Genomic DNA, 115,343 nt, shown 5'->3' on the forward strand with positions numbered 1-115,343 from the left:
CAGCTATTGCCACTTTAATCACCGACTAATATTCATCTCCTTCAGTCACGAACCGTGACGGTTGAATTATAATCAATATACTTTCAAGAAGCCGATAATTCGGGAGTGCAAGCTTACTAAATCTGCACCTCAGCGACATACGCAATTATACCAAGATCAGTAAAAAATCAACTTTTTGTTACCCTCACGAAGCGCAGACACTGACACACTACTGGCGCGTCACCTCTCCCTCTCAGCCCCAACTATTGAACAATTGTTCCGCCGGCTCATTGAGCGGGTAAACTAGAATCACACGGGTCGAATTGCCACCCAGGTCGTGTGGTGAGCCAATACTCTGCAGCACACCAAGTGCCTCATAGCTCTCGCCTAAAATCTGCAAGTCAGTGCGCAAGTTAGGACTCGGCTGATAATGTGGATCAAAACTCCACCACGAGTCGGGTATATGTGGCAGTTCGGACCTCAACTCGTTGATTAAGCTGGCACTATCGATGTTGTTTAACTGCTCACGATACACTCGCTGAATGAGAAAGCGGGTGTATCTTTCCCGTTCGACAAAACTATCATTAAAGGCATCTAGACCAAACAAGACGTTAAACAACGAGATGGGCAGCTTAAGCTCGCTATAGCTGTCCCCCATCAAAAAAATCAATGCCGCGCGAAATCCCTCATTAATTTGTATCACTTCGTAGCGACGATTCACCACGATGGCAGGATAAGGCGAGTGGCGACTCAGCAATAGATCAACGGCTAGCTGTACTTCTCCCTGGTACTCTTCAACCTCATTATTACTGTGGCTGTCATAGGCGAAACCCGCGACACGCATCAGCTCGCTATAAGATTGATCGCTACTTTGCAGACAAGTTGACAGCCGCTTGACCATCGACCGTGTCGGGGTGGTTTTTCCCGTTTCGAGATTTGAAATGTTGCGCGTCGTGGTATTGGCACGCTCGGCAAACGCCATCTGTGACAAGCCCTGCGCCTTTCTCAATGCCTTTAAAACCTGACCGAAGGTCTCGGCGCCCGCAAACTTAACCATGCCTTCTCCCTCCTGGCGATAAATTCATAGCAATCGTTAGATGCACTATGCCCATTTTGGGTATGTCGTCATTAACAGCAAAGCACTACGATTATAGACAGCGGAAAAGCCATGACGAAACCTTTACCGGAACAGCTATGTGGCTATTAATACGAAGAATAATAGGAGAGTCACTCATGATAAATACTACAACGGCCCTAGTCATTGGCGCCAGTGGTTTTTTAGGCAGCCATGTGGTCAAGGAGCTGCTTCGCCAGGGCTATAATGTGCGTATCATGGTGCGCGCCAGCAGCGACTTAACCGCATTAGATGGCCTCAGCTATGAAAAGGCCATCGGTGACGTCGCCGATGTCACTTCATTAAAAGCGGCCATGAGTGGCTGTGACTGGGTCTTCTACTCTGCCGTCGATACTCGCGCCTGGTTATTCAATAGCGGCCCGCTTTATCAAACCAACGTGTTAGGCACGATCAACGCGGTCAATGCCGCGACTGCATGTAACGTCAAACGCTTTATTCTTACCAGTAGTCTTGTCACCATCGGCAAGCCTAAGCATGGCATCGCCGATGAAAACGCCATCCCCAGCGACGAGGAATTATTTACCGAGTATATGCGTACACGCTTCCTTGCCGAGAAATATGTATTAGATGCAGCAAAGGAACATGGCTTCCCCGGTATTGCCTGCTGCGTCTCTAATACCTATGGTGCCGATGACTTACAACCTACACCGCACGGTAACCTGATCAAACAAGTCGCCTTAGGCAGGGTGCCGGTGTACCTAAAAGCCAAGTCAGAGTGTGTCGGCGTCGTCGATGCAGCACAGGCACTGATTCTCGCCGCAGAAAAGGGCCTTATAGGCGAACGCTACATCGTCTCTGAGTCCTATATCAGCAATAAAGAGCTGTTTAAAACAGCAGAGCGCAGAGCGGGAGTTACCAGGCTGCTTTGCGCCGTCCCGACCTCGCTGGTCTACCTTTGCACCACTGTCATCGGCTTATTTGCCCGTCTATTGGCCAGAGACGCTCTACTGAGCAATAACTCCGCGCGCCTGATGTACCAGACCTGGCCACTCAGCAATAAAAAAGCCATCGAACAACTTGGCTGGCAACCCCGACCAGTAAAGCAATCAATTGAAGAAGCTGTTGATAGCTATCTGGAGCAATAAAGACGCATAATTGATGAGAAGAAAAACGCCCTCCCCCGAAAACCTGTTCGCAAATTCTCTCGTAAACTTTTCGCATACCTCTCGAATACCTCTCGAAAAAGATTACGAGAGGTATGCAACTAAAAAATAAATCAGCGCTTCAAAGAGCAACCTATAAAGAAATAGCGCACCCCACCCGACGCTTAAGTTCAAAAATAGAAATAGCAATATCCCGCCAAAAGCTCTCTTCACAGAAAAATAGAAAAACAAACACAAGATAAACCCCCTACTCCATCACAAAAAACAAACAACCAAAAATCTATAAAGAAATACACACAAAGAAAAAACAGAACACAACAAAAACACTAAAAAAGCAGCATATTAGATGTCATTACAGACGGTTAAGTATTTAACCACCAAAGGTTTCTCCCATCGTAGACGACGCCAAACACAACAACAATAACAACCGTCAAAACATGTAGTTATGAGCCAAAAGTTATTTCAGCGTTTTATTGCAAGCAATCTAAAGGCAGGTTTGACAGCGCTGTCAGCGCGATGATAGCGTGAGAAGTGTGGAATGCCTGCGCAGGCTTTAATGTTTTATTAACACGGATTTATCGAACTAAAAAAATAAACTTATGGAGAGAATATGAAATCATTACGGATAGCAGCATTAAGTGGCGCAATGTGTTTGCTCACGGCACCGGCCTTTTCAGCGACGCCTGGGGACCTAGCAATTACATGGATGGAATCAACCTACGCAAGCGGCGATAATTTACCCGTCACCTGGAACATGTGGTGGGGCAACAACGGCGATTCTTGGTCGCTGCTCGATAATGGCACGGTCATCTGCGAAGGCACGCTGACGCCTAATGGAGAGAACGCGCAAACAGCTACATGCACGCAAGACTTTGCCATCGGTGCGCATTCATTAGTCGCAAAGTTATGCCTTGCAGACGACTGTTCTAGCAGTGCTGCGACAGTTTTTAGTGTTGGCAATGACAACGCTGTCAGCGACAAAACCCCTTGGGAATATTTAGATAACTCCGAATGGGAGGCGCGAAAAGCCGCAGGTATGCGCGAAAAGAACAAGCCTTACAACAACACCGATGGCAAACGTGTGGCGACCTATTTTGTCGAGTGGGGCGTTCACGGCCGTCAGTTTTACCCCAAGGATATTCCCGTCGAAAACCTAACTCACATCATGTACGGATTTATTCCCATCTGCGGCCCAAATACCTCTTTAACCGGTACCGCCAAATCAGCACTAGACCAACAGTGTGCCGACAAGGAAGACTACCAAGTCGTCGTACACGATAAGTATGCTGCTCTCGAAAAAAATGATATGGACGCAACTGGAAGTTGGGATGATCCTGTAAAAGGCATTTTTGCTGAGTTCTACCGCATGAAGATGACCTATCCGGATGTGAAGATTATCCCTTCTGTCGGTGGTTGGACTTTATCAGACCCATTCTACGAGATCGCCTCTAACCCAGCAGCAAGAGCAACTTTCATCACTTCGATTATCGCCCTCATCGACCAGTATGACTTCTTCGATGGCATCGATATTGACTGGGAGTTCCCCGGTGGTGGTGGTGCCAACTCTACGCTAGGCTCTCCCGATGATGGGAAAAACTTTGCGATCTTAATGCAAGAGTTGCGCGCAGCATTAGATGAGTTGGAAATAGAAAACGGCAGAACTTACGAGCTAACGGCAGCCGTCAGTGGCGGCGTTAGTAAAATCAGCGAAATTGACTGGGAGAATGCCATTGACTCAATGGACCAAGTCAATGTGATGACCTACGACTACTATGGCACCTGGGATCAAACCTACGGTCACCAAACAGGTATCTATGATACCGATACTAGAAGCACGCTCGTCGACGGTAGCAACGCCAACGATGTCGTCAACTATCTAACCACTAAAGGTGTCGCCGCGAACAAGATCAGCGTTGGCGTAGCGATGTATGGTCGTGGCTGGACAGGCATCACGAATGGCGATGCAAGCGGCCCCTTTGTCGAAACTGCGACAGGCGGCACGCCCATCACTGGACTTGAAGCAAATGGTTTCTGGGAGGACGGTATCGTTGACTATCAAGGCATCGAAGAAAATCAGCTTGGCGGCGAAGATGGCCAAGGCGCCAATGGCTTCGAGCTGTTCTGGGACGACATTGCCAAGGCAACCTACCTATGGAACGAAACGACCGGCACCTTCATCTCTTTCGATGACAAACGTTCGGTGAAGGCCAAAGGTGACTTTGTCACTGAAAAAGGCTTGGGGGGGATTTTCTCCTGGGAGATCGACTCCGATAACGGCACCCTGTTAAACGCCATGCACGAAGGTCTAGGCCACACCGAAAAAACACAGTAACAAAATGCGACAGTAGTACGACAGAGCGCTAAGTGCCTTGGGCCTTAGCGTTTTTTATTGCGCTGCTTGCACGAACAAGCACCTCTACACGAGTAATAGAAGCAACTTATTTAGCCTTTATTTTTCTGCTTAACGCCCAGCTGTGAATAAATATATGCAAATAAAATACCTGCTACAGCACCGAAAAAATGTGCTTCGTATGAAACATGCGAATCAGTCGGCAATACTCCGTAAACCATCCCGCCATATAACAGCCACACCAGCAAGGCGAGCAGCATATTGATCAGGCGGCGATCAAACCAGGCCATCGCCAACGATAAACTCCATAAACCAAACACCCAACCACTAGCACCAACATGGGAAGCCGATCGACCTAACAGCCACACCAAGCAACCACTTACGATGATGATAAAGGCACTGCTCACTAGGTAGAACTTTACCGAGCGCAACAAGCTGATCGCCGTAAAAAAACACAGAGCAACTAAGTTGCTCACAAGGTGCGCCGCACTTGCGTGAATAAAGGGCGCGATTAAAATACCAAAACTGCCCTCAACAGAGCGAGGCACAATGCCGAGCCCGCTCAGCCCGCCAGGCGTAGTAATATTGACCAAATGCACAAGGCACATAGTCACTACCAAGCCAGCTATAAGCCACAACTTTCCCCTAAGCGCCTTCGACAGCTTCAATTTACTAACGCTCTGGCTTTGGCTTTGACTTTACTCGCGGCCGCTGTGCCGCTTTTAGCTCCCTTAACTGCTGAGCAATACCCTGCATCTTGTCATGAGTACGAAGATCGATATCAAGCTTCTTATCCATACTACGCACCAGCGGGTAAATACTATGTTCGATTGTCTCTGCGAGAACAGTCAACACACCATCCATACCTGGTACTGGCTGATTAATAACCTCGATATTAGGGCTTAGGTTCTCCAGCGCAGCGGCAATCTTCTCGACGATCGTCGTCAACAGCGCAATTTCATCGGCGTGTTTCGGCTGTTTCTCACCGCCCTCACTAGCGGTTTCCGCAAGCTGTTGAATACCAGTAACCATATCGGATAACTGCGCAACAACCCTGCCACCCACATCACCATCATCTCCCCCCATGGCTTTGTTACGCAGGAAATCCTTCTTAATCTGCTGCCAGCGAAGCGCCTGCTCTTCCGTCATATTGCCGCGTAATTCGGCGAGTTTGAGCAGGTTATCCTCGGCGCCCGTGGTAAGCAACTGCGCCTCGCCCAAATAATGATCGGCGATCATCTGTAGCATTTCCTGCTCGTTCATCACCGCTGTAATTTTCTCAGTCATCTTGTTCATGTTGCGATAACTACCCTGCAACTTGAACGCCGGCTCAGTACGGTATTTGTCGTCCTGTGCCGCCGAGGCGATATATTGCTTATTGATCTTCAGTATCACCTGCTGAACCGTCAGCATTTTTTGTAAGATCTCTGTGATCTCATTAATTTCGGCAGCACTGTACTGATGACTCAGGTCGCTGCTGGCAACACGGTCGCCTTTTGCGAGCTTAATCAACTTATACACATCGTCCATATCACGCACGGCTAACGGCGCTAAGACGGGGTTTGAGGTCAAAGAGTTTTCAATATAGCTCAGCGAGAACTGCTCATCCATACCACCTAAAATATCACCGAGATTGTAGATGTCAGCACGGTTAGCCAGCATGTCAGGAATTTTGAATGCCTCACCAGATTCCGTATAAGGGTTACCCGCCATAACAACACAAAACTTCCTGCCACGCATATCATAGGTTTTGGTTTGCCCTTTCCAAACACCATCAACCCGCCTCGTACCGTCACACAGGGATATGAACTTTTGTAGGAATTCGGGATGAGTGTGCTGAATGTCATCGAGGTAAAGCATGACATTATTGCCCATCTCTAAACCGAGATTCAGCTTTTCTAATTCATTCCGTGCCGTCGCGTTCGGGGCTTGCTGTGGGTCAAGTGACAGCACATCGTGCCCGAGGGAGGGGCAGTTAATTTTCATGAAAATCAACCCAAGACGATTGGCGACATACTCCATCAGCGTTGTCTTACCGTAGCCTGGCGGCGAAATCATCATTAATAGGCCCATCAAGTCAGAGCGCTTATTCTCACCGACGGTACCCATTTGCTTCGCTAAATTATCACCAATTAACGGCAAGTAAGACTCATTGATTAATCGATTTCGCACAAAAGAGCTCAATGGTCGCGCCTTAAATTCCTCTAGCCGTAAAGCATTACGCTCCTTCGCAATAATCTCATGCCTCACCTCTAGATAACGTTGGTAGCCAGGCACTACCTCGAAGCGATGCCTCTCCATGCGTTGCAAGTAAGCGTCCAGAGAGAATGACAGGGCACGCTTATTGATCGAGCTGTGCTCACCCAGCAGGCCCTCAATCGTCAGCTCCAAATCGGTCTCGGTTAGCCGCCGATCCAGTCGTTCATCGGCATTGATCAAAGCTACGGCCTCAGGGATATAGCGCTCCAGTTGACTCAACTGTTTTTCTTCAGTCAACGCCTTTAGCCAAGCGGTCGTTAGGTTCCAGCGCTCTGCTGGCCAACCCAACATCTTGTTTAATGCCATTTGATAGCGCCGCCAAGTCGCACTATCCAACGAGCGCTTTAGTTCCTCTACCAATTGGGTCGCATATTTACTGCCGACAAATTCTACGCGCTCCGCGCCCAACTCTTCCACTAAGTAGTCAGAAGCCCTTCTAATGTCGAGCTCATTAACTGGCAGCGGGTGCTCACCAACAAAAGCAGACAAACTGCTGGCAATCTCTTCCGCCAACAACTCCAATGCCTGACTGCTCGCAAATATCGACTGCATCTGTAATGCCGATTGAGCACGCTCTGGCCAGGTAGTAAAGGACAAGGCGTCAGAGCCTCTCGGCGAGCTCGAGCGGTCTTTTGCTGTACTTTTTATATTGGCCCAAAAAACTTGCGCCAAGCCTCGGCTTAGCGGGTCGTACTTAAGAAGCCCAGCACGATCAATCGCGGGTATTAACGCTTTGAGCAGAAGAACCGCGTCATGATCATGTATACCTTTTACATAGCCCTCTTTATAACGAGGGCTGGCGAACTCTCGAACCAACTTATTGATTGCCTGATCATCATTCAACGCCGTACGCAGGGCATTCATCGACATGCCCTCAGTTTGAGCGATCGCAGCTTCAATGATCGAAGAGGCTAAATATTCGCCTCGATAGACATCTGGCGTCTCCGACTCAAGCGACATCTCCCAGTAGTCACGCAACCCCAGCAACTCAGGGTGAGCTATTTGCTCATAATAATCGGTGCCAGTAAGATGGATGTTGAGCTCACTACCACGAGGGATAATCGTCAGGTCAAGTTCTTGCGTATTAACCGAGAACCGATGGCGCGGCCCCAGCTTAATAATATTACCGCCCTCCTCGTAGATATCTGTTTTATCCCGCAGCGCACGCAATGCCTGCTCTTTAATCGACTTAAATCGCGACTCGACATCGTCAGCTTTTACAGCGTTACCCAGCTCACGTAGCTGCTCAGCTAACTCACGGCTTTTCATCACCAGCGTGTCGGAGGCAAAATAGGTATTGAGCTCATCGGCTTCAGTAAATTTCAGTGAGCGCTTCTCAATACTCGACAATATACGACTGGCTGCATCAGTAATCGACTGAGCCTTTCGTTGCCGCTCATCCATTAACTGCTGCTTATGGCTCTCAAACGATTCATAGATCTCATCACGCTTATCCATGATGTCGGTTAAGAACTGCTCAAAGTCACTAAACTGACTCTCGAGTTCCTCCAGCTGAACAAGCAGACGAGACAGCTGCTCGTCGCAGCTCTCGGGCGTTGACGCGAGGCTCAAAGCATTCGTTATGCTTTGTGAGAATAACTTAAACTGCGCACCAAACTGCGCGATAGCTTCCGATGAACCTAGGTTTTTTTGCTTGTGCTTGGCATTAGCCTTACTCTGATTAATCTGTGAGTAAACCTGAGATATCGCATCGATGATCTGTGTTCGAACGGTAGTGTCTTCGACCTTTAACGCACTCATCAGCTCAGACAACAGATCGAGACCTAAGGCAGTATTATCAATTGTCTCGATCAGTGGCGTCAGTTCACTGATCGTCTCTGCCTCATCAACCTGTCGATTCAACGCCTCTATTTTCTCTTGATAGGGTTCAAGCGCGGTCGGGTTCGCCAAGAAAGCCACTGTCTGCTCGCTCAGGGAAGACTCCAGCTGTTGTAGCTCCGAATCTAAAGCCTCAATCTTCTCAAGGTCGATATAGCGATGTTCCTTGATCGTCACCAAGCGGCCACGCTGCCGACGCAGCCTACCTAAAGCATCAACATATTCCTCGGCTACCCGCCAATTATCTGGCCTTATCGATTGCACCAGTTCCTGCTGTTGCTGCTCTGCCTCGAGCATCGTTTTATTTGACTGCTGACGAATACTTTCGACTTTTTCAAACTCATCGATAACCAGCTCGGCAGTTTTTTCCACTTCCTTAACGAGCGAGGCTATTTTTTTCGTCTCATCACTATCAATCCAAAAGTGATTGTCGAAAAGTTTTTTTGCTGACTGACTAAGTGTTTCGTACAACTTAGATGACACAGACTGGTTATCGATCATACGACAGACACTGTAGAGATCAGACACCCCCCGTACCAATTCGGCGTTGCCAATGCGCCCGAGAAATGTCTGGCTCGTCGGTGCCTTGCTGGCAAACTCCGCACTAAAATACGGTGTCTGCCACAACTGCATAGGGTGAACCCGTGTCGGCTCTGATTCGGCAGAAAACAACACTAACTGACCATCCTCTGCCAGTGCATAACCATGACCATAAATAGGGTTTTGCAGCGTTTTTTCAATCAGGTTATAGGCGAATAAGCCTACCTGACCCAACTCGGGCTGATAGAATACAAAAAGGATGTCTTCGCCATTAGGGGAGCGAATTTTTCGTTCAAACTTTAGCCCCTCTGTCTGATCATCGAAGCGCTTATACTCACCGGTCTGAAGGCAATAACCACCGGGAAAAATAATGCCGTGATCTTCTGGCAGTTGAACGCAAGACTGGCCAATCTCATCGATGCGCAAAACCAACTGTGTAATCGTATTGTAAACGAGATAGCGCCAGTGATCCTCACGATAAGGGCGTACTTTTAATAAGATAAAGCGACCAATAGCTGCATAGCTTATCTGTGCATCATCAAGCGATTGAGTTTCATCATCAACAGGCTCGCGATAAATGCCTTGCCCGTCCTCAGTATTATTCTCTATCTTGATGGTTAGGTCGCCGCCGACAGTTTCGACAAAAATCGTATCTAATATATTGATATGAGCGTGACGACCGTTAACCACATCATCCCTGCCAGTCTCTACCCACTCAAAATCATAGGCTGGAGGCAGCTGTATATCGCGTTCACCACGGTTATCAATATATTTTATTTCCTGCCCATCGGCAGAAACAGACCAGCGGAACACACGAATATCATCGAGTCGCTCACCAATCTGGAAACCCGCTAAAAGCTTGCCATTTTTCAGCGTTAACTCAATTAGCTTGGTATTTTTGTAATAACGATAAAGCTCATCGAAATCATTTACAAAACTACTTTCATTGAGAAACGAACCAGCCAAATCGACGGCTTGCATGTGAAAACTGCCCTGCTCTTCACAAATATCGAACAGCGCAAAAACATCTTCAACTTTCGTTTCTTTTTTTAACCCAATAAAAACATTGTAACCGAACAGCAGGTGGTCACCCACCTGAACAATATCACGAGCAATACAGTTGTTTTCCGTACGAACCCTGACGCGCGCGGTCACACTCATCTCTGAGCTACCGAATTCATTAAGTCGAGCCTGATTTAGCTCGCGCGCTTGCTGATCCAGCTGCTGCCCCTGATCGAGTAACCTTTTTTTGATTACCTCATAGGCGCCGCCCTGAGCAACTGCGCTATCGACAACATCCGAAGCTAACTCAACGGATTGATCTTGCTGCACCATTCATTCATCCTTTCGCCATGCCGACCGACCAATAGCAGCCCGTTGCTACAACGTATAGCGTTGCTGGGTCGCTCTGGAGTATAAAGAGTGGGGAGACGTGCTCCCCTTGGCTAGCTATAGCGCTATACCTCAGCGCTGTCTTTACTCGCCGCAGCGACAGGCTTCCCCTCTATCACGCGGTTTATCAACGCAGCAATCGTACCGCTCTTCCCTGCTAGGCCATCAACCGCCTTACCAATTGAAAGCGACTTGGCGAAGTTATCAAAGAAGTGTTCCTCACCTCCGACGATATCTATCTTAGCTTTTTGCAGTGCGACAGACAGAACCTCTGCATTCTCCTTCGCAATGTCTTTACCCGCGTCTATCGAGGCCAGCGCTTCTTTCAGTGCCGTCTCAAGACCCATGCGGTACTCTTCGTGCGATCTCGCATCCTCACTCATGCTGTTCATCGCGTCAAACTTATCCACAAGGCCGTCAGCCTCTGCCTTGAACTGCTCTCGTGTAACCTCCGCATTAGCCAAACCAATCTCACGAGCAGCCTTCGCCTCTGAGTCACCCTGTGCCGCCGTCACATCAGCTTGTGCCTTACCTGTGCCAAGCAACGCATCAGCTTCAGCATCGCCCTTCGCCTTGATAACATTGGCCTCGGCAAAACCTTCTTTCTCGAGGGCGTCAGCCTTGGCTTCTTGGATCTTAGCATCAGCTAGCCCTGGTGCAGCACGCTCCGCCTGTACTCCTTCAGCCATCTTCTTCTTGGCATCTGCCTCTTTCGCTGCAGCCTCGAGCTCTGCCTGAGCAAGCGTGGTGATTTCTACCGATTTATGCTTCGCCGCCTGCTCTTCTGCCTCGGCAGCCTTCACTTGCTTCACTTTATCTTCTTCGGCAATTGCCTCTGCCGCTAACACCTGAGTTTGCTTAGCTCGATCAGCCTCAGATACCTCACGCACCTCTTTGATCCGCTCCTCCTCGATAGCGACAGTCTTGTCGACAACCACCCGCTCTCGTATCACATTGGCAATCTCTTTCTTCTCGATTTCTACTGCCTTTTCGGCCTCGATGCGCTGTATCTCAACCTCACGTTCCCGCGAGACAATCTCTAAGTCCCTAGCACGCGTTACTTTCTCTTCTTCTATCGCCACCGCTCTCTGACGATTTTGCTCGGCAACCTCAATCTCACGTTTTTGGTTCTCTGTCTGTACCTGTAAGTCTTGCTCAACCTGAATAGTGGTAGCTTCTGCTTTCAGGCGCTCCTCTTCTTGCACTTTTTTCGTCTCAGCTTCTTCACGCGCCCTAATGGTGGCTATTTCACGCTCCTGCTTCGCCTCTGCGTCAGACTGCTGTCGCTCAAGCTCTAACATAGCTTCAACAGTTTCTACGTTCTTTTTCTTAATCGCCAGCTCTTCATCACGCTCTAAGATATTGGTGCGGATATTTTGTTCAGCCGTCAGCTCGGTTATTTTCTTAATACCTTCGGCGTCAAGTATGTTTGTTGGGTCAAGCGATGCCTTTGGCGTTTGCTCTAGATAGTCAATGGCAACGTCCTCTAACACATAGCCATTTAGGTCATCACCTATAACTTCAATAATCTTTTCGCGGAACTCCTGCCTATTCTCAAACAGGTTTACAAAATCAATTTGTTTACCGACTGTTTTTAAGGCTTCAGAAAACTTAGCATTAAATAAAAGATTAACCGCCTCACGATCAGAAGCACGACCCGCGCCAATAGACTTGGCAACTTTCAATACGTCGTCAGTTGTTTCATTGACGCGCAAATAGAATGCGACAGTGATATCCGCACGCATATTATCATTACAGATCAGTCCATCTTTGCCGCGACGGTCTACCTCTAGCGTTATGAGAGAGATGCGCATCAATTCTTTTTTATAGATAATTGGATAAACTAATGCGCCAGTGAAATGCACCTTAGGCTTCGTACTCATATCATTAACAATCAGTGCCGTTCCCTGCTCAACCTTGACATAAAAAGATTTAAATAGTATTGCCATTCCCATCAGGATAGCGAAAAAAATTGCGGCGCCAGTGAAAACAGGCATCAAAACTGACAAGTCAGCCATAACTTTACTCCGTTTATATTTTTATAATTTAATTTTATTACTTAGAGAATTCTTCTTCAGAAATAACGCTATAAGAATTTCTCTCTTTGGAATACTCAAGAAGGACCACTCGATCACCCTTAGTAAAGCGCTCCCCCCCTCTCGTTCTAACCTTTAATATTAGTCCTGCACCACCATCTTCTAGTACAGCCTCACCAAACTCACCATCAACGCGAGACGTTCTAACGATCGCAGACTGACCCAAGATATACTTGACCGTTTGCTGCTGACTTTTATTGAACAAAGGCCTCAGCGGCTTAATAATAAAAGCAGTAAGCTGTACTGACACATAGAGACTAAACGCCAGCACTGGCAGCCCAGCCATATAACGAAAAAATCCAGGCTCAACGAACTGAAACAAGAAGTGCACCATGTAATAACAAATTAACCATCCGCAAAGTGTCATTATGGAGAGAATAATAGTGACCGGTACGCCGTTGAGCCCATAGCGCAACATCAAACCTGCCAGCGTATCTAGATTTGTTAGGTTGCTCGTGGAATTAACGCCTAACTCACCGTCAGCATCTGGAATGTCGATATCAAGGATATCAAGGTCGACAAAACCCAACACCGCTACCAGCCAGTACAAGGCGCTCATCAGCAAAAAGAAGGTGAAAAACACTGTAGGAAATGATGCGATGTTCTGATAGAACGGGTCCATACCTTCAGTCAGTAAAATCGCAAACATGCTTAAACCCTATCGTTAGTATTATTATAGGTGCTGCCACACCCCCTAGCCCGATGCTTTGCCCCCTTTTATTCTCGCCAGAATATCATCAGCATTGCGTGTAGTCGAGGTAATGCCCGCCTCATCTAACTTTTCTTGCAGCGAGTCGCCGCTAGCATCTTCAGCTAACTCACTCGCAGCTGACAGTTGCGCCTCCTTTAGAGCCTGCTTTTCTTTTATTCGCTCAAGCGAGTCCATGGCTGTACGCATTTTAGACTGCGAACCACTATAACGATCTGCCACAGCGACTTGAGCTCGCTGAACATTCTCTGTCGCCTTAACCGTGTCGACCTGCTGCTTCAGACGCTTTATATTTCGCTCCGCCTGTTTGATTGCTTGGCGCAACTTATTGGCACTGGCAGCATAGCCAGTCTCGACATCCTTCTCTTGCTTTAGCTGATTTTCTATATCAGCGATTTTTTCCGCCACCTCACGCGCCAACGGTTCATCACCCTTCTCTAGCGCTTTCAAGGCATAGCCTTCAAATTGCTCAATTTGGCGACTATAGTCCTTGCACTTTTCTTCCGCTAGCTTTTGGTGAGCCATGATCTCAGCCAAGCTACCTTTTGATTCATGCAGCTCTTCAGAAGCCTCTCGCACCTCTTGGTCTAAAATTCTTAGCGCCTGAGTATCAACAATTGCTTCACCCGCCTCATTTACACCACCCCGTAAGGCGGTCATCATTTTTGCCCAAATACTCACTGATCTACTCCTTGCTTATTAGCTGGCCTCAACCGGAATTGATAAAAACTCACTATAGGCCTCAGTTGCATGAATAACATTGCTCGCCAATGTCTCGATTTCAAAGACGATATTTGGCAAAATCGACGTCGAACTCAAGGCTCCAAACATATGATAAAAATCACTACTGTGACCGGCCGAATCATGAACAATTCGATCAAGGCTAATGGTCGACAACGGGAAATACTTATGTGTTTTTAACACGGCCTCATTGAACAGCGCAACATCGGCTACCTCGGCAACCGACCACAACATCGCCTCAGCGATAATTTGATCGCCAACGACCGTCACAAAGATCGGCAGATCACCATAACCAGTCATGATGACATGTAAAGCAGGCGAGACACCATCGATCAATTCCACCGTCGCCTCACCGCTGACAAAAATCTCTACCTCCTGCAAAGCCTCATACAGACTATTTGTTGTCCAATTTTTAGTCTTATCTGTCATTCTACTCACTCCTATTGACTCTTCTTCGCCTGCAAGTCGTCGAAACTGTTTCTCGACCACTGCAAGTTGCTTGGCATTCTCCGGGAGAATCCACACTTCCTTCTTAACCAGTCCCTGATCACGAAGACGCTTTCTGTATTCACGCTGATAATGTGCTGATGATTTTGCTTTCATGAAATAAATATATGCCATTACATGTAACATGTCAACGAGCTTACATGTAACACATAAGCAACACTTGAATCAGACAGCAAAACCAACATTCAAAGAGGCGCACAAGATCAACAGCGACACCCCACCTACCAGCCACACAAGATAACTTCCTCATACCCCCAACAACCAACAACCAACAACCAACAACCAACAACCAACAACCAACAACCAACAACCAACAACCAACAACTCCACCGCAATAAAAAACCAAAGCACAACATAGCAAGAAAAATAAAGCCCACAAAAAGCTAACCGCAGTTAAAAAAAACACAATCAATTAAAAAAAATAAAATTTAAAAAACTTCACACTCCCTTAATATTCAACCGCCACAATCATCCGCGCATCCAGTTACAAAAATACCAATTAATAGCATTTGGAAAGCAACGATGAAAAATAATTTATTAAAACTAGGGTTCACCCTAGCCGTTTCCGCTATACCGCTCAGCTCTTTCGCCGCCCAAAAGGCCATTCTCATAGGCATCGATGGCGTTCAGTACGAGAAAATGCAGGCGCTAGACACCCCCAACTTCCATCGCCTTACGATCAAAAAGACTTACACCGGGGGAATCGCTGGCGACTACAGCGAACAAGGCACTTCCAGCGGCCCTGGCTGGTCCACAATACTCACCGGCGTCTGGGCCAACAAACACCAGGTCATATCTAACGGCTCAGGTCATGCTAGCGAGGACTTTCCAAGCATATTCCGCCGAATCATCACAGCAAAGCCCAACTTAACACAGGCATCTCTTGTTAACTGGTCACCCATCCATAGCCAGTTTTTCAGTAACGATGTCGACGACATTGCCGTAGCCAAAAAAGGGCTTAGCGATACCAGCGTAACCAGCTCCACCATCGCGGAAATCAACAATGGCAGAGACTTTATCTTTGCCCACCTCGACGATCCTGATCACGTCGGCCACAGCGATGGGTTTAGCAAAAAATATAATGACAGTATCATCACCGCAGACGGACAGCTTGGACAGATTCTCGACTCCGTGGAGGCTGCGCAACAAGACACTGGTGACGACTGGTTAGTCATTGTCACCACCGACCACGGTAGAGAAGGCACCACCGGCTATAGCCATGGCGCCCAAACAGCTAGCGAGAAGACCGTCTTTATTGCCACCAATAAGCCACTGAACAAAGAGTTCTCCAGTACCGCTGCCGGTGAAAACCAAGGCTTCTCAGGCCTATACAACTACACAGCGCAAACCTCCATCACCCCAACCATACTTACCCACCTAGGCATAAAGATAGAAAACAAATGGAAGCTGGATGGCCCCTCGCTACTCGGGGATATTGGCGTTAGAAAATTAACGCCCGGCGCTCAGCACACCCTCAGCTGGGTCAGCGATAGCAGCAAAGAAGCCAACATATACAGAAACAATCAATTTGCCGGCAGCGTAGCCGCCAATCAGCAATACTGGCAAGACGACACTAGCGGAGACAGCTCAGGGATAATCGACTACGTAGTCGAACTAAACAACAACCCTACCGCCTACCGGGCCTACTCTTTAGATATCAATGCTGCGCTAAACTGGAACACCACTCGCGCCTATTTTTTCAGAAGTGACAACCAGTATATTCGCTACAATAAAACTGACGACAAGGCTGACGATAACTACCCTAGAGTCACCACTAACAGCAACTGGCCTGGACTAGGCGACTACCGTGAGAAGATTGTTGCCAGTTTCCACAAAGACGCCAACACAGCCTACTTCTTCTTAAACAATGGCGACTATATTGCCTACGACATCAATAGCGATAAGGCGCTATCTGGCTACCCTAAAGCCGTCGATGCTAACACCTGGCCTGGATTGGAGGACTATGCTGACAACATTATTGCCACGCTGCGCGGCAACGGTGATGATGTTTACTTCTTCCTCGATAACGCACGATATATTCGCTACAACCTAAAGAACGATCACGCTGATGAGGGCTACCCACAAGCGGTAAACGACACCACATGGCCCGGCCTTGCTAGCCACGCGGAAAACATCACCTCAGCTCTCCGCTGGAGCGACAGCAGGGCCTACATCTTTCTAACAGGTCAACGCTATATCCGCTACAACGTCAGCCAAAACCGCGCCGATAGTGGCTACCCGGCCACCACCAATAACAGCACCTGGCCAGGAATGATGAACCCTTAACATCCCGCCAGAAAAGAAAACCCTCCTATTTCCTCACGATAGGAGGGCCCCAAGGCCTGCGCCCACCAACAGATACAACCTGCCCTGCTTACCCTTTTACCCACCAGTTCCCCCCCTCATCCGTTAAGCCCCCCCAACTTTACTACCCCCCCTTGATCTAAGATGTTTTTTCCACAAAAAAAGAGGCCTATGATACGACCTTCTATTTTTTAGAGCTTTACAGTGGTTTTTTTACATTGCCGCTGATTATTAAGGCTTTTATTGGAGATTATTGTGGCAGGACAACTTGCTCGAATTAATGTATTCCCTATTAAATCAGCCAAGGGCTTATCACTCTCTCAGGCTTGGCTCGAATCTGCCGGACTCAGCTTTGATCGACGCTTTATGATCACACTCATGGATGGCAGCATGATCACCTCTCGCCGCTACCCACAGCTACTGCTGATCACCACAACGCTCAAAACCGAAAGCATTGTCTTTTCCTACCCCGATCTCCCTCCTCTAACACTACCCTTTGTTGAACTACAGCGACAACCAACCAATACCGCCGTTTGGAATGATAAATTTCAAGCATTTTCAACCACTCAAGAAGCTAACGAGTGGGTCGAAAAAATCATTGGACAGCCTGCCCAGCTACTTTATAACGGCGAAGAAAGTCAGCGCGTAGGTGGAAAAGCACAGGTTAAAGTAAGCTTTGCCGATAATTTTCCTGTCATGATTGTCTCTGAAGCTTCATTGGCGTCACTAAACTCACGCTGCCACGAACAACAGAGCATGGACCGGTTTCGCGCCAACCTGATCGTAACCGGTGTCGAGGCATTTACTGAAGATAGCTGGAAACGCCTGCGAATAGGTGATGTTGAAATTGAAATCAAAGCGCCTTGCAGCCGTTGCGTGCTCATTAATATTAACCCTAATGACGCTCATCGTGATCCCGCGAACGAACCGTTAGCGACATTAATGTCGTTTCGCACTGACGAAAAATCGGCCGGTAACGTCAACTTTGGCATGAACGCTATCGTCGTTAAAGAAGGCATGATCAAACAAGGCGATAGCATTGAAGTGCTAGAATATCGTCAACCTGAAGTTTATCGCGATACAGCGGCCAAGCTGCAGCTAAGCTGTGTTGGCCGAGAATCAATAGCCAACGACTTCGAAACATTTTACTTTTCCCGCACTGATGGCCAAAAGCTTCCAAGCTATCTGCCCGGGCAACACCTGCCACTGACGATACCCACGACAGCATCAGCATCTACCTCACGCTGCTACACACTATCATCCTGCCCTAGCCAAAATCGTTATGCTATTTCAGTCAAGCGAGTCAAAGAGGGGGTAGCCTCTTCTTGGCTACACGATAACTTACAGGTGGGCGATCAACTTAAAGCGCAACAACCACGCGGAGATTTCTACTTTGACCCTCTGCGACACAACGGTAAAGTGTTATTAATTTCAGCGGGGAGCGGCATAACACCGATGCTGTCCATCGTTCGCGATGCTATCGCCCATCACTCAACCAATGAAATCATTTTTTATCATTACTGTCGCGACCAGCAAGATATACCTTGCGCCGACGAATTAGCGGCAATCGATACCGAACAGCCAAATATTAAAATCCATATTATACTCACGCAGCCCTCCGTACCAACCCAGGGCATGCGTGGCCGCATTTGCGCAGAACACCTAGCGCTTGCCGGCGATATTACCGACTGCAACGCTTTTGTTTGCGGCTCAGAAGCGTTCACGGAACAAGCAAAGTCTTTGCTACTTGCCGCAGGTCTTGCCGAAAGTCACTACCACCAAGAACTTTTTTTCCTTGCTCAAAAAGCTGCCAGTAAAAAGAAAACAGTAAAAATCCACTATAACGGCACAGAGTTCACGGGAAACAACCAGCAGCCACTGCTTGATCAAATAGAAAGCCAAGGGCTGGAGATTAACAACGGCTGCCGTGCCGGGTTATGCGGGCGCTGTAAAGTAACAATCACACAGGGAGAAGTAAGCCGATCACCGGCGCCGGCGCTAACCGCTGCAGATAGCGAACAGGGGATGGCTCTGAGCTGTTGCTCGATACCACAAACGGACATCAACCTCATTCAATAGTGGTCACAGCCAAGACAGAGTGTTATTAACACAGCCGATAAAACGATCATCTGCATCAACCACAGCGACTGCTTGATCAACAGACTCCAGCGTCGACAACAGCTGATGACGATTACATCGACTAATCGCCTCCATTAGCTGACCAACAACCTCTGGCCTTGCACTATGTAGCTTGCCGGAGGGAGCAATAACTTTTCTCAGCCGCAGCTCTAAACGCTGTGGCGACACCCGCCCCAAACTAATGGGCTCACCATCAGTTTCGCTCCCCCCATAAAGCTCTATCATGGCAATAATTGCCGCAGCGGTGATCTTCCCCTCTACCTGCCTAGCCCGATTAACGACAACGAGATAGTCATAGTTTTTTTCACACATAATCTCCCAAGCCTGCAACAGACTTGCACCATATTCTATCGTTGCATCCTCACCAATCATATTTTCACCACAGCAGCGCTCCCCCAGCTTACGACCCCTTGCCTGCTGCAGGCTGGCTTGAAATATTAGCGATAGCTGCGCTGGGCTAGCATCAATATAAATCGACTGCAGCCTCAGCGCCTGTTTTATATCCTCTATTTGATACAACTCTGAAACCTTGACCTCTTCATAGCGAGCCCCATCAGACAATACACTACCGAGCAACTCGGCTCGCTTTTTCCCCTCTGCAAGAACGAACAACAAATGCCGGTGCACGACGACCACAAACATGAAGGCAGCTATATTAATCGCCACCGGCATCACCACATAGCCATAACCTAACGCATAAATCTGCTCGCCACCGAGCACCGCAATCAGCGCAGTCGCCCCACCCGGCGGATGCTGGCAGCGCAAAACATGCATACTCGCGATCGCCAGCCCTACCGCTAGCGGCCCCGCAACAACCGAATCACCCAACAGCTGATAGACCGTAACACCGACAATAGCTGAGGATATATTACCGACAATAAAAGCCCACGGCTTAGCCATAGGGCTGTTCGGCGCTGCAAACATCAACACAGCTGCCGCCCCCATTGAAGGCAAAACCATTGGCGCGCTAACACCGCCCACGCTCACATCATTAATCGACAGCGCGACCAACGACACACACAGTAGACAGCAGAAAGCTGTGAGGGTGGTAACGATAAAATACTGGCTGCCGCGTCCCGCGGGCACAGCCAATAACATGGATAACTTACGCTGTATTATTTTCATTATCTTCCCTGCTTAAACGCGATTAATCAGCGCTAAATATGGCTTGAACTCATTTTGATAAAGCTTAAAAAATTAAGCTGCCTTTTCATCAACGTTAGCCAGCTGCAAGTCTTCCAACGGACCAAAGAATTCAAAATGAATATTTTCCTCGGCAATACCCAAATCATGAGCATACTGATTCATCAAAACCATAAAGGGCTTGGGGCCCAAAAAATAAAAGTCTACCTCGCTATTGCCGGCTAACTTTTCCCGCAATAACGGCAGACCCACAAAACCAGTTGCATCGGGCTCACAGGTCTTCGTCGGCTCGCTATAAACATAACACTTACTCACATTGCTAAACTGCTTAGCCAAGGCGTCGACATGCTGTCTAAACGCATGCACCTTTGAGCTAATCGCCGCATGAATAAATTGGATTTTCCTGCCTGTCTTCACACAGTGATTCAGCATGCTAATCGCTGGCGTAACGCCAACCCCCGCAGTCACCAAGACTAACGGCCTATCACTTTCCTTAACGACAAACTCACCCGCCGGAGGCAATAGTGACAACTCATCACCAATCTGCACATCGTCATGCAAGTAGTTTGAGACCAAACCACCCTGCTCTCGCTTGACGCTGATGCGCAGGTAATCTTTATTGGGTGCGTCTGACAAGCTATAGTTGCGTCGCATCGTCTCGCCATCGATAGTCAACACCAACCCCAAATACTGCCCTGCCTTAAACTCTGGTACACCGCCGGCATCGACTGGTCGAAGATAGAACGAGGTAATGACATCACTCTCTTTCACTTTCTTCTCAACCTTGAAACTGCGCTCACCACGCCAGCCCCCTGGCTTTTCTTCGCCCGCTTTGTACGCCTCTTCTTCGGCATCGATCAATAGATTGGCGAGCTGCCAGTAGGCCTCACCCCAGGCTGCAATCACCTCATCTGTTGCCGCCTCACCCAGCACAGCCTTAATTGCCTGCAACAAGCAGCTACCCACGATCTCATACTGTTCGGGGCGAATATCCAGCGACACGTGCTTATTGACAATACGATCGACCGCCGAAGACAGTACCTGCAGGTTCTCAATATTAGCCGCATAAGCCACCACCGCCCCAGCCAACGCCTTTGATTGCGCACCAGATTGCTGGTGACTCTGATTGAAATAGGCCTTCACCTGCGGAAACGACTCAAACATCAGCGGGTAAAAGTGTGCGGTAATCTCTTCGGCATGAGCGGCTACGGCCGGAACGGTGCTCTTTATAATCTCGATGGTCTGTTGGTTTAATGACATTAATGCAATTCTCCTTCGGTATGATGCAAACAACTTTACTTGCAACTACCTAGTGCATTACAACAAACATGCCAACATATAAGGCATTGATAAGTATCTATTAGTTTTTGAATGAGTCTAATTGACAGCGACAACCAGTATGTTAAATAGACTACAATAGATCTTTTAGACAGCGGCAAATCAAGTAGTCTATCCCCAAAAAGATTAACACCCAACAAGGCTCTCGCTCTCCGAATAGCGCCCCACAGTAGTCAGCCTCACGAAAAATACCCTCGTGGCTACGGCATCACATCTTCAGCGACAGACTAGCGAAAACTACTGATCAACGGCCACCTGATCTACCCCCAAACAAAACGCTGTGACCTCCTTGTCACTAACTACCGCAATCAGCAATAAAATCTTAGAATTTCAAAAAACGACATACTAACCACAACGACAAGAAGCGTATTCTTAACATAAAAACTTAAAGCAATAGCAGCGAGCCCCGCGATCAAATAGGGATCATGCACGAAAGAAGGGTATTGATCGACAGAACCAAAGACGATAGGCGCCGACATCGCCGTTAATATGCATGGCGCGGTATAGGAGAGGAAACGCTTAACATTCTCACTAAGCTGCACAGAGACTGAGCGAGAGAAAAAAATATACCTGACAGAAAAAGTAACTACCGACATTGATAAAATATAAAGTGTATAGAGCATTCTACTTCGCCTCCCTAGCGCCCAACTTATACCCCACCAACATACCGACAACCGACGAGACCAACAGCCCTCCAGGTACCTTCATATAATGACAAACTAACGATGCTAGCGCCGTCACAACAACCGCAACTAATGTCGATCTGGACTTAATCGCAGGAACTATCATCGCGATAAACGTTGCCGCTATCGCAAACTCAAGGCCATACTCATGAATATCAGGAAACAACTCACTTGCCGCGATACCAATAAACGTCGATACATTCCAAAGGATATAAAACGTCAACCCTGAGGCCACTGCATATTTTTCAGAAAAAAAACCAGTTTTTTTCCTTAACGACTCTGTGACTAAAAACATCTCATCCGTTAATAAAAACGCAATAACAACCCGTCTATGCCATGGCAGCCTTCTCACCTCCTCTCTAAATACCGCTGAATACAAGACATGCCTAGAGCTGATCACAAAGGTAGATCCAATCAACGAAACCAAAGAGCCCCCTGCCGACATTATCGTCAGCCCCGCTAGTTGTGCCGCCCCCGCAAAGACAAGTAACGACATCAGCTGGGCTTGAAACGGCGACAGACCTGCCTCTATAGACAGGGATCCACAAAGTATGCCCCACGGTAGCACCGCGATCGAAAGCGGTAATATATCCAAGATCGCATCATAGCAATACGGCTTCGGTTGATAATGCATTTTTTCTTCCAACATTTCCCTTTCCCTAGATAAGCACCTAAATACCACACACTCATGGCATCATTAAATTGCAAAATAAAACAATAAACATGCGAAATCTTCAAAATAAAAACAACGAGACAGCGGCGCGACACCAAAAGCTTCGCAACAGCTAAGCAACTGAAAACAGCGAGACTAAAAACGGAGTTGAGTCTATCATTAACACTAAAACCTTAATGTTAGGCTTTAAAAAATAGCGACTAAAGAAATTAAAAAAACACCCAAAAACTCAAACGCATCCCCTTCCTTGCCCTAATTATTTTCACGGCAAACGATACCCTTTAAGTAAGGCTTAAAATAGTTACTAGAATTTAATATTCTGCAAAGCCGACCTATCGCTAGTTGACCAAAACACTAGCCACAATCACAGCCTCTAGGACACAAGTATTCGCACATACACTATGTGGCACATAAGGCTGTACTAGTTAAGCCTCTGTTGAAAATAAGTAGCGAAAACTATAACAAGGTCGTATTAACAACCTCAGTTGCATTCGGATCAAAGCTAGCGACACCGCCTTCCTGCCGACGCAACTCAGGCGCATAGAGCGCAAAATACTCATCGCCACACTGCTTGGCAGCATTAATATCTTCACGACTAAGCTGTTCTGCTAACAAACTTAATAGCTGGTCCGCGCCATCGACCTTACCCGCCGCCGCTAACATCGCCCAAGCATAGCTCTCGGTAAACTCGTTAGCTTCATAACAGCTTGCCGCCATATTCTGACAGGCCTGTGGATAACCCTGTCGCGCCGCTGCCTGGTACCAATGCCGCGCCTGTCCAGGCTCTGCCTTAACGCCATACCCCTCATCTAACATGCTGCCGCAGTTAAACTGCGCCTGCGCGATGCCGTTCTCCGCCGCGCACTGATACCAGGCGAAGGCCTGCGCCAAGTCCTGATCACCACCGCGCCCCATCATCAGCAGCGTCGCCAAATTATATTGCGCCTCCGGGCTATCCTGTAACGCGGCGCGATAGTAGAAGTCTCGCGCTCGTACAAAGTCCTGCAGGCCCGCATTGCCACTATCAAAAAATAAGCCGGTGAAATATTGTGCCGCCCGAATGCCCGCCTCGGCCTGCTCGAGGCAGAGCTCGAAGGCAGGCTCTGTCGCCAACTCATTATACTGCTGACAAAATGCCTGCTCGGCCACTAATAGCGGACCACTAGGAGCAACAATATCACGCACCGCCCATGCCGACGCAGGCTTCGCACCACCTAGTCGCTGTTTGATTTTATCCCATAGTGCCACAGTCTTTACCTCTTCTTACTTCTATCGCTGACCGCCGTCGCCACATTGCGCACTAGCCGGCACTCAAAGCCTTTCTAACAACACCGAGCAAGTTAGTACGCACCCACAAACTGCCGTATACAGCCTAGCCAATAGCCACGTTCAGACCACTCAGTGATGACGCTCCACCTCGATCGATAACGGCTCAATCACCGCCTGCCACTCCCACCACTCGTGCTCTCCAGCCTCGACATCGGCGGCGCCACGAATAATATCCCAGCGCACCAAATAATCGGGATCAACCACATCATCCGCTAAACCCGGCACCACAAAACTCGCCTTCGGCGCCAGATGCCAGCTACTGATATCCGATGGCAGAGTGAACGGTGTGCTATCGGGTGCCACCTCGATAACAATGCCATCATCTTCCATCACCTTAACCACGACTCCGTAGAACAGCTTTTCATCCAGCAACGTCTGACGGCCGTGCTCATAGTAACGCAGACCGACGACGACCCGCCGCGCCAGCAACTGATTACGAGATATCTCCATAGCGCATCACACCCTCTCTTACTGCCTAACAATTACCCGAGCTTAGCGAAATTCGCCCGCCGCCGCCACGCTTGCCGCACAAAAGCCTACAAGCAAGCAGAAACGGGGTAAAAAAAGCCCCCGCTCGGCAGCGAGCGAGGGCTGTGATAGTCACGCTGGCGCATGAGCGCCAACGGCGTTAATGCGCCAGCGGCACCACACCCACCTGCGGCATATCGGCTAGACCGATATCGCGAGCATGCTGCTCAAAATCTTTGTTCTTCCAGAAGAAACCACCTGGCATAGTGGTAGGAATCACCAGCACATAGAACAGCGCACGGCCGATCACCGCAGTAAGCAATACCGATAACGCCAACGCCCCCCACAACAATAGCGCCAACACGCCATCGACTGCCGACCACGCCAGGGCGGCAATGAGCAAGGCATTCACCACCAGCAAAGCATTACGCAACATATAGGTCTTGCCAAAGGTGGTGCACTGTACATAGTGCGACGCGCCGCCCTCGTGATTACCGTGGTTCATCGCGTTAGCATGACAAAATAGGCCTAATGCCTCCAGCGCCATACCGACCACCATCATCACCGCCGAGGTCTGCAGGAACACTAAATAAGACTCACCGAGATAGGCCCACACAGGCACCGCCACTAACGATAGCGCCAAGCCGCCAAAACAGGCAGCGGTGCCGATAAAGCTGGTCGCCGTCTGCCAGTGATCCCAAAACGGGCGCGCCTTGATGCGATAACAGCGATACATGTAGTAGAGACCAGTAAGACCCGCGGCAATCGCCAAGCCACCGAATACATCGGCGACAGCGGTAAGGTCGGCCAGCGCCGGCAGATAGGCTGCGGCAACGGCGTTTTCCGGTAATTTACACAGCATGTGCAAACCGGCAAACACCATGAACAACATGATACCGAGCCCCTCGCGACAAACCGGCGAATAACGCAGATTATTAAAACCACGATAGAAGCGCATCGGCTTGCCCAAATGGATCGTCGTCATCAACAGGCCGAGACCAACTAAGCCGAGACACAACAACAAGAAAGGCACATAGAGCGCCGAGCTACTCAGGGCTGTAAATGCCTCAAGCCCTAGCTTATTACCGATAAAATTGGCGATAAAACCACCGATCGCCATCTGTACGGCAATAGTAAACACCACCAATGGATTCTCGCGAGAGCTGAGGCGCTCGAGATTCCAGAAGCGCTGCTTACCCTTCTTCTGATCGACCACCGGTTGATAGCCACCGTCGTCCTGCTTCTGATACTTAACCGGCGCACCATCGGTGCGAGTCACCACGTCGGGCATACTCTTCACCTGTTGGAAGCGGATATTAGGGCTGGTAATCGACGTATCTGGGAAACCCGGTAGATCGATCTTGGCCTGAGTGCGATTCTCCGGCGTATTTTCTACCACACCAAAGTTCAGCGCGTTACCGAGACAGGCGGCGACGCAGGCGGGTTTCAAGCCAACCTCGAGACGATCGACGCACATATTACACTTCGACACCTGCCCCTTGATGGGGTCGAGCTGCGGTGCATTGTAAGGGCAGACCCAGGTGCAGTAGCCACAACCAAAGCAGGTCTCAGGATCCTGCAACACCGCACCGTATTCCACGTGTTTGGTATAGGCTTTAGTGGGACAGCCCTTCAGGCAGACCGGGTTATCACAGTGATTACAGGCCATCGAGATATTCATCCGACGGAAGTCGGGGTAAGTCCCGCCCTCGACATAACCAACCGAACGGAACGCTAAATGCGCCGGGTTATCATTCTTCTCACTACAGGCCGCCTCACAGGCGTGACAGCCGATACAGTTATCGGCGGTAAAGTGGAAGGCGTGCTGCTTGTTACGGTTAGGGTTGTCACCGACATAATCCTCACCGTTAATACCCATCGAGCGATCTTTGCAGACCATGGCATTGTCATCGCCATCTTTGCCTGCGCGCTCCAGCAAATCGATGGCTAAACCGTAGGTGTTTTCCGCCTGCATTTCGGGGTCGTTGAGCAGAGCGTATTTTGGTTCGTTGTCGCGTACTTTAAACATACGTACCTCTAATTTTTTTAAACGAGATCAGGCTAAATAGTGAAAGCTATTAGCAACATTAAAAGGTTCGACGGCTGGCGTTGAGCTGCGCAGCCTCGAGCTGATCTACTTTTTCTATCTTCACGGCGAACTGCTTGAAGGCAGGCTGGCGCGAGTAAGGGTCCAACAGCCCCAGCGACAGGTGGTTGACACAGTCGTGGAAGTGGAAGGGGATGAAGACCATGTTACGCGGCACCCGGTGTGTCAGCTGCGCCATCACCACCGCATCGCCACGACGACTGACTAAGCGCACATAGTCCATGCTGCGGATACCCATCTTCTCAGCCGCGTCGGGGTTGATCTCCATGTACGGCGTCGGGCTGTATTTGTTCAGGTTACCCAACTTGCCGGTCTTGGTGCGGGTGTGGAAGTGCTCAACTACGCGCCCGGAGTTCATCCAAAATGGGAACTGCTCACAGGGCACCTCGTTGTTCTCGATATAGTCCATCGCCATCAGGTTGGCGCGACCATTCGGAGTCTGGAAGTGACCATCCGTGTAGAGGCGCTTACTCCCCTCACTCTCGCCCTCCTTCATCGGCCACTGAATGCCGCGCTGCTCTTCGATCAACTTGTGGTTCATCCCGGAGATATGCAGCGTGCGGCCATCGCCCTTAGACAGCTCAGCCATCTCGTCGAAGACATCACTGGCCACGCTAGGGAAGCTCATCTGCTGACTAACATCCCAGCGCTTGGCCAACTGATTGAAGATCCACAAATCCGACTTCGAGTCTCCCGGCGGCTGTACAAATTGGTTCGCCAAGTTGACACGACGCTCGGTGTTAGTGAGCACCCCCTCCTTCTCTCCCCAGACCGCCGCAGGTAGATAAACGTGTGAGTACTGGGTGGTCTCGGCATCACGATAGCCGTCCTGCACCACCATGAACTCGAGTTTTTCCAGCGTCTTGCGAATACGCGGCAGGTTCGGCATCGAGGTCATCGGGTTGGTGGCGATAATCCACAGCGCCTTAATCTGCCCCGACTCGATGGCCGGGAAGATATCGGTCTCCTTGAGCCCCACCTTGGGCGGGAAGAAGTCGGCATCGACATTCCAGAACTCAGCAATCTCGTTGCGGTCCTTCTCCTTCTCCAGCATGCGGTAGCCAGGAAGACCGGAACACGCCGACCACTCACGAGTGCCCATGGCATTACACTGACCGGTAATCGACAGACTGGTACCGCCCTCTTTACCGATATTACCGGTAATCAGGTTAAGGTTGTTGATCGCGCAGACGCCGTCACTACCGTGGGTCGACTGATTGATGCCCATGGTCCAAATACTCATGGCACTGTTGGCCTTGCCGTAAATCCGTGCGACGTGACGGATCATGTCCTCATCAATACCGCAAATTTTCGCCGCCGTGGTCGGGTCGTACTTCTCGACCATCGCCTTAAAGGCCTCATAATCGTTACAGTGGGCGTCAATGTAATCCTGATCCTGCAGTTCCTCCTTGAGGATGACGTGGGCCAGGGCATTCAACAACACTAAATCGGTACCCGGGGTGATCGCCAGGTGGATATCGGCAAACTGGGCGAACATGGTGACACGAGGATCGACGACGATCAGCGGAAAGTTGCGCTTCTCCATCGCCTCCTTCAGGCGCCAGTAGATGATCGGGTGCTGCTCTGGCAAATTCGAGCCGAAGGCCATCAGGCAGTCGGTGTGCTCGAAGTCCTCGTAACAACCCGGCGGACCATCGCTACCGAAAGAGCGCTTATAGCCCGAGACTGCGGAGGCCATACAGAGTGTGGTATTGCCGTCGTAATTATTGGTACCGATGCAGCCACGCACCAACTTACCGAGGGTATAAAACTCTTCAGTCATCAGCTGACCGGTAGAGACAATGGCAACGGAGTCGCGACCGTACTTCTGCTGAATACGCTTGATCTCGCTGGCCGTCTTATCCAGCGCCTCATCCCAGCTTGCCTCGCGATAATCATCGTAGATCTTATCGCGCATCAGCGGCTTATCGCCGCGGCCAGAAGACTCCGACAGCTCGTGTTCGAAGATCCCCTTGATACACAGTTTACCCTGGTTCACCTTGCCATCGCCGACACCGCGTGTCGCCACTGGGCGCCCCGCCTCGTTAACACCAACTTCCAATGAACAGCCGGTAGAGCAGTAGCCACAGACGGCGTACTTCCACTCTTGCACCTTTTTATCAGCGATCACAATCGGCTTTTTCTTTTTGCGGCCAAATAACATTCTGCTCTCTCCAAGGTATCAACTTATGGGTGCGAAAACGGGGCAATAAATCGGTTAACATGCTGCTTCTTTTTGAGTGCGCTTGCACCATTTCGGTGCGCAGTCTTATTCCGATATCGCCCGTTGCGATTCACCAGCCCCCTTGTTATTAGGTTATAACTGGTGAGTACCATTATTCTTACCTTGTTACATTCAATTATTGTGCCAAGCCCCTAGCGCCCCATAACCATCGCTCACTGCCATGACGCACGCGCCGCCAGCGCGCGGCGGAAATCTTTCAGTCCCGACCACACCACCAGCGCCGCCAAGGGCGCGAAGATGACGACGACCAACGACAGGGAGTAATTGAGTTTACTGTCGTCCTGGAAGATGAAGTCGGTACAGAAAGCGACCACCGCCGGACCGATGGTGAGGCCGATCAGGTTGGTAGCAAATAACAGCAGCGCGGACACCTGCGCGCGCATCTGATTCGGGGTAATCAACTGTAACGCCGCCGTCGCCACACCAAAGTAACCAAACTGACAAAAGATGGTGCCGCTCGCCAGTGCCAACGCCAGATAAGCTGTCGGCATCAACGGCGACAGCGTTGCCGGAATAATCATCGCCAACGCCACAATCATAATAATACGCATACTGGCGTCAGTGTAGCCGCGGTGCGCCAAGTGACGTGTCAGCGCCGCGATAGCGAAGGTACCGATACTGCCGATGACGATAAACATGCCACCAAAGATACCACCCGACTCGGCCTTGCTCATGGCAAAGCTGCGAAATAGAAATTCGATAAACCAAGCCATGGTGCCATAGCCAACGATGGATAAAATCGACACCCCGACGATGTGCCCTAGATAGGCGCGCTTAAACCGGCGCAGATGCTGTAACACCTCTTCAATACCGGCAAGCGTACTCGTGGCAGAACTATTGACCCGACCGAGGCGTGGCGGCTCATCGATGTAACCGAGTAACAACACGACAATAAAACCGGGTGCGCCGACGGCAACGAAGGTGAGCTGCCAAGCTTGCAGCTCACCGACCACCGGCAACAGTATCGGCCCGAGGCTGGCAAAGTATTGATAGACACCGCCACCAATTATATAAGCTAGGCCACCACCGATGGTAATGCCCATGGAGTACAGCGCCATCGCCGCCGGCAGTTTCTCGGGGCTAAAGTAATCACTCAGCATCGAGTAGGCCGGCGGTGATAGTGCTGCCTCACCGACACCGACACCGACCCGCGCCGCAAAGAGGGCTGAAAAATTCTTTGTTAAGGCACACAGGCAGGTGGCAATACTCCAGAAGAAGACGCCGAAAATGATAATACGCTTGCGGTTAAAGCGGTCTGCCGCCCAGCCAATCGGCAGGCCGAGCACCGTATAGAAAATAGCGAAAGCAAATCCGTGCAACAAGCTAAACTGAAAGTCACTGATTGAGAAGGCCTCGCGAATCGGCCCAATCAACACGCTGAGAATCTGCCTATCGATAAACGACAACACATAAGCGACAAACAGCAGCGCCAACGTTTTATTCGCCATGTTACTGGCCGGGTAATATTGTTTTGGAACTTTCACTAGGGGTGCAGGGTCTGACATGGTGGCCTCACGAATCCGTGTAAACGTTGTTATTTTTAATTGCCCAAAGAGTAACAGCCTATAGCGATAATCGTTGCCGCTTTATTCGGCCAAGCTCATGTGACGTCCTCCCTTTAGGCGGCTCACCGCCGCCCGTAAGCGAAAAATTAGGGGTAGGTAAATCATTACGAAATAGTTAAAATGTGCGCTGTACCCCTGCTTCATCAGCGCTCTATTGCCAAACCAGTTGACAAAAACAGACATAGAGCAAAAAAACGCCACTCTCTGTGGTTTTTTGCCACTTAACGGACCCTTGTATGAATCTTTTGAAAATAACAGGCATCAGCCTCGGCCTCGCCTTACTGTTAAGCGCCTGCGATGGCAAATCACCGGCACCACAGACACCACCCACCGCTGTTGTCGCAAACCGCGTGCAGCTGGAAGTCATCCAGCCCAGCCAAGAGTTTGTCGGTCGCACCGAGGCCTCAGAAGATGTCAGTATCAACTCACGTGTCGAGGGGTTGCTGTTATCGCGAAACTTCACCGAGGGTAGCGACGTCAAGCAGGGCGACATCCTCTTTAAGATCGATCCGAAGAAATACCAGCAGCATGTCGCGCAACAATCCTCGCTCCTGAAGCAGCGTGAAGCCGCCTACAGCCTAGCCGAGCGTAACTACCGCCGCGGCGAGCAGCTAGTCAAGAGCGGCGCCATCAGCCGCGTCGACTACGACAAGCTATTCACCCGTCGTCTCGAGGCGAAGAATCAACTGGAGGAGACCCAGTCAACGCTGGAAGAGGCGCAGCTCAACCTTAGCTACACCGAGATCACCGCGCCCATTAGCGGCCGTATCGGCAAAGCACTCGTCTCCGAGGGCGACCTGGTCACACCCGAGCGCAAGTTAGCCACCCTAGTCCAGCTCGACCCGATTCGCGTCACCTTCCAGATCTCCGAGGCCAAGCTAAACGAGACCCAACAGCTGACCGAGACCCAGCTCGCCTCGACACCCGACTTCACCAAGCTTGACGTGCGCCTGCGCTTCTCCAACGAGAAGTACTACGACCAGACCGGTCACATCGACTTCTTTGACAACCGTGTCGATGCCGCCACCGGCACCCTCAGCCTGCGCGCCTCCTTCGCCAACCCGAACAACACGCTGCTACCCGGCCAATTCGTCAAGGTGCAAATCGCCACCGCTGTCGATAAGCAGGCGGTACTGGTACCACAACAAGCCGTACAAGAAGACCAGGAAGGCCGCTTCGTGATGGTCGTTGGCGCCGATGGTACGATCGAGAAACGCCTGCTCAAGCTGGGTCACCGCTACGGCGTCAAGTGGGAAGTGAAGAGCGGCCTAAAGGCGGGCGAGAGCGTCGTAGTTGAGGGCTTACAACGCATTCGCCCCGGTGCCAAGGTCAAGGCCAGCTACCAGGACATCCTCCCCTTCGAACACAAAGACAAGGGCGGCGATGGCGCAAAGAAACCCGCCCAGAGTGAGGGCGCGCCCTTATGATTAGCGCATTCTTCATCAATCGACCGAAATTTGCCTTCGTCATCTCCATCATCGTCACGCTGATGGGCTTGCTCGCCATTCCCTCGCTGCCGGTCTCCGAGTTCCCCGAGCTGGCGCCACCGCAGGTTAATGTCACCACCAGCTATCCCGGCGCCAGTGCCGAGATCGTCAAAGACGTCGTCGCCCAAGTGATCGAGTCCGAGGTCAACGGCGTCGAAAACATGATCTACATGAGCTCTAAGAGCGCCAACGACGGTAGCTACAACCTCAGCGTCACCTTCGATGTCGGTACCGACGCCGACATGGCGCAGGTCAACGTTTCCAACCGAGTACAACAGGCGATGGCCAAGCTGCCCGACGAGGTCAAGCGCCAGGGCGTGAACGTCAAGAAGGTCAGTCCCAGTATCCTGATGGCGATCAACCTCTACTCGCCCGACGACAAGTACGACAACTTGTTCCTTAACAACTACATGGGTATCAACCTCAAGAACAACCTGGCCCGCGTGCCCGGCGTCTCAGAGGCCTCCGTGATTGGCGGCATGGACTATTCCATGCGCCTATGGCTCGACCCCAACAAGATGACTGCCCTCTCCGTCACTGTCACCGATGTGATGCAGGCCATTAAAGAACAGAATATCCAAGTCGCCGCCGGCCGCATCGGTGCCGCCCCCGTCGCCAGCGACCAACGCTTCCAGTACACCTTGCAAACCCAGGGCCGCCTAAAAACTCCGGAAGAGTTTGGCAATATCGTGCTACGTGCTGAGAACGATGGTCGTCGCGTCCTGCTCTCCGATGTCTCACGCATCGAACTCGGCGCCCTCGCCTATGACGCTCAAGCTTATCTCAACGGCCACGATAGCGCCCTGCTGTTTATTAACCAAGCAGCAGACGCCAACGCCCTCGAAGTCGCCAACGGTGTTCGCGCCGAGCTCGAGCGACTCTCGAAGAACTTCCCCGAAGGGCTAAAGTACGACGTCCTCTACGACACCACCGACTTCGTCGAGGCCAGCATCGACGAGATGTACGAAACCCTGCTGATCGCCATCGTCCTAGTCATCCTCGTGGTCTTCCTGTTCTTGCAGGATGCTCGCCAGACACTGATCCCTGCGATTGCCATCCCGGTCTCACTGATCGGCACCTTCCTATTCCTGTTGCTCTTCGACATGTCGCTGAACACGGTGTCGCTGTTTGCGCTGATCCTCGCCATCGGTATCGTCGTCGATGACGCCATCGTGGTCGTCGAGAACGTCACTCGCCACATGGAAGATGGCATGGCACCGAAAGAAGCGACAATTAAAACCATGAAGGAAGTGACCGGCCCCGTTCTCGCCACTACGCTGGTATTACTGGCGGTCTTCGCGCCCACCGCCGTTATGCCCGGTATCACCGGCAAGATGTACGCCCAGTTCTCGGTGACGATCTGTATCTCCGTACTGATCTCCTCGGTCAACGCGCTGACTCTCAGCCCGGCGCTCTGCGCCACTCTGCTGCGCACCCCGAAGGTACACACGCGCGGCTACAAGGCCCACTTCAACCGCTATTTCGATAAGCTAACAGCTAACTACACCGGTCTGGTAAAGATCCTGCTGCGTCGCTCCTTATTCGTCGCCCTCGCCTTTGTCGCCATGCTCGCAGCTACCGGCGGTATCGTCAGCAAAGTACCCGCAGGCTTCGTACCACAGGAAGACAAGAAGGCCTTCTTCGTCGATATCAAGCTGCCCGACGGCTCATCGATCAACCGCACCAATGAGAAAGTGCAGGAGATGTTCAAGAAGACCGCCGATGTCGAGGGCGTCTCCGACGTCATCAGCGTCGCCGGTTACTCGATCATCTCGCAGACCGTCTCCTCTAATGCCGGCCTAATGATCGTCGTGCTCGACCCTTGGGAGGCCCGCCAGTCACCAGAACTCGAAGAAAAGGCCATCGTTAATCGCATCAATCGCCTGCTCAATAGCCAGTTCCCCGGTGCCCAGGTGATGGCCTTCTCGCTGCCCGCCCTCCCCGGTGTCGGCACCGTCGGTGGTGCCGAGTTTAACCTGCAGGATACCGCTGGGCGCAGCCCGCAAGAGCTTGCCCAGGTGATGGGCGGCTTTATCACCAACCTCAACAGCCAGCCTGAAATTGCCATGGCCTTCAGCGGCTACCGCGCCAACGTGCCACAGATGTTTGTCGATGTCGACCGCGTCAAGGCCAAGACTCAGGGCATCCCCCTAAACGAAATATTCGCCAGCCTGCAGACAATGCTCGGCGGCAGCTATGTCAACGACTTCAACCGCTACGGTAAGGTGTTCCGCGTCATGCTGCAGGCTGAGACGCAATACCGCAACTCCGAAGACGACATCATCAGCTTCCACGTGCGCAACAACGAGGGCGAGATGGTACCGCTGAGTACACTGGTGAAAATCAACCCGGTACTCGGGCCTGAGTACATTAGCCAGTTCAACCTGTACTCCTCGGCACAGATGAATGCCTTCCCCGCCCCCGGTCACAGTACCGGCGACGTGATCAAGGCCATCCAGCGCGCCTCGAGCCAGCTACCCGATGGCTACACTTACTCCTGGTCCGGGCAGACCTTCCAGGAGATCAAGGCCGGCAACCTCGCGCCAATCATCTTCGCGCTAGCGATTCTCTTCACCTACCTCTTCCTCGTCGCACAATATGAGAGCTGGAGCATTCCGGTGGCGGTGTTACTGTCAGTACCGGTGGCCATCTTCGGCGCTCTATTAGCAGTGGTGATCACCGGCTCAGAGATGAATCTGTACACCCAGATCGGCATGGTATTACTGATCGGCATGGCCTGTAAGAGCGCCATCCTGGTGGTGGAGTTTGCCTGTCATCTGCACGCCGAGGGGGCCAGCGTCTTCGAGGCCGCGGTGACCGCCGCCAAGCTGCGCTTCCGTGCAGTACTGATGACCTCGATTGCCTTTATCCTTGGCACCCTGCCGCTGGTCATCGCCACCGGTGCCGGCGCCGAGAGTCGCCACTCACTTGGTTACGCCATCTTCGGCGGCATGATCGCCGCCTCCGTGATCGGCACCATCCTAGTACCGGTGCTGTATTATCTGATCCAGAACGCCCGCGATAAGACTAAGGGAAACAAGGTGAGTACGAGCTAGGTTCGTCAACGCAGCAATAAAAAAGGGCGCCCTAGGGCGCCCTTTTTTTATCTCCAGATCCCGACGACCTACCAGTTCATCACCGACTTGACGAAAGGCACGGTAATCTTGCGCTTTTCCTGCAACGAGGCCTGATCCAAGCGCTCGAGCACCGCCAATAGCTCAACAATATGGCGCGGCGCCCTTGCCAGCACAAAGTGGCAAACCTCATCACTGAGCTGCAGACCGCGCTCAACGGCGCGCAAGCGCAACGCCTCAAGCTTCTCTTCATCGGCCAGCTCATGCAGCTGAATGACAATGCCCCAGCTCAGCCGCGACTCCAGATCGGCCAAGCTCAAGCCAAGACGCTGCGGCGTACTATTACCCGCCAACAACAACTTGGCACCATTACCGTCGCGGCAGCGGTTGTAAAAATGAAACAAACCCTCCTGCCAATCATCGCGCCCAGCCACCGCCTGCATATTATCGAGACAGACGAGCTCAATATCCTCTAGCCCATCGAGTAAGTCACGGGGCTGCCGCCCGATGGCCGCATACAGGTCGATATAGATTGCCGCACCGGCACACTGACCATTGACTGTCGCCGACGCCGCCTTCAATAGATGGCTGCAACCGGTACCCTCATTACCGTAGAGATAGAGATACCATTCGCCCTGCGGCGTCACCTGCTCACGCACCGCCGCCAACGCTAGGCGGTTACCATCACCGGTCACAAAGTTGTCTAGGCTAGGCTCGTCACCCAACCCCATCGCCAATGTCATCTGCTGCATTTAGGGCCTGTCATCAACTCCCACATCTACTGTTGGATATCCTGTTGCTGAGTCACTGTGCTACTTTCAGCGCCGGCAACACTATCACCGCCAACGTAAGTAACGTACCGGGGCAATTAAACGCTTCTGTACCGCTGTCGGCTCGACTGCCAGCGAGGCATCTGCGCCGCTGGCAACCGGAGCCAGTTGCGGCTTCGGCTGCGCCGGCGGTTGTAACGCCGCCGCGACCGCCTGCAGCTGATTACTCAAGGCGATGGCCTGCCACAACTGTTCCTCACTACCACTAAGTTTGAGTGCGAAGACCGCGCTGTCGCCATGCACCAATATCGGCGTCAAGCTCTTCACCACCGCCACACTGCGCAGGTAGAGCATCGCCGCACTATAGTCGGCAAAGCTATCGAGTCCGCTAACACTCAGTTGCAGCTGCTCGCCGCTATCAACACCGGCGACGATGGCATACTGCCTCGACAACTGCTCGGCAGTCTGATCGATCACCGGCGCCAACAGTGCAGAAAAGTCACGACCTTCACTACTGAAGCTGGTCCGCAGCTCACCACTGCTCAACGACCAGCTCGAGCGCCAACCGCCCTCGGCAGTAGCGATAACACGACCAACCAACAGCGCATCGGCGTCATAGCGCTTTGATGCCTTGGCAATTTCCTGCTGCTGTACCTGCCAAACATCATCGCTGGAAACCTGCATCAGGTCGCTCATATCATAGATTGGCAGGGAGACTGGCAGGCCACGACGCACAGCATTCTCTTTCAGTGCTGCCGCAAAGGCGGGGCGGTTGCTATCGCTGACAATCTTGCGCCCAGTGTCATCATCGATCACCACCCACAGTACAATGCTCGGCCGATTGGCCGACCACACCGGCAGCTGTTCACGACGTAACAGATCATTGATGGGTCTCGCCTGGAAGTCGGCAACCAATAGCGTCTGCGTTGCGCCCTCTGCGTCGTCGACAAGCTTGTACTGGTATTGATTTAAGTAGTGTTGTGGCTTCAGTAGCGCCGCCTTCACCGCACCATTGGCTAACACCTTGGTCGAGCCCGAATAGCGAACCAACACGTCGCCAAGAAGCTTTTTTAAAGCCTGCTGACGATTCTCTGTGCTCTGATCAGCAACCACCACGCTGGCGTCCAATAAGCCGTTCACCGGCGCCGCAGTCGCGCCTGTCGCCCACAATACCAAGGTCATCACAGCCAAGACCAACAACATACTGGCCTTCACGCCCTTCAACATCTGTTTCAAAACAGCCGTCCTCATCCGCTTTCTCGCTCAAAATTATCTACTACGTACTCGCTATTAAGCATAGCGATCACCGCGACTATTAGCCGGAATTCAATAAACCATTGATAGTAACACAACATTCTTTCGGCACGGCAGCACACCCCGCGCATTAACAAGATTATCCTATGAAACCGCTCTATATTGCGACCTGCGTCAAAACCGCCAAAACAGTAAAAAGCTAACCGAACAGACAGCTTTTCGCACTGATAATATAGGCTTTTTCGTCGAAATCTCGGTGTCTATTGCGAGATCGTGATGGTAGAATAGCGCGCCTTAATTCAGGCCCCTTGATCAGGACAACAATCCAATGACTTCAGGCAAGACTCCTTCGAACAGCAATACTCCTTCTTTGAGCTACAAAGACGCCGGCGTTGATATTGATGCGGGTAACGCGCTGGTCGAGCGTATTAAAGGGGTCGCCAAGCGCACCCGTCGCCCAGAGGTCATGGCTGGGCTCGGTGGCTTTGGCGCGCTCTGTGAGATCCCCAGCGGCTACCGCAAGCCCGTACTGGTCTCCGGCACCGACGGCGTCGGCACCAAGCTTCGCCTAGCACTGAACACTGGTATTCACGACAGCATCGGCATCGATCTTGTGGCCATGTGTGTCAATGACCTCATCGTCCTTGGCGCCGAGCCGCTGTTCTTCCTCGACTACTACGCCACCGGCGCCCTCAACGTCGACACCGCTACCTCTGTAGTTGAAGGCATCGGCAAGGGCTGTGAGCTTTCTGGTTGCTCCCTCGTTGGTGGCGAGACCGCTGAGATGCCCGGCATGTACGAAGGCGATGACTATGATCTCGCTGGCTTCTGTGTCGGCGTGGTCGAGAAGGATGAGATCATCGATGGCAGCAAGGTCGCCGTCGGCGACAGCTTGATCGCCCTCGCCTCTTCCGGTGCGCACTCCAACGGCTACTCGTTAATCCGCAAGATCATCGAGGTTAGCGGTGTCGACCTAGAACAACAGCAGGTCGACGGACAGCCACTATCGAAGGTACTGATGGAGCCGACCCGCATCTATGTGAAGTCACTATTGAAGCTGATTAAGTCACAGAACGTGCACGCGCTCTCTCACATCACCGGCGGCGGCCTACTTGAAAACATCCCGCGCGTCCTACCTGATGGCGCCAAGGCGGTGATCAATACCGATAGCTGGCAGCTACCTGAGCTCTTCCAGTGGCTACAGCAAAACGGCAACGTCGATGCCGTCGAGATGTACCGCACCTTCAACTGTGGCGTCGGCATGGTTATCTGCGTACCGAGCGACGAGGCCGATAAGGCGCTCGAAATGCTGGCCGCCGAAGGCGAGCAGGCATGGAAGATTGGTGAAATTGCCGCCCTCGCCGATGGTGAAGAAGCGGTCGAACTCGTCGGAGCCTAATCTTGACGACAACCACCGCAAGCACGACGAAGCGCTGCCGCCTCGTCGTCCTCATCTCCGGTAGCGGCTCCAACCTACAGGCCTTTATCGACAAGGCCGGCGACGCCGAGCACCCGTTCGAAGTCTGTGCCGTGCTCAGTAATCGCGCCGATGCCTACGGGCTCGAGCGGGCCGCCAAGGCCGGCATCAGCACCGCTGTCGTCGATCATAAAGCCTTCGCCGATCGTGATAGCTTCGATCGTGCACTGATGGCGAAGATCGATGCCTTCGAGCCCGACCTAGTGATTCTCGCCGGCTTCATGCGTATTTTGACCGGTTCCTTCACCCGCCACTACCTCGGCCGCCTACTGAATATCCACCCCTCACTGTTGCCGAAGTACACCGGCCTGCACACTCACCAGCGCGCCCTCGACGCCGGTGATGAGAGCTCAGGCTGCACCGTCCACTTCGTCACCGAAGAGCTTGATGGTGGTCCGCCAATCGTTCAGGCGAGCGTCCCCATCCTGCCCGGAGATGACGCCGATGCTATCGCCGCTCGCGTGCTGATCAAGGAGCACATCATCTACCCGATGGCTGCCGCCTGGTTCAGCGAGGGGCGCCTGCGTCTCGATGGCGAGTGCGCACAGCTCGATGACAAAGCACTGCCCGCTACGGGACAGGCTTTCGACTAGCAAGGGCGCCCGGCCTCATCGACACATTAAAAAGGAGCCTCTCGGCTCCTTTTTAATGCTTACGAATTATTGCTTACAAACTACAGTTCCTTGCTCGTCCACATCAGCGTTATGTTCATCTAGATACGCTCGAGCAGCAGCGGCAGCTTAGTCGGCTTAGGCAGCGGTGCCCACTGTAGCTTGGGCTGATAATCTTCCGGGGTACGGTAACGGTAGTGCTTCAGGAAATGAAACATAAACACTTTCACCAACATCGCCGCGAAATGCATGCCGATACACTTGTGCGCCCCACCGCCGAAAGGGTGGTAACAGAACGGGTGATTCTTGTGCTCTTGCCGCTCTGGCGAGAAGCGATCGGGGTCGAAACGCAACGGCTCAGTCCAGTAACGCGGGTCGCGATGATTAAACGGGAAGGGAATAAATACCTTGGTATTCGCGGGAATGGTATATCCGCCCATTTCACACTCCCGAATCGTGCGCCGCGTACCGATCGGTGCCGGCGGCACGAGCCGTATCGCCTCGTGAAACACCCGATCAATCACCACCAGCTTATCCAGGTCATCGTAATCGAGCTCGTCTTTAGCCAACGCCTCAACCTCGGCCCGCATCTTTTCCTGCCACTCCGGATGTGCCGTCGTATACATCATAATGCTGTTGAGCGTGCTGGTGGTGGTGTCGTGGGCGGCAAACAACAGGAAAGCCGCATTGGCAATGACGTCCCAATCATCAAAATAGCGACCATCATCCTGCTGCTCGCGACACATATGTGAAAACATATCTTCCGCAGAGCCTTTTCGGCGCAGCGGGATCTCATCCCTGAAAAAGCTGTGCAGCGCCCGCATTCCACGCTTGCCACGGCCAAAGCTGGTGCCTGGAATATCGAATTTCACCTGCGCCAGCAGCCCATGATTGATGTCGACAAAGGCCTTGTTAAGCCTTGCGGTATCGTCGTTTTCAACATCCATACCAATAAAGATTTTTGCCCCTACATCGAGCAGGGCGTCCTTCACCATCGGTCCGAAGAGGCAGGGTTGGGATACATCCACCGCGGCAATCTTACGCTGCAACACTGGCGTCATCTGCGTGATATAGCCCTTCATCGCCTGCGTTTTGAATGCTTTCTGCAACAGGCGGCGCTGCAGCTTGTGCTCATCATGATCACGCAACAACAAACCATCCGGATAAAAATCGCCAAGAGACGACTCATAGCCTTTCTTGGTCGAAAAGTTCTTTTCCCTATCCAGTAAAATTCGCTGCCAATTATCCGCTCCCAACACCATCAACCAGGCCTGATTGAGCGCACGAACGCGTGACACCTCACCGAACTTATCGTAATGCTGCTGTGCCAAGGTATCGAGACTGAAGATAAACTTAAGCCCCTTGCCGATATAGGGAAGCCCATCAGCCCCGGGAATATGACTCAGGTCCCGATTGTCGGGGGCCGTTTGATATTCCTTATCGATAGTCACTGCCTCTGCCATTTAACCACCCTCTACTGTGCTGTTATTTTTATTGTGCTTGTCACCTTTTAACTTTAACCTAGCACGAGTCAACTAGCTCCTGCGATCAAATCATGATGGGATTATCAACCCGCCTCCCCCTTTTGCACGAGCAGAATTCCACGACTCCAATAATGTGGATCAAAGCCCTATTCGCGCTATTTTCTGTACACTGGTTATTGCGCATTTAAAACAACAAACCGCTAATGAGGCCCTCATCTTGCCCAGCCGCCTGCGACACATACTATCACTTTGCTATAGCGCCCTGGCCCTCAGCCTACCTCTACAAGCGCATGCCGACGAGGCAGCAAGAACTCTAGACATTGTCGAATACAGCGCCAGCTATCAAACCCACGCGATGGGGCTCGACATCACCGCCAAACGGCAGTTAAAGCAGCTCGATAACAACCAGTATCAATTGCTCAACAACAGCGAGGTGATGTTCTATAGCATCACCGAGGAAAGTCGCTTCCAGCTCAACAGCGACGGCCAACTCAAGACCAACAGCTACCAGCAGCAGCGCAAAGGTCTTGGCTCCAATAAATCGATAGAGCAACAGTGGAACTGGAGCGCACAGAGCGTGATCAGCCGCTACAAAGGCAGAGACTACCGCTATGCCATCACGCCACAGAGCCTAGACAAACTCAACTACCAGCTGGCACTGCGTCGCGATGCCCAGCGTCTCGGCGATAATTTCGGCCAACAACGCTATACCATCGCCGACCGCAAGCGCCTGCGTGACGACTTCCTCATCGACTACCTGGGCGAAGAGGTCATTACCACACCGCTGGGTCGCTTCAACGCCGTTAAGTTTGAACGCCGTAAAGATGACGATGAAAACAACATCATCTGGTTGGCAAAAGACTGGCACTACATGATACTCAAGATCAGCCACTGCGAGCAGAAACAGTGCGAAGACATACTGCTATCCGAGGCGGTCGTCGACGGTCAACAGATGACCGGACTTACCGCCGCCAAGCACTAGGGAAATTATGAAAACCATCGGCATCATCGGCTGGAAAAACAGCGGCAAGACCACACTGGTCTGCAAGTTAGTCAGCGACATCAAGGCGCGAGGACTGTCTGTCTCGACCATCAAACACACCCACCACCACGATGTCGAAATCGACCAACCCGGAAAGGATAGCTACCTGCACCGCAAGGCCGGCGCCAACGAAGTTATCCTAGCCACCCACAAAGGCTGGATGATCTTTCACGAACAGGAGAATGAACCGGAACTCGACGAGGTAATAGAACGTATCAGCCCCGTCGATGTGCTACTGGTCGAGGGCTACAAGCTCCACCATCACCCCAAGATCTTAGTCTTCCGCCCCGATATGCAGAAAGAGCTGCTTGCCGGCAAGATCAACAACATCATTGCCGTCGCCTCAGACCAACCGATAGAAAACTGTCCCGTACCGGTACTCGACCTCAACAACGCCACACAGATCGCCGACTTTTTGCTCGCCGCCGATCTCTAGATACAGATGGGGACACACTGAGTCAGCCCGACACAGTACCTCCTCGAGCAAACAAGCTAACGATAACAGCAAAAACCAAGGAGCCAACGCGATGCGCGCATGGGTTAATCAAGCAGTACAGAAGATCAATGCCGACTATAACCGCTCGGCCGACAGCCACCTGATCAAGTTAGAGATGGGGGGCCTCGGGGATATTGATATCTATCTAAAAGACGAGTCCTGTCACCCTACCGGCAGCCTTAAGCATCGCCTAGCGCGCTCGCTTTTTCTCTACGCCATCTGTAATGGCTGGATCGGCAAGAACACCCCCGTTATCGAATCATCCTCCGGCAGCACCGCCGTCTCCGAGGCCTACTTTGCTCGCCTGCTGGGGCTTGAGTTCATCGCCGTCGTGCCAAAATCGACCTCACCACAAAAGCTCGAGATGATTAAGCACTATGGCGGCCGCTGTCACTTGGTCGAGCCTAGCGCCATCTACGACGAATCCCGCCGCCTAGCTCAGGAGATGAACGGCCACTACATGGACCAGTTCACCTACGCCGAGCGGGCCACGGACTGGCGCGGCAATAACAACATCGCCGAGTCGACCTTCGCGCAGCTGAGCCAGGAGCCCAACCCAATCCCTGAATGGCTGATCATGGGCGCCGGCACCGGCGGCACCACCGCCACCCTCGGTCGTTTTATTCGCTACCACACGCTGCCGACACAGCTCTGCCTGGCCGACCCCGAGAACTCCGTGTTTCATCAGGCCGCCGAGACTAAGTGTCGCGACATCACCCAGCCAACACCTTCTCGCATCGAGGGCATCGGCCGCCCCCGCGTCGAGCCCTCCTTTATCCCCGAGCTGATCGACCGCAGCATCAAAGTTCCCGATGCTGCCTCGGTTGCCTGCGTGCGCTTCCTCGAGGGTATATTACATCGCAAATGCGGCGGCTCTACCGGCACCAACCTGTGGGCGACCCTGCAGCTCGCCAGTGAGCTGAAGGGGCAGAAATGCAGCCTCGTCACCTTCATCTGTGACGGTGGCGAACGCTACACCAACACCTACTACAATGACGACTGGGTGCGCGATCAGCAGATGGATTTAAGCCCCTATAACACTGCCTTAGAATCCTTTACTAAGACCGGTATCTTGCCCGCAGTGTGAGACCCGTGAGTTCGCGGCAGACAGCTGTTTACCGCGCTCACCCTATAATTGAAAGTTTCTTCTCCTCGAGCACAAAATGACCAAAACGCCACTACCGCCCCCAGACATCACCAAAAATCTGCGCTTTGACGGCCCCAATGACGCCGATACTACGCTGATCCTCGCCCACGGCGCCGGCGCCGGCATGGATCATGAGTTTATGCAGCAGGTGGCCGCAGGTATTGCCAGCCATGGTATTCAGGTGATCCGCTTCGAGTTTCCCTATATGGCCAAGCGCCGACTCGATGGCCGCAAGTATCCTCCGGATCGTGCGCCGAAGGCGATGCTCGCCTTTCAACAGCTAATCAATCATGTACAACAACATTACTCGAGCCGACGACTATTCATCGGTGGCAAATCCATGGGCGGCCGCCTAGCCAGTCTGTTAGCCGCGGAATACAAGCCCAATCGCGGTGTCGATGGCGTCATCTGCCTCGGATTCCCCTTCTGCGCCCCCGGTAAACCCGAGGTCAATCGCGGCGAACATCTCGCCGAGATACGACTACCAACGCTGATCATCCAGGGTGAACGCGATAGCTTCGGCGGCCGCGAGGCTATCGAAAGCTTCCCTTTTTCAGCTCAGGTCAGCGCCCAGCTGCTGCCCGACGGCGACCACTCATTTAAGCCACGGGTGAAGTCGGGCCACACCCTCGATACCAACATCGAGCAAGCCATAGCCAGCGTCGCTGCCTTCTGCCTGCACTCGCCAGCCGACCTCAGCGACATGGCTTAGGTGACTCCTTAGGCAAGAAACTGCGCATGGAAGCGCAGATGCTGCTCGATAAACGAGGCCATGAAGAAATAACTATGATCATAGCCTTCGCAATATCTCACCTCAGCATCCAGCTTCTGCTGCTGAGCCGCGGCAATCAAATTATCGGTCAGTAACTGCTGCTCAAGAAAGCTATCGGCGCTGCCTTGATCGACCAATATGGGTAAACCCTTGCCGTAGCCTGCGTTGATCAATTCAACAGTATCATACTGCTGCCACTCGCTGCGATCGTCGCCTAGGTAGTTGCCAAACACCTTCTCGCCCCAGGGGCAGAGCGTCGGATTGACGATCGGCGCGAACGCAGACACCGAGCTGTAGCGGTCGCTGTTTTTCAGGGCGATCATCAGCGCGCCGTGGCCGCCCATGGAGTGGCCGCTGATCGCACGCTGATCGCTAACCGGAAACACATCCTCTACCAGTGCAGGCAACTCGCTGACAATATAATCGTACATATTGTAATGACTGTTCCACGGTGCCTGCGTCGCGTTGATATAAAAGCCGGCACCCAAGCCCATGTCATAGGCTCCCTCAGGGTCATCGGCCACCCCCTCGCCACGCGGGCTGGTATCAGGAATCACGAGTGCCAGCCCCAGCTCCGCTGCCCAGCGCTGAGCGCCTGCCTTATGACTAAAGTTGTCGTCGGTACAGGTAAGACCCGACAGCCAGTAGACCACAGGCACCTTAATACCTTCGTCCACCTGCGGCGGCAAGTAGATCGAAAAAGTCATCTCGCAGTTAAGCGCCGATGAACGGTGGCGGTATTTCTTGTGCCAACCCTCGAACATGCGGTTGGCTGATTGAAGCTCTAACGATACAGACATCGAAGCTGCCCCTTGATTAAGTAGAATGGAATAGACGATAAACAGGAATACTGATGGCAATGCACCGCTAGCGCACTGCTATAAACACACCACCTTAGCGATAAAGCGCTGGCAGGGTTAAAGAGGGGCCAAAACCCCTCTTTAACACCGTAGCTACTTATCGAAGTGGATCACGGTGCGAATCGACTTACCCGCATGCATCAGGTCGAAGGCATCATTAATGTCTTCGAGCGCCATGGTGTGCGTGATGAAGCAGTCGAGTTCGAACTCACCGTCCATGTAACGCTGTACGTAGTCAGGAAGTTGCGAGCGCCCCTTAACGCCACCGAAGGCACTGCCTTTCCAGACTCGACCAGTAACCAATTGGAATGGTCGGGTAGCAATCTCCTGACCAGCACCGGCCACACCGATGATGATCGACTCACCCCACCCCTTGTGGCAGCACTCTAACGCTGAACGCATCAGATGCACATTGCCCACGCACTCGAAGGAGTAGTCGACACCACCGTCGGTCATCTCAACGATAACCTCCTGAATAGGCTTATCGAATTTCTTCGGGTTAACCACGTCGGTAGCGCCCAGCTGCTGCGCCATCTCGAACTTATCTTCGTTGATGTCGATAGCAATGATACGCCCCGCCTTGGCCATTTTAGCGCCGATAATCGCCGACAGACCGATGCCGCCGAGGCCAAATACCGCCACCGTGTCACCCGGCTGCACGTCAGCAGTATTGGTTACCGCCCCCATGCCGGTGGTGACACCACAGCCGAGCAGGCAAACCTTCTCCAGCGGCGCCTCTTTACTGATGTTGGCGAGGGAGACCTCGGGTAGCACGGTGTACTCAGAGAAGGTTGAGCAGCCCATGTAATGATAGATCGGCTCACCATCCTTCGAGAAGCGGCTGGTGCCATCTGGCATCAAACCTTTGCCCTGAGTCTCGCGGACTGCTGAGCAGAGGTTGGTCTTGCCCGACTTGCAGAACTTACACTCACCACACTCGGCAGTATAGAGAGGAATGACGTGGTCACCGACGGCAACGCTGGTAACCCCCTCACCGACGCGCTCGACAATCCCTCCACCCTCGTGACCGAGCACGGCCGGAAATATTCCCTCTGGGTCATCACCGGAGAGTGTGAACGCATCGGTATGACAGACGCCGGTAGCAACGATGCGCACTAGCACCTCACCGGCTTTAGGCATCTCAAGGTCTAGCTCTTCCATCTTCAATGGCTGGCCTGGACCCCAAGCTACTGCTGCACGCGTCTTCATTGTTTCTTTAGCCATTGGCCTGTCTCCATCATTAGTCGTCATCGTAGATGCTATTGTGCTGCAGCAAGCTTAGTTCAACTGCTGCAAACTGATAACGCCATTATTGACCATTCCACAGACAATGATAATCCAGTAAAATAGCAAGACACTATTACAGCACAGCAACAATCAAGTTATAGAGGAGCGAGTATGCAGGCCTGGCAGGGAATCGACGAATTTGTCAGCGTGGTCGAACAGGGCAGCTTTACCAAGGCCGGCCAGCAGCTACAGGTCTCCACGGCCCATGTCAGCCGTAGCATCAACGCGCTTGAAAAACGCCTCGCAGTCAAGCTATTACACCGTTCGACACGCCAAGTCAGCACCACCGCCACCGGGCAGATCTATTACCAGCAATGCCGACAGCTACTCGACGGGTTACTCGATGCCAACCGGACGGTGAATCAGCTAAACACCACCCCCAGCGGGCTGATCAAAATTACCGCGCCAATCTACTACGGCGAGCGCATCATCGCCCCGTTGTTCAACCGACTATTACAGCAATACCCCGATATCGAGCTCGACCTGCAACTCAGCAACCACAATGTCGAGCTTATTAGCGAAGGCTTCGACCTCGCCATCCGCCTCGGCTCTCTCGCCGACTCCTCGCTGATGGCACGGCGCATCGGCTCGCGCCATTTCGATGTAGTCGCTTCAAAGTCGTACTTCGCACGCTGTGGTCAGCCCCATACCATCGACGAGCTGAATCAGCACAACTGCCTGCGCGGCATCAGCGACCACTGGCACTTCGATGTCGACGGTCGTCGCAAAGACCTTCGCATCCACGGCAGCTGGCGCTGCAACAGCGGTCTAGCCGTCGCAAGAGCCGCGATGGACGGCATCGGCATTGCCCAACTCCCCCACTACTATACCGACAACGCCGTCGAGGACGGGCGGCTCATGCGAGTGTTAGAGCAGCACCGCCCACACAGTGAGGGGATCTGGGCCGTCTATCCACAGAATCGTCATCTGTCGACCAAGCTACGTGTGGTCATCGACTTCTTGGCCGCTGAACTGGGAGAACAAAGATGAACAATGATCTGTTTGCTAGCGACGAGGGCATCGCATTACTCGACAACAACGGTGCGGTCACCTACTGGCCTAACCTACTGCCGAGCGAACAAGCCGATGCCTTGCTCAAGGAACTATTACAAAACAGCTACTGGCAGCAAGAGCAAATCCAGATGTATGGGCAGCAGCATCAGCAACCTCGGCTCACCTGCTGGTATGGCAGCTATGGCGTCAGCGCTGCCAGCGGCTATCGACAGCTGACTCAACCGCAGCCATTCAGCCCAGGCCTGTTAGCGTTGAAGGAGTGTATTGAGACGCGCACCGGCTACCGCTACAACAGTGTGTTAGCGAACCTCTATCGCGATGGCCGTGACAGCGTCGGCTATCATGCCGACGATGAGGCGATCCTGGGTGACCGACCAACGATTGCCTCCTACAGCCTCGGAGCCACACGACGCTTTCTACTGAAGCATCGACGCGGCGAGGCCAACAACCTCGGCATCGACTTGCCACACAATAGCCTGCTATTGATGACGGCACCGCTACAGCAACACTGGCAACATGCCATCGGCAAAACACGGCGACCAGTGGGCGAGCGTATCAACCTCACCTTCCGCTGGTTACAACCTGGGTATAACCGTTAGCAAAGATGCTGTCACCGTTCGGTACAGCGAATGCCGTCGGGGTGCTCAATCAGCGTCGCACACTTATTGCAATGACTGCAGCCATTCTTATAGTTCGCATCTGCCATCGCATGGCGAACAAAGTCCGGATCGTAAATCAACCCCCGACCAAGCTGCACAAAGTCAAAGCCCGCCGCCATCACTCGCTCGATATCACGGTTGCTATTACAACCACCGATATAGACCACGTTACAGGCAACCGCATCTCGGATGCGCTGCGCCTGGGCGATAAAATAGGTGTCCTCATAGGGGTAATGTCGAAACAACTTGGGCCCCACCATCTTCAGTCCCATGCGCATGACGGGGTTCTTTTCCTGCTCGATCATACCGTGCAACAGACTATCGCCGCGGAACAACAACATCGGGTTCATGCTACTGGTACCACCGCTGCAAACCAGCGCGTCGATACCACCACGATCCAACATCTTGGCAATCTCGACGGCATCATCGATCTTGATGCCGTCGCTGACACCGTCCATCATGCTAATTTTCCCCAGCAACGGATAATCATCGCCGACGGCCTCGCGCACCGCCGCCAGCACCTCTAAGGCGAAGCGCATGCGATTGGCCAGACTACCGCCGTATTCGTCGGTGCGCTTGTTAGTGCGCGGGCTAATGAATTGGCTGATGCCATAACCGTGACCGAAGTGGATCTCGATCGCATCAAAGCCAGTATCTTTCATAAAACGCGCCGCGCGCGCAAAGGTCTGTACTCGCTCTTTAATCTCCGCGATGCTCAGCGAGCCAGCAAACGGCATTCCCGCGGCAATCCCCACAGAGTTAATACCAAACGATGGCCCCAGCGGCCGACGCCCCTGAAACTGGCGGTTTTTGGAGAAATTGCCACAGTGGGAGAGCTGCCCCGAGACCTTACTGCCGCACTGTTGAACCTCTGCAATAAGCCGCTGTAACTGCGGCTTGATCTGCTCATCCATATACAGCATCTGATCGGTCACTCGGCCGTCGGCCTCCGCCGAGCAATAGCCAATGGTGGTCATCGCCACCCCACCCTGGGCAATGCGACGATGAAAGTTAATCAGCCCCTCACCGGGCACGCCATCACGGCTCATTCCCTCAAACGTCGCCGCCTTGATCACGCGATTGCGCAACGACAAGCCGTTAATCTTCGCCGTTGAAAAACATTTTTGCAGGTACTCGGACATCGTCTCACCCTTGTGCTTATTCTTAGTTCGGTGCTAGGATTCAACTTATGTAACATAACTACATTTGTCAATGTCGAACGGTGTCACCATAATGTTGACTCGCCGCGCCTCTTAACCCAGCCCCGCTAGCGCATCATTGCCGCGGTGATTACGGAGTCATTATGGCCTCAGCTCAGCCGCCGTCGACGGTACGCCGCAGTCAGGCGCAACGTCGCGCCGAGACCCGCGCCAAAGTATTGCGCAGCGCCTGCCTACTGTTTGGACGCCAGGGCTATCACCAAACCTCTTTAGAGGATATCGCCCAACACGGCGGCGTCACTATTCGCCCCATTTATCACTACTTTGGCAACAAGCTAAAGTTATTTGCCGCCGTGACCGAACAGACCGAATCGCGTATCCTCACCGCCCTCGATAGCATCGATCCGCGCGCCAGCATTCCTCCCCTCGATCAGGGGCTCTCCCGCTTCCTAGAGCTTTGCCTCGACCCCGCTTTCCGACAGATCGTCTTGCTTGACAGCCCCAGCGTCCTGGGGCGCCAACGCTGGTCCAGCTCCGCCGTCACCTTACGCGCGCAACAACAGATCGCTATACTGCTCGACCAACAACAACCCCCTATCAGCAGAGGACAAGGATTGTTAATCGGTCGATTATTAATCGCCAACTTTGCCGAGATTGCGCTATTTATTGCCGAGGCCGATGACTTCGAAACCGCCAAAAATGAAGCGGAGGCGCTGTTGCGACGCAGCTTCAACGCACTATTAAGCAGCCCACAATAAGCACGTTCCGTCGCCAAAGAAGTGCCACGGGTGCTCCTCTCACGAGTATTTTTATTGTTATACTAACCCCTCTAATAACAATGACTGATACTGGCTGCCTATGTCCTGGACTCTCCCTCCTAACCTGCCTCGTGCGGGCAATAAGTTCTCTCAGAAGCTATTTCAACGCTTGTTCGCCCTCGCCGGCTGGAAGCTAGAAGGAACAATGCCGGATCGCGCAAAGATGGTCGTCGCTGTCGCCCCACACACCTCCAACTGGGACTTCCCGGTCGCCATCTGTCTCGTCCTCGGACTCGGGCTGCGCATCCGTTTCATCGGTAAACATACACTATTCAACCCCGTTAGCGGTTGGCTGTTCCGTCGCCTTGGCGGCAGCCCCGTCGACCGCAGCAGCAATCACGGTGTCGTCCAACAAGTCGCCGACGAGTTTACCAGCAGCAAACAAATGATCTTTGCGCTATCTCCCGAGGGCACTCGCGCCCACGTCGAGCGCTGGCGCAGCGGCTTCCTACACATCGCCAAAACCGCCGACGTGCCTGTACTCATGGTAACGCTCAACTATCACCGCAAGGCAATTAAAGTCGGTAAACTCTATCAGATCGACGATATCGACAGTTGTCTCGCCACCATTCAGCAGGATGCACAGCACGACGCCGGCATTTAACGAGCAGCCATTTTTCTTCTCATCTAATCTTCGGGGAAACCTACATGCAAGCAAAGCCCTTAAACATCCTCATCACCGGTGCCAACCGCGGTATCGGCCTCGAACTCAGCCGCCTCTATCAACAACAGGGCGCCCGCGTCTACGCCTGCTGCCGCAGCCGCTCCGCGCCTCTCGAAGCACTCGGCGTACAAGTCATAGAAGGCATCGATGTCAGCTCTGACGATAGCGTGCGTGAACTGGCAGCACAACTACAAGGCATCCAGATTGACCTGCTGATCAATAACGCAGGTATCTTTCTGAACGAGTCGTTAGAACAGATGAATTATAATAGCATCGAGCAACAATTCGCCGTCAACGCGCTTGGGCCGCTGCGGGTGACCCACGCACTACTAGCTAATTTAGCCGCAGGCAGCAAAGTCGCGATGATTACCAGCCGCATGGGCTCGATCGCCGACAACGAATCAGGGCAGTACTACGGCTACCGCATGTCCAAAGCTGCTCTCAATGCTGCATCCATGTCGCTGACGCAGGATTTGAAACCCCGCAATATCAGCGTAGGTATCTATCACCCAGGTTATGTGGCCACAGAGATGGTCGGTGGTAGAGGTGACATCTCCCCCGATGTCGCCGCGAAGCGTTTAGCTACACTATTTGAACAACAATGCTTGGCGAGCAGCGGCGAGTTTCGTCACTCTAACGGGGAAGTGCTTCCTTGGTAGTAATGAGGAGATAAAAAAAGCCCCCACAACAGATTGTTGTGGGGGCCTCTTTCACAAACTGATCTATCAGCCTAAAACTACTTTCCAGCAGCCTCATTCCAGATCTTCAACTGATGCTTATGTAAGCGCTTAGAAGCCACCATGATCAGATATAGCTTATCTGCCATCTCTGCCGTTGGATAAATATTCTTATCGTTAAGAATTTCTTCATCCATAAACGGTTTGGCTTTAGCGTTACTGTTCGGGTACCAAATATAGTTGCTCACCTCGGCAATAATTTCTGGTTTCATCATGAAGTTGATAAACTCATGTGCCTCGGCGACATGGCTTGAATTCTTCGGAATGGCGAACATATCATACCAGGTAGAGGCGCCTTCCTTGGGAAGGGAATATTGAATATCGACCGGGGCATCCGCTTCTTCCGCCAACTCTGCCGCGTACAATACATCGCCCGACCAACCCAGCACCGCGCAGTACTCGCCCTCTACCAGCGGATCGATTTGATCAGTGTTGAAGGTAACATAGGGGGCAATCTGATTCAGGCGCTCTTGCGCCATACCAGAATATACCGACTTATCAGCAGTGTTAGGATCACCGCCGAGATAGTTAATGATGAGCGGTAACACCTCATCGGGGCTATCCACAAAGGCAACACCGCATTGGCTCAGCTTCTTCAGGTTGGCCACTTCGAATAACATCGCCCAAGAATCTGTCGGTGCCTTGCCGGCGAAGATCTTGTTGACCATCTTGGCATCGTAGCCAATGCCAATCGTGCCCCAAAGATAGGGGACGCCAAAGTTATTGAACGGATCTTTCTCGCCCACATAAGCCATCGCCTTCTGATCCATATTACTCAGATTGGGCAGAAGGTCTTTATTTAAAGGCTTAAAAACATACTTTTGAGCCATCAAGCTCTTCGCCATATAATCCAGTGCCACCACCACCAAATCGTAGTCCTTGGTCCCCGAGTCCAGCGCGTCGCGCATCTCCTCCTCTTCCTCGAAAGTGGTGAGATTAACAGTAATGCCCGTCTCTGCAGTAAATTTCTCTAGGGTGTCTTCCGCTAGATAATCTGACCAATTATAAAGGTTCAGTTCTCGCTTCGGCTCATCAGCAAATGCTGCCTGACTTACTCCCGTTAGAAATAACATTACCGCTATGGTTGTTCTTACTAAATACATCTACACACCTATTCTGTTTATTTTTATTCTGCCAGGCAGACTATGACTACCAATTTTTTACCAGTGATAAGTCAATCCTGTACAAAACGTTAACAAAGAAAACATGATATCAGCCCACTAAATCAACCTTGCCAGGCTATCCTAACACTTACTGTTTTTCGCCTCTATCTAACGAGCAATATACTATGTATTTTTTTGTCATCTTAAGTAATTATCCACAAACTGATCGCGATACAATTTATTATTTCATCAAACAGACACCAACGATAAACGTCATCACATAGATTATACGTTACTAAGCAAGCTATTATCAGTACAAAACTAATGGTAAGAGAGTCGCAATCAAGCAGGGCTTAACTTTGTCGATTCTTTGCCTCGATCCACTGCGCCATGTACTGAGTACTCTTATGGTGATGGTGGCGTAACATTAGACCAATGAAATTACTCTGTCGATGCTGCTCTATACTAGCAGCTAATTCGGTGACTTTCGCCATCAAAGCATCGCCAAGCTGTTGCGCATCATAACGATCAGACAACAGCGCCCGCCCACGCAAGCGACTTTGCTGCCAGCCCTCACCTCGGTACAACGCAACAGCGGCGTCGGCAAAGTCTTGCCAGTCATCACAGACCGCGCCCGGCCAACCCTCCAGACTAGCCATCGCTTCGGCCCCCACGCTCGTCGTCACACTCGGCGTACCACACTGCATCGCCTCCACCAACTTACCTTTCTGCCCTGCCCCAAAACGTAAGGGCGCCAACAACACCCTGCTGTCTGATACGACTTGCTGCGCATCCTCAGCCCAACCCTTAACTAAAAAACCCTGCTTGGGTTGATGCAGCTCGGTGGCCTTCTTCGGTGGATAAGCACCATAAATATGCAGTTCCGCCTCCGGTAGCTGACGACGAATTAACGGCCAAACTTTTTGCTTGAGTTGCAACACAGCATCCCAGTTAGGCGCGTGACGAAAGTTACCAATAGAGATAAAGTGACGGCGCTGCTCAAAAGCCGGTAACGCTTCAAGTGGCCGTGGTGGTGGCAACATGAAGGGGCTATACAACAACAAAGATGGCGGTACCGAAAACTGGCTCGTCAATAACTCACATTCAACACTGGAGATCATCAGCGTTAAATCACTCCTGAAGATCGCTGCCACCTCTCGCTTCGCCATATCGCTGCAATAATCACCAGCCTCTACGCTACGCCCCCGCTTAAGCGCCCGATGGCGCGCATCACGCAAGAAGTGCAGATCTTCAGTATCCAGCACGCGTAGCGCAGAAGGGCAGCACTGTTCAACCCGCCAGCCGAACTGCTCCTCCATCATGAAACGATCAAACAGCACCATATCTGGCGAGTAATCAGCCACATAGTGGTCAAAGCTAATATTGTTCAATGCTATTTCATCACTCGCCACGCCAAGCGCAGCAAGATCAACCTCGTGCCCCCCCCGCTGTGCTGGGCTGGCAAAGCGCAGCTGCCAACCTCGCTCGAGAAACAGCTTTATCAGCGTCATCATGCGGGTACCCGCCGCTGACGAATTCGGCTCCGGCCAAACATAACCAATAATAAGTAACTTTTGCATCATCTGAACACCTGATCTCACCAATACAAACACTGCCCCCTCACCGCAGCCACGATAACGGCAGCAAAGAGCATTAGCGATTTAACGCTCCCGTGCTTCGTCAACGCTATTTATCACCATTTATTAAACAGCACTAAGACAATCAGCACCGGACAGATGAAGCGTACATAACTTGGCCAGAGGCGCCAAAACAGGCTTTCGGCGAAATCGGCATTCTCCGAAGCCACCGCCTCCAACAGCTGATCTCGGCGCCATACCCAACCAAGAAACAAGCAACAAGCTAAGCCGACGGCAGGTTCAAGAACACTAGTAGTGAGGAAGTGTACGCCTTCGAAGAGCCAGCGTATATTAAACAGGATCAGACAGGTAAAACAAAAAGCAAGTCCTGCCATTATGATCACCGACAACCAGCGATCGAAGTACATGCGCTCACAGGCATAGCTCACAGGCACCTCTAGCGCCGAAATCGCCGAGGTCAGTGCTGCCACGCTCAACATGCCATAAAAACTAAACGCCACCACTGCACCCCACGCCCCTAGCCCATCGAAGATCTTCGGCATAATGCCAAAAACCAACTCCATGCCGCCCACCAACACACCACCGTCAAAAACATTGATCCCCTGATAATAGGCAACATAGAGGGCAGGCAAGATGACCAGGCCAGCCAATAACGCAGCCACCGTATCGATCAGAATAATACCCAAGCCCAATTTCGGCAGATTAAATTCAGGCTGTAGATAGGAGCCGTAAATCACCATGATGCCAATCCCCAACGACAGCGAGAAAAATGCTTGTCCCATCGCCGAAATATAGATATCAGCACTGTACAAATGAGAAACATCTGGACTTAAATAGGCCTTGAGCCCCTCTTGCGACCCAGGCTCGGAGAGCACATAGGCTGCCATGATCAACAGCAGTATCAATAAACCCGGCATCAATCGTACCGACCAGCGCTCGAGACCGCGCACCAACCCTTGGCCACTGATCAGTATCGCCGCCAACATGAATAGGCCTGCAAACAATACATTTCGCCTCAAGCTACTGTCATGTAACCAGTCAATATGGATATCAAACATGGAGAAGAAGCTCGCCGCCATCCAAGACAACAGCGTGCCCGCCACAATACAATAAAAGGCGAGTACCATCAGAGCAGCAAGATTCGCCGAAAAGCCAATCATCCCGGCAAAAAACCTACTCGCTCGTCCTCTGGCAGTGCTTTGCAGGGCCGTTAATATATTCGCACCGGTATAGCGCCCTATAATCATCTCCACCATCAACACGGGATAGGCAAGAAACAGCGCCATAAGAAAATAAACGCCGACATAAATAATGCCACCGTTAGTCGCAGTTTGCGTAGGAAAGCTCCAGATATTGCCCAACCCCACAACGGAGCCTGTCACGACCATTAAGAAACGGAAACGAGAAGTAAATCTTTCTCTTGCTACCATGAACAACCTACGCTGTGATGAGAATCATTATTGTTGACAGACAAGCTATCTGCCCTGCGTGCAATGCAGCTGCTCAAGTATAGTTTCCACTCTTCCTCAAACGTTGATTAACGTCATTGAGAAGCACAGAATTACAAGCAAACAATGTTATATTAACCAGCCTTAACCTTACAAATAAACAACTGGCAGGGTATCTACACTATCCGTGCTCTTTTCTAGGTGTCTCCGTCGTGCCCCAGCTTCCTATCTTATACAGTTTTCGTCGCTGCCCCTACGCCATGCGCGCACGCTTAGCGATTATCTATAGCTTTAGCTACCTGCAGCGGCCGCTTGAACTCCGCGAGGTCGTACTCAAGCATAAACCACCGGCCCTCCTCGCAGCCTCCCCTAAGGCCACCGTTCCCGTGCTCGTCGACGCCAATCAGGCTGTCGTTGCCGAGAGTATCGACATCATGCACTGGGCACTGCGCCAAGCCGACCCAGATAATTGGTTAAGGAGCGACAACGATGAGCAGCAGCGCGACATTCAAAGACTCATTAATCACAACGACCATGAGTTTAAGTATTGGTTAGACCGCTACAAGTACGCCGACCGTCACCCCGAACACGAAGCCTCCTACTACCGACAGCAGGCCGAACTATTTATAGCAAGCCTAGAGCAACGCCTGCAACAGTCACGCTTCCTCATCGACGATCAAGCCAGCCTCGCCGACACCGCAATCATGCCCTTCATACGCCAGTTTGCTCACGTCGATAGGTGCTGGTTTGATCGCCAACCCTATCCTCAACTGCAACATTGGTTGAGCAACTGGCTAGATAGTCCTTTATTCACCGCCATCATGAAGAAGTATCCCGCCTGGCAAGAGGGCGACGCCATAACACCGTTCCCTGTCGCTGCCGCCGACTAACTCATGACTCATCGCTCTGTCCGCCCTGCAACGCTATCTCGTCGAGGCTACGATGTAGTACCGCTGGCGGCTTTACTCCTAGGCGCTGAAATTCACGCAGTACCCGTAGATTAATATCGGTCTCGAACTTCTTCTCATAGCGGGTATCCAACACATAAGCTTTCAAACGCAGCGTCACCGTTAAATAACTCCCCAACACCTGTTGCGACACGATCACAGTTATAGGCTTGGGGTTGTAAATGTAGCGACTACTCGCCGCCGCCTCATGGATGATCGTCTCGGCCAGCTCGACATCTTGATCTAAACCGATGTGAAAATCGATTCCTACATGCATCATCAAGTCGCCGAAATTACCGCTGACTGTCGACTCACTCAAAAACTTATTATTGGGGATGGTAACAATATCATCGTTGAGCGTATTCATTCGTACCGAACGCAGACCAATCGAGATAATATCGCCGTATTGGCCGTCGAATGTCACTCGATCCCCCACCTGGAACGGCCGATCTAACATAATCATAATGCCGGCAATGAAAGAGGCCACCAAATCTTTCATCGCGAAACCGACGGACACGGCCAACGTACCGCCGATCAAGGCGAGCACACGATCATCGACGCGCAAACTCAAATTAAACACCGCTAGAGCCGTCGCGATGTAGACAAAGAATTGAAAGATTGTTTCAACCTTCTGCAACATCAAGCGTCGCTGCACAAACTGGCTGCTGATGCGCGCCACAAACTGATGTACAAGCCGCAGTAGAAACCATGCGATTATAATAATAAAGAATGAAGTGATCACCCCCGACCAACGAATCAACTCTGCAAACTGCGTTATCGCCTCACCACCGTCAGAGATTAATTCCGCCTGAGCCAAACTAAACGGGCTGTAGAAGGCGCACAGCAGTACCGTTAGCAACAGTGTATAAAACGCTGGACGTCCGGCGCGCTGATTATTTTTAATCATCATAATTCTACCTATAAACGCAGCAGGTGCTGGCGGGTCAACAGCGTTGTTATTGCGTGGTACCAGGGCCAAGCCACACTATAGCGCCCATCATCGGCCACTAGATAGCCGCCACTTACCAGGCGCCGTAACGTATCGATGACCTCCTCGCTACTGAGGTTGATACAGCTCGCTACCTCCTCTTTACTGGCCCACTCAAGCTGCATGATCGCCCGCAGCGCCAACAACAAGGTGACACTCATCGATTCTATCGACGCCGTGCTTGGGATATCAAACAGGCGCACAACCACCTGCTCATCGGACTGATCATCAGGCTCGCCAAGATCGTTTAAACGACCGATGAAAATCGATTGCTGCCAGAGAAATAGCGAGATACCCGGGCTGCCCTTACTGTATTCCCAGAGTATCCTCGAGTAACTGCCCAGCGCCGCCTCCACCTCCGAATCCGCTGGCCGGTTCAATTGACGCGGCAGTACCAGCGCGGAGAAGTTAGGGTCAATAGCTGCCGCTTTATTTCTCGCCTCAATAAGTTCGGCAATCTGCCGCTCATTCCAGCCTGGCAGCGTGATTTCACGATCGAAGATAAAGCGCTCGCCACGAGCAAGCTCAACAAAACGCCAACACGACGTCTCTATCGCCATAACCCAGGAGACCGCCGCCGAACTATGACGCATCAGTCGGACGAGACGATCGAGCTCTTTCAAACCATTGATAGTTGGTTTAATCAAGCGCTGCACGTCATCTAGGAAGACAACTCTCGGCTCATCCTCCTTCAACAAGTTGACAATATCACGCATCGGTGCCGCCGCATCTAGCCCTAGCGCCTCACCAATGGCAGGTAACAAGGTAGAAAAATCACCGCAGGGTGTTTGTACAAGAGCCACTGATTTATCACCCTGCATATCCTTCGCCAGAGCCGTTAGAAAACTGCTCCGACCCATCCCTCTCGGCGCATGCACAACACTAATCGTTGGCTTGTCATCCCGGCAAATCTCCGCCAACTCAAGGCGCTGATCAACAGCAATGCTGTCATCAACATAATCCGTCAAAACATTCGGCTCGAAGTGTGCGAGCGCCTCCGTTGGCAACGCTTTCATCTGCTGCAGATCACGGTCTTTCGCCGACTGTCTCGCAACCTCGATGCGAAATAGATAAGCCATCCAAGTGCGCACCATCTCCTGCTCATTCACCAATGTCAGAATATAAATACCGAGCCGATAGATGACAATAAAGAGCCCACCAAGCAAGCAGGCCACGAGGCTAAGCGCACCACTCTGATGCTCTAGCGCCCAACCCACCAAAGGGGCTTTACGGTAGTGACGTCGTCGCAAGGTTTTGAACACATAGGGCCGCCACCAACGCAATAGCACCGCGACTACAGGCAGTGAAATAAGCCAAAATACTGCGGAAAACCAGCTGCCGATGGTCCCCCATACGAGGCCTAACGACGTCAACAACGATGACAGTAGGCCTATGATGATCACCACATAACCGACCAACTTGATTGAGCGCAGCCGTAGTACCGCCTTCTCATCGTCGCCCCTAGCCCCGTGAAACCCATAGCCCAGTAGGGTGTCGAGAGCGTAAATAGCCGTCGCGCCCAACAGCAACCAATCGAGTATTCCCGTCACAATCCCCATGGGCACAAAAAACAGCAAGCTTGACACGATACCCAATAGGATTGTTAAAAACACATACCATTCAAATGGGCTTCGTATCCGCAGATACCACCAGATCAACGTAGCGCCGATCGGACGCTCACTCCCTGAATGCTGTTTACTATAAGCCTTCAGCCGCGGCACAATGCGACGGCGCCACATGACAAATAGCACAATAACCAACACCGCCTGCACCAACGCATAAATCAGCGGTATTGGTGATAGCCGCATGTCAGCGCTAAATTGTTGCCAACCAGTACGGCTACGGTCGCTAATCACGCGTAACAGAACCTGATAGGCACGTATTTCGAGTTGCAAGTTACGTACGCCCGCAGGCCCAAAACCCAGCATCTTCTCTGCCGAGTGACTTCCCGTTGCTAACAACTCTGCACGAACATTCAAGATCGCCCTCACCTGCTGCCAGTCTGCTTGTAAGCGCTCGCCCTCCACCGCCTCACCTTGCTTATCGAGGGCCTTAATTTTCTGATTCAAATCTCGATAGATTTCACGCAGAGCACTATCAACGCCAGCCTCGGGAAAGCGCTCACGCTCTAACTGTTGCAGCCGAGACTGCCACTGCACGTCGCTATCCGCAAAACAGGGTAGCGATAGGAAAACTGCATACAATAATAAAAATGCCGGCCAGACCAGCTTATAATTATTTTTAACCATGTTACTCCCTATCAAGCCCTGTGGTAACACCACAAAATAACGGAAACCAGACCAATAATATTATAAATATAGTAACGGGCTAAGATATTGTAATTAAAATAAAAGCTCGTGACCCAAGTCAAGGGCGGTAACTATTCAATCCGTTTAGTCATCTCGCTCACCAAGGAGCCCTCTACATTACAATAAGGAGTCACAACCAATAAAAAGATGAGCTAGGGCTTAATGCCCCCCGAAGTAACTAACTGCAACTTATGCTCTTTACTATCCGAGCCCAGCACGCCACTCTCGCCGCCCCCCTTGTTATCATCCATCATCGATTGCCGCTCTGAGCGGGCCTGCCACACCAGGTCACCGATGCCGGAGGTTGGCTCAAAGCCGGTAGGACTATCGAGCAATAGTTGACGGATTTTAACATGATCAAAGTTATGACAGGCATGATCTAGCTGATCAATTAAATCCACATACTTCTCGTAAGCCATAAAGGACTCATTCGCTGTCATAATGCGCTCATGAGCTGTCACCTCAACGCTATCGCCAATAAGAAGTTCCTCGTAAAGCTTTTCACCCGGCCTCAAACCAGTGAACTTCAGGGCAATATCACCAGCAGGGTTATCCTCCGACTGAACCTCAAGCCCAGAAAGCTGAATCAAATCTTTAGCGAGATCGGAGATTTTCACCGGCTCCCCCATATCGAGAACAAACACATCACCACCTTTACCAAGAGCGCCAGCTTGAATCACCAATTGCGCTGCTTCGGGGATGGTCATAAAGTAGCGAATGATATCGGGGTGGGTGACAGTGACCGGCCCGCCCTCCGCAATCTGTTTCTTGAACAAGGGGATAACAGAGCCCGAAGAGCCGAGTACGTTTCCGAAACGCACCATACAGAAGCGCGTGCCCGGGCTTTTGCTCGCTAGCGCCTGCAGCCCCAACTCGGCAACCCGCTTACTCGCCCCCATCACGTTGGTGGGCCGCACCGCCTTGTCGGTAGAGATCAAAACAAAAGACTCTACACCCGCATTGATCGCCGCCTTTGCCGTAAAATAAGTACCAAATACATTATTGCGGATTCCTTCCACTACGTTGTGCTCCACTAACGGCACATGTTTATAGGCCGCAGCATGATAAACCGTCTGCACCCCAAAAGACTGCATTACCGCAAAAACTCTATTCTCCTTCTGCACCGAGCCTAGCAACGGGACCACCTTAACACCGAGTGATTCAGCCGTATTAATCGCTGATAAATCCTTATCAACCCTGTACATAGCAAACTCTGATAACTCAAACAATATTAACGAGGTAGGTCCTTGGCGAATGATTTGCCGACAAAGCTCAGAGCCGATAGAGCCTCCAGCCCCGGTAACCATCACCACCTTACCCCGAACGTTTGCCTCAATTAGTGCCTGCTGAGGCTGCACTGGGTCGCGACCGAGCAGGTCTTCAATAGAAACGTCGCGCAGCTCGTCGATCTTCGCCTTACCACTCACAATATCGATCATCCGCGGCACAGTTAATACCTCTACCGACAAATGCACTAAACCATCGATGATAGCCTTACGCTCCATTCTTGATGCTCGAGGAAGCGCTAGCAATACCTTTCTAACATTCTTACTTCGTATCACGGCCTCCAGATCAGCCACCCCAAAGACTCTAACCCCCTGAATAACAGTCCCTTTAAGGGTTTTATCACTATCTATAAATGCCCTCACTCTATATACATCGCTACCGCGAAGCGCCATTGAAAGTAGCCGACCAGAGCTGCCCGCACCATATATCACGACGGAGTCACCATTACCTTCAAAAGCCTTAGAAAATAGCACTCGAACCACTAGGCGCGAGCCGCCACACAGTAAGCAAAGAAAAGCGCCATAAATAATCGGTACGGTACGTGGAATATAGATTTCAAAATAAAAAGCAAAGAACGTGAGCGAGAGCAGAGAAACTAACGTTCCTATGGAAATTACAAACAGAGCGTGAAATGTCAGATAACGTAAGATCGCCCGATAGAGCCCAAGCTTCGTAAAAGCAATCAACGTAACCACAGTCGTAGCAAAATACACCACCCACGTCGAAGATTCTAACCCGCCCACCGAACCAAGACGAGCCCAATAGGCCCCCCAAAACGCCAACGCAATAAACATACTGTCTATAACAACACTGACCATGCGCTTATATATACGAGGCATCGACCATATAAAGTGAAGCTGATTCATACATTTCCTAGCTTAGTTATCACGCTGATAAATCTTCTTTCTGTCATAACAGAGAGTGAAACTAGCAGTATAGCCCTAAGCTCGGCTGACCATAAGCCCTCATAGAGCGATTCGCAGATTATTCCCATACACACTCGATCATGCTCTGCAATGCCGCCTTCCCTAAACGCCCCCGAGTAGATAAATCAGTCCATGATCCGCTAACTCAACATTACTATCGCCACCATCTGACTGCTACTTAGCCTACCCATCATGCTAATAATAGCGTTCGCGAGAATTTTCGATACTGGTAAGCCTATTTTTATACAGCAACGGGTCGGACGCGACACAAAGCCCTTTAAGCTGATTAAATTTCGTACAATGGCCGTCGACACCACATCAGTAGCCACCCACCTAGCTAAAACATCCAGCGTAACAAAGCTAGGTAGCCTATTAAGGAAAACAAAAGCTCGACGAGCTACCACAGCTGTGGAATGTATTAATAGACGAGATGAGCATAGTTGGCCCTCGTCACTGCCTGCTCAACCAACACGAGCTAATTCAACAAAGGCAACAACGTGGGGTGTTTAGCGCTAGACCAGGTATCAAAGACTTAGGGCAAGTGAATGACATTGATATGTCTACCCCCAGAAAGCTCGCACGTTACGACGCCCTAATGATTAAACGGATGGATATTAAACTCTACGCACAGTGCATCATTTGGAAAGGAGCAGGGCGCGGACAGGGTTACCGAGTAAAAGTAACAGACAGTCAAACACTTAGAAGCCACCGCAATCTACCGACAACGGATCCCAACCTAATATATCAACCGTATCTTGAATATCTATCTGGAAATCCGCAAACAAACTATCAGCCCGCCTCTTCTTGCCCATCAGGCAAAGCACCTTATTCAATAATGACGGAGGAAAAGGCAGTAGCCTAGGCTTACTTGGCTGGCTGATATGACGAATAAGCTCCGGCAACGAGCGGTCAACACCATCCGAAACCAACCAAGGCTGCTCGGCCGCACGCGGGTGATTGATACAGTGAACAATGAAGTCACATAGACGATCGACGTGGATCACGCTACGCCTATTATTAACACTGGCAAAAGGAAGGGGGATGCCTTTTTTGGCTATATTTGCTAGGGCCGTTACCCCACCCTTTGACCCTGCTCCATAGACCATGGGGGGGCGAATAATAACGAGCTCCATGCTCGTACCTGCCACCGCTGCCATGAGAGCTCTCTCTGCGTCAACTTTAGACTGAGCATACTCTTCTACAGGTGAAAGATTATTAACCCTAACACTAAACGCGAGTGATTGACTAACATCACCAAACACCTTAGCGGAACTGAGATAAATAAAGCGGTCTACCCCACACTCAATCGCCTTGCGAGTAAGCGCTAACGGGTCCACAACATTCGCTTGATGACATAACGATGGGGTGGCGCCATTGTTTCCGGCACAATAGATAACACACCCCACCTGCCCTAGCATATTCGCCCAATCAAACGAGCCCTCTAGAATGGAAATTGACCCGATAATACAATTACTTACACCACCCTTTCGCGTTCTATAATGAGCTACAAAATCCTTGTCGTTTTCATGCATTTTTCTGCAAAGAGCAGTACCAATAAAGCCCCCTGCACCAATAATTAAAGCCCTCAAACCAGCTCCCTCTCTACAAAAATGGACAAAATACCATAATACACATCAAAAACTATTGCCCTAAGCGCACATAAGCCGCAAAAAGATATATAATTCGGCCTCACGTTTTCCGTCACAAACCAAGCTTAAGGGGGCATTTCATGGAACCAATTATGTTTCACTACTTTCATGACAACAACAACTACAAGAAAGTAGACGGCTCCCTTAGCGCTGAGCAACTAGAAGAAATAATTACCAATGATGTATACAAGGTAATATCCGCTGACGAATGGCTCGCCAGATACGACTCGGGAACTCTAGCTGAAAACGAGACCTGTTTAACCTTCGATGACGGAATTGCAGAACAATACGACATAGCTGTCCCTATTCTTGACAAACACAACATCAAAGGCATTTTTAACATTTGCACTTTCTTTTTCACTGGCGACGAAGACAGGTTTGAAATTCAGAGACACTTCAGAAACAATTATTTTAATAATGTAAATGATTTTTATAGAGAGTATTTCAACAACGCTAAACTATTATCCGAAAAAGAATATGAAGATGTATGCCAAAAAGTTAACTTTGATGAGTATTTAGCACACGCAAAATTCTACACTAAAGAAGATCGAAAATTTCGATATTTTCGCGACGTAGCCTTTAAAGAAAAGCATTTTTTGATCGTTGATCAAATGATGCGGGACCTCATGATCGACAAAGATAGTCTCAGTAAAAAACTATGGATAAGCCAAGCTCAAATTTCAACAATGAGCAAAAAGCACCTGATTGGCATACATTCACATGAGCACCCCACCACTATAGATTTGTGGAGCCAACAACAACAGCAGCAAAGCTATCAGCGTAACAAAGAAATTTTAGAAAGAATGATCAACCAGGACATAACTGTCTGCGCCTATCCATGCGGAAAAAACAACAAAGAGACATTCGCTGTAATGGACAGACTTAAAATAAAGCACGCAATGATAGCCAGCACGACCACACAGCTCGGCAAGACCCCCTACTTGATACCTAGAATTGACAGCACAGATTTCTATAAATTACTTGAGTCAAAAAAATGAATTTGAACACACTTAAAGAAGCTTTGTTAATAAGGCGCACAGAGGAAAAGTTACTAGAACTTTTCAGCCAAGGAAAACTAAACGGCACCGTTCACACATGCATTGGCGAAGAGATGTCTGCGATCGCCTTCGCAGGCCAGCTTAAAAAAGATGACTTTATATTTTCTAATCATCGCTGCCATGGCCACTATTTAGCCTACACCAAAGACACCAAAGGCTTGTTGGCAGAGCTAATGGGCCGAAAGGATGGCACTTGCGCAGGGGTTGGTAGCAGTCAGCACCTATGCGAAGGAAACTTTTACTCCAACGGCATCCAAGGCGGCATTGTACCCGTGGCTGCAGGCATGGCTCTGGCGAACAAGCTAAAGGGTAACAATAATATTGGAGCCGTTTTCATTGGCGATGGTACCTTAGGGCAAGGTGTTATTTACGAAACAATGAACATGGCGTCCAACTGGGATGTTCCACTAGTTATCATTTGCGAAGATAATGGTTACGCACAAACCACCATCAAGGACACCAGCTTCTCTGGCGATTTACGAAAAAGAGCCGAAGGGTTTGGCCTGAGCTACAAAGAAGGAAGCACGTGGGAATACGAGGAGCTAATTGATCAGGCAGAAAAAACATTCTCAGAGGTCCGCGAAACACATAAACCAGTATTTTTCCACGTCAAAACATACCGACTCGCCTCACACTCAAAGGGTGATGATACAAGAAGCGAATCCGTAATAGCTCCGTTTAGAAAAATAGACCCGATAAACGTTTTCGCGGCTAACAACCCCGCGGAATATAGCAGCATTCTTAGTGAGGTGGACGATGAAATACAAAAGGTATTATCCTCAATAAGTGATGAAGAGCTCACCCTGGACGAGTATTTAAACAACACCAACAGCTCACTTACTAGAAGCGACTACGAGTGGACTGACATAAAACCAAGCAGCCTGCGCCTTGTTGAGAGGCTGAACAAAAGCCTAAAAAAATGCATGGATGACGAGAACAGCATATTTATTGGCGAGGACGTCTTATCTCCATATGGTGGAGCATTTAAAGTGGCTGCCGACTTGTCGACTGATTATCCTCAGCGGGTTTTTAGCACACCTATTAGCGAAGCAGGATTGATAGGCATGTCTAATGGCTTAGCCCTTGCTGGAATGAAGCCCTATGCAGAAATAATGTTCGGTGACTTTATACTGCTAGCTCTCGATCAGATCATCAATCATGCATCAAAGTTCTATCACATGTATAACAAGCAAGTGACTTGCCCTATTGTTATTAGAACACCCATGGGCGGTGGGCGTGGTTATGGCCCAACTCACTCGCAAACCCTCGATAAGTTCATGCTAGGAATAGATAACGTAAAGCTTGTTGCGATTAATAAATTTTTAGATACCGACGCTATCTATCAGCCTGTACACAAAGAGTCGCACCCGGTAATTGTTATTGAAAACAAGATCGACTATGGTAGCACCCTTCTCAGCAAGCCTAAGCTAGGCTTTAGCTACCAACAAAGTAGCCACACCTATCCCGTCGTTAAAATAGCGCCAAAGAGCATTAAGCCAACCATCACTATAGTGGCCTATGGTGGCGCAGCAGGAGTGGCTGAGGACATTTTATTGCCGCTTTTCAAAGAGCATGAGATTGTTGCTGAGATTATAGTGCCGTCACTCATATCCCCTCTTGATATATCACCCATTATAAAATCAGCAGCCAAAACTGGCTACTTATTCGTCATGGAAGAAAACAGTAAAACAGGTGGCTTCGGTAGCGAAGTTGTTGCCAAACTACAGGAAACCGACGCAGACAATAAAATAGAGTGCTGCAGGATTAGCTCAGTTCAATGCCCTATTCCATCGATAAAAAATCTAGAGACAGAGGCCCTGCTTAATAGCCAAACGGCCATCACAACAATCCTAAGCAGAGTTCAACAATGAAATTACTAGCAGAAATCTACGCACCTACCGAAGTCATCAACGATGAATTTGTAATTATTCAATCGATTGACTGTCACGATAGAGAAGAGGTTAAAAAGGGGCAGGACATAATTCAACTAGAAACATCTAAATCCGTTGTCTCCGTTGAGGCCCCCATCGATGGATTTATTGAGTTACTATGCAGAGCTGATGACGAAGTAGAAGTTGGTGGTGTTATCGCTAAAATATGGTCCAGCGCCAAACCATCGAGCAAAACAAAAACATCACAAGATAAAACAAGTGAAAGTAAAGCAGCCGTAACATCTTTGAAAGCAAAAGAATATATAGCAGCTAAAAATCTCGATATAAGTGATTTGGCGCATGATGGGCTTATAAGCCTAGACATGGTCAGAGCCTACAACAACGCCCCCAAAGAGATCGAACTAAAGACAATAATCCGCAACGTTAAACCCAATCACCTCAACATCATCTTTATAGGAACCGGCTTACACGCAGATACATTGCACACCATAATTACAGCCCAGAAGTCACAACACGTAAACATCGTAGGGATCATCACCCATGATGCTAACATAGTTGGCAACAAGCAACATGAAAGTATCGTTATCGGCACCGAGCAGCAATGCACGCCTTCATTCTGGGCAGCACTAATTAGCCATAATATCCATGTTGCTATAGGCTATAGCTTCAAAGATAAGCGTGTATGCAAAGCCCGAGAGCGCATTATCACATCAGCAGAAGATGCTGGAGTAAGCTGGCACAACATTCAGCATCGTAGCGCACTTATAGAACATACGGCAAATACTGGCAAGGGGACCCAGATAGCACAAGGGGCTATCATAGGTAACAATGTCAATATTGGTACTGGCTGCATAATAAATTCCGGTGTAATAATAAGCCATGACTGCAACATCGGTGATAACACACATATCGCACCTGGCGCAGTTCTTGGCGGCAATGTAAATATAGGCAAAAACTGTCTCATAGGCATGAATAGCACCGTCTTTGCTGACGTAAAGATTCCAGACGACACCTTCATTGCCAACATGGAAAACATTAATACAAAAGATAAATTTTAAACACTGGAGAAAGGGGGGGGTACACCCTCTTCAGCTTATGGCTATAAAAGAATTCTGCTATCTCATATATACGAAAGCTAGGCTAAATGTTAAAGCCGAAAACAGCTTAAACAAACTAAGCTATGCATGGCTCTTAATCGAACCACTGCTATTTATGGGTGTTTATTACATTGTATTTGGCATACTACTGCACTCAAAGACTGATAATTTTGTTATTTATCTTTTAACAGGGCTAGTCCCCTGGCTGTGGTTTAACAAATCAATCAATAGATCATCAATGTCAATCGTAGCGGGAAAGCCCATCTCAAGCCAAGTCCCAATATCTAAGTCTTTTTTTGTACTTGTCAGCTGCACGCAAGAATTTATACGCCAGACTATTGCTATAGCCATGCTATTAATAACTGTTGTAGGATTTGGTTATCTTCCTAATAAGTCTTGGCTTTGGCTCCCCATCGTTATACTACTTCAATTCATATTCACAATAGGCTGCTCATTACTACTCGCATTTATTGTTACTTATATTCGCGATGTCCACCTAATGCTATCAAGCTGCACTAGAATCTTGATGTACGTAAGCGGGATAATTTACCCGATATCAAAAGTACCCGAGACTTACCAATGGGTCTTTGATATTAACCCCATTGCAAATATGATAATTCTCTATAGGCAAATCCTTATTGAACAGGTTAGTCCATCAACATATTCACTGATATATTTGTTGATTTCAGCAGTATCATTAATTGCTTTAAGCATAGCGCTCTATATCAGCAAAGATCAGTCCATGACAAGAGAAGTGATGAGGTGATGGAGTAAATGCAATTACCAGATAACTTGATTACGCTAGAAAATGTATCGATCAGATACAAGCTTCTTAAAGCCATGAACGGCTCAAAATTTTACGAACCACTATCAGACATATCCTTTGAAATAAGAAAAGGAGAAACTCTAGGGGTTATCGGACGAAATGGGGCCGGAAAGTCAACACTCTTAAGAATACTAGCCGGAGTGTACGCACCAGACAAGGGCGAGATTAAGAGGGCAGCAAACCTAAAAGTCAGCTTGCTATCGCTACATGCCGGGTTTGACCAAAAATTAACAGGCTACGACAACATTATTTTTTCATGCTTGCTGCTTGGCTTCAGCAGAAAGGAATGCCTTGATAAAATCGATGAAATCATATCGATGTCAGAGCTGGAGGGTTTCATACATCAACCCATAAAAACCTATTCTAGCGGCATGAAGTCTAAACTAGGTTTCTCTATCGCCTTTCAAATGTCGCCAGATATATTACTGATAGACGAAGCCCTTAGCGTTGGTGACGCCAAGTTCAAGAAGAAAGCAGAAAAATTAATGATTGAAAAAATCAAAGGTGGTCAAACAGCTGTATTTGTAAGCCACTCATCGAGCCAGATAAAACGCATCTGCACCAGGGTTATATGGATCGAAGATGGGATGGTAAAAAAGACAGGAGATGCTGAGAGCATCATAAAAGAGTATGACAATGAATAGAAAAGCACTCATCATAGGCTGCCGCGACTTACGCCTTATCACTACGCACATGACATTAAAAAGCTTAAATGTTAGCAGCACGATAGCATGCCTTACTTACATGCCTCACGAGGATCCACATTCAGAAGTAATTCTGGAAAAAGTCGATCAGTGTCAAAAGGTTTTCTCGCCAGAAAAAATAATCGTAGAAAACCACGTAGCACTAAGAAGCAAACAAATTTCACCAGAACTAGCAAATCTGGAAGAGATATCCTACATATTAGTTAACGACTCATCAATTGCCCAAAAGTTTAAAAGCCTCTATCCAGAAGCCGAGACACACATAATATTTGAGGGGATTCTTAATCTAAATAACCAAACCCACGCCAGCCAGCAGCTAGAGCAAGCAACCTATCACTACCTCCAGCTGCACCCACCTCTTGTTCATTACCTCCACGCTGAAAATATAAAGTGGATAGATGACACAACAGTAATCGAGTCAATCTCCGAAGTAAAAGAAATATTATCTTGCGAAAATAATCAAAGCAAGCCTGACAGATCGATCTTGTTTATCCATTCGTCAATAAATTTTCTCAACAAGCAGAAGTTCCTAATTCAGCAAGTAGCCGTCATTGAATCGCTATTAAAAAGTGACTTCAAAGTATACTACAAAGGAAGGGATGCTTGCGATTTCAGCGACATACAAAATCGAGTTCAACATTCTCTACGAGATAATCTCGTCGATATGGGGGACGCAAGTGTACCTCTAGAGTTATTAATTAGGTCAGGGGAGTTTAAAGCCGCCGTTGGCTTAACATCGACATCCCTCTACACTCTTGAAAAATACTTAAACATCCCCACCTTCACTTTCCCACTGACCTTGAAAGGCACATACACCAAACGAACTCCGTGGAGAGACTTCATCGTACGGACTTTTTGTTTCACTTACAAATTCACCCCGGATTATCGGGAGTTAACTAACGAAGCGTACGACAAGTTCGAACAACTAAAAAACTATAATGACTTTTTCTACCACAAAAACCCTGCAAAAAAACCTCCGAGCAAAAAACAAAAAAAAATAATCAGTGGTTTACGAAAAATAACAGCCCACACAAAGAAAGCATATAGATCGAAAGAACATAGAAAAAATTTGATTATAGCCATAACCAACAAGATCAGCAAAAGACTACAAAAGAATAATGACGTATTGTTTGTCGACTCAATAAACATGAAAGACATCAAAAACCATTACTTGGACTATTTTGAGAAGGCATCAAAACTAACACACAAGCACACTATAATATCTAATGACATTATCGACAAAGTGAAGTATCTCTACATGGCTAATAGATCCAAGCTTATTGTCACATCAATAAACAACAAAACACTGATAGATGAAAACCCAGCCATCCAGCACCTTCAAATTTGGCACGCACCCGGGGCATTCAAAAAAATATTAGTGTCGAGGACAGGCAGTTTTGTAGCATCATCATCAGCTATTACCCCCACGGTATACAAAAACTTTAACGTGCAAGGAAAGGTTTATCCAATAGGCACATACTCGACAGATATTTACTTCAATCAAGACAAAATAAACGAAAGAAGACAAAGTATTTACCAAGACAACCCCGGATTAAAAGGGAAGAAAATCTACCTATTCGCCCCCTCATACACTAAAGACAAGAGTGATAAAAATAAACCCATTGTCTACACCGACTTAAATTACGAGCAGATCTCACAGCAACTGCATAACGATGAAGTTTTAATAGTAAAGCACCACCCAAGTATAATTAACCGAAAAATTCGTGGCGAAGAATGCACCGACCTGAGCTACTTTAACAACATTATTGACCTTAGCCACTATGAGCTGTTTGACCTACTAACGATCACAAATTCGTTAACAACCGATTACTCCTCCGTAATATATTATGCAATGCTGCTTGAAATTCCTGTTGCAGCTCAAATTTACAACGTGGCGATAAACCCTAACGATCTTTGCTTTGATTTCTTCAGTGACTTCCCTGGACCAATCAACCAAACCAATACTACCGCAGACTTTATCGCACTATTACGGAACAATTTGAAACATGATAAGTATGATCACTTCAAAGAACAGCACTTAGGAAGCTGCGATGGCAACAGCAGAGAACGCCTAACGCAAGTCATTGAAGAATTAGTTGCTACTCAGTGATAAAAAAATCGAGTGTTTTGAGATTAGTTAAACGTTTGACCACAATTATGCAGTAAAATACGTCCGCAAGGTGTAGCGGCATATTAAGGAGATTGACTTGTTAGGTGCAATAGTGTTAGCGGCAGGTGAAGGCAGCCGATTTGGCGAGAAAAAACAACATCTCAAAATTGAAGGTGAATCATTATGGGAAATGGTAACGAATAAAGCAAAAATGCACGTACCACGAGACAACATCGTTGTGGTTGGCATAGACATACAAGGTGGCAACACACGAACAGCCTCAGTAAAAATAGGCCTAAACAACCTAAGCAGCAAAACAACACGCGTCATTATTCTTGAGGCCGCTCGCCCCTTGGTTACAGCAGAGCAGATAGACACCCTGCTCACGCATAAATCAAAGTCCGTATCTTTTTATATGGATCTGGTAGATACCGTTATAGCGAAAGATGGCAGATACCTTAATCGTTCTGAATACTGCAATCTTCAAACTCCTCAAGCCTTTGACTACGCATTACTACTGCAAGCCTATAGCAACGAGTCGTTTAATGATATGACTGACGAAACAAGAGTCATATTCGAAAGCCACGGGCTAAAACCAACGCTCATCGAAGGCGGAATGAACCTATTGAAAGTTACCTATAAAAAAGATTATCACACCATTCTAAACATGATAAACGAAGGACACATTTAAATGAAAAAAGTTCTAATCACAGGTGGCGGTGGCGATATAGCTAAAGCGATCATATCCCAGCTCGAGCAAGACGAGGCAGAGTATGAAATATTCTCACCTACTCGCCTAGAACTTAACGTTCTAGATCACAACAACGTTAACAAGTACGTCAACGATATAAAACCAGATATATTAATTAATAACGCGGGTTACATTGAAGTCAACAACATTGTTGGTGGCGACTTTAATAAAGACCAGCAAAGCATCGCCATCAATCTTACAGCAGTATTCAACCTTTCAATAACTGCAGCAACTTTCAACCCAAAAATAAAAATAATTAACATTGGCTCTTCTGCAGGTACAAAACCACGCGGCGGTTGGTCAGCGTACTGCGCATCAAAGGCCGCTGTCATCATGGCCACAGAGTGCTGGGCCGATGAAGGTATCGACACAGTTTGCATCTCACCAGGCAGGACTGTTTCAAAGATGAGAGCAAAGCTTTTCCCTGCAGAAGATCAAGCAACACTACTAAAATCAGAAGACTTTGCAAAAGTGGTCACACTTGCAATTGCAGAAAAATACAAACGCGGTTCAAACATTGATGTCAACATTGGAAATATTGAGGAATTATTAAGTGAATAGACTACTAACGACAATCAAAACAGAAAAGCAATTTACCGACTTGAATGATATTGCCAAGGATTTTGTAAAAGGAAAATCCGGACAAGGCATGCTAAATGTTTTTGTACGCCATACAACTTGTGCAATAAAAATACTTGAAAACGAAATCCTCCTTCTTGCAGATATCAACAACTATCTCGACAAGCAGTTCAACAACAACCACAATTATATGCACGACAAAATCGAGATACGCGACGTCCCAATAGAAGAGCGTATAAATGGTCACTCACACATGAAACAACTTAGCTTTCCTACATCGGAACAAATTCCAGTAGAAGACGGCGAACTCCTCTTAGGAACCTGGCAAACTATTTTCCTAATTGAATTCGACCCAATCCGTGATAGAGAGATTGTATTAAGCTATACAGCACTATAGCAGACACAAGTGTCGCACCCCATGGCGCGGCACTAACTTTCGCTCTCGAGAAAACTCAAAAAACCACTCATATCAGGGTCTAATGGATAAAATAATTGCTCTGCAGTCACCATAAGCCGTGCATTATCAAGCGCACAAGGAAGCTCCGCAATATCTTTTATCACTACCCCAAAACCCCACTGATCAGGCTCTTTACTTATTTTTTTGGGTGAGATAAATACAGCTGGTACTGGATTGACAAGTACAACCTCATAAAATTGACTACTAACATCACCTAAATATAAATCCGCACTAGGGATGTAATAGCCAGAAAGTAACTTATCAGAGTCCATGTCGACTACAATATTTTTACAGGCCCTGTATTTCGCTGGAACATTAACTCCCAGGGAATCTTTCAGTGCGATATGCGGAGCAAAAATCAGATTCCACTGCGTACTGTTATAAAAATACTCCAGTATCTCTAACCCCATAAAAAACCAAGAACTCAGACCTTCACTATCGTCCCAGTGTGGGTTATATAAAACCGTTTTTTTTCTTTTATCTGTCTTGCCGCAAACACGGTCCAGAGCAAACTTCTTCACATATAAAGCTGTATATATCTGCGTTGCTGGATCCATATTTGTATTGATAAGCAACTCTTCCCGAAATCCAATTTTAGGTGAGATAACAACATCACAAGACCAGTCTTTAGCGTACGGGTAATGGCTACTAATAACTCCATGTAGCATCCAAACTATTTTAGTTTCGAACTGACGCAAGCAGTCACCACCTTTTAGCTCGGCCGTCAAAATATAATCAAACCTCCTAAAATACTTCCTATTCTTCCAATAAAAGTCATTATAGCTAACAAGCCTTTCATTAGAAATCTGGCGATAAAAACGACGAAATAACAGTAGCGCTCTCGTCCCAAGCGGGACGAACCTCAACTGACGAAGCTTACGCTTAGCCCGCTCAATAAATTTATTTTTTAACACTGTAATCGACACAGAATCTAGAAGGTGACAGTCATCTACGTAATACTTGGCGGCATAACGCCTTGCCTTAACAACGGCAGCACCACCTGCAGCATAACACTCAACTTGCACGCCATCTGATTTTATTGCCTCAAACAACAGCGGCAAATAATGATTAAACATGAGATCGTGATCACTCAATTCAAACGCTAGCCTCACCTTCACCTCCTGGTAATAATTTTGTAAAAATCAAACGTGACAAGTCCTCTTCCCAGGAAATATCATTACTTACTATATTTAGTCGCACACATCGAGTCATACTGGCACAATATAGCAAACACGATGAAGTATATGCATACAATTCAAACGGCTTAGTGTGGCTTACAACGGTCTCTATTGCTTGCGAGCAAGGGAGAATTAGTACCTCAAAGTTCTCAATATTTAAACTATTGAGAACACAGATATTATTCTCGCTATCCCTAGGATGAGGTATCGCATATAAGCGCGGACCTTTAGCCGCTATTACACGTAACTTAGCCTCAAGCTTATCAATGCTATCGTTGCTAGCATATAAAATAGGTTGCGAAGCAAAATAAACATGCTCTGCACTCTTAACATCATCCAGAATATCGATATTTCTATCATCCACCTTGGGTGGGGCGATCAAAAACGGTAAAACCTCCCTAGCTTTAATTCGCTCGCCAATAGCACTCGCAGCATATACCGATAAATAATCGACCACAAAGGGGCGCGAGAAGTATTTAACGCTATAGAAGGGCAAAAGGCTAGCAAGCCGAACAACCAAAGAGCGAGAAAGCACTTTATTTACAAAAAACGATAAAATACGAGTAACCTTTCTCCCGGATGAGTTAGGTCTTAAAAGTAGTGGCAACTTATCTTCAACGCATACACGGTACATCCCAACCCCCTCTTCACAAAGAATTGTTTCAGCACCAGCCTTCGAGAAATAACAGCTCAAGAGGCTACCGTATTTATAAATATCGCAAAAAAAGAATTTACTACAACTAAGTCCTTTCAGCCTATCCTTTATCGTATACAAAAACGAAAAAAGAGAAGCACCCTTAGCTTGCTCTATAAGTATATACCTAAGATTAAGAGCTCTACATCGAGCAATTAAGGAATCAATACTCGCCCCTTTTGACACATCGTAAGCAGGCTTTATTAACACGCACAAAGCGGCCTCACTTTTAAAGTGCCTATCTGTGGTCGAAACTATATTGTTCAACTGATTAACAGTCATCGCCAAATAAATATACACCTATGAACCCACTATAAACGAAATAGTTAAAGTAACAAAAACTTCGATCAAAAAAGCCCACCGAATTCAGCGATACGTAAAAACATAACAGGAATATCGCCAGCCATGCACGACTGATCTAAGACGCTTTCCCAGCAAGCAACAACCAAATTCTTGATGGGAAACCAGGAGTAGAAAGTCGACCGGACTAAAGAGCATAAAAAACCGCTTAATAGTATCGTACAGCAAGCCCGGTATTGCCGAAACCAAGACTCTTAGTCGGCATCACTCATACTTATAAAGGGCTCGATCAAACCCCTCACCCTCCAATTCCTGCAGCAATTCCTCTGCCCTTGCACTGCTAATATACTGTTTCCAATCGCCAACCTTACCACTTCGAATAAACGACTTCCCTGTAAACTTATTCTTAGACGCTATTATCGCCCCGCCTGTATCCGCCTCCATTTTTCTCACACTATCTTTAGAGGAGTACTCAACAGCAACACGAAGAAGCCTTTCATCATATTCGATATCCAGGTATTCAATTACTTTCTTAAACTGCCCTTCAGGGTCTAGCATCAAGTCTTCATAGCGCAACTCCAAAAAGTTATTGCCCCCAGAAACAACCGCCCTTAGCCCCCTATAATACTTCATATACTCCTTTATCAGTGCGCCAGTCTTATCCTCCAGACTAACTTCCACCCCCCTATTCTTATACATATAAAAATATTTGGACACAATAAAGTCCAGTGGGTTTCTTGAAAGAACAATCGTTCGTTTCGACAGAGAGGCGATTTTCCGATGTGTATGCACGAAATATTTAAACCCAACCCCCTTTAAAAACGCCTCTTGCTCCGAAAGCACGCTACCAATTTTTGGATTGTCAACTTTGTTGTGTGTTGAGTGAAAACACTCCAATAGCTCATTTCGAACGGGAGATGAGCTCTCGTCACTCAAAAGAGAAATATAGTTCAATATAACATTAATGGTGTACGTCGTCCCCGACTTCATCATCGTATAAAACCAAACACTATCAACCGTAAAATCTACGAGCCTATTATTGACATAGGATTTTTTTAACTCGTTTTTAAGACGCTTATTCTCGCGCTCCAGCCTGTCCAGCCTGTCAGAAAACGCTGCTGCACTCTCAACAAGGCCATCATTCACTGAACGTAAAGATCGAATCTGCTTATGAACATCTGAAAACAATTTTTCCTTTATAAACTCCTTCATATAAAACATCCCCTACAAGCTTTTAGCGTGCTACGAAACACAACCAATACAACACACTTCAGACCCACCGCACCAAGATAACCATCGAACAGCGGAGATAAAAGCACTTTTAATAACGCCCACCGAATAAAAGGCACCTCAAAAGTGCCTTTTAATTCTATTGACTATACGCCTAACGATATTCAGTAATCGCCCACCAACACTTCGTCTATCTATTGTTTTTACACATTCAGCCACTTTTCTCTCGAGACTCTTTATCTCAGCATCCCTGATTTTTATAGATTTTTTACACTCTCTCTCTAGCGAAACGACTTTCTTCTCGAGACTCTTTATCTCAGCATCCCTGATTTTTATAGGTTTTTTACACTCTCTCTCTAGCGCAACGACTTTCTTCTCGAGAGCCTGTAAATCGTGCCTCCTGTTCTGATTAAGCGATAACGTCAGCCTCGGAAGCAAAGATTCATCAACAGCCTCATTGATGTCATTTTCTTCGATTTCAAAATTTAACCCTAAATTTTTATTCGACTGGTAATAACGATGATACAACTCCTCATTCAGCTCATCACTGAGTATTGAATAACGCTCAAATTTATTTTTTGATGATATACGCTGAAGAATGGCGCGTAATTCCTTCCTCTCATCTTGCTCCAACATCGGATTAACACTAACAGCCAAGTTAAGCGCAGAAGAGCTATACCCGGGATTCACTTTTCTACCACCGCTATCGTAGCCATCAACAAGATCACCTATCTTGTCTTCAGGGAACTCTATTGCATGTAGGAAATCTGAGATTAAATCTCCTCGATAAAAACGTTCCTTACAATATGGCCGAACAGTAACACACCCCGCACCAAAGTATTTTTCATATTTGGATTTATGCGCCTGCCAATCAATACCTCGAGTATCTATCTTACTGTAAAACTCGTCAAAACTATGGCCCTGACCTTGGTGAACTGACTGAGTATAAGCCGACTGCAGGAAGCTTGACTGTTCTCTATAATACACAACAATCTGCACAGCATGCTGACTAAGGCACTCTGATAGCTTGGCCGCCACATTCTCAGCGTCCGAGTAGCCTGCCACCATAGCTCCTGACAGTTTTTCATAACTGATAATTAGCTTGCAATCATCCTCAACCTCACTCACTGCATTTGCAAGGGCGGTATAGAAGGCATCTTTACCTGGAGATTTTTCTATCTTCGAGAAAAGTCGACTAGGTAAATACCGATACCCATTCTCTTCTAGCTTTTTAGATTCACCTAAAAAGCGCTGAATAACTGTCGTACCTGTTTTATGTGTGCCTATATGAAGATATATTTTCATTTTAAAGCCCTTTCAATAATCTCAAAGTCATGAATCGTATCTACATCATGACTAACATTCTCAGGCATTGGGTAAGCATAAAGTGGCGAAGTAAATATATTCATACCCTCCATAAATCTATCTGAGTAAAACAAATAAATAGCACCGTTAATTTGATAGGTTGGCGACAAGCTTTGCCTTGGTAACGTTAAGTCTTCCCAACAAGTTAATGGTTCAGCAACGCCGTGATCATTCACTACCAGTACCTTTTGCGCGGGCTCATTCGTACGCACAACACTCACTAGGCTCGAAAACTTTCCAACTGAAAACCTCTCAAAAGCTTCTCGTAAATGAGTCGAGTTTCTTAACGGCGATGTTGGCTGCAACAAGCATACTGCGCCATTATAGCTATACGCTAGCAGCACATCTTTTATCACATCCAAGCTTGATGCATCATCGGTCGCTAACTCAGCTGGTCTCTTATGAAGCTCAACATCGTAAGCGGAACACACCTTTAAGATTTTTTCGCAATCAGAGCTAACAACTACCTTATCGACCACACCAGAATCCAACGCAGCTTCAATGGTGTAGACTATCATCGGCTTACCACATAAATCTTTTATGTTTTTCCCGGGAAGACCTTTCGAGCCCCCTCGCGCCGTTATAATTGCTAGCATTTATCACCTATATCGACAAACAACTTCTGAATCTTAGCGTTCCAAAAATCATCAGAGTCTAATAGCTTTTTAAATAACTCTGCACTTTTACCCTCACCAAACTCACCGCTATCAGCCGCACCACTCAAACTCATTTTCGCGCATTGCTCAATAGCACTCAGCAAAGAGGCAACATCACTAGAAGCATTAACAATACTTGCGACATCATCAACACGACCATCTTGCCTGTTACCAATGTTAATCGATGGGATATTGTAGACAGGCGCCTCTCTAATACCGGCAGAGGAATTCCCCATCACTAGGTCTGAGTGACGCATTAATGTTAAAAAATATTCAAATCTGATCGATGGATATATCTTTACACGGCTACAACCTTCAAACCCGGCATACGCGCTAATTATTTGCCGACTTCCCTCATCATTATTCGGGTAGATCACCAAAAAATTCTTACCCGACGCTAAAACGGCCTCAACAACAGCCTCAGCATCCGCCGCCAATGTCGGCAAGCTTGTTGTTACAGGGTGGTACATCAAAATGCTATATTTATCAAAAGGGATATCGTAGTACGCTTTAACCTCTTCAATTGAAGGCAGTGACTGCTCATCTAGCATAATATCAATATCAGGTGAGCCTATATTATAAATAGATGTCGCCTCTTCCCCCATCTGAACCAGGCGACTCACCGCTTCTTCATTCGACGCCAGATGAATATGCGACATCTTACTAACAGCATGACGTATATGCTCATCAATCGTTCCCGATCTTTCTCCGCCTTCAATATGAGCAACAGGAATGTTATTAATAGAGCCGACTATTGCCCCTGCCAAAGCCTCGACACGATCACCATGAACCACCAAAAGATCAGGACGGGTCTCATGCACATAACGAGACAAGCCAGTAATGGTATTTGATAGAATTTCCTCCATCGGCTCTTCTGCATGCTGATTCATAAAAATAAAAATATTTTTAAAACCGTCCTTCTTTGGCTCCTGTGCTGTGTAGCCATATTTCTTCAGCGTATGCATCCCAGTTACAAATATTTCGCAAACCAGCAATGGGTCATGTTCAACAACCTTCATTAGCGGTTTAAGCTTTCCATAGTCAGCACGGGTGCCTGTCAAAAAAAGAATAGTTTTCTTCACTTTATTCTCCTACTTGGACCTTCTTTAACTGCACATCGTTAGCTATGTCTTCAAGCGCGACCTTTCCCATCAAGCTAGCAAAGTCTTCAGCCTGCAGCTCGCCATTACCTGGACGCTTCACCCATAAGTTGTCTTCGCTAAAAACATCGCCTTTCTTAATATCTTTAATAGTAACGACACTGGCGTAGGCGAAATCAATTGTGACCCCTTCTTCCTTCACCGCCCCTTTCTTACCTCCACGCATCTTAGCCATGCGCTTTGATTGCACGATAAGTTCTGCACACTCTGCAATATCCATCGAACACTCGATATCCGGGCCCGGGCGATCCTTGTTGTCGGTAAAATGACGTTCTAAAATTGATGCACCGCAAGCAACGGCACCCAGGCACGCTAAATTATCGATACTGTGGTCTGACAAGCCTACGACGGCGTCGTCAAAAGAGTCTTCTAGCTGGTTCATCGCTGCCAAACGAATCAAATTATCCGGGGTTGGATAGACATTGGTACAGTGCAATAGCGCATATGGCGTCTGATACTTACGAAATATCTCAACCGCCTTGGCAATCGATGGTATGTCGTTCATCCCTGTACTTAAAATAATAGGCTTCTTAGTCTTTGCGACTAATTCGATTAATGGGTAGTTATTACACTCGCCGGAGCCAATCTTATAAGCCTCCACATTCATACGCTCAAGACGCTCAAATGCAGCGCGCGAGAATGGCGTGCTAATAAAGATCGCGCCCTTCGACTCAATATATTCTTTAAGCTTTATCTCATCTTCTTCATTTAAAGCGCAGCGCGCCATTATCTCGTATATTGAAACGTCAGCATTACCAGGAATAACCTTCTTCGCATCACCCGACATCTCGTCCTCAACGATATGTGTTTGATGTTTAATGATCTCAGCCCCCGCTTTCACAGCAGCATCGACCATCTCAAAAGCAGCTTTGAGACTACCCTCATGGTTGATGCCAATCTCAGCGATTACAACAGGCTCAAAATCGTAGCCAATTTGACGCTTGGCGATGGTTATACTTGGCTTAATATTCATTGCTTTCTGTATCCTTTTCAACGGCATTAGATCATTTGTCGGGCTGCGCAGACTATCGCAGCATAAATAGTAGTGATTCTAACAGAATACGTATAAATTCTCTTTCCAGTTGGCGCTTTTTTCCAAGTACTTTGCCTCTTCACATCAAACAACCTCTATCTTCATTCGTTAATAGCTGCACCTCGCAATGCAAGCCAGCAAACTTAACACTAGCGCAGCAGGACAATCACAAGGAATCATAGCTCTCCAGCTTTACATTAGAGACCCAGCCAATCTAAACTTCCGTCCCCTCCCTCTACCCACAGGCCCCCATATGATTAACCACCTCCCCAAAGCTGAACTGCACATTCACATTGAAGGCTCCCTCGAACCGGAGTTAATGCTCACTCTCGCCGAACGCAATGGCCTGCCAGCACCGTTTAGCTCCATCCAAGATGCACAGGCCGCCTACGCCTTTAGTGATCTGCAATCATTCCTCGACATCTACTACAAAGGGGCTGGCGTGTTGATTACAGAACAAGATTTCTACGACATGACCTGGGCCTACCTCTTGAGGTGCAGGGCGGAAGCGGTGCTTCATACTGAGATCTTCTTCGACCCTCAAACCCATACTGAACGCGGTATCGACATCAGTACCGTGATCAACGGCATCGACCGTGCCCTACAGGATGCCAAGAATCAATGGGGACAATCCAGCCATTTAATCCTCTGCTTCCTCCGCCACCTCAGTAGCGAAGCAGCAATGGAGACCCTTGAGCAGGCGCTACCTTACAAAGATAAGCTAATTGGCGTAGGCCTCGATAGCTCAGAAATGGGCCATCCACCCAGTAAGTTTCAAGCGGTATTCGAGCGGGCAATTAGCGAAGGCCTGCTTACTGTCGCACATGCAGGCGAAGAAGGGCCAGCTGACTACATCTGGCAAGCACTTGATCTACTGAAAGTAAGTCGTATCGATCACGGTGTTCGCTGCATAGAAGACGAGCAGCTTATGGAAAGACTGATTGCCGAGCAGATACCATTGACCGTCTGCCCACAATCCAACCTAAAGCTCTGTGTCGTCGACGATATGTCACAACACAACATATTAGACTTACTTAACAGAGGCCTGCTCGTCACTACTAACTCAGACGATCCAGCCTACTTTGGCGGTTACTTAAACAAAAACTACGACGCCCTGGTCGAGCACCTTAACATGACACAAGAGCAGGCAGTGCAGCTCGCTCGCAATAGCTTTACCGCAAGCTTTCTCAGTGAACAGCAGAAAATCTTATTCAACCAGAAGATTAATAATTATTTAGCTGAGCGCTAACTCACTCTCCGATTATCTAGCGGTGGTCGTAGCAACCTAAGAGCCGCTAGAGCACTGGAGAAAAGCACTACTCAAGTCATCGGCACGCCACTCCCCTGCCGCCACCGTCACGACTCAGATAGCGCGACTACGCCAGTCTTTATCCATAAGATTTTCGAAGCACACAGGTACTCTTAAAATAACGACAATACCGCCACCACTCCCTCTGCTTAGCTCACAACACACACCTATCAGTAACTGCCAATAAAAAAGGCTCTGACAAAAGCCTTTATTTATGACTGACGTCCAAAAAACTTTGATGAAAATAAAATACTATTCCCAAAAAAAAACAAAACATAAACAAACTAAACACTGATGTATCGACAACAATTTTACACATTTAACCCCATCTAACAACATCAATGTCACCAAGCAAAACAGCTAAAAAACAGCATATAGCAACTTCACAACAGTAATACTCAGCAACATTCATTCTTCGGAGGACTTCCTCAAAAGCCACCCGCAGACAAGAAAAAGTTCCTGTTAAAAATTTGCTCTGACATATTTAACTGTAACAATAAGCCGACAAACAAAACCGGCTTATCAAATATATTGTTTTTTTAATTTTCTTTTATACATATTGATAAGTTTTCTGTATCTTATGCGACATTAACCAACACTGACAGATACTCAATATGCCAAAAATCGTCGATCACGACCTTCGCCGTAATGAGATTGCTGCTGTCACCCTTCGCGTCATCCAGCGCGCGGGGGTTGACGGAGCAACCTTCCGCTCCACAGCAGAAGAAGGGGGATTTAGCCGTGGCGTCGTCCCCCATTACTTTCGCGACAAGGAACAGTTAATTAGCTTCGTCTTTGACTGGGTGGCAAACAACCTTATTCAAGATATTTTGAACAAGGCAGAGCAAATCACTAGCGCCCTTGCCAAACTTAGGCTATCTCTGATCAGCCTACTCTCTGAGGATAATAACGACAGTGCCAGCATCGTCTACATGAGCTTCTGGTCGCAAGCCGTTAAAAACAGCAAGCTACAACAGCAACACAGACTTAACTACCTACAATGGCGAGGGCTGGTAAAGGGGTACATGCAGGAAGCCGTTCATGCTGGAGATATATGCAACGACATAAATATCAACGATGAGTCAGATATTTTAATCTCTGCCGTCGACGGCCTCTGCATCGCCACAATGCTCGAGCATGAACAGTTTCCCTATCAGCGAGCAGAAGCACTCATAGACTCTATGCTAGCCAGACTTCTCACCAAGCATAACTAGCCTGATGCAACCAAGACACTAACAGCCTATCCCTCAACCCACTGCCGCAGAATTTCGTAGTACCACATTCAGCAAGGTCTTACCGAGCAGTAACTCTAAGACCTCTATTCCCTCATCCCCCAAGCTGCCCTCTATAAAGCCCATTAGTCGATTAACGCCATTAACCGCTTTAAGGTTCATATCTCCGTTTATAGATGTTCCCATATGAATAAAAATGAGCAAGAGAATATTGCGAAACTCATCATGACTAAGGGCTTTTAGCCAACTAGCCATGAAACTTTCCCTGCTGGACAAATCCAGGTATTTAGTAAAGATGCCAAATATCTGCCCTTGAAAGGCCTCAATCATCGACCGCTTATCTGGGAAATGATTGGCGATACCGGAACGACTAACACCAGTCTCTCTTGATAGGCGTGTATATGAGACAGAGTCAAAGCCCTCCTTCACGGTGAGAGCTACGATAGTGTCTGCAATTTTTTGTTTTGTGAGTGCTGCCTCTGCAGCGGACTTCCTAGCCATAACAGCTCTACCTCAAATCTACACAACAATTAGAGTACTCTATGCTTTTATATTCTCGTCACGCCTCCTACCTTTCACCATCGCAGCATAGCCTCAAACGAAGGAGCGACTCCTCATTCAAAAAGCATAGCTAGCATAGCCAACGAGACGACACCCGTTAAGTATGACACATGTCCATTAAAATACACCCCTACACACGTCAACTAAGCCTAGCCTAGAGTAAGCTTGTTCATATTGACGCCAAATAAGTTGTAGACGGTGTGCGGGGGGAGAGAGAGAGAGAGAGAGAGAGAGAGAGAGAGAGGAGAACGACTTAATCTTTAATCATTATTGAGACTAAGTCGTGAGGAGGCTTATGCTGGAGCGTCGCTGCTTTCCTTAAAGTGACGCATTAAATTCCCCAGACGCTCCTCCCATTTGGCTTGATTAGCCTTCAGCACGAGGTTTTCTTCCGCAATAGCCTTAGCTTCAGCTAGCTCTTCACGTAACTCTGCCGTCTCCATCTCAAGAAGCTCAATCGTCTCCTTCGATAATATGATCTTCTTTTCTAAATCATCTAAAAGCTGCATCATGACTTCATCTCTTTGTCGTCGTTGTGGCGGTATCTACCGCTGGGATGTTTTAATGCCGTGATAATAGCCCCTGTCACAGCACTGGAGCAATGGCAAAACTCCAACAAGATCACGGTTTCTCCAACTACCTTAGAATATAACTTTTTCTTATGCAACGCCGCACACTTCAGCTATCGGCTCAAATGCGTATTAACCGTTACAACACCTCCAACGACTAGAAGCGTGACTTTATGTAAGCAGAATGGTTGTCGGCTAGCGGCCAACAGCTTAAAATCACGGCCAGTTTGCCGACTAACACCCCAACACGCCCTATAACATCATGTCCTCAATGCCTTTCTTATCTTCCTACCCTGAGCAAGTTCAACTGAAAGTTCAGCAGCTTATCGACAACGGCGAGCTGCTTCCTATGTTGCGTAAACGCTACCCAATGGAACATCAAATCAACAACAATCGCTCTCTATATGACTACACGATCACACTGAAAAACCACTTTATCAAAAAATCATCACCACTAAGCAAAGTTGTCTTTGATGGCAAGTTAATCGTTGCCGAGCGCGCACTCGGCCTACATATATACTCACGCAAGGTGCAAGGCAGCAAAACAAAGAGCAAAAATATCATCAAGATTGCCGAGGTCTTTAAGCAGTTGCCAGCCGAGCTGCTCAAGATGATCGTCGTTCACGAGCTCGCCCACCTCAAGCACAAAGACCACGACAAAGCATTCTATAAACTCTGCTGCCACATGGCAGCAAACTATCATCAACTCGAGTTTGACACACGACTATTCCTAACGGCCATCAGGCTCGAAAATATTAATCACTAACCTTAAGCGCCCAGCGTTTATTCTTTATTTGCAGCCATAACGGCCAGCACGTCCACGCAAAATCAGCAATGAACTCAAATAAAGGTTATTAAGGCGACTGTTATTTAAAGCCTATCGATAGAAGGGGGTAAAAGGAGGCCTGCTACGCCCTGGTGATGACGATCACAACGGCATATTGAACGAAAAACACCCGTCACCCCAAAAGCTATAGCACTGTTAGCTTCCAGCAATCCTTCAAAGCCTTACTCACGAACTTATCCACAGAAAACGGGGGTAACTTTACGCGCAATGGGGACAGCAAGGCAGAACACACTAAACCAACAGTTACCTCAGGAAAGATTGCACCCCCTGCGCCTCACTGCCTTCAGTAGCGTCTGGACTGCGTATAGGCAACGACAGTCTCAGCGTAGCCATTAACACCTCAACAAGCCTGGGGATTACCAAACCTTACAATGCTCGACCTGACTCGCCACCAAAGCCGACAAGATCCGCCGGCGATCAATCAAACCGATCAGCTTGCCATCAAGCACGACAGGATAAATCTTTGGCAGCTGGTCGGTCATTCTACGTGCCAACTCCACCACATTATCTTCGGGCCCTATGGTCAGCACCTCGCGTCGCATCACATCCTTTACGCTATCGACTTTATCACAATAATAACCGCTGACTAGCAGGCTACGCAGACAGTCTTGCTCTGAAACGAAGCCAACTACCTCATTCTGCTCATTAACGACCGGAGCACCCGTTGACTTATGCTTAAGAAGCTCATCGATTACCTCCGTTAACATTGCATCACAACGTATAGCGGCAGGCTGATACTCCATATATTCTTTTACTCTTAAGGTATCCACATCGCTTCTCCTATAAAACCCCAGTGTAGGTATCTGTCGCCATATAAGTATTCTAGTTTTTCAGCTTCCCTTTATATAATCACTTCTTACTATAGGTACCATTGCCTTCAGCTATTAAGCGCTTCCTGACAATGCGCCTCCCTGCTTAAGGCGGCAACACCGGCACAAAAGATTCCCTCATAACCCTACAGGCTCAAAGAAGGAAAGTGCCGCCATAGCGGCACTTAATAAGCCCTAAGCTTGCAATGCTTACTCAAGCAGTCTTTTTAGTCGCAACCAACCACACTGCGTGTATAACACCTGGGATGCCACCTAGCAGAGTAAGCACGATATTAATCCAAAAGTGCGTGCTAACACCAACCTGCAAAAAGGCGCCGACCGGCGGCAAAAATATAGCAAAGATAAGATTCAAGATATTCATTAAAAACCTCTAACTGTTATAGCTTCCAGAACACGATTGTTACCAGAAGATAGATGAATAAAAAGTAACATTGAGCGTGAGTAATGGCAAACAGTCATAATACTGACGACATCCACCACATCGCCCCTAGCCAACTACTTTCCGCTACAAAAACGTCCTTTTTTATGTCTGAATCGCATAAAAATACTGACGCTGGCATCAACAAAGCATTTTTCGCCCACTTATTTTACGGTTAGCGTCATTTTTTATAAGAATACGCATGTCACCGGCCATTTACTGATATATTGTGTGGTAGGGTCAATTTTGTGTTCTGGTGGTATTTACAAGATCTGACTCAGTACAGGCTGACTAATCCAGTCTGTAGCGGTTTTAAAAATAATAATAAGCGCTAAGGCAGTATTTTCTTCCTCCAGATAACGGATACAAAAGAAAAATAATAAAGCCGGCACTAAACACAGAGTAACGGACCCATGAATATAATATCGCCTCAAAATCGCAAGCAAGTGATGGAGTTCCTGCCTTGTAATAAACTCACTGAATTTATTCAATGTTTCTGGTATTACGACAATCAGCATCAGCAACTACCGGAACAACTCGCCGCAGATGCAGGTTGCGATCTTTCGATATGCATCACGGCTCAGCACGGGCAGCTCGGCTATCAAGCCGTATTACTCGGCCCCCGTAGCCGGCCCATGCCCGTCAGTCGCCAGGAAAGCCAACGCTACTTTATTGGTGTTCGCTTCTGGCCAGGCGCTATCAATGTATTCCAACAACAGTTGGCCGGCCCACAGCTACTCGACCAAATGATTCCCGCAACTCTTATCTGGCACAACATTGCGCAGACTCTGCTAGAACCGCTGCTGGCTGTCGGCAATCATGAGCAACAGCTACAGATGCTTGAGTCATTCTTTCTTCGCAACTTCCAACCACGCCATCAACAGCCAGAAGTTTTACAAAACGCGATCAAACTTATCCGCGAATCAGCTGGCACAATTAAGATACAACAAGTTGCAGACGATATTGCTATTAGCCGCCGCCAACTAGAGCGAAAGTTCCGCAGCCAAATAGGGCTAACCCCCAAGCAATTTGGGCGCATCACCCGCATTAGACAGCTCATGATCGACCTTCGCGATACGATTAAGCCAAATTTATTAGAGCTGACAGCGAAGGGTAAGTTCAGTGACCAGGCCCACCTCACCCGTGAATGCAAGGCACTCACAGGGACCACACCACAGAAGCTAATCAAAAAAATCCAAGCTACTGAGATCCTCCAGTATGATCATAATACGATGATGAACTCATACGATGAGCAGCAGACAATCACCCACAATAAACAACAGGCAAAGACTCCTGAGCCCATTTCCAGCTACTGAACGCAACGCTCTGCAATAAATACACCGAACGCGCCACCTCATGGACGAGGTATTCAGGCGCTTTCCTGTTTAGTCGTGTCGACTTACACGCCTCGCACCGCTATCATGACGCCCCTATCACCCTCCCTCACGCAAAAAAGAGTTCATCGTCATGATCATCGAGAAAGATAAAGTCGTTAGCTTTCAATATATTCTCAGCGACAGCGAGGGTCATCAAGTCGATGCAAGCACAGAGACAACGCCGATGTGCTACCTGCACGGCCATAGTAATATTCTGCCAAAACTTGAACAGGCGCTAGCGGGAGCAGCAGTAGGCGACCAGCTCAGCATCACTCTCGAAGCCGTTGATGCATATGGCCCGTATAAAGAGTCTCTCATTTCTCGCGTTGCTGTTAAGGCAATAAGAGGCGGTAAAGGCAAGCGGCTACAGCCTGGCACACAAGTCTATATCGATACCGAGCAAGGTGAGAAAGTCGCTACCGTAATCAAAGCAGGGAAATTTCAAGCAACTGTCGATGGCAACCACCCATTGGCCGGTCGCACACTCTGCTTTAGCATAACGGTCAGCGATATTCGTGAGGCCCACGAAGAGGAGCTAAGCCATGGTCATGCGCATGGCGTTGGCGGCCATCAACACTAACGCTCTTTTTTATTCACAGCCCTACACCGAGCCTGCACCATGGAAATTGTCTTTATTCTCAGCCATCCCGCTGTCGCCGAAAACGTCGGTGCTAGTGCTAGAGCGCTAAAAACCATGGGCTTTAGTCAGCTTCGTTTGGTCAACAGTGATGTTCACACAGACAAACAGGCTCGCATCCTCGCGCACGGCTCAACAGAGCTACTTAGACAAGCCAAAGTGTTTCCCCTGCTTGCCGATGCCGTCGCCGACTGCGACCTCGTCATCGGTACGAGTGCCAAGCCCCGCCACCATCGAGAAACGCTATACCCCCCCAGCCAACTAAAACAGCTGATCACCGAGCAGGCTGCAGGCATAAGGCGCTTGGCCATTGTTTTTGGCTGTGAAAAATCCGGGCTGAGCAACCAAGAACTCAAGTGCTGCGACCTACTCACCGCGATCCCCCTAGCCGCGAGCTATCCCTCATTAAATTTAAGCCAAGCTGTCATGCTATATGCTTATGAGCTGTCAGATAATCAGCTCCCTTTAGCTAACACCAGTAGCGAGCAAGCCGGGACAGAGGCGTCTCTGCACAAACTACAGGATAAAATGATGGCGAACTTCCATCACCACAACATCACAAGGAAGGATAAAGTGTATCAGTGGGCGCTGGAAAAGAGTGCGGGGCTAAGCAACCGTGAGCTCGGCTTCCTGCACTTTATCTGCGATAAAATTGCCGCCAACGACGTCGACTAAAACAACCAGCCTTGACGTAGAAAAAACACCATCGAGCAGTAAATAATACACTCTGCAACCTGCTGAGTGGCCCCCAAACAATCCCCGGTATAACCCGCTAGGCTACGTTCGAGATAGTGGCAGTATACGATAGACCACAGCGATAAAAGCACAGCTGGCAGTAGCAAGACAGCCAACAGCTGTACCCCTGTACTATGTAACAGTGCCAATAGCAGCAACCCTCCTCCTCCCCATAAACTCGTCAACAGAACTAGTCTAAGCGACGGTCTTTTCGCTTGATCCACAACCCGACTACTATCACGCACCACATAGTCTAAACGTCGCATAATTAGCAGCGGCTGCCAACGGCTCATCGAGTACGCAGAGATGACCGTTAGCCCGAATAGCGTCCACGACTGCAATGCCAACTGCTGTAACAGCGCGTACTTAAGCAATAACAGCAAGACCAAGCCGATGACACCAAAAGTGCCAAGCAGCGAGTCCTTCATAATGAGCAAAGTCTTTTCTCTATCCCCATAGCCGCCACCAAAGCCGTCACAGCAATCGGCAAAGCCATCTTCGTGTAGCCCTCCTGTCAACAACGTGCTCGCCGCTAACATAGCCACTACACCGACGGCACTGCCCAACAAGTAACTAACACTATAAAATAGCGGCAGCAGCAATAAGGCCAATAGCAAGCCAACCGCAGGATAATAACGCTGCGCCTGGCGTTGCCAATGCTCACTAAAGGGGATATTTTGCGGAACAGGTATACGGCTTAGAAACGCTAACGCTAAACAAAAGAGCTTTAACTGCTTCAACATAATATTTCACAGCACATCAAAAGAGTGATGGCGCCTCTAGCGATCTGCGGCGCTCAAGGTCATATTTTTAACAACACTAAACTCGGCTGTATTTCGCCAAATGATAGTCAATCTTACGGCCTTGGTCTTTTATCACAATATCATCGGCCCACTTCGCACAGGCATCGTAGTAGCGAAAGCCACTATAACCACTGATACTTGCCTTGGCTGAGTTAAACCACTCATCCTCCAGCACACACTCCACCTCATTGAACTCAAGGTAATAATCTGCAGGACGATTATCATCAATCACAAACCAGTGTAAACCACAGCCATCAACGTCGTATTCCATGCCTCGACGAGAACAAAGCTCTTCTTGTAGGTTTTTTATCGCATTATCTCGCTTATCAAAAGCGCTGTAGAGTATTTCGGCCTTTTGGTTTTCTTTAAATGCAATGAAGCCGTCATCCCTACGGCGTAAACGTATAGCAATAATTTTTTTCATCAATAAATAATCACAACAAGTCGTAATAACAGCTCAGCAGAAGACTGGCGCTCAATAAGAGAAATAAGTGACGAAGCTAAGTCATTGACTTAGCGGAACGTTAAACTTGGCCATAGAGTAGCACAATTTAACCCCATGCTGAAAACCCATAACACTTAAAGCTTCGTATATATCATCGTGAAAGATTGCTAATGCTTTAAACCGTTTGTACGCTAACTGTAGCGGCGACATGCAAACTCCGATACAAACAATGCTTCTCAACATCGCATCCTCTATAATCGAAGTGATTGCGGCAGCTCAACACCCTCAATGCCCCTTCAGTCATACAGTTCAGCGGCAGCAACATCATGAGTATCGAAATCACCCTAACCTTAACCATCGTTAGCATGACAATCATGCTGTTGGTGACTAGTCGCCTGCGTATCGACCTCGTTGCCTTGATCAGTCTCTGTGCGCTGGCACTGGTACAGCTATTACCGGGTGTCACGCCTTTTGTCAGTAACCGCGAGCTTATCGCCGGTTTCTCCAGTAACGCTGTGATTGCCATCATTGCCATCATGATCATTTCCGCTGGGCTAGAGCGCAGCGGTGGTAGTCGTATCGTCGCTGCACTGCTGCTACGGCTAGGCCGCCGCAGCAACGAGCACTTACGCAACCTCACTATGCTCAGTGTTGGCGGCCTCTCCGGTTTAATGCAAAACGTCGGCGCATGTGCACTCTATGTACCCGTCGTTCGGCACATCTGCCTCCGCATGAACATCAACCCCGGCTTCCTAATGATGCCGATGGGCTTTGCCGTTATGCTAGGCGGCTGTATAACCATGCTTGGCTCTAGCCCACTTATCATACTAAACGACATACTCCCCCCGGAGATTCCACCCTTTTCACTATTCGAGGTCGCTCCTATAGGCATCGGCCTACTCATTAGTGGCTGCCTCTACTTTCAGCTTTGGGGAAAACACTTCCTACCAGCCGCAGAGCAACAGAGCGACACCGAACATAATGAACGCCTAAACCGCCTCTATGGTGTTGACTGCCAGTTACACACCTTACACATAGGCGCAGAGTTCCCTCTCAGCGGTCACTCCGCTGGAGAGATAGAAGAAAAGTACAAAATCAACATCATTGCCTTGGCTCATCAACAGCTCAGCTTATCGCCACACCGCGATATTATCATTCCCGCCCCGTGTAACATTGGCGTCATCGGCGACCCAGAAGATCTTCTAAGATTGTGTCAACAGCCTGGAGTTCAGCGCAGCGAACGTTGCGAACCACTGCTTGAGGCAATTTCAGCGACAAATGCCGGTATCACCGAGATCATCATCCCCCCTGGCTCCAGCCTCGCGGGCAAGCGCATCCGCGACATTCGTATTAGACGCAGTTACGGCATTACCCCTCTAGCCATCTATCGCCACAACCACGTCCAACAACTACAACTGCGCGATGTCGAGCTACAAGTCGGCGACAGCCTGCTTAGCTATGTTAGCTGGCGTGATCTCAACAGACTCGCCAGCGATAAAGATTTTACTCTCATCGACCAACATGAACCCAAACTCATCATCTCCCCCGATAAATTGATAATAGCCGTGAGCGCTTTCGTCATTGCCCTTGCGCTATCCATCTTCAGCCCTCTGTCACTCTCAGTATCACTACTCTGTGGTGCCACCATAATGATAGCGGGCAACGTGCTGAGTATGGATGACGCCTTTCATGCCGTTAGCTGGAAAACCGTTTTCTTACTCGCAGGACTGCTGCCGCTGGGGGCGGCGATGACTAATACCGGCAGCTCACAGTGGCTTGCTGAACATACTCTTTCACTACTGGGTCAACATGCGAGCGAAATAAATTTGCAGATCCTATTTGCGATTCTCGCCTCCAGTTTCAGTCTCATCATCTCCAACATCGGTGCCACAATCGTACTGACGCCTCTTGCCATCGGCATCACCACAAGTGCCGGCTACGACCCACGGCCTATCGTTTTATTAATTGGAGTCTGTGCTTCCAACGCCTTCTTATTGCCCACCAATCAAGTCAATGCGCTGATACAAGGTCCCGGCAACTACTCGGCAAAAGTGTTCAAACAGGTGGGGGCAGGCTTAACCGTTAGCTATGCCGTCATCGCTATTAGCATCATCAATTTGCTCTATTAGTTAAGGTCGAGGCAAATGACACAACTCGTTCCCTCGAGTTGCGTCGCAATCGACAACGTTTCCGTAACATGGCCATCGGGTAGCGACATATAGCGCGGCGATGTAAATATATGACCGGGGTTTGCCATCGCGCCAATAAAATATGGCCTACGTGCCCAACTCGCCCCGCCACTACACTTCATCGCAGAGAATCGACACTCCGGCTCCCCCCCTGTCAAGCGATGACTCTCTATCTCAACACCCTGCCTATTCAATACATAACAGCGTCGCACCTGCTCAACGTTGAAGCGAGAAAAGGCTTCTGCCAGCTTCTTTCCCGTCATCAGGTGGCCGACGGCTCGAGCGAACTCACTCCTCAACCTATCGCGTCCCATATCGACGGGCTGACCATTAAAGGCAACTTCTGCGGCAGTCAATTCTTCAATAACACCGTTCGCCTCGGTGACAGCGAGGTTCGACTGCGGCCGCAGGAAATAGTACCCCTGCAATAAATCTGCCTCTGTATCCATGGCAATCTTTGCCTGGGTCTCATTTTCGATGCCTTCGATCAACACCACCGAACCTGCCTCCCGTAACAGCGAGATCATCCGGGGCAATAGTCGACGTACCATCGGATCTTGCTCAGCCTTCCAGATGTTACTGCTATCAAGCTTGACAATATCGGGAGCCAGGGACCATATACGATCAAAATTAGAGTGCCCCGCACCAAAGTCATCGACAGCCACGAGCACTTTTTGTTCTTTGCAATAACGAACAAATTGCTGCAGCTGAGCAATGTCTTGTTGGGTGTCCTCTAGGATCTCGAAGACCAAACTCTCCGGCGGCATCAGCCCCGTCGGGACAATGCTTTCCAAGCCCGCTTCCTGCTCAACATAGTGGGAGATGGCCTCGCTGCTAATATTCAAAAATAGCCAGTCGTCGGCAGACTTAGCAGTATAATTTAGTAGGTGAATGTGGCGACTCAAACGATCAAGCTCTAACTGTGAAAGCTCTTGCTCATTAATATAACTGAATGCCGCCACTGGCGTGATACTACTGTCAATCAATCGAGCATCCAATAAGGCCTCGTGCCCCACCACTCGACGATGAGGGATACTGACTATCGGTTGATAGCGGCTCGATATCCTCAGCTCATGCAGCTGAGCGTAGTAATCACTACCGTCATGCAGGATTTGAGGGCGGCTATTATCCGTTGCCGATGTAGATCTTCCCTGAACACACTGATCTTTAACAAGCTCTTCGAGTGCCTTCATTGTATGTTTCTTAACCATGCCTGACTCATCGTACAGCCTGATGCTGCAGGAGATTCAATAGCGGTAATAGCTCCATTATTGTTGTTTTTGCCCGGGAAAAATACCGTCTAGCATGCGCTTAATAGCGTAGCTAGTTACGGGTGAGAGTCACTACAGTCAGCCCAAGGCTTCTACTACTAACACTATAAGTTTTCTTCCCGAGCAAACCAAGTAGATTTTAACCGATCGGTGTTGCTATCAGAAAGCGCACCATCCCTTTCCAAGCCATCAAACTAACGACATAGAGCATCATTTTAGGATTCTTTCTGGTAAAAAGGTTGCTAGAATAGCCCCACATTTACGCAGTGATAGCAATCATCCTCAGCGGTGCAGAACTCACCTGTCGCACAAACAAATCATTGTACTCAACTTAAAAAGGCCCGCTATGGACAACAGTATCAGCGAAACCATTACAGACAATGGTAAGACACTCACCATTAAAGTAACCGAAAACGATCAAGGTTGGTGGCTCGAGATTGTCAGCAGCAACGACAACATCACCAATTACGAGGACGCTTTCGAGAGCGAGCAAGCCGCGCTCGAAGAAGCTAGAGCCGCCGTCGCAGAGTGCGGTGTTGACAGTTTTTTTTGGTAGCCGACTGTTTATAATAATAAAAAACATAAGCCATTCTAGGTATTAGCGTGAAATATTGCTGTCAGTGTGCCACGGAGTTAATACAGGGGAAGCCCGAGCCCGATAGGGTAGAGCGCAAACTCTGCCCTGAGTGTGGCTATATCGCCTACGAAAACCCGACGATTCTCGTCTCAGCAATGATGCATTATGGCGATCGTCTACTGTGGCTTCGACGCGACTGTGAACCTCGCCGCGGCTACTGGGGGGTTCCCGCTGGCTTCATGGAATGTAACGAAACTCTTCCTCAAGCCGCCGCCCGTGAGCTTTTCGAGGAAACAGGCGTTGTTATCGACCCCAGCCAGCTCAGTCTTTATGCCATAGGCTCCATCAGCTACACCAATGAGATTTATGTTGCCTTCCGCGGCGAGATGAGCAGCGCTGACTTCAAAGCAGGTGACGAGGCACAGGAGGTCGCCCTATTCAGCGCAGAGGAAATGCCCTGGCAAGATCTCGCATTCGGCGCCGTCGAAAACTACATTCGTGATTACTATCGTGAACTGAAAGAGGGTAAGTTCGGCCTCTATTTAGGCGACTTCGACGAACACAAGAAGATCACAGACAACATCCTACCGGCGTTAATAAGACAAAATCAGGGTTAAATCCTATTCGATAACAACATCACCGCACGCGGGACAAGCCTGTGAGCATGTTCACAATCTCACCTTCCCCCCTCAATATAAGGTGTTCTCACCTCCCTAAAGCTGTCTATAATCACTGCTACCCGCCCCGATACAACGTATCGGGACCTCAGCCTTGAACCAATAGAGATTGTTAAGGACAGACAGCTATGAAGGCCAATTCTTTCAGCGCCGACGGTATCATTCTCTTTGAGGGAGGCATGACGATCGACCTCGACGAGTTACTCAGTCGGGTCATCAACGACCTAGAGAACGATAAGCAAAGCCAGGGCCACCTTCTTGAGCTCCTCTACCGACAGTTGCCGACGCTGCGTAGCAGTCTATTTGAGCAACACGCCAAGCCCGCAACACCCCACAAAAACAAGCTCAGTGCCGCCAGCTAGAGAGTAAAAGCACCTCGCCCATGGTAGCGCCGCCCCTTAGCGCTTCAGATCTCGCTATGCCAACTGGATTTAATACCTAAAATGGCCGTGATGAGCTAGGCTTTGCCGTAAAATCAAAGACAAATCCCTCTATTACTGTAGAATATGGCGCCGCTATTAAGATCTGTCGACAGCAACGCTAAGCTGCTGACCAGCGCAAAACCGTATTCTGTAAAGCCCAGCGCAATTTTTGGCGCCCATGTGAGAAAATAAATGATGCAATTTGTTATTGGCCAACGCTGGATTAGTCACTCCGAAGCCAAGCTCGGTCTCGGTTTTATCAAAGAAATTCACGACCGCCAACTCATCGTCAGCTTCCCGGCTGCCGCCGAAGAACGCATTTACGCCGCGCACAGCGCCCCGCTCAGCCGTATTCGCTACAAGGTTGGCGATAGCATCTGCGATCTCGACGAGCAACACTTTACCGTCACCGGCGTCTCTGAAGATGCCGGACTGATCAGCTATTCTGTCGTCGATAGCGACGACCAAGCCAGCGAGCTCGATGAATTAGAGCTCAGCTGCTTTATTGCCTTTACTACGCCACAGCAACGCCTTTTCAGCGGTCAGTTCGACCGTAATGGCGCCTATATGTTGCGTGCGGCCACGTTAGAGCATATTGCACGACTACAACAATCGCCAGTACAAGGCCTATTGGGCTCGCGTACCAGCCTGCTACCGCACCAGCTGTACATCGCCAGCGAAGTTGCCAGCCGTTATGCGCCACGGGTATTACTCGCAGATGAAGTCGGCCTAGGCAAGACGATCGAGGCCGGCATGATCCTCCATCAACAACTGCATACGGGGCTCGCCAGCCGTATCCTTATCACCGTGCCCGATACTTTAATGCATCAATGGCTCGTTGAAATGCTGCGACGCTTTAACCTGCGCTTCTCCATCTTTAACCAAGAACGCTACGATGCGCTGCGCGAGGCTGGTGAAGGCAACCCCTTCGAGACCGAACAGCTGGTCCTCTGTAGCCTCGACTTTCTCCTACAGCACGAAAAAACCCAACAGCAAGCCATCGACGCCGGCTGGGATATGCTGGTGGTTGACGAGGCTCATCACCTACATTGGTCCGAGCAGCAGAGCGGCCCCGACTACCAACTGGTCGAGCAACTTGCCAGCGTCAGCGATGGACTATTGCTGCTGACGGCTACCCCTGAGCAGGTCGGTATCGATAGCCACTTCGCCCGTCTACGTCTACTCGACCCCGCTAAGTTTCAGAGTCTGAGCGAATTCAAAGTACAAGAAGAGGGCTACCAAAAGCTCAACGAGCTGTTACAGCCACTGCTTGATCAGCCGCAATCAATTACTGAGCACGACACGCAAGCAATACTGAGCCCCTATTTCAGCGACGGCGAATTCGACAAAATACTCGCCGACCATGACGGCACCGAGCAACAATTGGTCGATACGCTAGTGGCAAAGTTACTCGACCGACACGGCACAGGCCGCGTGCAGTTTCGCAACACCCGCGCCGCCATCAAGGGCTTCCCCGAGCGCCAGCTACACAGCTACCCACTGGAATGCCCTGCGCTCTACGACGATAATTTAAACCAATGGGGAATCGAGGGACTCTACCCCGAGATCGATTTCGATCCCGATGAGTGGATTACCGCCGATCCCCGCGTCGACTGGCTGATCGATTTTTACAAGCAGCACAAGAATGAAAAAGTCTTGGTGATCTGTGCCAACGCCCAGACTGCGCTCGACCTAGAGAGCCACCTGCAACTGCGCGCAGGAATCCGCAGCGCCGCCTTCTTCGAGGGGCTGACCATCATCGAGCGCGATCGCGCTGCGGCCTATTTCGCCGATTTTGAAGGCGGGGCGCAGACCCTGGTTTGCTCCGAAATTGGCAGTGAAGGGCGCAACTTCCAGTTTGCTCGCCACTTAGTGCTTTTCGACTTACCACTAAACCCCGATCTACTGGAACAGCGTATCGGTCGTCTCGACCGCATTGGTCAACAGCATACCATTCAGATTCACGCCCCCTACCTGCTCGACAGCGCGCAAGAGGTCCTGTTCAACTGGTACCACCAGGGGCTGGACCTATTCCAGCAGAGCTTCTCCGGTGGCTTTTCACTCTTCGAACGCTTCGAGGAGCGGTTGCTCAGCCAAATGACCCTGCCCACTGAGGACCTGCCACAGCTGCTGACAGAAACCCGTGCGGCCATGGAAGAAACCAAGCGACAGCTACAGCAGGGCCGTGACCGACTGCTGGAGATCAACTCCTGTAATCGACCGCGCGCAGAGCAAATTATTGAAGCCATCGATGCCTTTGATGACAGCTTTGAGCTACAAATTTATCTGGAGAAGCTCTTCGACCAGTATGGCGTCGAGTACGACTACCACAGTGAGGGAGCGCAGACGCTGCACGCCGGCGAGAACATGTACTGCAGCCACTTTCCCGGCCTCAACGAAGACGGCAACACCATCACCTATGACCGAGATGTCGCCCTGAGTCGTGAAGACTTCGACTTCCTCAACTGGGAGCATCCGATGGTGACCGAAAGCATGGAGATGGTGCTCTCTTCCGAGCTCGGCAACGCCGCCATCGCAACGATGAATGTAAAGGGGCTACCGCCGGCGACCATCCTGCTCGAGTGCCTATTCACCGTCAACGCCATCGCGCCAAAGTCACTACAACTTGGTCGCTTCCTGCCTGCGCAGCCCATTCGTGTGCTCATCGACAACACCGGTAAGGTACTCACTGAGGCACTTAAGCTGGAGGGCTTAAGTAAGCTGTGTAAGAAGATCCCCAAGACCACCGCCCACGCCGTCATCAAACAGATACAACCCGATGTCGAGAAGATGCTCAAGCGTGCCGCCGAGCTCGCGAAGCAACAGCTGCCAGAGCGTAGTGAAAGCGCTCAGCAGGCAATACGTCAGCAGCTCGGCGCGGAGGTTGACCGACTACAAGCGCTACAACAGATCAATGGCGGCATTCGTCACGCTGAGATCGACTTCCTGCGCAACCAGCTCGCCGCCGGCAGCGAGGCCATTGAGCATGCCAACATTGAGCTACAGGCGATGCGCGTAGTCATCAACACCTAAGCAAAACGGTCGAGTCGATCTATTGGCGTATAAAAAAGCCGGTGTCTTTATCAACACCGGCTTACTCGTCTTGTGGCACTAATACTGGCTCGCTAGGAGACCATCTGGATGGCACTCTTTACGGTATCTTGAAAACAGCTCTTCACAGCAATGCGGCCGCGAATATGGCTGTTCAAGTCGGCTAACATACTCACATCGACGCAGTATTCCTGATGCTCGTCATAGCCGATCGAGCGAATAGGGAACTGATTGATATACTCTGCATCGACTTCGAATTCAACGACATAGCTGCTACCGAAACGCGGTGAAAAACTATTCTTGGCAATATTTTCCGCATAGTTTGAGTGCAGTTTCGGATAGAAATAGGTTTTCCCAGCGGTATCGCTGGAGAATGCTCGACAGTCATTCTGTTCTATCTTTGCCAACTGTTCAGGCGTCACAGGCTGAAACAACTTTACCCGTTGCCCCCTCGCTCTCTCGATCAAAGCTTCCCCCACACTTATACTCCCCAAGACCTCACAGCCCTGCTATTTTCTTGCCCGCTATCCGCTCACTTGCCGGTAACATTAAGTCGTCACCGGCTTTGCGACAAGCTGATACCTCAGCGTTGTTATATTGATACCATCAAAAGGGAAACAGGTCACCATAAGCAGTTGATCTACGTCAGCGTTTAACCCAATTGTCGCCTCGCGACTATCGACTATCTCTGCCCGCTCAACCCGGTAGTAATGTACCACCCCATGCTTATCCGTTACTTGCACTTGATCACCAATCACAATGTTTCTAAAAAAATGAAAGTGCGTGTCTCTGTGTCCCGCAATGACACTCGTCCCACCTTCTCCTACGGCACTACTCGCCGTCATATGCCCGGGGCCGAAGGCGAGGCTATTTCCCTCACTCCCCTCCAGCACATAAAGATCTACTTTGTGCTCTGGAAATTGTAGTCTTGCCACCGGCCAGGTATCTGCCCAGCGCCACGGCTTTACTGCCGCCCCTCCCTGCTGCAAGCTTTGCTGCCAGCTGTGGGCGATCAAATGCTGCGCCAGCACTGCCTTGAGTTGAATGTAGAGCCCAGAGCTAAGCTGCAATGCCGCTACGACCATCAACACGACGACAAGAACGCGAGCAAATAGCCGCCGGCGGTCTTGCCAGGCCGCTTTAGCTCGCTTCATCGCCAACATTTTAAACGCCACCGCTGTCGTGCCGAGTTACTGCTGCGGCCTTGTTTAGCCACCACTGAATCATCAACGCCAACAACAACAAGGCGGCGCCGAACAGTAACTGTCGATACATCGGCGTGGCTGTCTTCGGGTAACTAACCTGCCGTTGCACAAGATCACTCCCCTTGGGCATGTTATTCGCCACCCCCGCTGTGCGTAACGGCTTGTCGCCCGCCCGAACGACATGCCGCTCAACCGCAATCAAGCTGGTATATTTTGTCACCAGCTGATGGTTCAAAGCGATATCGACGACTCGCTCACGCACCTCTTGTGGGTCTTCGCCACGACGCTTGGCATCCATCAATTCGGCAATTTTCTCCCTAGCCCACAGCGTCGAAATACCGCTGCCAGCCTTACTCTCCGCAGCACCTAACTGGCTGACATCAATGCGCTGTCGCCAGGATTTACCGTCGACGATACCGCTCACCTGCAACTGATCATGTACGGCAAACTCCCTGCCCGACAACTTGCTCTTAACCAATAACGGCTGCCCCGCATATAAGTCCGGCAAACGCTGTGGATAACTTTCCGCGACAACACCGGCGGGCCATGTCAGTTTTACGTCGGTGACCAGTGGTGTTTCCAGCCGACGAAATAATATCGACATCTTTTCATCCACCTCGTCGACACTCGCCACCTGAGTAAAACTGCCGCGACCGAGCTGCGCCACCTTATGCATGAAGTACGCATTCGGTGCACTACCGATAGCCACGGTAAACAGTCTATTGTCACCGAGACTCCGCTCAATCTGCTGTAACAATGCCTCCTCGTTACCAACCGCGCCGTCGGTAATAAACACCACGCGTCGAAGGTATCCCTCCGCTCCCCCATTCTTCGATAACGCATAAGCCAGCGCCGGCGCCATCTCCGTTCCCCCTGTAGCAGACAAGCCGCTGACAAAACGTCGCGCACTCGCAAGGCTGTCGGCATCCACCGCCCGAGAGCGCTTGAACAGCGGTCGAGTAACGCTGTTAAATTCGATAATATTGAAACGATCCCCCATCGCAAGCCGATCGATCGCCAGCAGCAGACTGCGCCGTGCCTGACGAATAGACTCCCCCCCCATCGAACCCGAGGTATCGATAATATAAACCGTTTCCTTGGGCACGCGTAAGCGCTGCTGCGACTGTGGCGGCATTAACATTAGCGAAATAAATCGCTGTGGCGATGACAGAGTATCGCTGTCTCCGGTTCGGCGAGCTGCCGGTAGTGTCTCCGAGAAGATCGCCGCCTTTGGTGCCTGACCGACAGTCGGCTGCCAACTCAATTCAAAATCTCGATCCATAGCGACACGGCCTGCCGCTAGGGATAGCTGGTAATGGTTTTCTTGTCGCTTCACCACAATGGCATGATAACCACTATCAACACTCGCTAATGGCAGCCCCGCATTAATCGATGCCGTTATCGAGATCGGGTTGCGCACACTGCCATCACGACGTATCGCCGGAGCCATGTAAGGTGTAATACTCTGCGCATCTGCCACTTGATCCGTATTCATCGCCCAACCCACGGCACTATCGATAGCCAATGGTGTAGGCTCTGCTATTACAACATGGCTCTCGCTCTTCTCCACCGGTAGCGGCGCCCCCGGGATATAGCGCGGTGTAATCGTCATAGGGAAACGCAGCGAAAAACGCCCCGAGTCATACCCGACCGTCTGCAAATAATGCATCTCCACCTCGACCGTCTCACCCGGCGCAATATTCGCTATTTTATTGGTGAATAAATTGGGGCGCTGCTGCTCTGTCATCGCCGCCAAGCGCCCCTGTTGTTTCGCACGCTGATAGATCGCTTTTGCCTCACCCTTCTCTTTCACCTCCGCCTCGATCACACGATCGCCGACGGTTGCTTTGAGGTAGTTGACCGCCGCACGATCCGGCAACGGAAAGACATACACCCCTTCCAACCATTGCTCGCTACTATTGCGAAAACGCTGTTTTAACACCACCTTGGCAACCATGCCGTTGACCTGAAAGTCCACCGCACTGGACAACAGCAGCGCAGGGCGGTAACCAGGTTGGTCGGCTCCCTGCAGCAATAACTCACCCGCCTCAACATCGTCGATACGCCGCTCTTTGATCGCCCCCGCCTCGCTCTCTGCCGCATGCGATACTGCCACCATCAGTAAACCCAGGACAAAGACCAATAGCGCCGCTAACCGCAAGTAGTTACTCCGACGACGCTTCACCACGTAATAATTATCACGAATGGACGGCAGCTTAACCTGACGCCGCCATACAGCCGTACGCCACATGGGCCGGAACATGCACGGTACCTCGGCGCGGAGAACGGGAGAAAGAATTAGCGACTGTTTGGGCAGTCGTGAGTTCGCGGGCTGTATGCTCATCATTGAATTCCTGTAAGGTGATATGAGCATTACAGCAAGACTATCGGGCAACAGTACGATCAGCCGTGGCAAGCTAGTGATCAATTGTGGCCAATAGTGGCCGCGATACCAGAAGGCCGTGCGAAAGCGTTATTATCAGGTACAATCAAGGCGATTATTCACCGGCCGTGCACGAAGCACGCCTTACCCAGACACCGTTTAGTGAAGGCTCTATGGCCAAACATATTGCTATCGTCGAAGACGAGACCATCATCGCGCAAAATTATCGAGACGCTTTTGAGAAAACAGGCTATCGCGTCAGCCTGTTTGCCGATCGCGCCACAGCCCTCGCCGCCCTGAGCACTCAGCTGCCTGATTTAGCCGTCATCGATGTCGGCCTCGGTGACGATATTGAGGGAGGCTTCGAGCTCTGTCGTGAGCTGCGAGCACTGTCGTCGACTCTGCCCATCATTTTCCTCACCGCTCGGGATAGCGAGATTGATGTTATCTCTGGCCTACGCTTGGGGGCCGACGACTACCTTACCAAGGATATTAGCCTACCGCAGATGCTCGCCAGGGTCACTGCACTACTGCGACGTATCGAGGCGCTAAAACAGCCTATCGATCAACGCCAAAGCATTGAGCACGGCGAGCTATCGATCGACGAACAACGCATGACGGTACAGTGGCGACAGCAGACTGTTGAATTAACAGTCACCGAGTTCTGGATCTGCCACGCCTTGGCGCAGCGTCCTGGACATGTAAAAAGCCGCGCGCAACTAATGGAGGCGGCCAACGTGGTGCTCGATGACAATACCATCACCAGTCACGTAAAACGTATCCGCAAAAAATTTCAGCATCTCGACAGCAACTTCAACTGCATCGAAACCGCCTACGGCATGGGGTATCGCTGGCGTGTTTAAACTCACGTTTGAGCGGCAATCAGTTAGGCTGAGACGATGAGATTACGTCATCAGCTGCTCATCGTCAGCCTTTTAGTGTTAACCCTCCCCTGGGCCGCGGGGCAATTTATTCGCGAGCTCGAGCTGGCGCTGCAACAGGGGCAACAACAGACCCTTGATGCCTCACTGAATGCCATCAGCGCCGTCATTTTAGATCAACCAGAGCTATTCGGCAGCGACCCTGAGAGCTACCATGCCGCCAACGACCCGCGATCGCTCTACCTACACCGTCGTGACCACCCCAACATTATCGACGGTTACGATGAGGACTGGCTACAGCCTGCACAGGTTTTTCACAGCCACGACAACCCCGAGCTCTCCATGCGCTATAGGGGCAGCATCTACCAGCAGAGCGTCGCCCTCTTCATCGAGGTCCGAGGTAGCCAGAGCCAGTACTTCAACCCAACACTCTCAGCACTCGATAACGGCGACCGTCTGGTATTGATCACCGGTAATGATCGCCGCTATGTCATCAACAGCAGCTCACCCGGTGACGTACATGGCCGCTATTGGCAGGCGGGGCACGTCAACGATCAAGACGACATCTATGGCCGCTGGATCGATACCCAGCACGGTTTCAATATCGAACTGACGCTCCCCCTGGCGCTGCTACAACAAAAACTCGGTTTGCTGCTCATCGACGAGCAGAGCGACGGCCGCCAATACCAACTCGGCAACGTCACTCAACACAGCCCGACTGCGCCAAGGATTATCTACCCACTATCGACGCTCATCGAGACACTGAATATTTTCAATAACGATGATATTCGCTACCTCATCAGCGACCGGCAACAATGGGTTATCGGTTACAATCAAGACCCAAGACTCGATAACGACTCACCTACACACTATCAAAGCAGTGCAACCGACGACAGTCATTGGCTGCTACGCAAGCTGTATCGCGCCCTCTTAAATCCGCTATCAAATTATCTTCAAGACGACTGGCTCGATGGTAAATTCAGCAGCCCTGAGAATATCAACGCCCTAAACGGTCAGGCAGGACATCGCTGGTACCGACTAGCAAATAGTCAGCAGAAATTATTGAGTAGTGCCAAGCCACTTGTAGTCGATGGCCAGGTTGTCGGCACCATCATCGCTCAGCAAAGCAGTGAGCGGACTCTCTCTCTCACCGATAGCGCCTTCAGCAAGTTGTTCGAGCACACGCTACTGGCAATAACCCTCACCCTCGGTGGCATTATCGGCTACGCCGCCTGGCTCAGTCGGCGTATTCGCCGCTTAAGCAAAAGCGCCGAACGACGTGTCGATGCCAACGGGGTTTTCGTCGAGCAACAACAGCAACTTCCTCTCCCCAACAGCCGCAGCCGCGATGAGATCGGTGATCTGGCACGCAGCTATCAGCAGCTGTTCGATCGTCTACAGCAATACACCGACTACCTACGCACACTATCGCGCAAGCTTTCTCACGAACTACGTACCCCGCTCGCCATCATTCACTCATCGCTGGACAACCTCGAGCAAACCGCCTTGAACGAAGACGCTCGCTGTTATCAACAGCGGGCAAAGGACGGCGCACTCAGGCTCAGCCACATCATCACCGCGATGAGTGAGGCAACAAGAGTCGAGGACAGTATTCAACAGGCAGAGCCGGAGCAGGTCGACCTGAACGAGTTGCTCTACCACGTTGGCCACGCCTATCGCGACCTCTACCCACAACACCGTATCGAACTCGCCGGCATCGAGCTAGACAACTCACCACAGCTGGCGCTGGTGGTACCCGAGCTGATCGTACAGATGCTCGACAAGCTGTTCGATAATGCCGCCGGCTTTTGCCCGGAGGGCGGCTGCATCACGCTGCGCTACTACCCCAGCAACAGCGAACACCGGCTCTCGGTCGATAACGATGGTCCGTTACTGCCACAACAGCTGCAGCATCAGTTATTTGATAATATGGTGACGCTGAGACAGAGTAAGGGCGACGACGGCCACCTCGGTCTAGGGCTACATATCGTCAAACTCATCGTCGACTTCCACCAAGGTAGCGTCCGGGCCTTCAATCGCGCGGATAACGCTGGGGTCTGCTTCGATATTCGCTGGCCCAGATAAATCATTGCTCGCCGCCTGTCGCGCCGCATCGATCCGTCGCTGGCTCTGCGGGTGAGAGCTTAAGTAGTTTTGCAGGTGGCTGGCGAAGCCCTCAACCTGTTCCGTCGGCCCCTCTTCGACCCGCGACAGCTGCAACCTCTCCATCGCCTCGGCAAATAACTCCGCCGATAGCCCTAAACGCTGTAGTTGTCGATGAGCATAGCCATCAGCCTCTCGCTCCATATCCCGCGAGTAGGCGCTCTGAGTCAAGCCGATTCCGGCGCCAAGCAGCAACTCACCACCGCCTTCGACATCACCCAAGACCATGCTATAGAGCAACGTTGTCGCCGCACCACGGGCAACGCCTTTCAGGTTATGCTGATGCACAACATGGCCGATCTCATGGAGCAAGACTGCCGTTAACACATCGGGGCTGTCCGCCATTAACTGCACCAAAGCATCCGTGACGATCACACTGCCATCGGCCAGAGCAAAGGCGTTTGCTCCTAATGCTGTCGCCCTAAAGTGCAGCTGAAAATCATCGGCGGGGAGCTGCAACTCACTCAGCATAAACTGCCAGCGTTGTCGCACAGACTGCTGCAGCTCTTGCTCCAGCGCTGTCGGCTGCAAATAGGTCTTATCTAAGATAACGAGAGTCTGCTGCCCCAGTTCTTCGCCAACCTGCTGAGGCAACCACTGCACCGTCGCGTCAGCGGCAGCCGGTATGCCACGCTGCACCAGCCACCAAATAAAGAGCGGAATGATAATCAACGCTAACAGCGCCATTAACCAACGGCTCTCTAAGCGCTCCAACAGGCGCTGCGCTACCGACAGGCTAGGCCAACGATAACTCGCATCATCGGGAGTGAACAATGCCCCATCGGCAATCAACAAATCTACCGCCATGCCGGGAATGACATCGGCAAAACGATAATCCGTTGGCTGGCCGCTCATCAAGGCACTGCCGTCCAACGCTCTGATCGTCAGCACCCCCTCGGCTGACAGCGCCGCAACAGCCTTTTGCGCCGCGCTGCAGCCCGAGTGAATGTAGCAACCGCGAACTTCTGTCACCGTTAGATCAACGAGAAGTCGACATCAAACATCCCTGCCGTCTCCTCACCAATAGCCGAGTCGTTGGCCTGCACAGTGTTCAACAATGCATCCACACCGGGGTGTAATTTAACCTTCGTCGCTCCCGCTAAATAGCTAGCCTGGCGCACTTGAGTGACAGGAAAGGCCAAACCCAGGGTGCAGATAAGCAATAATAAGTTCGATAAATTCAGCCAAGTGAACGCCCCAACGGTCACGTTAGAACGAAGTTCGACGACGTCGGTGATCTGCATCGCCTGAAAAAGGTGATTGCGGATCATGCAGCGATAAACGGAAGTCACTAAGATCATAACTAATAACATAGCAATATAGAGAAAGACAAAAGCTCCAGCCCCAAAGCTCATTAACGTTTCCATCGACAATGCAGCTCCCCCACCGAACACAATCAACGCCAGTGACAAACCGACAATACTCACTCCCAATGCCGCCAGTGCCGCCAGATAATAAACACCAGTCTCGGTGTTCACCGAGAACGCCTTCCCCCCATAACTGACGTGACCATGAATATACTGATCGATACGTTTCATGACCCATGGCATAGCGATGAAGAAGCTAATGTAACCGAGGATTGGTAGTAATATAAAGTTCACTACTACCCCCCAATAGCTGCCTGAAAATGAAAAGCCAACGTTTCGGTAGGTAGTCATGCGCAAATTAAAACGCAGGCTCTGCAGGATCAGCCACGGCATAGCGACAATAAACAACAGCATCAGCCCCCCCCCAACAACCGGGTTAAGCTCACTCAGCCAGGTAAATAATACGAGGAGAACCAGCGCCACAATACGCCCCTTCAATATCCGCAACGGCTCGGCCAGATAACGAAAGCCATGCCCCCCAATCTGCGTATGGCCAAACATATAACGCGTATTCCTCACTTTGGCCCAGGCGCTATAAATACCCAGCGTCACAACGCTCAACAGCATATTAACCAGCCAAAGCTTAAAGTATTCGCCCTTCTTACCACTAAAGATCACATCGTGAATTGTTGCCCTGGGCTCACCCTGAGTTGTTTCCATGACCAGCATTCCTTTCTTGAACATTGTTTTTATTGAGTTTTAAATAACGGTAACTAATATAGCCGATAAAACACAGATAAATAACCCCTTTGTATGGGCCTTCCATCTAGCGGTAATACTTTCTCTGCCACAACGTCACTTATTTTTTCCGTTAGGATAACCAATAATCGACCGTAACGACAGACGCTAAACCAGCATATTTAATGCCGTTGTTAGTGAGCGGTTAAGCTCAATTCGGCAAGGAAAGCCATTGAGAGTAAGTTAATCGGCAGCATAACTTCATAAATATGCAAAGTTACCATCATCAACCCTTCATCTTCAGGCTTTATTCTGTAACCCAACCTGCATAGAACACTATTCACGAGGAGAGAGATCGATGAACTTTATGGATGACTACGATGACTTTTCACTGCTTTACGCCATCACACAAGATGAGGGAGAGGAATGGGATGAGGAAGGCTACCTCGCCGCCACCCGAGACACCCCCTTGCTCGACGAACAAACGCTAGAAGAGCAGGCATGATTAGACGGTGCCCCTGGTCTAGGGGCACGTTATCATGCGGTTAACTCACCGTTGATTAACAGCGCCTCTAATTGTTGTCTGCCGCCAACTAACTGCTGCTCGACAAACACCATCGGGAAGGTCTGCCAACCCGCCCACATCTTCAGGGCACCACGACGCTTCCACTCTTTGGTATAGCTGCCATATTCTAAATAAGTATACTCAACCGAAGCTGCATCCAGCGCTTTACGTGCTTTCTTACAGTGTGGGTTCGACGCCATACCTATCACCACAACACGCTGCTCATTGACCGCTCGCTGAGCTTCTAAAACGGTATCATTGAAAGTACCGCCGACCTGTTCTGAAATGGCAGGGTGTATCTTTGCGCTGTCCCATATTAATCGTGCCATGCTGCTCTTGCTCCTGTTATTTTTTATCTCTAGGCTATTAGAAATAATAAGCTAACTCGACATTAAATAGCCAATAGCCAAATGATGGAGTTATCTCATAGGCACCTTAATAAGGGAGATACCATGGATGCAGTACAGCTAAAAAAACACCTCGTGAGCAAGCCCGAGGCCGTCGTAGACTACCCTTTTGGCCATGACATTCACGTCTTTAAGGTGGCAGGGAAAATGTTCGCACTATTGGCACATCGAGATGGCGCAGATCAACTCAACCTCAAGTGCGAACCGCATGAGGCGCTCGCCCTGCGCATGGTATTCAACGACGTACAGCCAGGCTACCACATGAACAAAAAACACTGGAACACCGTTAGACTAAGGGGTGACGTACCAGATAGCGAACTCGTGCGCATGATCGATCGCTCTTACAGCCTCGTCATCCAGGGCCTCAAGAGTAATCTGCGTCGTGACCTGGAGTTGCGCCACGGCCCGGACAAGCTCTACCAATAGCCTGAAGTCTTCACAATTAGCAGCAGGCAAGCGAGCAGAATAACGCTATAATTCCCCCACCCCTAAGTCGAACCTACAGTTCGCCATGACCACGGCAGCGGATACAAACCAATGAACACCAAAATCTACAAGCAGGTACACTCTTTAGCCAGCCAACTCCTTGAGGCTGCCCAGAAGGAAGACGAACAATGCTTTGAGCAACGCTACCTCGAACTCACCGCACTCTGTGAGAATAATGCCGGCGTCGAACGTAAAGATCATCCCGTGCAATGGGAGACTCTCGCCGACTTCACCGACGATACCGAGAGCGCGTTAGCCCTCTATCGAAAAGCACTCGCGCTGGCTCACGATATTAGCTCCGAGGATTTCATCGCCTCGATCAACTATTCCATGGCGTTATTACTACAACAAAATAAGCGCCTCGACGAAGCGCTTGCCTGTGCTCTGCTCTCGAAAGCAGCCACCGAACTTATTGTCGACAACGAGCTCAAGCGTGAAGCCTTTAAGCTGGTGAAGTCGCTACAGGCTGCAACCAAAAGCTGAGGGGCAGTTTAGCGAACACCAGCACTGCAGCAAGACTTGAAAATAGCACACGGCGAGTTAGCGATTAATATTAACCTGTGCGACGTTCTCACCGATCGCCGTGTTCTGCAAACTAATCTTTACCACTCGCTCGAAGGCATAATCATCTAAGCTCGCCGCCTTCGACTGACTGGCACCATGATTGAAACTCTCAATCCTCGCCGACTCAACGCCCGCCTCACGTAACGCACCTTCCACCGACGCTAGGCGATCCGCCGATAGCTTCAGGTTATAATCTTCGTTGCCTCGCGGGTCGCTGTAACCATCTAGCCGCACAGCAATATCGGGGTTGTTACTAATAAATTCCGCTAGAATATCGAGCCGTGACAGCCCCGCAGTGGTCAAGACACTTTTCCCCGTCTTAAACAGCATCTCCAGCTGCAACTGATCCAGCGCCGTTTGCGCAAAAGCCTCATTCATCTCAACAACACCGGCTAACTGCTGCTGCGCTCGTAACAAGTCTTCCTGTACTAGCTGCAGCTGCTGCTGGCTATCAACCAGTTGATCGTGCCCCTTCACCTGCTCCCCCATCCAGGCACCACCGAGTGCTCCCGCAATAAAACCGACTGGCCCGGCGGCCACACCTCCGATAACCGCCGAACTTAAAAATAGCCCTCCCTGTTTCAATTCTGTCTTTACCGCTGCCTGTGCCGGTATCGTAGTAACACTCGCCACAGTCATCAAACCTGCCAATATCAGTGCTTTTTTCATCATCTTCCCCAAATTAGCTGCAGTGCGCTGTTCATCATTATCATCAAGCTATAGCCCGGTTTGCCGGTGCTATTTAGCATGGGAGTTATTAAACAACGCTAAGGTGGCCGTTGTGGGGCAGTAATCTGACGCATTCAAACGCAATTATGACCAATTGTGTCAGTGTCGTTTCGGTGATTGACCCTCTCTCAATGAGCAGTAAAGGAGACTTTCAAGCACACACTCAAGCAAACTAAGCAGCAACAAAATACAGACAGCATTGCGCCGCGACAGCCAGTCACTTACAGTAAAGGTCGTCCGTTTGGATGAGTCACTTCCAAACGAAATTTATTATGCTAAGCCTCTACAGTTAATCTATAAAAGAACAATAATAAAGAATACGCAGCTAAATCTATTAACAATAATTATCAAAAATAGTGAGAGAGCAATGGCTAAATCTGAAGAGTATAAACTGGGCCCTAACACCTACCCACGCGGCTGGTTTGTCATCGCCGAGAGTAATGAACTGGGCGAGACACCGCTGGCAGTTAGCTACTTCGGCCGTGACTTTGCCCTCTACCGCGGCAAAGACAGCGGCAACCCTGTTCTGTTAGATGCATACTGCGGGCACATGGGCACCCACCTAACAGCCAGTACTAGCGCCGTTATTGCCAGCGATAACAGCCATATCGAAGGCGATAATATCCGCTGCCCGTACCACGGCTGGCGCTACGGCCCCGACGGCAAAGTGAACGACATCCCCTATCACGATGGCCCCTGCCCACGCAGCTCAACTATCCAATCTTATCCAGTACGCGAAATTATGGGCTGTATCATGATGTGGTTCGATGAGGATGGCTTAGAGCCACAATTCGAACCGCCAATGCTAGAGGAGTGGAACGATCCTTCATGGGTTCACTGGGATCTCGACCACCTCGGTGAAATCGATATGCACCCGATCGAAGTGATCGACAATATGGCCGATGCGCAGCATCTTGGCCCAACTCATGGTGCGCCTTGTGAGTACTTCGAAAACGAGTTCAAAGACCATATTATCATTCAACGTCAGGGCGGTGTCCTCGCTTCTTACGGCTGCATGCTGATGAGTACCACGTGGTATACCGGCCCCGGCATTTTACTTTCTAAACAAGAGTTCGGCGGCCAGGAAATCTATGAAATCATCGCCAACACTCCCGTCTCCGACGGTAAGATTAAAGTCTGGCACGGCGCCCTACACAAATCGGCCAGCGCCGTCGCCACAGAAGAGGACCGCGCCATCGCCAAGGAGGTTCAAGTCGGCGCCCTCGCCGCCTTTGCCGCCGACTTCAGCGTCTGGGCAAACAAGCGCGCAGCAACCCGCATCATTCAGCTAAAGACCGACGGACCATTTAACAAGGTGCGTGATTGGTATCGCCAATTCCACCTTGAAATGAAAGACGTTGAAAGACACCAAGGCGCCAACAACGGCAAAGCACATGTTCTCAACATGGATAAACCAAGCGAAGAGGCTCTGGCACTCGGCGCTCACTTTTTCGAATAAATAAGAACTTAGTCGTTACAAAAAATGCCGAGCCTTGCTCGGCATTTTTATTTTATCAAGAAATACAAAGACGCAGACATAAAAAACGCGACCATAATGTCGCGTTTTTCTCTGCATTACAGCATGAGATATTTACATGTACATAAACATCAGCTCATAGATCACCGCAGGGCGATCTTGACCGACGACATTAATGTGCTGCTCCATGGTAACCACTGTTTGCCCCTTCGGGGTCTGTGTAACTTCCTTGACTCGGCTACGGGCATAGATGCTGTTGCCTACCATCACCGTACCGGTGAAACGTAGCTTATTGGAGCCGTAATTTAGCATATTACTAAAACCCACCACCTCGTGAGTTGGTGCAACGGCGAGCTTAGGTAGCAGCACTAAAGTAAGAAAACCGTGTGCAATGGTACAGCCAAACGGGCTCTGCTCTTTACAGCGCTCAGGGTCGGTATGTAACCAGTAATCATCTCCGGTAAGCTCTGCAAATTGGTCAATCATCGACTGAGTAATTTCTAGCGGCTGACTCCAATCGCTAAACTCTTCACTAACGACTTCCTGCAGCGCTTCGATGTCATTAAATTGGTACTGTTTCATTATAATTCTCCAATTGCTCTGCCGCCCCGATGGGACGAGTAAATATAAACACGAGACCTGCAGCGTTAATCGCAACACCCGAAAGTTATGCCGCCATTCTAGCTAAAGTAAAAAACCATCTCCAACCCATAGTGGTGAGTTTTAACGCATTGGCAAAAGCAACGGTTTCTCTCAACACAATGTTTCCACAGCGCTGCAGATCTAGCTTAGCGCCAGATGGCAAGCGGTGTCCGAGCGTATTTGTCAGTTCACATGAGCAGATTTGTCATTGTTCTGTTGACCCTATCCGGTATGCTTTGAGCTACTTACAGTGGTGCCGTGCTGATGCTCGTTGAACACCTAAATAGATCACCTTGGCACCCAGCATTCATTAATCGATTACGATGAGACCTCTACGCGAGATACAGCTTTCGCATAAAGCGTCCCACAACATAATAATATTGTGAGGAATTTAGTCATGGCAGAATTAGTCGAAGCAGTCATTGTCGAAGCCGTCCGTACCCCCATTGCGCGCGGCAAGCAGATCGTGGGCGATCTCAGCGGCATCCATGCAGCGGCCCTGCTAGCCAAGGCCTATGAAGGTTGCATCAGCCGTGCCGGCATCGATTACACCGACATTGAGCAGGTTTACGCCGGCTGTGTTACACAAGCTGGCGAACAGTCTAACAACCTCGCTCGCAACGCCTGGCTGTCGATGGGGAAAAACTATTCAACCGCCTGCACCACCGTCGACACCCAATGTGGCTCCGCACAAACGGCTAACCACCTCATTTCTGCGCTCATCGAGTCAGGACAAATCAACTGCGGTATCGGTGCCGGCGTTGAGGCAATGAGTCGCGTCGGGCTAGGTGCTAACGCCTACAATGGCCCGGGTTTCTTCCAGACCGCCGACTGGCCCTGGGACAGCATCCCCGACCAGTTCGAGATGGTTGAACGTATCGTAAAAAATCGCGGCCTAACTCGTGCCGATGTCGACGCCTTTGCCTGTGAATCTCAGCGCCGCGCCAAAGTCGCCTGGCAAGAGGGACGCTTTGACAGTCAAATTATTCCCGTCGAATCACCTGTCATCGGTGAAGATGGCAACCCCACTGGCGAGACTCGTATCATCACCCGCGACCAGGGCCTACGTGACACCACCATTGAATCGTTAGCCGGCCTACGCACCGTTAAAGAAGGCGGCGTACACACCGCAGGGAACTCCTCACAAATCTCTGACGGTGCCGCCGCCGTATTGTGGATGAGCGCCGACGAGGCTCGCGCTAGAGGACTCAAGCCCAGAGCTCGCATCATCTCCGGCGTCGTCGCCGGAGCCGACCCGGCCTTCCTACTCGACGGCCCTGTCGATGCCACCAACGAACTGTTTAAGAAAACCAAGATGAACATGAACGACATCGACCTCTTCGAGATCAACGAGGCCTTCGCCGCCGTCGTGCTCTCTTGGGCCCAGGTCTTCAACGCCGACATGAGCAAGGTCAACGTCAACGGTGGCGCCATCGCACTGGGCCACCCTGTCGGCTCAACCGGTGCTCGCTTGATCACCACCGCGCTGCATGAGCTTGAGCGCCAAGACAAAAACACCGCACTGATCTCCATGTGTTGCGGCTCCTCTATCGGCACCGGCACCATCATCGAGCGACTATAACACCGCTTAATATAACTTTTACCTTGGCTCGTCAGACATCGGATGTCGAGCCAACAGCACACTCCCGTTTAAGGTGAACAATATGACAACGAAAAATATTGAAGGCAAGGTTGCCATCGTAACCGGTGCCGGCCGTGGCCTTGGCCGCGAAGAGGCGATACAGCTCGCACGTCAAGGCGCCCGTGTCGTCATCAGCGACATCGACCTGCCCGACGCTAAAGAGGCGGCATTTCAGACCCTCGAAGATATTAAAGGCTTCGGTGGCGAAGCCACTGTCGTGCTCGGCGACTGCGCCGATAGCAACGATGCCGAGAACTTGATGGCGAAGACGATCGAGACCTTTGGCGACCTCAACATCATGGTCAACAACGCCGGCTTCTGTCGTGATAAGACCATTTTCTCGATGAGCGACGATGAATTCGACTCCGTTGTCCGCGTGCACCTACGCGGTCATTTCGTCAACATCCGCAACGCCACCGCTTACTGGCGCGGCAAGGCCAAGGCGGAAGGTCAAGTCTATGGCCGTCTTATCAGCACCTCCTCAGAAGCCATGCTATTCGGCTCCGCCGGCCAACCCAACTACGCCGCGGCCAAGGCAGGTATCACCGCCATGACCATGGGCGCCGCCCAGCTGATGGCCAAGTATGGCATCTGCTGTAACGTCATCATGCCACGCGGCCGTACCGCAATGACCGATCAGGGCGTCACCGCAGAGATTTTCAAGAAGCCCGAAGATGGTTTCGACGTCTTTGACCCTGCCAACGTCGCTCCACTGGTGGGCTACCTGGCCTCACCTGAGTCGCAGATGGTCATGGGAGAAGTATTCGTGGTCTGGGGCACTCGCGTCAACATCGTTCAGCGACCAAGCCTAGACGTCTTCTACGACAACCCAGAAGGCCAGCAGAAGTGGACGGTTGAGGGCTTACACAGCAGCCTCGGCGACTACTTCAATGCCGATCACACCCCTGTTATCGATGGATTCTCTGTCCCCCCACAGTAACTCCATCACACTGATCCAAGCCTAGACCCCCTTCTCTAGGCTCGGTCCAAAGGCCGCGCTGGCAACGGTGCGGCCTTTTTTATCGGTAAACGCTACTACCGATCAACCTGCTGTAACGTCACCTCACCCAACTGCCGCATCTGTCGACGAATCCATGCTCGGCGTTCGACCATAAACGCACTATCCGTAGTGACACTATATTTATAAGGGCTGGGCAACACCGCCGCCAGACGAGCTGCCTGAGCAGTTGATATCTGCGCAGCATCGATACCCCAGTAGTGTCTCGCCGCTGCATCGACACCATAGAGGCCGGGACCAAACTCCGCTACATTGAGATAAACTTCCAAGATACGCCGCTTACCCCAAATCAGCTCCAGCTCCACCGCTAGCACCAGCTCAACCGCCTTGCGAAACAGGCTCTGCTGTGGCCACAGGAAGACATTCTTCGCCGTCTGCTGGGTCA

General features: G+C 49.9%; 99 protein-coding genes and 2 pseudogenes (1 of these 101 running past the window's edge). 48 read left to right on the top strand and 53 right to left on the bottom strand.

All coding sequences use genetic code 11. From position 1 onward, the window contains the following. Positions 1-232 precede the first annotated feature (232 nt). Positions 233-1,036, bottom strand: coding sequence for a helix-turn-helix domain-containing protein (locus EDC56_RS11000; RefSeq protein ID WP_123712554.1), 804 nt, complete (start codon positions 1,034-1,036; stop codon positions 233-235). 176 nt (positions 1,037-1,212) lie between these two features. Between EDC56_RS11000 and EDC56_RS11005 the strand changes: the two genes are divergently transcribed. Beyond that, a complete protein-coding gene (locus tag EDC56_RS11005) occupies positions 1,213-2,199 on the top strand; it encodes an NAD-dependent epimerase/dehydratase family protein (protein ID WP_162844157.1) in 987 nt (328 codons plus the stop codon). A gap of 628 nt (positions 2,200-2,827) precedes the next feature. Beyond that, a complete protein-coding gene (locus EDC56_RS11010) occupies positions 2,828-4,549 on the top strand; it encodes a glycosyl hydrolase family 18 protein (RefSeq protein ID WP_123712556.1) in 1,722 nt (573 codons plus the stop codon). Positions 4,550-4,659: 110 nt separating this feature from the next. Here EDC56_RS11010 and EDC56_RS11015 read toward each other — a convergent pair whose 3' ends face one another. The 7 genes from EDC56_RS11015 to EDC56_RS19465 all read right to left on the bottom strand — a co-directional run bounded on the left by EDC56_RS11015 (position 4,660) and on the right by EDC56_RS19465 (position 15,027). Beyond that, entirely contained in the window at positions 4,660-5,175 is a 516-nt protein-coding gene (locus EDC56_RS11015) for a rhomboid family intramembrane serine protease (protein ID WP_123712557.1), read from the bottom strand. Between the two features lie 64 nt (positions 5,176-5,239). Next, entirely contained in the window at positions 5,240-10,540 is a 5,301-nt protein-coding gene (locus tag EDC56_RS11020) for a DNA repair ATPase (protein WP_123712558.1), read from the bottom strand. Between the two features lie 122 nt (positions 10,541-10,662). Next, positions 10,663-12,615 (bottom strand): flotillin family protein, encoded by a 1,953-nt coding sequence (locus tag EDC56_RS11025; RefSeq protein ID WP_123712559.1) that lies wholly within the window; start codon positions 12,613-12,615, stop codon positions 10,663-10,665. A 37-nt stretch (positions 12,616-12,652) separates the two neighbouring features. Continuing rightward, positions 12,653-13,342 (bottom strand): DUF1449 domain-containing protein, encoded by a 690-nt coding sequence (locus EDC56_RS11030; RefSeq protein ID WP_123712560.1) that lies wholly within the window; start codon positions 13,340-13,342, stop codon positions 12,653-12,655. A 45-nt stretch (positions 13,343-13,387) separates the two neighbouring features. Next, complete coding sequence (locus tag EDC56_RS11035; protein WP_123712561.1) at positions 13,388-14,083, bottom strand: PspA/IM30 family protein; 696 nt, start codon at positions 14,081-14,083, stop codon at positions 13,388-13,390. 18 nt (positions 14,084-14,101) lie between these two features. Next, positions 14,102-14,746: a biofilm formation regulator BacA gene (bacA, locus tag EDC56_RS11040; RefSeq protein WP_123712562.1), complete on the bottom strand. Its 645-nt coding sequence runs from the start codon at positions 14,744-14,746 to the stop codon at positions 14,102-14,104. Between the two features lie 125 nt (positions 14,747-14,871). Beyond that, entirely contained in the window at positions 14,872-15,027 is a 156-nt protein-coding gene (locus EDC56_RS19465; RefSeq protein WP_162844158.1) for an intracellular growth attenuator family protein, read from the bottom strand. Between the two features lie 145 nt (positions 15,028-15,172). Here EDC56_RS19465 and EDC56_RS11050 point away from each other — a divergent pair, with 145 nt between their 5' ends. Together EDC56_RS11050 and EDC56_RS11055 are read left to right on the top strand one after the other, a co-directional pair. Further along, positions 15,173-16,936 (top strand): alkaline phosphatase family protein, encoded by a 1,764-nt coding sequence (locus EDC56_RS11050; RefSeq protein WP_123712564.1) that lies wholly within the window; start codon positions 15,173-15,175, stop codon positions 16,934-16,936. Positions 16,937-17,209: 273 nt separating this feature from the next. Then, positions 17,210-19,033, top strand: coding sequence for an MOSC N-terminal beta barrel domain-containing protein (locus EDC56_RS11055; protein WP_123712895.1), 1,824 nt, complete (start codon positions 17,210-17,212; stop codon positions 19,031-19,033). 3 nt (positions 19,034-19,036) lie between these two features. On the opposite strand, the gene EDC56_RS11060 is transcribed toward EDC56_RS11055, so the two are convergent. The 9 genes from EDC56_RS11060 to EDC56_RS11100 form a co-directional block, all read right to left on the bottom strand. Next, positions 19,037-20,218: an HPP family protein gene (locus EDC56_RS11060; protein WP_123712565.1), complete on the bottom strand. Its 1,182-nt coding sequence runs from the start codon at positions 20,216-20,218 to the stop codon at positions 19,037-19,039. Between the two features lie 72 nt (positions 20,219-20,290). Next, positions 20,291-21,496 carry an NO-inducible flavohemoprotein gene (gene hmpA, locus EDC56_RS11065; RefSeq protein ID WP_123712566.1) on the bottom strand — a complete coding sequence of 402 codons (1,206 nt, stop codon included), beginning with the start codon at positions 21,494-21,496 and terminating at the stop codon, positions 20,291-20,293. A gap of 386 nt (positions 21,497-21,882) precedes the next feature. Beyond that, positions 21,883-22,197, bottom strand: coding sequence for an AzlD domain-containing protein (locus EDC56_RS20095; RefSeq protein WP_123712567.1), 315 nt, complete (start codon positions 22,195-22,197; stop codon positions 21,883-21,885). 1 nt (position 22,198) lies between these two features. Next, positions 22,199-22,906, bottom strand: coding sequence for an AzlC family ABC transporter permease (locus EDC56_RS11075; protein WP_211333652.1), 708 nt, complete (start codon positions 22,904-22,906; stop codon positions 22,199-22,201). A 480-nt stretch (positions 22,907-23,386) separates the two neighbouring features. Then, entirely contained in the window at positions 23,387-24,178 is a 792-nt protein-coding gene (locus tag EDC56_RS11080; protein ID WP_123712568.1) for a tetratricopeptide repeat protein, read from the bottom strand. Between the two features lie 150 nt (positions 24,179-24,328). After that, the gene (locus EDC56_RS11085; protein ID WP_123712569.1) at positions 24,329-24,709 is read right to left on the bottom strand and encodes a hypothetical protein; all 381 of its coding nucleotides are present in this window, start codon (positions 24,707-24,709) and stop codon (positions 24,329-24,331) included. A gap of 178 nt (positions 24,710-24,887) precedes the next feature. Then, on the bottom strand, positions 24,888-26,756 hold the full coding sequence (locus EDC56_RS11090) for a DmsC/YnfH family molybdoenzyme membrane anchor subunit (protein WP_123712570.1): 1,869 nt from the start codon (positions 26,754-26,756) through the stop codon (positions 24,888-24,890). Between the two features lie 58 nt (positions 26,757-26,814). Further along, positions 26,815-28,998, bottom strand: a complete 2,184-nt coding sequence (locus EDC56_RS11095) for a molybdopterin oxidoreductase family protein (protein ID WP_123712571.1) — start codon at positions 28,996-28,998, stop codon at positions 26,815-26,817. Positions 28,999-29,231: 233 nt separating this feature from the next. Then, positions 29,232-30,584 (bottom strand): spinster family MFS transporter, encoded by a 1,353-nt coding sequence (locus tag EDC56_RS11100; RefSeq protein WP_123712572.1) that lies wholly within the window; start codon positions 30,582-30,584, stop codon positions 29,232-29,234. Between the two features lie 296 nt (positions 30,585-30,880). Here EDC56_RS11100 and EDC56_RS11105 point away from each other — a divergent pair, with 296 nt between their 5' ends. Further along, positions 30,881-32,071 carry an efflux RND transporter periplasmic adaptor subunit gene (locus tag EDC56_RS11105; RefSeq protein WP_123712573.1) on the top strand — a complete coding sequence of 397 codons (1,191 nt, stop codon included), beginning with the start codon at positions 30,881-30,883 and terminating at the stop codon, positions 32,069-32,071. Next, on the top strand, positions 32,068-35,187 hold the full coding sequence (locus EDC56_RS11110; RefSeq protein ID WP_123712574.1) for an efflux RND transporter permease subunit: 3,120 nt from the start codon (positions 32,068-32,070) through the stop codon (positions 35,185-35,187). Before EDC56_RS11105 ends, EDC56_RS11110 begins: the two co-directional genes overlap by 4 nt. 68 nt (positions 35,188-35,255) lie before the next feature. Here EDC56_RS11110 and hda read toward each other — a convergent pair whose 3' ends face one another. Both hda and EDC56_RS11120 read right to left on the bottom strand, forming a co-directional pair. After that, positions 35,256-35,957, bottom strand: a complete 702-nt coding sequence (hda, locus tag EDC56_RS11115) for a DnaA regulatory inactivator Hda (RefSeq protein WP_123712575.1) — start codon at positions 35,955-35,957, stop codon at positions 35,256-35,258. Between the two features lie 84 nt (positions 35,958-36,041). Further along, entirely contained in the window at positions 36,042-37,202 is a 1,161-nt protein-coding gene (locus EDC56_RS11120) for a DUF2066 domain-containing protein (protein WP_245980697.1), read from the bottom strand. A gap of 355 nt (positions 37,203-37,557) precedes the next feature. Here EDC56_RS11120 and purM point away from each other — a divergent pair, with 355 nt between their 5' ends. Together purM and purN are read left to right on the top strand one after the other, a co-directional pair. Then, positions 37,558-38,628, top strand: a complete 1,071-nt coding sequence (purM, locus tag EDC56_RS11125; protein WP_123712577.1) for a phosphoribosylformylglycinamidine cyclo-ligase — start codon at positions 37,558-37,560, stop codon at positions 38,626-38,628. A gap of 2 nt (positions 38,629-38,630) precedes the next feature. Beyond that, entirely contained in the window at positions 38,631-39,299 is a 669-nt protein-coding gene (purN, locus tag EDC56_RS11130) for a phosphoribosylglycinamide formyltransferase (protein ID WP_123712578.1), read from the top strand. A 119-nt stretch (positions 39,300-39,418) separates the two neighbouring features. On the opposite strand, the gene EDC56_RS11135 is transcribed toward purN, so the two are convergent. Beyond that, complete coding sequence (locus EDC56_RS11135; RefSeq protein ID WP_123712579.1) at positions 39,419-40,780, bottom strand: cytochrome P450; 1,362 nt, start codon at positions 40,778-40,780, stop codon at positions 39,419-39,421. A gap of 154 nt (positions 40,781-40,934) precedes the next feature. Here EDC56_RS11135 and EDC56_RS11140 point away from each other — a divergent pair, with 154 nt between their 5' ends. The 4 genes from EDC56_RS11140 (at position 40,935) to EDC56_RS11155 (ending at position 44,198) form a co-directional block, all read left to right on the top strand. Then, the gene (locus EDC56_RS11140; protein ID WP_162844160.1) at positions 40,935-41,783 is read left to right on the top strand and encodes a DUF3108 domain-containing protein; all 849 of its coding nucleotides are present in this window, start codon (positions 40,935-40,937) and stop codon (positions 41,781-41,783) included. Positions 41,784-41,790: 7 nt separating this feature from the next. Further along, the gene (gene mobB, locus EDC56_RS11145) at positions 41,791-42,279 is read left to right on the top strand and encodes a molybdopterin-guanine dinucleotide biosynthesis protein B (protein ID WP_123712581.1); all 489 of its coding nucleotides are present in this window, start codon (positions 41,791-41,793) and stop codon (positions 42,277-42,279) included. 91 nt (positions 42,280-42,370) lie between these two features. Further along, positions 42,371-43,426 carry a PLP-dependent cysteine synthase family protein gene (locus EDC56_RS11150; protein WP_123712582.1) on the top strand — a complete coding sequence of 352 codons (1,056 nt, stop codon included), beginning with the start codon at positions 42,371-42,373 and terminating at the stop codon, positions 43,424-43,426. A gap of 76 nt (positions 43,427-43,502) precedes the next feature. Beyond that, positions 43,503-44,198: an alpha/beta fold hydrolase gene (locus EDC56_RS11155; RefSeq protein WP_123712583.1), complete on the top strand. Its 696-nt coding sequence runs from the start codon at positions 43,503-43,505 to the stop codon at positions 44,196-44,198. A gap of 8 nt (positions 44,199-44,206) precedes the next feature. Here EDC56_RS11155 and fghA read toward each other — a convergent pair whose 3' ends face one another. Further along, the gene (gene fghA / locus EDC56_RS11160; RefSeq protein WP_123712584.1) at positions 44,207-45,058 is read right to left on the bottom strand and encodes an S-formylglutathione hydrolase; all 852 of its coding nucleotides are present in this window, start codon (positions 45,056-45,058) and stop codon (positions 44,207-44,209) included. A gap of 153 nt (positions 45,059-45,211) precedes the next feature. Continuing rightward, positions 45,212-46,327, bottom strand: a complete 1,116-nt coding sequence (locus tag EDC56_RS11165) for an S-(hydroxymethyl)glutathione dehydrogenase/class III alcohol dehydrogenase (RefSeq protein WP_211333679.1) — start codon at positions 46,325-46,327, stop codon at positions 45,212-45,214. Positions 46,328-46,516: 189 nt separating this feature from the next. On the opposite strand from EDC56_RS11165, the gene EDC56_RS11170 reads away from it, so the two are divergent. Continuing rightward, positions 46,517-47,395: a LysR family transcriptional regulator gene (locus EDC56_RS11170; protein WP_123712586.1), complete on the top strand. Its 879-nt coding sequence runs from the start codon at positions 46,517-46,519 to the stop codon at positions 47,393-47,395. Continuing rightward, positions 47,392-48,018, top strand: a complete 627-nt coding sequence (locus EDC56_RS11175; RefSeq protein ID WP_123712587.1) for an alpha-ketoglutarate-dependent dioxygenase AlkB family protein — start codon at positions 47,392-47,394, stop codon at positions 48,016-48,018. Before EDC56_RS11170 ends, EDC56_RS11175 begins: the two co-directional genes overlap by 4 nt. 11 nt (positions 48,019-48,029) lie before the next feature. Here the strand turns inward: EDC56_RS11175 and EDC56_RS11180 are convergent, their stop codons facing one another. Then, positions 48,030-49,220 (bottom strand): NADH:flavin oxidoreductase, encoded by a 1,191-nt coding sequence (locus EDC56_RS11180; RefSeq protein WP_123712588.1) that lies wholly within the window; start codon positions 49,218-49,220, stop codon positions 48,030-48,032. A 161-nt stretch (positions 49,221-49,381) separates the two neighbouring features. On the opposite strand from EDC56_RS11180, the gene EDC56_RS11185 reads away from it, so the two are divergent. The 3 genes from EDC56_RS11185 (at position 49,382) to EDC56_RS11195 (ending at position 51,379) form a co-directional block, all read left to right on the top strand. After that, positions 49,382-49,996 (top strand): TetR/AcrR family transcriptional regulator, encoded by a 615-nt coding sequence (locus tag EDC56_RS11185; protein ID WP_123712589.1) that lies wholly within the window; start codon positions 49,382-49,384, stop codon positions 49,994-49,996. A gap of 100 nt (positions 49,997-50,096) precedes the next feature. Then, positions 50,097-50,660 (top strand): 1-acyl-sn-glycerol-3-phosphate acyltransferase, encoded by a 564-nt coding sequence (locus EDC56_RS11190; protein ID WP_123712590.1) that lies wholly within the window; start codon positions 50,097-50,099, stop codon positions 50,658-50,660. 44 nt (positions 50,661-50,704) lie between these two features. Beyond that, positions 50,705-51,379: an SDR family oxidoreductase gene (locus tag EDC56_RS11195; protein ID WP_123712591.1), complete on the top strand. Its 675-nt coding sequence runs from the start codon at positions 50,705-50,707 to the stop codon at positions 51,377-51,379. 77 nt (positions 51,380-51,456) lie between these two features. Here the strand turns inward: EDC56_RS11195 and EDC56_RS11200 are convergent, their stop codons facing one another. From EDC56_RS11200 to EDC56_RS11210, 3 genes are all read right to left on the bottom strand, one after another. Further along, complete coding sequence (locus tag EDC56_RS11200; RefSeq protein WP_123712592.1) at positions 51,457-52,560, bottom strand: extracellular solute-binding protein; 1,104 nt, start codon at positions 52,558-52,560, stop codon at positions 51,457-51,459. Positions 52,561-52,913: 353 nt separating this feature from the next. Beyond that, complete coding sequence (locus EDC56_RS11205) at positions 52,914-54,143, bottom strand: glycosyltransferase (RefSeq protein ID WP_245980683.1); 1,230 nt, start codon at positions 54,141-54,143, stop codon at positions 52,914-52,916. A gap of 110 nt (positions 54,144-54,253) precedes the next feature. Beyond that, positions 54,254-55,588 (bottom strand): sodium-dependent transporter, encoded by a 1,335-nt coding sequence (locus EDC56_RS11210; protein WP_123712593.1) that lies wholly within the window; start codon positions 55,586-55,588, stop codon positions 54,254-54,256. A gap of 230 nt (positions 55,589-55,818) precedes the next feature. Between EDC56_RS11210 and EDC56_RS11215 the strand changes: the two genes are divergently transcribed. Beyond that, entirely contained in the window at positions 55,819-56,496 is a 678-nt protein-coding gene (locus EDC56_RS11215; protein WP_211333653.1) for a glutathione S-transferase, read from the top strand. A 1-nt stretch (position 56,497) separates the two neighbouring features. On the opposite strand, the gene EDC56_RS11220 is transcribed toward EDC56_RS11215, so the two are convergent. From EDC56_RS11220 to EDC56_RS11230, 3 genes are all read right to left on the bottom strand, one after another. Beyond that, a complete protein-coding gene (locus tag EDC56_RS11220; protein ID WP_211333654.1) occupies positions 56,498-57,463 on the bottom strand; it encodes a mechanosensitive ion channel family protein in 966 nt (321 codons plus the stop codon). An 8-nt stretch (positions 57,464-57,471) separates the two neighbouring features. Further along, positions 57,472-59,790 carry an AAA family ATPase gene (locus EDC56_RS11225; RefSeq protein ID WP_123712595.1) on the bottom strand — a complete coding sequence of 773 codons (2,319 nt, stop codon included), beginning with the start codon at positions 59,788-59,790 and terminating at the stop codon, positions 57,472-57,474. Between the two features lie 212 nt (positions 59,791-60,002). Beyond that, a complete protein-coding gene (locus EDC56_RS11230; protein ID WP_123712596.1) occupies positions 60,003-62,003 on the bottom strand; it encodes a polysaccharide biosynthesis protein in 2,001 nt (666 codons plus the stop codon). Between the two features lie 252 nt (positions 62,004-62,255). On the opposite strand from EDC56_RS11230, the pseudogene EDC56_RS20100 reads away from it, so the two are divergent. Next, positions 62,256-62,381: pseudogene (locus EDC56_RS20100) on the top strand (sugar transferase); the annotation flags it as partial. Positions 62,382-62,493: 112 nt separating this feature from the next. Continuing rightward, positions 62,494-62,643, top strand: a pseudogene (locus EDC56_RS20105) (sugar transferase); the annotation flags it as partial. Between the two features lie 118 nt (positions 62,644-62,761). Here the strand turns inward: EDC56_RS20105 and EDC56_RS19805 are convergent. After that, positions 62,762-63,652, bottom strand: coding sequence for an NAD-dependent epimerase/dehydratase family protein (locus tag EDC56_RS19805; protein ID WP_123712597.1), 891 nt, complete (start codon positions 63,650-63,652; stop codon positions 62,762-62,764). A gap of 140 nt (positions 63,653-63,792) precedes the next feature. Between EDC56_RS19805 and EDC56_RS11245 the strand changes: the two genes are divergently transcribed. From EDC56_RS11245 to EDC56_RS11285, 9 genes are all read left to right on the top strand, one after another. Then, complete coding sequence (locus tag EDC56_RS11245) at positions 63,793-64,710, top strand: polysaccharide deacetylase family protein (RefSeq protein WP_123712598.1); 918 nt, start codon at positions 63,793-63,795, stop codon at positions 64,708-64,710. Beyond that, positions 64,707-66,641, top strand: a complete 1,935-nt coding sequence (locus EDC56_RS11250; RefSeq protein ID WP_123712599.1) for a dehydrogenase E1 component subunit alpha/beta — start codon at positions 64,707-64,709, stop codon at positions 66,639-66,641. The genes EDC56_RS11245 and EDC56_RS11250 overlap by 4 nt, the downstream gene beginning before the upstream one ends. Beyond that, entirely contained in the window at positions 66,638-67,720 is a 1,083-nt protein-coding gene (locus EDC56_RS11255) for a biotin/lipoyl-containing protein (protein ID WP_123712600.1), read from the top strand. Before EDC56_RS11250 ends, EDC56_RS11255 begins: the two co-directional genes overlap by 4 nt. Before the next feature lie 37 nt (positions 67,721-67,757). After that, complete coding sequence (locus EDC56_RS20110) at positions 67,758-68,525, top strand: ABC transporter permease (protein WP_123712601.1); 768 nt, start codon at positions 67,758-67,760, stop codon at positions 68,523-68,525. Between the two features lie 74 nt (positions 68,526-68,599). After that, on the top strand, positions 68,600-69,229 hold the full coding sequence (locus EDC56_RS11265) for an ABC transporter ATP-binding protein (protein WP_425452464.1): 630 nt from the start codon (positions 68,600-68,602) through the stop codon (positions 69,227-69,229). Continuing rightward, the gene (locus EDC56_RS11270; protein ID WP_162844161.1) at positions 69,222-71,399 is read left to right on the top strand and encodes a CDP-glycerol glycerophosphotransferase family protein; all 2,178 of its coding nucleotides are present in this window, start codon (positions 69,222-69,224) and stop codon (positions 71,397-71,399) included. The genes EDC56_RS11265 and EDC56_RS11270 overlap by 8 nt, the downstream gene beginning before the upstream one ends. A gap of 97 nt (positions 71,400-71,496) precedes the next feature. After that, positions 71,497-72,090 carry an IspD/TarI family cytidylyltransferase gene (locus EDC56_RS11275; protein ID WP_162844162.1) on the top strand — a complete coding sequence of 198 codons (594 nt, stop codon included), beginning with the start codon at positions 71,497-71,499 and terminating at the stop codon, positions 72,088-72,090. Next, positions 72,091-72,711, top strand: coding sequence for an SDR family NAD(P)-dependent oxidoreductase (locus EDC56_RS11280; RefSeq protein WP_123712605.1), 621 nt, complete (start codon positions 72,091-72,093; stop codon positions 72,709-72,711). Further along, positions 72,704-73,126, top strand: coding sequence for a secondary thiamine-phosphate synthase enzyme YjbQ (locus EDC56_RS11285; protein WP_123712606.1), 423 nt, complete (start codon positions 72,704-72,706; stop codon positions 73,124-73,126). The genes EDC56_RS11280 and EDC56_RS11285 overlap by 8 nt, the downstream gene beginning before the upstream one ends. 32 nt (positions 73,127-73,158) lie before the next feature. On the opposite strand, the gene EDC56_RS11290 is transcribed toward EDC56_RS11285, so the two are convergent. From EDC56_RS11290 to EDC56_RS11320, 7 genes are all read right to left on the bottom strand, one after another. After that, positions 73,159-74,298, bottom strand: coding sequence for a hypothetical protein (locus tag EDC56_RS11290; protein WP_211333656.1), 1,140 nt, complete (start codon positions 74,296-74,298; stop codon positions 73,159-73,161). Then, the gene (locus tag EDC56_RS11295) at positions 74,282-75,340 is read right to left on the bottom strand and encodes a polysialyltransferase family glycosyltransferase (protein ID WP_123712608.1); all 1,059 of its coding nucleotides are present in this window, start codon (positions 75,338-75,340) and stop codon (positions 74,282-74,284) included. Before EDC56_RS11295 ends, EDC56_RS11290 begins: the two co-directional genes overlap by 17 nt. A gap of 282 nt (positions 75,341-75,622) precedes the next feature. Continuing rightward, positions 75,623-76,570 carry a sulfotransferase domain-containing protein gene (locus EDC56_RS11300; RefSeq protein ID WP_162844163.1) on the bottom strand — a complete coding sequence of 316 codons (948 nt, stop codon included), beginning with the start codon at positions 76,568-76,570 and terminating at the stop codon, positions 75,623-75,625. 138 nt (positions 76,571-76,708) lie between these two features. Then, positions 76,709-77,893, bottom strand: coding sequence for a hypothetical protein (locus EDC56_RS11305; protein WP_123712610.1), 1,185 nt, complete (start codon positions 77,891-77,893; stop codon positions 76,709-76,711). Next, positions 77,890-78,549 (bottom strand): acylneuraminate cytidylyltransferase family protein, encoded by a 660-nt coding sequence (locus EDC56_RS11310; protein ID WP_123712611.1) that lies wholly within the window; start codon positions 78,547-78,549, stop codon positions 77,890-77,892. Before EDC56_RS11310 ends, EDC56_RS11305 begins: the two co-directional genes overlap by 4 nt. Further along, positions 78,543-79,691, bottom strand: a complete 1,149-nt coding sequence (gene neuC / locus EDC56_RS11315; RefSeq protein ID WP_123712612.1) for a UDP-N-acetylglucosamine 2-epimerase — start codon at positions 79,689-79,691, stop codon at positions 78,543-78,545. The genes EDC56_RS11310 and neuC overlap by 7 nt, the downstream gene beginning before the upstream one ends. A 1-nt stretch (position 79,692) precedes the next feature. Next, positions 79,693-80,742, bottom strand: coding sequence for an N-acetylneuraminate synthase family protein (locus EDC56_RS11320; RefSeq protein ID WP_123712613.1), 1,050 nt, complete (start codon positions 80,740-80,742; stop codon positions 79,693-79,695). 313 nt (positions 80,743-81,055) lie between these two features. On the opposite strand from EDC56_RS11320, the gene EDC56_RS11325 reads away from it, so the two are divergent. Both EDC56_RS11325 and EDC56_RS11330 read left to right on the top strand, forming a co-directional pair. Next, on the top strand, positions 81,056-82,051 hold the full coding sequence (locus tag EDC56_RS11325) for an adenosine deaminase (protein ID WP_123712614.1): 996 nt from the start codon (positions 81,056-81,058) through the stop codon (positions 82,049-82,051). 674 nt (positions 82,052-82,725) lie between these two features. Then, positions 82,726-83,325, top strand: coding sequence for a TetR/AcrR family transcriptional regulator (locus EDC56_RS11330; RefSeq protein WP_123712615.1), 600 nt, complete (start codon positions 82,726-82,728; stop codon positions 83,323-83,325). Between the two features lie 33 nt (positions 83,326-83,358). On the opposite strand, the gene EDC56_RS11335 is transcribed toward EDC56_RS11330, so the two are convergent. Next, on the bottom strand, positions 83,359-83,844 hold the full coding sequence (locus tag EDC56_RS11335; protein ID WP_123712616.1) for a TetR family transcriptional regulator: 486 nt from the start codon (positions 83,842-83,844) through the stop codon (positions 83,359-83,361). A 353-nt stretch (positions 83,845-84,197) separates the two neighbouring features. Next, complete coding sequence (zapB, locus tag EDC56_RS11340) at positions 84,198-84,416, bottom strand: cell division protein ZapB (RefSeq protein WP_123712617.1); 219 nt, start codon at positions 84,414-84,416, stop codon at positions 84,198-84,200. A 328-nt stretch (positions 84,417-84,744) separates the two neighbouring features. Here zapB and EDC56_RS11345 point away from each other — a divergent pair, with 328 nt between their 5' ends. Continuing rightward, positions 84,745-85,239 carry a M48 family metallopeptidase gene (locus EDC56_RS11345; RefSeq protein ID WP_245980684.1) on the top strand — a complete coding sequence of 165 codons (495 nt, stop codon included), beginning with the start codon at positions 84,745-84,747 and terminating at the stop codon, positions 85,237-85,239. 437 nt (positions 85,240-85,676) lie between these two features. On the opposite strand, the gene EDC56_RS11350 is transcribed toward EDC56_RS11345, so the two are convergent. Together EDC56_RS11350 and EDC56_RS11355 are read right to left on the bottom strand one after the other, a co-directional pair. Next, the gene (locus tag EDC56_RS11350) at positions 85,677-86,090 is read right to left on the bottom strand and encodes a CBS domain-containing protein (protein WP_148059392.1); all 414 of its coding nucleotides are present in this window, start codon (positions 86,088-86,090) and stop codon (positions 85,677-85,679) included. Positions 86,091-86,343: 253 nt separating this feature from the next. Continuing rightward, on the bottom strand, positions 86,344-86,511 hold the full coding sequence (locus EDC56_RS11355; protein WP_123712620.1) for a YqaE/Pmp3 family membrane protein: 168 nt from the start codon (positions 86,509-86,511) through the stop codon (positions 86,344-86,346). Positions 86,512-86,981: 470 nt separating this feature from the next. Between EDC56_RS11355 and EDC56_RS11360 the strand changes: the two genes are divergently transcribed. The 3 genes from EDC56_RS11360 (at position 86,982) to EDC56_RS11370 (ending at position 89,256) form a co-directional block, all read left to right on the top strand. Next, positions 86,982-87,884, top strand: coding sequence for a helix-turn-helix domain-containing protein (locus EDC56_RS11360; RefSeq protein ID WP_123712621.1), 903 nt, complete (start codon positions 86,982-86,984; stop codon positions 87,882-87,884). 151 nt (positions 87,885-88,035) lie between these two features. Next, positions 88,036-88,524 carry an FKBP-type peptidyl-prolyl cis-trans isomerase gene (locus tag EDC56_RS11365; RefSeq protein WP_123712622.1) on the top strand — a complete coding sequence of 163 codons (489 nt, stop codon included), beginning with the start codon at positions 88,036-88,038 and terminating at the stop codon, positions 88,522-88,524. Between the two features lie 39 nt (positions 88,525-88,563). Beyond that, positions 88,564-89,256: a tRNA/rRNA methyltransferase gene (locus EDC56_RS11370; protein WP_123712623.1), complete on the top strand. Its 693-nt coding sequence runs from the start codon at positions 88,564-88,566 to the stop codon at positions 89,254-89,256. Here the strand turns inward: EDC56_RS11370 and EDC56_RS11375 are convergent. Together EDC56_RS11375 and EDC56_RS11380 are read right to left on the bottom strand one after the other, a co-directional pair. Continuing rightward, positions 89,253-90,059: an adenosylcobinamide-GDP ribazoletransferase gene (locus EDC56_RS11375; protein WP_123712624.1), complete on the bottom strand. Its 807-nt coding sequence runs from the start codon at positions 90,057-90,059 to the stop codon at positions 89,253-89,255. The genes EDC56_RS11370 and EDC56_RS11375 overlap by 4 nt on opposite strands. 76 nt (positions 90,060-90,135) lie before the next feature. Then, positions 90,136-90,543 carry a hypothetical protein gene (locus EDC56_RS11380; protein ID WP_123712625.1) on the bottom strand — a complete coding sequence of 136 codons (408 nt, stop codon included), beginning with the start codon at positions 90,541-90,543 and terminating at the stop codon, positions 90,136-90,138. A 347-nt stretch (positions 90,544-90,890) separates the two neighbouring features. On the opposite strand from EDC56_RS11380, the gene EDC56_RS11385 reads away from it, so the two are divergent. After that, positions 90,891-92,693 (top strand): SLC13 family permease, encoded by a 1,803-nt coding sequence (locus EDC56_RS11385; protein ID WP_148059393.1) that lies wholly within the window; start codon positions 90,891-90,893, stop codon positions 92,691-92,693. Here EDC56_RS11385 and EDC56_RS11390 read toward each other — a convergent pair. Continuing rightward, entirely contained in the window at positions 92,690-93,964 is a 1,275-nt protein-coding gene (locus EDC56_RS11390) for an EAL domain-containing protein (RefSeq protein ID WP_123712627.1), read from the bottom strand. The genes EDC56_RS11385 and EDC56_RS11390 overlap by 4 nt on opposite strands. Before the next feature lie 406 nt (positions 93,965-94,370). Between EDC56_RS11390 and EDC56_RS11395 the strand changes: the two genes are divergently transcribed. The 4 genes from EDC56_RS11395 (at position 94,371) to rapA (ending at position 98,733) form a co-directional block, all read left to right on the top strand. Further along, positions 94,371-94,580 carry a hypothetical protein gene (locus EDC56_RS11395; protein WP_123712628.1) on the top strand — a complete coding sequence of 70 codons (210 nt, stop codon included), beginning with the start codon at positions 94,371-94,373 and terminating at the stop codon, positions 94,578-94,580. A gap of 47 nt (positions 94,581-94,627) precedes the next feature. Continuing rightward, the gene (locus EDC56_RS11400; RefSeq protein ID WP_123712629.1) at positions 94,628-95,218 is read left to right on the top strand and encodes an NUDIX hydrolase; all 591 of its coding nucleotides are present in this window, start codon (positions 94,628-94,630) and stop codon (positions 95,216-95,218) included. A gap of 188 nt (positions 95,219-95,406) precedes the next feature. Beyond that, a complete protein-coding gene (locus EDC56_RS11405; protein WP_123712630.1) occupies positions 95,407-95,640 on the top strand; it encodes a hypothetical protein in 234 nt (77 codons plus the stop codon). Between the two features lie 252 nt (positions 95,641-95,892). After that, positions 95,893-98,733, top strand: a complete 2,841-nt coding sequence (gene rapA, locus EDC56_RS11410; protein ID WP_211333657.1) for an RNA polymerase-associated protein RapA — start codon at positions 95,893-95,895, stop codon at positions 98,731-98,733. A gap of 92 nt (positions 98,734-98,825) precedes the next feature. Here rapA and EDC56_RS11415 read toward each other — a convergent pair whose 3' ends face one another. The 3 genes from EDC56_RS11415 to EDC56_RS11425 all read right to left on the bottom strand — a co-directional run bounded on the left by EDC56_RS11415 (position 98,826) and on the right by EDC56_RS11425 (position 102,300). Further along, complete coding sequence (locus tag EDC56_RS11415; protein ID WP_123712632.1) at positions 98,826-99,230, bottom strand: hypothetical protein; 405 nt, start codon at positions 99,228-99,230, stop codon at positions 98,826-98,828. Positions 99,231-99,299: 69 nt separating this feature from the next. Next, positions 99,300-99,914: a class GN sortase gene (locus EDC56_RS11420; RefSeq protein ID WP_123712633.1), complete on the bottom strand. Its 615-nt coding sequence runs from the start codon at positions 99,912-99,914 to the stop codon at positions 99,300-99,302. A 1-nt stretch (position 99,915) separates the two neighbouring features. After that, a complete protein-coding gene (locus EDC56_RS11425) occupies positions 99,916-102,300 on the bottom strand; it encodes a marine proteobacterial sortase target protein (RefSeq protein WP_211333658.1) in 2,385 nt (794 codons plus the stop codon). A 212-nt stretch (positions 102,301-102,512) separates the two neighbouring features. Between EDC56_RS11425 and pdsR the strand changes: the two genes are divergently transcribed. Then, complete coding sequence (gene pdsR / locus EDC56_RS11430) at positions 102,513-103,202, top strand: proteobacterial dedicated sortase system response regulator (RefSeq protein ID WP_123712635.1); 690 nt, start codon at positions 102,513-102,515, stop codon at positions 103,200-103,202. 36 nt (positions 103,203-103,238) lie between these two features. Then, entirely contained in the window at positions 103,239-105,305 is a 2,067-nt protein-coding gene (locus EDC56_RS11435; protein ID WP_123712636.1) for an ATP-binding protein, read from the top strand. Here the strand turns inward: EDC56_RS11435 and EDC56_RS11440 are convergent. Continuing rightward, positions 105,201-106,355 carry a M48 family metallopeptidase gene (locus EDC56_RS11440; protein ID WP_123712637.1) on the bottom strand — a complete coding sequence of 385 codons (1,155 nt, stop codon included), beginning with the start codon at positions 106,353-106,355 and terminating at the stop codon, positions 105,201-105,203. The two genes, EDC56_RS11435 and EDC56_RS11440, sit on opposite strands and share 105 nt — an antisense overlap. Positions 106,356-106,357: 2 nt before the next feature. Beyond that, on the bottom strand, positions 106,358-107,410 hold the full coding sequence (locus EDC56_RS11445) for a YjgN family protein (RefSeq protein WP_162844165.1): 1,053 nt from the start codon (positions 107,408-107,410) through the stop codon (positions 106,358-106,360). Positions 107,411-107,786: 376 nt separating this feature from the next. Between EDC56_RS11445 and EDC56_RS19615 the strand changes: the two genes are divergently transcribed. Next, positions 107,787-107,933: a hypothetical protein gene (locus tag EDC56_RS19615; protein WP_162844166.1), complete on the top strand. Its 147-nt coding sequence runs from the start codon at positions 107,787-107,789 to the stop codon at positions 107,931-107,933. Between the two features lie 32 nt (positions 107,934-107,965). Here EDC56_RS19615 and EDC56_RS11450 read toward each other — a convergent pair whose 3' ends face one another. Further along, on the bottom strand, positions 107,966-108,322 hold the full coding sequence (locus EDC56_RS11450; RefSeq protein WP_123712639.1) for a glutaredoxin: 357 nt from the start codon (positions 108,320-108,322) through the stop codon (positions 107,966-107,968). 123 nt (positions 108,323-108,445) lie between these two features. On the opposite strand from EDC56_RS11450, the gene EDC56_RS11455 reads away from it, so the two are divergent. Further along, complete coding sequence (locus EDC56_RS11455; RefSeq protein WP_123712640.1) at positions 108,446-108,826, top strand: MmcQ/YjbR family DNA-binding protein; 381 nt, start codon at positions 108,446-108,448, stop codon at positions 108,824-108,826. 111 nt (positions 108,827-108,937) lie between these two features. Then, the gene (locus EDC56_RS11460; protein WP_123712641.1) at positions 108,938-109,369 is read left to right on the top strand and encodes a tetratricopeptide repeat protein; all 432 of its coding nucleotides are present in this window, start codon (positions 108,938-108,940) and stop codon (positions 109,367-109,369) included. 57 nt (positions 109,370-109,426) lie between these two features. Here the strand turns inward: EDC56_RS11460 and EDC56_RS11465 are convergent, their stop codons facing one another. Beyond that, on the bottom strand, positions 109,427-110,119 hold the full coding sequence (locus tag EDC56_RS11465; protein ID WP_211333659.1) for an OmpA family protein: 693 nt from the start codon (positions 110,117-110,119) through the stop codon (positions 109,427-109,429). A 427-nt stretch (positions 110,120-110,546) separates the two neighbouring features. Between EDC56_RS11465 and EDC56_RS11470 the strand changes: the two genes are divergently transcribed. After that, positions 110,547-111,638, top strand: a complete 1,092-nt coding sequence (locus EDC56_RS11470) for a Rieske 2Fe-2S domain-containing protein (protein WP_123712643.1) — start codon at positions 110,547-110,549, stop codon at positions 111,636-111,638. Positions 111,639-111,770: 132 nt separating this feature from the next. Here EDC56_RS11470 and EDC56_RS11475 read toward each other — a convergent pair whose 3' ends face one another. Then, positions 111,771-112,238, bottom strand: coding sequence for a MaoC family dehydratase (locus EDC56_RS11475; RefSeq protein ID WP_123712644.1), 468 nt, complete (start codon positions 112,236-112,238; stop codon positions 111,771-111,773). A 457-nt stretch (positions 112,239-112,695) separates the two neighbouring features. Between EDC56_RS11475 and EDC56_RS11480 the strand changes: the two genes are divergently transcribed. Further along, positions 112,696-113,880, top strand: a complete 1,185-nt coding sequence (locus EDC56_RS11480) for a steroid 3-ketoacyl-CoA thiolase (protein ID WP_123712645.1) — start codon at positions 112,696-112,698, stop codon at positions 113,878-113,880. Between the two features lie 82 nt (positions 113,881-113,962). Beyond that, positions 113,963-114,880 carry an SDR family NAD(P)-dependent oxidoreductase gene (locus EDC56_RS11485; RefSeq protein ID WP_123712646.1) on the top strand — a complete coding sequence of 306 codons (918 nt, stop codon included), beginning with the start codon at positions 113,963-113,965 and terminating at the stop codon, positions 114,878-114,880. A 95-nt stretch (positions 114,881-114,975) separates the two neighbouring features. Here the strand turns inward: EDC56_RS11485 and mtgA are convergent, their stop codons facing one another. Then, positions 114,976-115,343: the 3' portion of a monofunctional biosynthetic peptidoglycan transglycosylase gene (gene mtgA / locus EDC56_RS11490; protein ID WP_211333660.1), read on the bottom strand. Its footprint extends 325 nt past the window's final position; 368 of the gene's 693 nt are visible here — the last part of the coding sequence; its start codon lies beyond the right edge, outside the window; it ends in the stop codon at positions 114,976-114,978.

Origin of the sequence: Sinobacterium caligoides (assembly GCF_003752585.1) — a bacterium.
GTDB lineage: Bacteria > Pseudomonadota > Gammaproteobacteria > Pseudomonadales > Sinobacteriaceae > Sinobacterium > Sinobacterium caligoides.

Coding starts and splice junctions, on each gene's coding strand:
- EDC56_RS11225 (WP_123712595.1), bottom strand. CDS start 59,790: ATGGTTAAAAATAATTATAAGCTGGTCTGGCCGGCATTTTTATTATTG.
- EDC56_RS11460 (WP_123712641.1), top strand. CDS start 108,938: ATGAACACCAAAATCTACAAGCAGGTACACTCTTTAGCCAGCCAACTC.
- fghA (WP_123712584.1), bottom strand. CDS start 45,058: ATGTCTGTATCGTTAGAGCTTCAATCAGCCAACCGCATGTTCGAGGGT.
- EDC56_RS11230 (WP_123712596.1), bottom strand. CDS start 62,003: ATGAATCAGCTTCACTTTATATGGTCGATGCCTCGTATATATAAGCGC.
- EDC56_RS11210 (WP_123712593.1), bottom strand. CDS start 55,588: ATGGTAGCAAGAGAAAGATTTACTTCTCGTTTCCGTTTCTTAATGGTC.
- EDC56_RS11320 (WP_123712613.1), bottom strand. CDS start 80,742: ATGAATATTAAGCCAAGTATAACCATCGCCAAGCGTCAAATTGGCTAC.
- EDC56_RS11010 (WP_123712556.1), top strand. CDS start 2,828: ATGAAATCATTACGGATAGCAGCATTAAGTGGCGCAATGTGTTTGCTC.
- EDC56_RS11365 (WP_123712622.1), top strand. CDS start 88,036: ATGATCATCGAGAAAGATAAAGTCGTTAGCTTTCAATATATTCTCAGC.
- EDC56_RS11170 (WP_123712586.1), top strand. CDS start 46,517: ATGCAGGCCTGGCAGGGAATCGACGAATTTGTCAGCGTGGTCGAACAG.
- EDC56_RS11060 (WP_123712565.1), bottom strand. CDS start 20,218: ATGAAAATAATACAGCGTAAGTTATCCATGTTATTGGCTGTGCCCGCG.
- EDC56_RS11390 (WP_123712627.1), bottom strand. CDS start 93,964: ATGGTTAAGAAACATACAATGAAGGCACTCGAAGAGCTTGTTAAAGAT.
- EDC56_RS11395 (WP_123712628.1), top strand. CDS start 94,371: ATGGACAACAGTATCAGCGAAACCATTACAGACAATGGTAAGACACTC.
- EDC56_RS11085 (WP_123712569.1), bottom strand. CDS start 24,709: ATGGAGATATCTCGTAATCAGTTGCTGGCGCGGCGGGTCGTCGTCGGT.
- EDC56_RS11090 (WP_123712570.1), bottom strand. CDS start 26,756: ATGTTTAAAGTACGCGACAACGAACCAAAATACGCTCTGCTCAACGAC.
- bacA (WP_123712562.1), bottom strand. CDS start 14,746: ATGAAAGCAAAATCATCAGCACATTATCAGCGTGAATACAGAAAGCGT.
- EDC56_RS11015 (WP_123712557.1), bottom strand. CDS start 5,175: ATGTGCCTTGTGCATTTGGTCAATATTACTACGCCTGGCGGGCTGAGC.
- EDC56_RS11250 (WP_123712599.1), top strand. CDS start 64,707: ATGAATTTGAACACACTTAAAGAAGCTTTGTTAATAAGGCGCACAGAG.
- EDC56_RS11300 (WP_162844163.1), bottom strand. CDS start 76,570: ATGAAGGAGTTTATAAAGGAAAAATTGTTTTCAGATGTTCATAAGCAG.
- EDC56_RS11190 (WP_123712590.1), top strand. CDS start 50,097: ATGTCCTGGACTCTCCCTCCTAACCTGCCTCGTGCGGGCAATAAGTTC.
- EDC56_RS11360 (WP_123712621.1), top strand. CDS start 86,982: ATGAATATAATATCGCCTCAAAATCGCAAGCAAGTGATGGAGTTCCTG.
- EDC56_RS19615 (WP_162844166.1), top strand. CDS start 107,787: ATGAACTTTATGGATGACTACGATGACTTTTCACTGCTTTACGCCATC.
- EDC56_RS11150 (WP_123712582.1), top strand. CDS start 42,371: ATGCGCGCATGGGTTAATCAAGCAGTACAGAAGATCAATGCCGACTAT.
- EDC56_RS11195 (WP_123712591.1), top strand. CDS start 50,705: ATGCAAGCAAAGCCCTTAAACATCCTCATCACCGGTGCCAACCGCGGT.
- EDC56_RS11025 (WP_123712559.1), bottom strand. CDS start 12,615: ATGGCTGACTTGTCAGTTTTGATGCCTGTTTTCACTGGCGCCGCAATT.
- EDC56_RS11345 (WP_245980684.1), top strand. CDS start 84,745: ATGCCTTTCTTATCTTCCTACCCTGAGCAAGTTCAACTGAAAGTTCAG.
- EDC56_RS11120 (WP_245980697.1), bottom strand. CDS start 37,202: ATGTTGAAGGGCGTGAAGGCCAGTATGTTGTTGGTCTTGGCTGTGATG.
- EDC56_RS11305 (WP_123712610.1), bottom strand. CDS start 77,893: ATGAAAATATATCTTCATATAGGCACACATAAAACAGGTACGACAGTT.
- EDC56_RS11465 (WP_211333659.1), bottom strand. CDS start 110,119: ATGAAAAAAGCACTGATATTGGCAGGTTTGATGACTGTGGCGAGTGTT.
- EDC56_RS11205 (WP_245980683.1), bottom strand. CDS start 54,143: ATGATGCAAAAGTTACTTATTATTGGTTATGTTTGGCCGGAGCCGAAT.
- pdsR (WP_123712635.1), top strand. CDS start 102,513: ATGGCCAAACATATTGCTATCGTCGAAGACGAGACCATCATCGCGCAA.
- EDC56_RS11375 (WP_123712624.1), bottom strand. CDS start 90,059: ATGTTGAAGCAGTTAAAGCTCTTTTGTTTAGCGTTAGCGTTTCTAAGC.
- EDC56_RS11165 (WP_211333679.1), bottom strand. CDS start 46,327: ATGAAGACGCGTGCAGCAGTAGCTTGGGGTCCAGGCCAGCCATTGAAG.
- purM (WP_123712577.1), top strand. CDS start 37,558: ATGACTTCAGGCAAGACTCCTTCGAACAGCAATACTCCTTCTTTGAGC.
- EDC56_RS11335 (WP_123712616.1), bottom strand. CDS start 83,844: ATGGCTAGGAAGTCCGCTGCAGAGGCAGCACTCACAAAACAAAAAATT.
- EDC56_RS11100 (WP_123712572.1), bottom strand. CDS start 30,584: ATGTCAGACCCTGCACCCCTAGTGAAAGTTCCAAAACAATATTACCCG.
- EDC56_RS11450 (WP_123712639.1), bottom strand. CDS start 108,322: ATGGCACGATTAATATGGGACAGCGCAAAGATACACCCTGCCATTTCA.
- EDC56_RS20095 (WP_123712567.1), bottom strand. CDS start 22,197: ATGCTCTATACACTTTATATTTTATCAATGTCGGTAGTTACTTTTTCT.
- rapA (WP_211333657.1), top strand. CDS start 95,893: ATGATGCAATTTGTTATTGGCCAACGCTGGATTAGTCACTCCGAAGCC.
- hmpA (WP_123712566.1), bottom strand. CDS start 21,496: ATGTCATTAAACCAACAGACCATCGAGATTATAAAGAGCACCGTTCCG.
- EDC56_RS11475 (WP_123712644.1), bottom strand. CDS start 112,238: ATGAAACAGTACCAATTTAATGACATCGAAGCGCTGCAGGAAGTCGTT.
- EDC56_RS11355 (WP_123712620.1), bottom strand. CDS start 86,511: ATGAATATCTTGAATCTTATCTTTGCTATATTTTTGCCGCCGGTCGGC.
- EDC56_RS11180 (WP_123712588.1), bottom strand. CDS start 49,220: ATGTCCGAGTACCTGCAAAAATGTTTTTCAACGGCGAAGATTAACGGC.
- hda (WP_123712575.1), bottom strand. CDS start 35,957: ATGCAGCAGATGACATTGGCGATGGGGTTGGGTGACGAGCCTAGCCTA.
- EDC56_RS20110 (WP_123712601.1), top strand. CDS start 67,758: ATGGCTATAAAAGAATTCTGCTATCTCATATATACGAAAGCTAGGCTA.
- EDC56_RS11270 (WP_162844161.1), top strand. CDS start 69,222: ATGAATAGAAAAGCACTCATCATAGGCTGCCGCGACTTACGCCTTATC.
- EDC56_RS11220 (WP_211333654.1), bottom strand. CDS start 57,463: ATGATGATTAAAAATAATCAGCGCGCCGGACGTCCAGCGTTTTATACA.
- EDC56_RS11030 (WP_123712560.1), bottom strand. CDS start 13,342: ATGTTTGCGATTTTACTGACTGAAGGTATGGACCCGTTCTATCAGAAC.
- EDC56_RS11480 (WP_123712645.1), top strand. CDS start 112,696: ATGGCAGAATTAGTCGAAGCAGTCATTGTCGAAGCCGTCCGTACCCCC.
- EDC56_RS11020 (WP_123712558.1), bottom strand. CDS start 10,540: ATGGTGCAGCAAGATCAATCCGTTGAGTTAGCTTCGGATGTTGTCGAT.
- EDC56_RS11000 (WP_123712554.1), bottom strand. CDS start 1,036: ATGGTTAAGTTTGCGGGCGCCGAGACCTTCGGTCAGGTTTTAAAGGCA.
- EDC56_RS11455 (WP_123712640.1), top strand. CDS start 108,446: ATGGATGCAGTACAGCTAAAAAAACACCTCGTGAGCAAGCCCGAGGCC.
- EDC56_RS11105 (WP_123712573.1), top strand. CDS start 30,881: ATGAATCTTTTGAAAATAACAGGCATCAGCCTCGGCCTCGCCTTACTG.
- EDC56_RS11435 (WP_123712636.1), top strand. CDS start 103,239: ATGAGATTACGTCATCAGCTGCTCATCGTCAGCCTTTTAGTGTTAACC.
- EDC56_RS11095 (WP_123712571.1), bottom strand. CDS start 28,998: ATGTTATTTGGCCGCAAAAAGAAAAAGCCGATTGTGATCGCTGATAAA.
- EDC56_RS11255 (WP_123712600.1), top strand. CDS start 66,638: ATGAAATTACTAGCAGAAATCTACGCACCTACCGAAGTCATCAACGAT.
- EDC56_RS11175 (WP_123712587.1), top strand. CDS start 47,392: ATGAACAATGATCTGTTTGCTAGCGACGAGGGCATCGCATTACTCGAC.
- EDC56_RS11050 (WP_123712564.1), top strand. CDS start 15,173: ATGAAAAATAATTTATTAAAACTAGGGTTCACCCTAGCCGTTTCCGCT.
- EDC56_RS11325 (WP_123712614.1), top strand. CDS start 81,056: ATGATTAACCACCTCCCCAAAGCTGAACTGCACATTCACATTGAAGGC.
- EDC56_RS11185 (WP_123712589.1), top strand. CDS start 49,382: ATGGCCTCAGCTCAGCCGCCGTCGACGGTACGCCGCAGTCAGGCGCAA.
- EDC56_RS11485 (WP_123712646.1), top strand. CDS start 113,963: ATGACAACGAAAAATATTGAAGGCAAGGTTGCCATCGTAACCGGTGCC.
- EDC56_RS11380 (WP_123712625.1), bottom strand. CDS start 90,543: ATGAAAAAAATTATTGCTATACGTTTACGCCGTAGGGATGACGGCTTC.
- EDC56_RS11265 (WP_425452464.1), top strand. CDS start 68,600: ATGAACGGCTCAAAATTTTACGAACCACTATCAGACATATCCTTTGAA.
- EDC56_RS11155 (WP_123712583.1), top strand. CDS start 43,503: ATGACCAAAACGCCACTACCGCCCCCAGACATCACCAAAAATCTGCGC.
- mobB (WP_123712581.1), top strand. CDS start 41,791: ATGAAAACCATCGGCATCATCGGCTGGAAAAACAGCGGCAAGACCACA.
- EDC56_RS11135 (WP_123712579.1), bottom strand. CDS start 40,780: ATGGCAGAGGCAGTGACTATCGATAAGGAATATCAAACGGCCCCCGAC.
- EDC56_RS11005 (WP_162844157.1), top strand. CDS start 1,213: ATGATAAATACTACAACGGCCCTAGTCATTGGCGCCAGTGGTTTTTTA.
- EDC56_RS11385 (WP_148059393.1), top strand. CDS start 90,891: ATGAGTATCGAAATCACCCTAACCTTAACCATCGTTAGCATGACAATC.
- zapB (WP_123712617.1), bottom strand. CDS start 84,416: ATGATGCAGCTTTTAGATGATTTAGAAAAGAAGATCATATTATCGAAG.
- EDC56_RS11200 (WP_123712592.1), bottom strand. CDS start 52,560: ATGTATTTAGTAAGAACAACCATAGCGGTAATGTTATTTCTAACGGGA.
- EDC56_RS11110 (WP_123712574.1), top strand. CDS start 32,068: ATGATTAGCGCATTCTTCATCAATCGACCGAAATTTGCCTTCGTCATC.
- EDC56_RS11295 (WP_123712608.1), bottom strand. CDS start 75,340: ATGACTGTTAATCAGTTGAACAATATAGTTTCGACCACAGATAGGCAC.
- EDC56_RS11425 (WP_211333658.1), bottom strand. CDS start 102,300: ATGAGCATACAGCCCGCGAACTCACGACTGCCCAAACAGTCGCTAATT.
- EDC56_RS11445 (WP_162844165.1), bottom strand. CDS start 107,410: ATGGAAACAACTCAGGGTGAGCCCAGGGCAACAATTCACGATGTGATC.
- EDC56_RS11420 (WP_123712633.1), bottom strand. CDS start 99,914: ATGTTGGCGATGAAGCGAGCTAAAGCGGCCTGGCAAGACCGCCGGCGG.
- EDC56_RS11310 (WP_123712611.1), bottom strand. CDS start 78,549: ATGCTAGCAATTATAACGGCGCGAGGGGGCTCGAAAGGTCTTCCCGGG.
- EDC56_RS11245 (WP_123712598.1), top strand. CDS start 63,793: ATGGAACCAATTATGTTTCACTACTTTCATGACAACAACAACTACAAG.
- EDC56_RS11330 (WP_123712615.1), top strand. CDS start 82,726: ATGCCAAAAATCGTCGATCACGACCTTCGCCGTAATGAGATTGCTGCT.
- EDC56_RS11405 (WP_123712630.1), top strand. CDS start 95,407: ATGAAGGCCAATTCTTTCAGCGCCGACGGTATCATTCTCTTTGAGGGA.
- EDC56_RS11470 (WP_123712643.1), top strand. CDS start 110,547: ATGGCTAAATCTGAAGAGTATAAACTGGGCCCTAACACCTACCCACGC.
- EDC56_RS11370 (WP_123712623.1), top strand. CDS start 88,564: ATGGAAATTGTCTTTATTCTCAGCCATCCCGCTGTCGCCGAAAACGTC.
- EDC56_RS11075 (WP_211333652.1), bottom strand. CDS start 22,906: ATGTTGGAAGAAAAAATGCATTATCAACCGAAGCCGTATTGCTATGAT.
- EDC56_RS11280 (WP_123712605.1), top strand. CDS start 72,091: ATGAAAAAAGTTCTAATCACAGGTGGCGGTGGCGATATAGCTAAAGCG.